Genomic DNA, 90,407 nt, shown 5'->3' with positions numbered 1-90,407 from the left:
TTGCGTTTCCAACCTTACCAGATCTTTTTCCCGGCCCGTTTCCGGACTTGGCTTTCAATCAGGCGGCCGATTGGAGTGGCCTTTTGCCTTTCGGCGTTGTCACTACGTTAACCGATTTCCCCGGCGGCTCATAATCGAGTGCTTGGGATTGAATTTCGGCATGCCGAAATCGCACCCGTTTGGGTTCGTCGTGAGTAGTGGATGGCCGCTCCGGGGTGCTGAACAGCAGGCCCCGTTTCAAGCGGCTCGGGCTACGTTAGGCGGCCCGGATCGGCGAGTCAAGTTGCCCTCTTGCGCGGCGCATGGGCCCGGTAGGGGCTGACGGTGGGGTCGCCGTCGATCCAAAAGCGCCAGGGGTGCAGGGCACCTTCTCCGCCCACTCCGGTACGGGGGCCGTTGCACACCAGGTCAGGGATGGGCGACTGGCCGGGGTAGAGGGTCAGGGGGGCGTCGCCGCCCTGACAGAGGTCGGTGCCCTTCAGTGCGCCGTCGACGTCGAGGGCCGTCGCGAGGCGTGCCGGACCTTTGGCCAGTTCCTTGTCGTATCGGGCCGAGAGTCGACGTTTGCGAGCGAACTCCGCGCCCTTGATGATCTCCCCGGCGCGGAGCAGGACACCGCTCGCGTGGCCCTCCGGGCCGCACACGACGTTCAGGCAGTGCCACATGCCGTAGGTGACTCACCAAGCATGTACGTCGTTGCATCGGCAGGGCAACGACAAGCAGGAGATATGACAGTGCGAGCGATCATCTACGCCAGGCTCAGCCCCACCCCGCGGGGCGAGGAGTCCAAGGGCGGGAACCTGACACAACAGGTCGAGCTGAGTCAGGCGCTGTGCAACCGGAACGGCTGGTCCGTCGTAGCCGTGATCGTCGAGAAGGACACCTCAGCCTTGACCAAGCGGGGGGCCAAGCGAAGTGACGAGTGGGAGCGCATCAAGGCTCTGGTGGAGGACGGCAAGGCAGACGCCATCGTGTCTCGCCACTTCGACCGCATGTACCGCACCCCCTGGGATCTTGAGGACCTGGTGGACCTCGCCGAGTCGACCGGCGTCACACTGGCCGCCGCACAAGCTCAGGGAGTGCTCGACCTGTCCACCCCGTCCGGCCGTCTCGCTGCTCGCATCGGCGCTGTGGTGGCCCGCAACGAGACCGAGATGCGAGTAGAGCGTCAGGTACTCGGACACCAGCGCCGTAGAGAGTCGGGCAGGCCCTTCTGGAGTACTCGCCCCTTCGGCTTCGAGCGCGACGGCCGGCACCGTGCGGCAGAGGCGGAGGCCCTACGGCAGGCGTACCGGGATGTCCTGACCGGCGTCTCCCTCTGGTCCATCGCGAAGGACTGGAACACCCGTGGACTGCTCTCGCCGCACGGCAATGAGTGGCGCAGCTCGAACCTTCGGGGTGTCCTCTTGAAGCCGAGGAACGCGGGAATCCAGACGTACTCGCAGTGGGCCGAGAAGCCGGACGGGAAGCGCGTGCGGCTGACCGAGGAGACCGGTGCGGGCAACTGGGACGCGATCGTCTCCGAGGGCATGTTCCGGGCGCTGGTCCGCTACCTGAGCGATCCCGAGCGCAGCACGGGCGGCGGCGGCAAGCGCAAAGCCCTGTTGTCCGGCGTCGTCCGCTGCTCGAAGTGTCAGGCCGTCGCCACTCAGGGGTGGAGCAAGAAGAACGCGGCAGGTGAGCGGTACCGCATCTACACCTGTTCAGGTGGCCGGTGCATCACCTGCCCGGCAGACGCTCTTGACTCCTTCGTGGTCCGGAAGGTCATCGACAAGGCCGAGGAGTGGAACGCGGCACCAGCCACGGACAACACAGACGAGGAGCGAGAGGCCGAACTGCTGGCCGAGGAGACTGCCGCATCCGAGAGGCGCACCGCCCTGGCGGAGATGTTCGCTGTGGGGGACATCGACGGGTCGACCCTGCGGACGGGCATCGCCAGGTGTGACGCCGACCTGACCAAGATCCGGGCCGAGCTGGCAGACCTGGCGGCGAAGCGGGTGCGCGTCGACCTGGGCGACGTCGAGTACCTGTGGGAGGAACTGGACTACGAGGACCCCGACCGCATCGACTACGTGCGGACCGTCGTCATGCAGGTCTGCGAGCAAGTCGAGCTGATGCCGCGCGGTCGAGGGGTTCGGTCCTTCAAGGGCGAGCACTGCCGGATCACGTTCCGGAACCCTTGAGATCCGACCGCGGAGAGCCGAGCCGGCTGTCGGCGCTCAGTGAGCACGGGCCCTGCCTGACGAGTGTCGGGCGGGGCCCTTTGCCATGCCCGTCGAGGAAGTGCGCCCCTCTCGCTCCCCAGTTCATGCAACAGCGTGCATGAGTCACGTCCGTGCATGGACGGCCGCGAGCGGCCCACGTACGGTCATCTCAGGCGGCCTGACCGGGCCGCCAAGTCAAGGCAGTTCCGCATGGCACGCGAAGAACTGACTCGGCTCACCGGCAACGGCAACGGCACGTGTGGAGAGGACGACTGCCCGAACGTCTACCGCACCGCGTCCGGCTCCATCGTGGTTCAGGGCGATGTGTCCGACACGTTCACTCCCCCGCAGGGGGAAGGCGTGCTCGCCGGGGAGGACGTCCGCATCCTTGACGTGACCGAGCGGGACAACCCGTTGCCGGACATCGAGGACTTCTGGATGTTCGACCGCTCGACCGTCGTCCTGATGCACTACGAGGACGACAGCACGCAGATCAGCCGAGAGCTGTACGAGGGCGACCCTGCGCCGTTCATCGAGTGGCAGCACGTCGCCGTTGCCGAGTCGGTTCCCTTCCTGGAGTACGCGGAGCGCGTGACGGAGTGACGTTCGAAGCTGAGCAGCTTGGCGAGTCCGGTACCGAACTCGCCTCACTGCTTCGGAACCTGCGCAAGCGAGCCGGCCTCTCTGGGGACCGGCTCGCAGCGCGCTGCAACATGTCCCAGTCGAAGGTGTCCCGCATCGAGAACGGCCGGACACGGCCGTCCCTGGTCGATGTCGAGCAGATCTTGCGAGCGCTGGACGCTCCGCCGGAACTGGTCGCCGAGGTCTCCGCCCTCGCCAGGATGGCGAACACCGAGTGGCGGAACGTCCGAGAGCTGCGGCGCAAGGGGCTCGGCACGAGACAGGCCGAGCTGAAGTCGCTCGAAGCGTCCTCCACACAGATGCGCTACTTCCTCCTCTCGATGGTTACGGGCCTGCTGGCAACACCTGAGTACGTACGGGCGAGCCTGGCCCACTCGACGGCCGACACGAGCAAGGCAGTGGCAGGGAAGCTGGGACGGCAAGCCGTCCTCTACGACGCCTCGAAGCGGTTCACGTTCGTTCTGAACGAGCAGGCGGTTCGCTGGCCGGTCGTCGCCCCACTGGCGCTGGCCGAGCAGATGGACCGGCTGGCGTCCCTGTCCTACCTCCCGAACGTTCAGATCGGAGTGATCCCCGTACGGGTACCGACGCCCCGAACCCCTCTGAGTACGTTCACCATTTACGACGGCGGGAAGTCTCGTACTCCGCGACGGCCGAGACGTTCAGGCGTACCTGAAGGAGTTCGCCGGGTACGAGGAATACGCCCTCTTCGGCGAAGCCCTTCGGGCACGGCTCGTCGAGTGGTCCGCCGCTTGCCGCGCATGACTTCAATCGACTACGCGGCTGAAGCGCCATCCCGTGCACACCCCGGGGGATCATCCTTCGGCAGGCGAACAGTCGGGAGGTCGTACGGATGAGCACACCCAAGACGACGATGGCGGGGCCGGTGAACCTGACCCTTCCGGAAGGAGACCCGGCCCCATCGCGGGCTGTAGGCAGTGCCTCGGCGTCGCCGTGACCCGAGCCAACGCCCGATCCGTCGGCGACTACTCGAAGGCGACGGACGCGAACGTCGCGCTCCGCACGCACCTCCGGGAAGACCACGGGGCCGAGTGATGGCGCGCACGGTCCTGCGGTTCGTGACGCACCGGATCACGCAGCATCCGGACACGGACGTGACCTATGAGGCGGAGTGCCTGCACTGCAAGTGGAAGGCGGAGCCGTCGACGGACAGTGCGGCGGTGGACGTCGAGTGCGTGAGCCATACCGGCCTGAGCAACCATCGCGGCTTCCGGCGAATGTGTACGTCGTTCGCCATGGTGGTGCGGGCTGAGTGAGGCAGTGTTGTACGTCCATGTACGACAACGGCCCCCGACGTAGGGCCGAGGGCCTGTCTGCACTGCTGCGCGCCTGTCTCAGGCGCTCTCTCCCAGGTGTCGGTACAGCGTGGCTCGGGAGACGCCGAGGGCCTTGGCGATGGCGCTGACGCTCTCGCCCTTGGCCTTCCTGGCGCGAGCCACGGTGAGCACGTCCTCGTCCACCACAGACGGCCGGCCGCCGGTCCGGCCCTGCGCCTTGGCTGCGTCGAGTCCTGCGCGGGTCCGCTCCTTGATGAGGCTGCGCTCAAACTCCGCCATGGCACCGACCACCTGGAGCATGAGACGGCCGTCGGCCGTACCGGGGTCGATGTTGGCCAGTGCACCAGTGAGCACCTTGAACCCGATGCCCCGCTCTCGAAGGGTGTCGACCATGGTCACAAGGTCGATGAGGGACCGGGCGAACCGGTCCAGTTTCCACACGCACAGGGTGTCGCCAGGGCGGGCGTAGTCAAGTGCGGCCGTCAGCTCTGGCCGGTCGGTGTTCTTGCCCGATGCCTTGTCCTCGAAGATCCGGGCGCAGCCTGCGGCCGTCAGCGCGTCGCGTTGAAGCTGCGCTTCCTGGTCGTCGGTGGAGACGCGGGCGTAACCGATGAGCTGCCCCGTGGGCGTGATGATCTCTGCCATGACCCGAATGTCTCAGAACTCGTCTCAAAAGGTCAAGCCTGACGCGGAGGTTTCGAGACGGGTTTTGAACAGGGGTTGGGGCTCCTTCTGGGCGTTTGCTGTCTCGTCTCACAAACCCTGGTTTTCGAGACGGCTCTACTCGGCCACGCTGCGCCATGCTCGACGGCCAGCGGCGCGGGAGTGAGGCAACGGCAAGGGGGTGGGGTATGCCCCCCTGAAGGGTCCTTGGTCGATCGCCATGTCTTAGCAGCCAAGATTCCGCCACGGTTTCAGGGTCCGTCCGCCTTGCCCGCAGACTGCCACGGCGGGAGCGTATGACCTGGTCACAGCCTTGCCCTGTCCTTCCTGGCAGCGGCGGAAGACTGCAAGGAACAGGGCCTTACGGCTGTGACTGCGAGGCGCGGCAGCGCCCCCCTTGGTCTTGCTGTCTTGCTCCTGTCGGCCCCTTCCGGGGCCGCAAGGTCGTTGACCGCTTGCGACTGTGGCGGCCGACAGGCCGCCCCCTGCCGCTTCTCTCTTCGCCAGTGAGGCTTGACGGTGTCGGCCCCCAGGGGGCCGCCCTACTGCTACCCCCTGCAAGCGCCGTCGATGGCTTACCAAGAAGATTAAGAAGGGCGGGCACATCACCGCAGGTCACAGTCCTGCCCTTACAGGTGTCGCATGTCATTGACTGCCCAATCGGCACGCCTGGCGTGTCGCATTCCTGCCTGATCGACACGTCCCCCATGTGAGCTAGGGCCGGAACCTCTTGGCCTTGCGTATGCCGTGCTCATCGCAGGTTGCGTCCCCGATGCCCTTCTGGAAGTGGAACACCGGGAGTACGAGGCACCGGCGGCTGGACTCCGTCTCGATGAAGCCCCACCCCTTCGCCTTGCGCACGTGGTTGTTCAGGGCGTTGTTGCTGGGCACCTTGCCGTCCTTGTCGGCGAGGATCTTGTTCAACTCGTCCGACGGGAACTCGGCATGCCCGATCTGGTTCGCCCATCCCATGGCCGCGTACTCGACGCGGTGGGCGTAGTCGAAGCGTGCGTCTCGTGCGCGCCGCTTGTACTCCTCCTGAGACACGGCGGCGAAGTCGCCTTCGAACTGAAATGGGATACATCCCACTGTTGGCAGTCCCTTCCTGTGCGGCGCACGCGGGTGCGCCAGTGACCCCCGCCGGATGGCAGGACATGTGCCTCCCTTTCGTTGCGGGGGTGGACCGGGCACGGATGGCGCGGTCTCTCTTCACAGGTGGACGCCCAAGCCTTCGGGGCCTGGACTCGGTCTCGTGCGGTCGGGGGCGACGGCGGCGACCTGGCCGAGAGATCTCACACGGAGGAGAGAGGACCCCGTTCAGGGAGCCCTCCCGTGTGGTGCTGCTCGAAGCGCTCAGCCTGAGACATCCTCAAGCGGAAGATGGTCTCGGAAGTACTGCGACTCCAGCCACTCCTCCTTGACGAAAAGTGGAGTTGTAAGGCGCGCATTCCCGACCCGCTGCGAACGCAGAAGAAGTCCGAGATCGGTCAGGGAAAGCGACTCGTCAGGGGTGTAAAGAATCCAGTTCCCATGCTCCGCAGCGTGGTCCAGCAGAAACTGATGGCCCTGCACTGGATCGCTCCCTGCCAACGGGAAGCCGGCCAGGAAGACCTGCGGACCGGTAACTGCATCCAGCGCGACGCATGCGAGCTTGCCCGCGTCGTAGAACGCCTTCACCCCGTCCGGGAAGTCTTCCTGCTCGTACGGACCACCGACCCGTGCCAGAGGCCCAGAGACCAGCAGTGCGTCGGCGACCTCGGCTGGAGACATCCCGAACTGCAGCGGCCCCACGCCTTCTCCGGATCGCAGCTCCCAGCGCTCCCGCTCCGCATCTGCGCTCATCCACCCACCCCTACGTCTGACCGGTCCAGATCTGTGTCTGCTGCTTTGATTCGCATGCACCAGGCAGGGACAAGATCCCAACTCGGCTGCTCGAATGCCAACTGGGATGCTCAGTCACACCCACCCGTCCGGTCCGAGTCGGCGCACGTCGGCAGTCACTCGACCGGTCAGGAACGCGTCACGCGCCGCGCTCGCGAACGATCACGCATCTTCTGGCCAACTCCGCGCCGACTCACCGGCGAGCCGTGAGCGAGGCGCACAGCGGCTCAGGATCCGGCGGGCGGTTTGACTCTCGGGCTCAGTCGGTACGCCGAGACCGTCGGATCACCGGCGAGGTAGAACCGGTGTTGCCAGTCGTGGGCCTTGCTCACGCCTACCCGAGGGCCAACCCGGATGAGCGCGCTAGGTACCGGCTCGCCCTCGGACAGCGTGACCGCGGTACCCGTAAGGAGGTCTGCGCCGTTGTGCTCTGCCGTGATGCCGAGTGCCTGGCCGACGTTCCCCGGGCCTCGGGCAAGACGTGGGCTCTCGACCCTTTCCCCTCGCCGCTTGCGTGCCAGGTCTTCGCCCTCGATGACCCTGCCTGCCCGGATGAGGACACCCGAGGCGATGCCGTCCGTTCCGGTGACGACGTTGGCGCACCAGTGGAGGCCATGGGACCGGTAGACGTAGAGGTGTCCTGCGGGCCCGAACATGGTGGCGTTGCGGGCAGTCCGGCCGCGGTATGCATGGGAAGCTGGGTCGGCCGTACCGGAGTACGCCTCAGACTCCGTAATGGCGATGCTCACAGTCCCCTCGGGGGTCTTGCAGGTGAGGACGCTTCCGAGCAGCTTGGGGGCAACCTCTTCGGCTGGGTGTGCAAGGAAGTCGATGTTCATGCTGACCGCCTTGACATGCCGTAGGTGAAGTAGACGTAGGCGTGTCCGGGCGGTCCGAACATGACGTCGTTGCGCGGGGTCCGGCCGCGGTACGCGTGGGAGCCGGGATCGATGTCGCCCGCGTACGCCTCGACCTCGGTGATGCGCAGTTCCACGGGGCCGTCGTCGGTGCGGCGCACCAGGGTGCAGCCGAGGAGTTCGGGGGCGACCTCAAGGACGGGGCGGTCGAAGAACGACCGCGGGATGGGCGTACGGTCGGGGCGCTCGATCATGGCGTCCGAGGGTACCGGTGGAACCGGTGGGGGGCTCCGTGCGTTTGAGTCGACGAGGCAATACCTAAGGGAGTGGAACGGCAATGGGCTTCAAGAAGCTGCTCGCGAGTCTGGGCGCAGGTGGTGCCTCGGTGGAGACGGTGCTCACCGAGGAGAACGTCGTGCCGGGCGGTGTCGTCCAGGGCGAGGTGCGGATCGAGGGCGGTTCGGTCGATCAGCAGATCGAGTCGCTCTCCGTCGGTCTGCAGGCGCGCGTCGAGGTCGAGAGCGGCGATCAGGAGGTCAAGCAGAACATCGAGTTCGTCAAGCAGCAGCTCGGCGGCGCGTTCGAGGTGAAGGCCGGGGCGGTGCACGTGGTGCCGTTCGGGCTGGAGATCCCCTGGGAGACGCCGGTCACCTCCATCGCCGGGCAGCGGCTGCGCGGGATGGACATCGGTGTGACGACGGAACTGGCGATCGCGCGGGCGGTGGACTCGGGCGACCTCGACCCGATCCAGGTGCACCCGCTGCCGTCGCAGCAGGCGATCCTGGACGCCTTCGTCCAGCTCGGCTTCCGCTTCAAGAACGCCGACATGGAGCGCGGGCAGATCCGGGGCACGCGTCAGCGGCTGCCGTTCTACCAGGAGATCGAGTTCTACCCGCCGCAGCAGTACCGGGGGCTGCACCAGGTCGAGGTGTCGTTCGTCGCCGACGACCGCGAGATGGACGTCGTCCTGGAGATGGACAAGAAGCCGGGGCTGTTCAGCGAGGGCAGTGACTCCTACAAGGCGTTCAAGGTCGGGCACCAGGACTTCGGGTCGACGGACTGGGCCGCGTATCTGAACCAGTGGCTCGCCGACGTCGGCGGGCGGCGCAACTGGCTCTGACGAACCCCTAGGGTCGTGGCACTACCGCACTACCGCACTACTGAACTGCGAACGGAAGGTTCGGACGTGACCGAGCAGAAGAGGGCTCCGCTGCCGCATGACTTCCACCCCGAGGTGCCGTCGTTCACGGTGGTGAGCGACGACCTGGCGCCGGGGGCGGTGCTCAAGGCCGACCAGGTGCACGCGGCGGGGAACGTCTCGCCGCACCTGCGTTGGGAGGGGTTCCCGGCCGGTGCCAAGAGCTTCGCGGTGACCTGCTTCGACCCGGACGCGCCGACGGGCAGCGGGTTCTGGCACTGGGTGCTCTTCGACATCCCGGCGTCGGTGACGGAGCTGCCGGCCGGTGCGGGCAGCGGCTCCTTCCCGGGCCTGCCGGCCGGTGCCGTGCACGTACGGAACGACTACGGGTCGAGGGACTTCGGCGGCGCCGCTCCCCCGGCGGGTGACGGGCCGCACCGCTACGTCTTCACGGTGTACGCGGTGGACAGCGAGAAGCTGGGGCCGGACGCCGACGTGTCGCCCGCGGTGGTCGGGTTCAACCTGCGGTTCCACACGCTGGGCCGGGCCCAGCTCGTCGGGGAGTACGAGGTCCCGGCCGCCGGCTGACGCTCCCCCGCGGTCGTACTGTTCGTTCGACCGTTGTTTGCCCTGTCCTGGTCTTGGAGAGATCAGGACAGGGCAGTTTTTTTGTCCACCGGCGTGCTCCAGGGCTCCCGGGGGGGCTTCGATATTGCGTTGTCCATCTCGGCCTGCCCGGCCAGAGTTGATCCATCCGGGGCCCGCGGGGGGTGCCGGGCCGGTGAACGGAGGTGGGGGAACATGCGGGACACGCTGGTGCTCAACGCGAGCTTCGAGCCGCTGTCGACGGTGACGCTGAACCGTGCGGTGGTGCTGGTGCTCCAGGACAAGGCCGTCGTCGAACAGGCCCACCCCGACCTCCGTGTGCGCGCCGCCGCCGTGGAGCTACCGGTGCCCCGGGTGATCAGGCTCTGCCGGTACGTACGGGTCCCCTTCCGAAGACAGGCGCCGTGGTCGCGCAGGGGGGTGCTGGTGCGGGACCAGCACCGGTGCGCCTACTGCGGTAGGCGCGCGACGACCGTGGACCACGTGGTGCCGCGGTCGCACGGTGGTGCGGACAGTTGGCTGAACACGGTGGCCTCCTGTGCCGAGGACAACCACCACAAGGCGGACCGTACGCCGGAGCAGGCGGGGATGCCGCTGCTGTTCGAGCCGTTCGTGCCGTCGCCGGCGGACGCGATGCTGCTGGGGCTGCGGGCCGGCGAGCGGTCCGCGCTGCCGGACTGGCTGCGGGCCCAGCCCGCTGCGTAGGGGCTTGGTGGTCGAGGGCTCGTTCCCGTACGGGAGCGGGCCCTTCGTCGTACGGTCGGTTGCGGCGGTCAGCCGTAGCGGTACAACAGGAGTTGGACGAGGGCGACGGAGCCGACGACGACGATGAGGGCGCGAAGGACCTTCGGGGAGAGCTTGCGGCCGACCTTGGCGCCCAGTTGGCCGCCGATGGTGGAGCCGACGGCGATCAGGGCGACGGCGGTCCAGTCGAAGTCGGCGACGAAGAGGAAGAAGACCGCGGCGACGCTGTTGACGACGGCGGCGAGGATGTTCTTCGTGGCGTTGAGGCGCTGGAGGGTGTCGTTGATCAACATGCCCATGAGGGCCATGTAGATGATGCCCTGGGCTGCGGTGAAGTAGCCGCCGTAGACGCTGGCCAGCAGGATGCCGACGAGCAGCAGGGGGCCGCCGTCGGGGTGGGTGGTGGTGCCGTTGGCCTCGCGGCGGCGCTTGACTGCGGCGGAGATCCGGGGTTGCAGGATCACCAGCACGAGGGCGAGGGTCACCAGGATCGGGACGATCGTCTCGAAGGCCGTGCTGGGCAGGGTGAGCAGCAGGGCGGCGCCGGTGACGCCGCCGACGGTGGCGACGGCGGCGAGGCGCAGGACGCGGCGGCGCTGGCCGGTGAGTTCGGCGCGGTAGCCGATGGCGCCGCTGATGGAGCCGGCGACCAGGCCGAGGCCGTTGGAGACGGTGGCGGTGACGGGCGACAGTCCGACGGCGAGCAGCACCGGGAAGGTGATCAAGGTGCCGGAGCCGACGATGGTGTTGATCGTCCCCGCGCTGATGCCCGCCGCGAAGACGGCGAGCATCTCCCAGATGGTCACGGTGGCCCCCCATGATCGGTGCGGTGAGCACCGATCATGCCAAGCAGCGGCGGTCCTAGTCGACCGGGGGTACTTCGCGGCGCTCGACGCCGGTGTCGGGGGCCTTGGCTCCGGTGTTGAAGCCCGGGACGCCTCCGCCGAGGTTGCCGAAGGCGCCGGAGAGGCCCTTGAGGGCGTCGCCGATCTCGCTGGGGACGATCCAGAGCTTGTTGGCGTCGCCCTCGGCGATCTTCGGGAGCATCTGGAGGTACTGGTACGAGAGCAGCTTCTGGTCCGGGTCGCCGGCGTGGATCGACTCGAAGACGGTCCGGATGGCCTGGGCCTCGCCCTCGGCGCGCAGGGCGGCGGCCTTGGCCTCGCCCTCGGCGCGCAGGATGGCGGACTGCTTCTCGCCCTCGGCGGTGAGGATCTGCGACTGCCTGATGCCTTCGGCGGTGAGGATCGCGGCGCGCTTGTCCCGGTCGGCGCGCATCTGCTTCTCCATCGAGTCCTGGATGGAGGTGGGCGGCTCGATGGCCTTCAGCTCGACGCGGTTGACGCGGATGCCCCACTTGCCGGTGGCCTCGTCGAGGACGCCGCGCAGGGCCGCGTTGATCTCCTCGCGGGAGGTGAGGGTCCGCTCCAGGTCCATGCCGCCGATGATGTTCCGCAGGGTGGTGACGGTGAGCTGCTCGATGGCCTGGATGTAGCTGGCGACCTCGTACGTCGCGGCGCGGGCGTCGGTCACCTGGTAGTAGATGACGGTGTCGATGTTGACGACCAGGTTGTCCTGGGTGATCACCGGCTGCGGCGGGAACGGGACGACCTGTTCACGCAGGTCGATGCGGTTGCGGATGGAGTCGATGAACGGGACCACGATGTTCAGGCCCGCGTTCAGGGTGCGGGTGTAGCGGCCGAACCGTTCGACGATGGCTGCGCTGGCCTGCGGGATGACCTGGATCGTCTTGATCAGGGCGATGAAGACCAGCACCACCAAAATGATCAGGACGATGATGATCGGTTGCATCGCGTTCCCCGTGCCCTTCGCTGCCGGATGATGGTGTGATGATGATCGAGTTTCCCAGATGGGAGGCGGGTGTGGGGGCCGTTCCGGCCACCTGACGACGACCGTGTCACATGACGACGGCGGTGGCGCCGTCGATCTCGACCACGTCGACCTGTTGGCCCGGCTCGAAGGTCATCGCGGCGTCGAGCGGGCGGGCCGACCAGACCTCGCCGGCGAGCTTGATCCGGCCGCCGTTGGCGTCGACCCGTTCCAGTACGACCGCTTGACGGCCCTTCAGCGCGTCCACTCCGCTGTTGAACTCCGGGCGTCCCGTGCGGTGCCGGGCCGCCAGGGGGCGCACGACGGCGATGAGCGCCACGGAGACGACCACGAAGACGAGCACCTGGGCGACGATCCCGCCGCCGAGCGCCGCCACGACGGCCGCGGCGACCGCGCCCGCCGACAGCATGCCGAATTCGGGCATCGCCGTCAGGACGAGCGGAATGCCCAGTCCGACCGCGCCGATCAGCCACCACACCCATGCGTCGATTTCCACATGGTCATGGTAGGTCCGCGGATCGGCTCCGGACAGGGGGCATCGGGCCCCGGAAGGGGATCGGGCCGGATCGGGGGCCTCAGCCCAGGGGCAGGCCGTGGGCCGTCCAGCGGTCGGCCGCGTGCTCGACGACCAGGGGGAGGCCGAAGCAGCGGGAGAGGTTGCGGGAGGTCAGCTCCATCTCGATGGGGCCGGCGGCGAGGACCTTGCCCTGGCGGATCATCAGGACGTGGGTGAAGCCGGGGGCGATCTCCTCGACGTGGTGCGTGACCATGATCATGGAGGGGGCCAGCGGGTCCCGGGCGAGCCGGCCGAGGCGGCGGACCAGGTCTTCGCGGCCGCCGAGGTCGAGCCCGGCGGCGGGCTCGTCGAGGAGGAGCAGCTCGGGGTCGGTCATCATGGCGCGGGCGATCAGGGTGCGCTTGCGCTCGCCCTCGGACAGGGTGCCGAAGCGGCGGTCCAGGTACTCCGTCATGCCGAGGCGGTCGAGGAAGGCGCGGGCGCGCTGCTCGTCGACCGGGTCGTAGTCCTCGTGCCAGGTGGCGGTCATGCCGTACGCCGCGGTCAGCACGGTCTGCAGGACCGTCTGGCGCTGGGGCAGCTTCTCCGACATGGCGATGCCGGCCACGCCGATGCGCGGGCGGAGCTCGAAGACGTCGACCTCGCCGAGGCGCTCGTCGAGGATGCGGACGGTGCCGGTGGTGGGGAAGAGGTAGCTGGACGCGAGGTTGAGCAGGGTGGTCTTGCCCGCGCCGTTGGGGCCGAGGATGACCCAGCGCTCCCCTTCCTTGACGGACCAGGAGACGTCGTCCACCAGAGCGCGTCCGTCGCGGACCACGGATACGTCCACCAGCTCCAGTACATCGCTCATGAGCGCGTTGTCTCCCCATGCAGTCGTGATGCAGTCGTGTTCAGGTCGCGAGGGCTTGACGCCGGTGGGCGGCCCCCTCAGGGAAATCTACGCCACCGGTGGGACAAGCCGGCGCCCCGGTCCGTTCCTTGGGCGGCGCGCGGGGTGGAACGGGGAGGTGCGGGGTGGTGTGCGGGCGGGCGCTCCGGTGCGCGTTTCGGTGCGGGTCCGGTGCGCGCTTGGGGCCCCGTCGCCGGGTCCTTACGCTGTGGGCATGCTCTCTGATCCTTCGGAACCACGTTCAGGACGGCTCGCCGCGTGGGGCAACGCCCTGTTGGCCGGGGCCGTGTCGCCGGATGACGCCGCGGAGGCGATCGTCGGCGACGACGCGGTGCACCGGGTGGTCGGACTGCCCGGCGAGTCGGGGCCGGTCGGGCTGACGCTGGCGCTGGGGCGGCTGCGGTCGCTCGGGGTCCGCGGGTGGCGGGTGGCGCTGCCGGTGCCGGGGCACCCGCTGGGGCTCAGCGGGCCGCCGGAGTTCAACCGGCGGGCGCTGGAGGCGGAAGAGGCGGTCGTCGGGTACGGCGCGCCGTACGGGCTGGTGCCGCAGGTGCACGAGGCCGGTTCACCGGGTGATCTGCACGTGGAGGTCGGCTGGGAGTGCCTGTCGGTGCGGGAGGCGATGCCGGCGGACGTGCCGTCGCTGGGCGAGGCGGAGCGGGAGTTGGCGGAGGGGCTGCGGGAGGCGACGGCGACGCTGTCGCAGCTCGACGTGGCGGCGTCGGGGCCGGTGGCGGAGGCGGCGATCGACGCGTACCGGGCGCGGGCCGAAGCGGGGCGGGCGGGGCTGGCCCCGGGGTACCCGCCGCGGGCGGTGCGGGTGTGGGAGCTGGCGCAGCGGGTCGGGCTGCTGGTCTCGCTGGCGTACGAGCGGGGGCACGGCGGCGCGGTGAGCGCGGCGGAGATGGCGGCGCGGGGGGAGGCGCTGCGGCCGGTGGAGCGGGTGGCTCGGCGGGCGCGGGTCGCTGCGTACAACTCGTACGTGGAGGGGCTGGAGCGGGGGGTGTAGGGGCGTGTTCCCCTCCAGCGGTCACCCGGGCACTCGGTGCGGGGTGCCGGCTGACGGTTTCGTCGTGGTTCCTCCGCGCCCCCGACAACGCCTACCCACTCGGAACGATCCGCTGACGGGCGACTGAACCTGCGTTTTGGCTGAGCGCGCAGTTCCGCGCCCCTGAAAGCCTGTCCTCCAGCCCGCAGACACGTGACGGGAGAAGTCAAACAGGGGCGCGGAACTGCGCGACGAGCCCACCACCGGGCCGCAGACGCGACCGTGCCGCCCGCCGCACGGCGGGACCGCGTTCGCCTCGGCGGCCGGAGGGCGCAAGGGGCCCGCGCCCCTGGGTGCACGGGGCGCGGGGAACCGGGCGGGCGGGGGTCAGCCGTTGACCGCGGCGTTGGCGAAGGCGGGGTTGAGGAGGCCGATCACGTTGATCGAGTTGCCGGAGACGTTCACCGGGACGTGGACCGGGACCTGGACCGCGTTGCCCGAGGCGACGCCCGGGGAGTTGGTCGCGGCGCCGTGGGCGTGCGCGCCGGGCGTCGCGGAGGCGATGCCGGCGCCGGCGGCGACGAGGCCACCGGTGATCATGGTGATGGCGGCGGCCTTCTTCAGGTTCTTCACTTCGGTCATCCTCCTGGGCTTTCGCCGCGACGGGTCCGCCGCGGCACGCACTGGAGAACGCCGAACGGACGATCAGGATGCGCCGTCCGGGTGATGTCCACCCGACAGTATGAATCTCCGATCAACGGGAACCGCGTCGGGACGCCGGGTCAGGTGGTCAGGCCGTGGCGTACGGCCCACAGCGCGGCCTGGGTGCGGTCCGCGAGGTCGAGCTTCATCAGGATGTTCGAGACGTGCGTCTTGACGGTCTTCTCGGAGAGGACGAGGGCGCGGGCGATCTCCCGGTTGGAGCGGCCGTCGGCGATCAGGCCGAGGACCTCGCGCTCCCGCTCGGTGAGGCTGCTGCCCCGGCCGGGGCCGGTGTTCGGGTCGTCCTGGGTGAGCAGGGCCCCGGCGACCTCGGGCTGGAGGAGCACGTGCCCGGCGTGCACGGAGCGGATGGCGCCGGCGAGCGCTTCGGGGTCGACGTCCTTGTACACGTATCCGGAGGCGCCGGCGCGCAGGGCGGGGACGACGGTGCGCTGCTCGGTGAAGCTGGTGACGATGAGGACCCTCGCGGGGTTGGTCAGCTCGCGCAGCCGGCGCAGGGCCTCGATGCCGTCGGTGCCGGGCATCTTGACGTCCATGAGGACGACGTCCGGCTTGAGCTCCTCGGCGCGGGCGACCCCCTCGGCGCCGTCGCCGGCCTCGCCGACGACCTCGATGTCGTCCTGGACCTCCAGGAACGTCCGCAGTCCGCGCCGTACGACCTGGTGGTCGTCGACGAGCAGGACCCGGATCTTGCGGTCACCCACCGGGGACCTCCATTTCGATCGTGGTGCCCTTGCCGGGCGCGGAGTGGACGTGGAGCCGGCCGCCGACGCCGCTCGCGCGGTCGCGTATGGAGACCAGGCCGAGGTGGCGGCCGGCCCGGCGGACGGTGCGGGGCTCGAAGCCCTTGCCGTTGTCGGTGACGCTGAGGACGGCGCCCTGGCCGCGGCGGGCGAGGACCACGTCGACGCGGTCGGCCTCGGAGTGGCGCAGCGCGTTGTGGAGGGCTTCTTGGGCGACCCGTAGCAGGGCCTCCTCCTGGGCGGCGGGCAGGGCCTTGGTGCCGCAGGTGTCGAAGGTGACGCGGGCGGAGTGGGCGCGGTCGAGCACCTGTATCTGGGTGCGCAGGGTGTTGATCAGGCCGTCCTCGTCGAGGGCGGCGGGGCGCAGCTCGACGACGGCGGCGCGCAGTTCGTCAGCGGCTTCGGCGGCGAGCGCGGCGACCTGCTGGAGTTCGCCCTTGGCGCGGACGGGGTCGCGGTCGACGAGGGCGGCGGCGGCCTGGGCGGTCAGCCGCAGGGAGAACAGCTTCTGGCTGACGGCGTCGTGGAGTTCGTGGGCGAGCCGGGAGCGCTCTTCGGCGATGGTCAGTTCGCGGCTGCGTTCGTACAGCCGGGCGTTGGTCAGCGCGATGGCCGCGTGCTGGGCGAGTATCGACAGGAGTTCCTCGTCCGTTTCGGTGAAGCCGCAGCCGTCGTCCGTCTTGGGGCAGCGCTTGTTGGCGAGGAAGAGGGCGCCGATGATCTCGTCGCCGTCCTTGATGGGCAGGCCGAGGAAGTCGGACAGCTCGGGGTGGGCGCTGGGCCAGCCGCCGAAGCGGGGGTCCTTGCGGACGTCGGCGAGGCGTTCGGTGCGGGCGTCGCGGAGCATCGAGGCGAGGACGCCGTGCTGCCGGGGCAGCGGGCCGATCGCCTTCCACTGGGCGTCGCTGACGCCGTCGACCACGAACTGGGCGAAGCCGCCGTGGTCGTCGGGGACGCCGAGGGCCGCGTACTCCGCGTCCAGCAGCTCGCGCGCCGAGGCCACGATCGTCTTGAGGACGTCGCGGACCTCCAGGTGCCGGCTCATGGCGAGGAGTGCGGTGCTCACGGCCGAGAGGCCGGAGCGCGGTCGATGGCTCATGGACCTCACGGTACCGGCGCGGGTGACGGTGCGTATCGGGCCGTCGACGACGTCCGCTTAGGGCTCGGGTCCTAGGTCGAAGTGCCTTGTGCGATGGGGTCTCGGGGACGAGGTGGCGGCCCCGCCCCCTTCCTACGGTGGTGGCGTCGGGCGTCGACGTTCTCCCGCGCCCGGGCCCGCGCGAGGCGCGGGACGACCTGAGCACCTGAACACAAGGGGATGGCCGAGATGTCGGTAGCGCTGATCACGGGTGGTTCGAAGGGTCTGGGGCGGGCGCTGGCGCTGGCGCTGGCCGAGCGGGGTTGGGACCTGGTGCTGAGCGCCAGGACGGCGTCGGTGCTGGCGGCCAGCGCCGAGCGGGTCGGGGCGCACGGCACGCGCGTGGTGGCGGTCCCGGGGGACGTGTCGGACGCCGCGCACCGCGGTGAGCTGGTGGCGGCGGCGCGTCGGCTCGGCGGTCTGGACCTGCTGGTGAACAACGCGAGCGTGCTGGGGGCGGAGCCCTTGGTGCGGCTGGACGAGCAGCCGCTGGACGGTTTGCGGGCGGCGCTGGAGACGAACGTGGTGGCGGCGCTGGGCCTGGTCCAGGAGGCGCTGCCGCTGCTGCGGGAGTCGTCGGCGGGGACGGTGATCGCGATCAGCTCGGACGCGGCGGCGGAGGCGTACGAGACGTGGGGCGGTTACGGAGCGTCGAAGGCGGCTCTGGACCACCTGGCGGCGGTGCTCGGGGTCGAGGAGCCGCGGCTGCGGGTGTGGGCGGTGGACCCGGGTGACATGGACACGGATCTGTACGCCGCCGCGGTGCCGGACGACGGCGAGCCGCGGCCGACGCCCGAGTCGGTGGTCCCCGGTTTCCTGCGGCTGCTGGACGAGCGTCCGGTGAGCGGGCGGTACGGGGCCCCTGCGCTCTTGGGGTCGGTGTGACCGGCGCCGGCGGCCCCTGCCGCCATCAGGGCGCGGCGGGGGCCGTCGCGCTCGCCGGGGTGGGCCTGGAGTCGCTGACGGTGCCCGACGGGCTGTCGGCGCGGGTGCCGGCGGAGGCGCGGGGCACGGGGCGGGACGACGTACGGCTGCTGGTGTCCCGCGGGGAGCAGGTGTCCCACCACGCCTTCCGTGCGCTGCCGGCGCTGCTGCGGGCCGGGGACGTGCTGGTGGTGAACACTTCCGCGACGCTGCCCGCGGCCGTGAACGGCCGGCTGGGCGGCGAGCCGGTCGTCGTCCACTTCTCCACGCGCGGGGACGACGGCCGGTGGGCGGTGGAGCTGCGGGAGCCGGACGGGGCGGGCAGCAGCCGGCCGCGCCCGGGCGGGCCGGCGGGGGCCGAGGTGCGGCTGCCGGGCGGGGCGCGGCTGGATCTGGTGCGGCCGTTGGCGGCGGGGGCGGACCGGCTGTGGTGGGCGGAGGCGTCGGTGCAGGTGCCGGAGCTGCTGGGCCGGTACGGGCGGCCGATCCGTTACGCGTACACCCTGCGGGACCAGCCGCTGTCGGCGTACCAGACGGTCTTCGCGCTCCCCTCCCCCGACGGGTCGGGTTCGGCGGAGATGCCGAGTGCGGCGCGGCCCTTCACGGCTCGGCTGGTGGCGGAGCTGGTGAGCAGGGGGGTGCAGTTCGCGCCGGTCGTGCTGCACACGGGGGTGGCGTCCACGGAGGCGCACGAGCCGCCGTATCCGGAGCGGTACGCGGTGCCGGCGACGACGGCGTGGCTGGTGAACGCGGCTCGGGCGGGCGGGGGCCGGGTGGTGGCGGTGGGGACGACGGCCGTACGGGCCTTGGAGTCCGCAGCGCGGGCCACGGGGCCGGGGACGGGGCCGGAGCCGGGTGGGCGCTGGGTGGTGCGGGCGGCGGCGGGGTGGACGGACCTGGTGGTCACGCCCGAGCGCGGGGTGCGGGTGGTGGACGGGCTCCTCACCGGGCTGCACGAGCCCGCGGCCTCGCACCTGCTGATGCTGGAGGCGATCGCGGGGCGGCCGGCCCTCGCCCTTGCGTATGAGGCGGCGCTACGGGGCCGCTATCTGTGGCATGAGTTCGGGGACGTGCATCTCGCCCTTCCGGACGACCGCCGATAAAGGCACTCACACATTGAGTTGCTGGCGCAACGCATTGTGAGATCGAGGGGGGCTCGATGTGAGCCCGGGCATAGGACGCAGGTCACTTACGAATCTACCTAGTGGAGATATAAGGGCCTTGTGAGCGGGGACTGAGCGGGAGCAAGGGCGTTATCGGGGCGCCCTTGTCCACTATCCAGGGTCGTACGTCACATGATTGCCACGGGTTTTTGCTGGCGCTAAGAATTACCTCTCGTCGCCGCCCGCCGTGGAGCGCAGCGCCATTCCGGCGAGCTGATTGCGACTTCCCCGATTCGAAGAGGTACGTCTGTATGTCCGCGACCAGTATCCGTATGACCAAGACCCGCAAGGTCTCGATCGCCGGTATCGCCGCCGCCGGTGTTGCAGCCATCACCCTCTCCCTGGTGCCCGTGGGCGCCACCGAGGCGCAGGCCGCCCCGGTGACCTCCGCCGCCCCGGCCGCCGCCGCCACCCTGAACACCGAGGCCGTCCAGGCCGGCGTGCTGAAGACGGGCCTGGAGGCCCAGAAGTCCAGCATCGACGCCCAGGTCCAGGAGGCCGTCCAGCAGGCCGTCCAGGCCGAGAAGGACGCCAAGGCCGCCGCTGAGGCCGCGGTGCAGAAGGCCGCGGCCGACGCCGCCGCCAAGAAGGCCGAGGTCTCGAAGAAGGCCGCGGAGGCCGTCGAGGCCGCCAAGCCCGTCGCGCAGAAGGTCGCCGCCGCGGCGCCGCAGTCCTTCCCGAACAACCTGGACGGCTGGATCCGCGAGGCCATGTCCATCATGGACAAGCACGACATCCCGGGTTCCTACGAGGGGCTGCACCGCAACATCATGCGGGAGTCCAGCGGTAACCCGAACGCGATCAACAACTGGGACATCAACGCCCAGAACGGCATCCCGTCCAAGGGCCTGCTCCAGGTCATCCAGCCGACCTTCAACGCGTACCACGTGTCCGGCACGGAGTTCGACCTGTACGACCCGGTCGCCAACATCGTCGCCGCGGCCAACTACGCCGCCGACCGCTACGGCTCGATCGACAACGTCTTCGGCGCCTACTGAGCCGAAGGACACACAGACGCCTGAGGGCGGCACCCCGTGTGTGGGGTGCCGCCCTCCGCGTGCGTCACGGGGCCGCTACTTGCGCATGACCTCCGGCTCGTGGCGGCGCAGCAGCCGGGCGACCACGACGCCGCAGACCACGCCGATGGCCAGCAGCACGCCGACGTTCATGGCCCACTGTCCGGTGGTGGCCTCCCACAGCGGATCGAGGTCGCCGGGGTTCTGCCGGTCCCACGGCGGCATCAGCCGGCCGAGGTCCAGGGTGTTGGCGGTGCCCGCGATCGCCCAGCGCGACGGCATCAGATACGCGAACTGCTCCAGGCCGGGCGAGCTGTACACCTTGAAGAGGATGCCGGTGAAGACGATCTGGACGATCGCGAACATCACCAGCAGCGGCATGGTCTTCTCGGCGGTCTTCACCAGCGCGGAGATCACCAGGCCGAACATCATCGAGGTGAAGCCGAGGGCGATGACCACCAGGCACAGCTCGACCGCCGGCGGCATCAGCAGGCCGTCAGCGGGCAGCTCGCGGGTGGCGAAGCCGATGCCGCAGATGATCGCGCCCTGGAGCGCCGTGATCAGACCGAGGACGACCACCTTGGACATCAGGTAGGCGGAGCGGGACAGGCCGGTGGCGCGCTCCCGTTCGTAGATCACCCGCTCCTTGATCAACTCGCGCACCGAGTTCGCCGCGCCCGAGAAGCACATGCCGATGGTCAGGATCAGCATGATCGTGCCGGCGTCGCTGTTGAACTGCGCCTTCCCGTCGTCGGGGGCGACGAGGCCGTACTCGGCCGGGATGACCACGCTGACCAGTCCGAGGACCGCCGGCAGGATCACCATCAGGGCCATGAAGCCCTTGTCGGAGCGGATGACGGCGAGATAGCGGCGCATCAGCGTGAAGAGCTGGGCAACCCAGCTCTGCGGCTTCGGCGGGCGCATCTGCTGCCGGGACGGCAGGCTCACGGGCTGGGCCGCGTCGACCGGGTCGCCGCCCGCGTCCGCCGTGTACATCTGGTAGTGCTGCGAGCCGCGCCAGCGGCCCGCCCAGTCGTAGTCGCGGTAGTTCTCGAACGCGGAGAAGACGTCGGCCCAGGTGCCGTAGCCGAAGAAGTTCAGCGCCTCGCCGGGCGGCCCGAAGTAGGCGACCGCACCGCCGGGCGCCATGACCAGCAGCTTGTCGCACTGGTTCAGCTCGGCGACGGAGTGCGTGACCACCAGGACGGTGCGCCCGTCGTCGGCGAGGCCGCGCAGCAGCAGCATCACGTCGCGGTCCATGCCCGGGTCGAGGCCGGAGGTCGGCTCGTCCAGGAAGATCAGCGACGGCTTGGTCAGCAGCTCCAGGGCGACGGAGACCCGCTTGCGCTGGCCGCCGGAGAGGGAGGTGACCTTCTTGTCCTTGTGGATGTCGAGCTTCAGCTCGCGCAGCACCTCCTCGATGCGGGCCTCGCGCTCCGCGGCGGCGGTGTCGCCGGGGAAGCGGAGCTTGGCCGCGTAGCGCAGCGCCTTCAGGACCGTCAGCTCCTTGTGGAGGATGTCGTCCTGCGGGACCAGCCCGATGCGCTGGCGCAACTCGGCGAACTGCTTGTAGAGGCTCCGGCCGTCGTACAGGACGTCGCCCTGGTTGGCGGGGCGGTAGCCGGTGAGCGCCTTGAGGAGGGTCGACTTGCCGGACCCGGAGGGGCCGATCACGCCGATCAGCGACTTCTCCGGGACGCCGAAGGAGACGTCCCGCAGGATCTGCTTGCCGCCGTCGACGGTGACGGTGAGGTTGCGGGCGGAGAAGGTGACCTCGCCGGTGTCGACGAACTCCTCCAGCCGGTCGCCGACGATCCGGAAGGTGGAGTGGCCGACGCCGACGATGTCGCCCGGGCCGATGACGACGGTCTGGGACTTGGCCATCGGCTGGCCGTTGACGTACGTGCCGTTGTGCGAGCCGAGGTCCCGGAGCTGGAAGCGGCCGTCCGGGGTGGCGGTGAACTCGGCGTGGTGGCGCGAGACCTGGAGGTCGGCGACGACGAGTTCGTTCTCCAGGGCGCGGCCGATGCGCATGACGCGGCCGAGTGCCAGCTGGTGGAAGGTGGTGGGGCTGCGGTCGCCGTACACGGGCGGGGCCCCCGCGGCCCCGCCGTGTGCCTGTTGCGGAGGTACGTGCTGCTGAGGTGGTACGTGCGGCTGCTGGTGCTGCGGCACCGGGTGCTGGTTGTTCGGTATGTGTTGCTGGTGTTGCTGCTGCTGGTGTTGGTGCTGTTGGGGCCAGCCCTGCGGCGGCTGGCCCTGGGGCGCGGCGGCCGGGTACGGCGCGGGCGCGGCCTGGGCCGGCTGCGCCGGTGCGGACTGCTGCGCCGCGGCCGGCGAACCGACGGCGCTCGCGGGCGGGGCGGAGAGGCCCAGCCGCGGTCCGTCGGTGGCGTTGCCGAGCCGCACCGCCGAGCCGGCGGTGATCTCGGTCTGTTGGATCCGGTGGCCCTCCACGTACGTGCCGTTGGTGCTGCCGTGGTCCTCGATCACCCAGCCGCGCCCGCTCCAGCTGATGCTGGCGTGCCGCCAGGAAACCCGGGCGTCCTCGAAGACCACGTCCCCTTGGGGGTCCCGCCCCAGGGCGTACGACCGGGACGGATCGAGCGTCCAGGTCTTTCCGTTCAATTCCAGTACGAGTTCTCGCACTCCATGCCCCACTTGCTTGTCCCCCGATTTACCCCCGTCGCTGGAGGTCTAGGGATGGCGAATCAATGGGGGGAACTATTTCAGGCGCGGCCCCTTTGCTGGTAGTCGGGCTGGTCGGGGCCCTCAAGTCCGTTGCGGAGAGCCCGCGGGCAAGCCTGGTCGGGACGCTGCTGCTGACGTACGCCTCCCCACCTCTGCCCTGACCGCCCCTGGTCTCGACGGGCTCGAACGGGCTCGAACGGGGGCCCGCGCTCGTCGCCCGACTGGCGGAAGGCGTCCTCCGTGGCCGCGGGCGGGCGGCGGGCCGCCCTGAGCACCCCCTCCTCGACCGGCTGACGGCCCCGTCACGGTGTCCAGCAGCCGGGACGCGTCGTCTCGCCGTAACCTTTCGCGGTTACGGTGGAGACACCATGAGCGCTTCGCAGAAATCCGACGTACGTACCCTTCTGGTGAAGATCTTCGGGAAGGACCGACCGGGGATCACCGCAGGACTGTTCGACACGCTGGCGGCCTATGCGGTGGACGTCATCGACATCGAGCAGGTCGTCTCACGGGGCCGGCTGGTGCTGTGCGCCCTGGTCAGCGCGCCGGCGCGGCCGGGCGACGAGGGCGATCTGAGGGCCACCGTGCACAGCTGGGCCGAGTCCCTGAAGCTCCAGGCGGAGATCATCTCGGGCACGGGGGACAACAGGCCGCGCGGCAGCGGGCGTTCCCATGTGACGGTGCTGGGCCATCCGCTGACCGCGGAGTCGACCGCCGCCATAGCGGCACGGATCACCGAGACCGGCGGGAACATCGACCGCATCTTCCGACTCGCCAAGTATCCGGTGACGGCCGTGGAGTTCGCGGTGTCGGGCGCGGAGACCGAGGCGCTGCGGACGGCGCTGGTGACCCGGGCCGCGCAGATCGGGGTCGACGTGGCCGTGGTCTCGGCGGGGCTGCACCGGCGGGCCCAGCGGCTGGTCGTCATGGACGTGGACTCCACGCTGATCCAGGACGAGGTCATCGAGCTGTTCGCGGCCCACGCGGGGTGCGAGGAGCAGGTGGCCGAGGTGACGGCCGCGGCGATGCGCGGGGAGTTGGACTTCGAGCAGTCGCTGCACGCCCGGGTCGCGCTGCTGGCCGGGCTGGACGCCTCGGTGGTGGACAAGGTGCGCTCCGAGGTGCGGCTGACCCGGGGCGCCCGGACGTTGATCCGTACGCTGAAACGGCTCGGGTTCCAGGTGGGGGTCGTCTCGGGCGGCTTCACCCAGGTGACGGACGACCTGAAGGAGCGGCTGGGGCTGGACTTCGCCTCGGCGAACACCCTGGAGATCGTGGACGGCAAGCTCACCGGCCGGGTCACCGGCGACATAGTGGACCGGGCGGGCAAGGCCCGGTTGCTGCGCAGGTTCGCCGCGGAGGCGGGGGTGCCGCTGGCGCAGACGGTGGCGATCGGCGACGGCGCCAACGACCTGGACATGCTGAACGCGGCGGGGCTGGGGGTGGCGTTCAACGCCAAGCCCGTGGTGCGGGAGGCCGCGCACACCGCGGTGAACGTGCCCTTCCTGGACACGGTGCTCTACCTGCTGGGCGTCACCCGCGAGGAGGTCGAGGCGGCGGACGCCGAGAGCGAGTCGGCCGTCGAGCACTGAGCCCCGCTCCCCTCCCGTCCCACTGACGTCGCGGGCCCCGGCGCACTGTGCGCCGGGGCCCGCGGTGTCGGTGGAACGGGACGCCGCTCAGCTGTGCGGCGTCCAGAAGTCGGTCAGGGTGCCGACGCCGTGCTCCACGGCCTTCCAGGAACCGGTGAAGCTGACGACCGCGAAGGCGGAGGTGGGGAATCCGCTGCGGTTCATCCGCGGCAGCAGATCGCCCTCGGCCTCGCCGGAGAGGGCGTCGGCCAGGGCGTGCATCCCGGGGTTGTGGCCGATGAGGAGGATGTTCTTCACCTCGTCGGAGACCTCGTTCAGCACGGCGATGAGCTCGCCGAGGGACGCCTCGTACAACCGCTCCTCGTAGACCGTCTTGGGGCGGGACGGCAGCTCGCTGACGGCGAGCTTCCACGTCTCGCGGGTCCTGGCCGCCGTCGAGCACAGGGCGAGGTCGAAGGCGATGCCGACGTCGGCGAGCCGGCGGCCCGCGACGGGGGCGTCCTTGCGCCCGCGCTCGGCGAGCGGACGTTCGTGGTCGGAGACGTCCGGCCAGTCGGCCTTGGCGTGCCGGAGCAGAACGATCCGACGGGCTTCGGGAGATGCGGAGGAGCCAGAGGACGAGCCTCCGGTAGACGTGGCGACGCTCATGTTCTCCAGCTTCGCACGAAATGAGCCGACAGGCGCGGGGTGTTGGGGGCCGGAAGACGGGACCGAGGGGGCCGAAGGTGCAGGCCGGACGAGACTGCGGCCGGGGCCGGGAGGCCCGGGGGCCGGAGCGTCAGTGCGGCTGGAACGGTCAGCGGGACAGCAGGAACCGCAGGGAGTCCAGCAGGGGGCCGACCACCGACTGGCCGCCCGGTGGCTGCGCCTGGGCCGGCTCGGCTATCAGGGCGAGCAGGAAGACGAACGCGAGGACCGGCAGCACCAGGCCCCACCAGGGCAGCCGACTGCTGACGTGCTGGCCGACGCCGCCCCGGGCGGGGGTGGACGTGTGGCTGGGGGCCGACATGGACGCCTCCTCGGGGCTCTCCGGGGCTCGTTGCAGGACCGGCTACAGATCCGGCTAAAGGCCCGGCTACAGGACCGACTACAGGTCCCGCTACAGCTCCGGTCGCGGGTCCGGCGCAGCTCCGGCGGGATTGCTTCCACCGTACGGAGCACGCCCCGTCGAACCCATCCGGCAAGCCACCCACTTACCCCTGACCCTGGCCCCCTAGGGGATGGTGGTGCCAGCCCCACCATCCGGGTGTCGCCAAGCCTCCCGGCGGCGGGCCCGAGCGCACCTGCCCGAAAGCCGACGGGCCCGCGGTCACGGGCCCGGCGCCAACTGTCGGGTCAGGGTGAGGCGATGGTCGCGATGACGCCGACCACCACGAAGAAGCCGATCATCGTCGCGAAGACGAGCAGCAGCTTCTTCTGTCCGTTCTGGGGGTTCGGTTCGAGAACTGGTTGCATGGCCTCAGTCTCGCATCCCCGTCTCGTCCTCGATCGTGCGGTCCCGGCCCGCGAGCAGTCCGAGCGCGATCTGCGGCACCAGCAACCCGCCCATCAGGGCGATCGGCAGGTCCCAGCCGCCGCTGTGCTGGTAGAGGACCCCCACCAGCAGCGGCCCGGGGATGGAGATCAGATAACCGGTGGACTGGGCGAAGGCGGAGAGCCGGACGACCCCGGCGGACGTCCGCGAGCGCAGGCCGATCATGGTCAGGGCGAGCGGGAAGGCGCAGTTCGAGACGCCGAGCAGCAGTGCCCAGAGCCAGGCGCCTTCGGCGGGGGCGAAGAAGAGGCCGGCGTAACCGGTCAGTCCGCTGAGGCCGAGGACGGCGGCGATGGGGCCCTGGGACCTGAACCGGGTGGCGAGCCGCGGGATGACGAAGGCGAGCGGCACGCCCATCACCATCGTCACCGCGAGCAGCAGTCCGGCGGTCTGGGCGGGCACGCCGGCGTCGCGGAAGATCTGCGGCATCCAGCCCATCGTGATGTACGCGCCGGTGGCCTGGAGGCCGAAGAAGCCGCCGAGCGCCCACGCCGTGGGGCTGCGCACGATCTTCCCCGCCGGCCGGTCGGGCTCGGCCGCCGCCGCGGCCACCGTCCCGCGGACGACCTCGCCGTCGTCGCGACGGGGCTGCCGAGGGCGGGCCCGTACGCGGTCCCGTACGAGCAGCACCGTCCAGGGCAGGACGGCGACCGCGGCGAGCAGCCCCCACACCGCGAGCCCGGTCCGCCAACTGCCGCCCAGCGCACCCGTCAGCGGGACGGTGGCCGCGGCGGCGACCGAGGTGCCGATCGCCAGCCCCATCGAGTAGAGCCCGGTCATGGTGCCGACGCGGTCCGGAAAGTACCGCTTGACGATCACGGGCATCAGGACGTTGCCGACGGCGATGCCGATGAGCGCGAGCGCGCTGGCGGCGAGGAAGCCGACCGTGCCCCCGGCGTACGGCCGCAGCAGCAGTCCGGTGGCGATGGCGACCAGGCCGGCGCAGACGACGGCGCCCGGCCCGAAGCGCCGGGCCAGCCGCGGTGCGGCGACGCCGAAGACGGCGAAGGTGATCGCGGGCACGGAGGTGAGGACGCCGGCGACGGCCCCGCTCATGTGGAGTCCGGTGCGGGCCTCCTCCAGCAGCGCGCCGAGGCTGGTGATGGCGGGGCGCAGGTTCAGCGCCGCGAGCACCACCGCGACCATGACGAGCCGCACGTACCAGACGGAGGGCCGCGCCGGGGCGCCGAGCTCGGGGCGCTCGGGGGCGGCAGGCGGCTGCCTGCGCGACGGAACCGCGGGCGGCGCGGCGGGCTCGGAGGGCGACATACCGCCATCATAGAATCATGGGATGATTGGTTGTCCAATGCGGTAGGCGTCATAATGATCCCCACCGTCGTGATCCCGACGGCCTCAGCACTCCACGGCTCCGCCCCCGCCCCACCCGTCCCGTTCGTTTCCGTCGTTCCGTTCCGTTCGGTGCACTAGGAGCACTCATGTCGCTGACCTCCCCCAGACGCTCTGGCCTCACCGACCAGGTGATCGCCCAGTTGCGGAACCAGATCACGTCGGGCGAGTGGCCGGTGGGCTCCCGCATCCCGACCGAACCGGAGCTGGTCGAGGAGCTGGGGGTGGCCCGCAACACGGTCCGCGAGGCGGTCCGCGCCCTCGCCCACAACGGCCTGCTGGACATCCGCCAGGGCTCGGGCACCTACGTCATCGCGACCAGCGAACTCGCCGGGGTGATGCACCGGCGCTTCGCCGACGCCGCGCCCCGGCACGTCGCCGAGGTGCGAGCCACGCTGGAGTCGACCGCCGCCCGGCTGGCCGCCGAGCGGCGCACCGAGCGGGACCTGCGACAGCTCGACGCGCTGCTGGTCCGCCGCGAGCAGGCGTGGGCCAGCGGGGACGCGGCGCAGTTCGTCGCCGCGGACATCACCTTCCACCTGGCGGTCGTCGCCGCGGCCCACAACGACGTGCTGGGCGAGCTGTACGCGGACCTGGGCGACGTGCTGCGGCAGTGGCTCGCCGACGACGTGGGCAGCGAGCTGCGGCCGGAGCACCACATGGACCACGCCCGGCTCGTGGAGGCCGTCCGCGCCGGTGACGGCGAGACCGCGGCGGCGGAGGCGGCGAGCTACCCCTTCATGTGCCTCAGCCGTCTACAAGGGGCTGGTGGCTGACCCAGACCGCGCGGACCTCCTTCCAGCAGCGCTCGGTCAGCTCGCGGTACTGCGCGGGGCCGACGTCGGCCGGCTCGCCGTCCGCGTCCACGTCCCACCAGCGGTCGCACTCCACGTGCAGCCGGACCCGGTCGACGACGGGGTAGGGGTTGTGGCAGTACGCGAAGGCCCGGGAGCCCCGGACTTCGGTGCGGCAGTCGGCCCGGTACGTCCGCTGCCTCTCGCGCACCTCAAGCACTTCGCGCGCCTCACGCGCCTCGGCTTCGTCGTGCTCGTGTCGCTCGTGGGACGCCGCCGGGGGCGTCGCCCACAGCAGGCCCGCCGACAACGCCCCCGTCAGCACGGTCGCCAGGACCGGGGCGGGGGCGGCGCGCAGGATCGTCCGCACGGTACGCACAGCGGGACCTCCTCGGCCGTACCGACGACCCGCGGGGCCGCGTCGGCTGCACCACAAGGGGGATTGCTCCTCCACCCTGCCCCGCCCGGGCGCCGACCGCGCGCGCTGGACGCCGAACGGGCGACGCCCCGCCCCCGCGCGCTGCGGGGAACGGGGCGTGGTCGTACGCCGTGGGGCCGGGCGGTCACACGCCCATCATGTGCACGCCGCCGTCGACGTGGATCACCGAGCCCGTCGTGCGGGGGAAGAAGTCGGAGAGGAGACCGACGATCCCGCGGCCCGCCGGGTCCGGGTCGGACAGGTCCCAGCCCATCGGCGCCCGCTCGTCCCAGCCGTCCGCCAGGTTCTCGAAACCGGGGATCGACTTGGCCGCCATCGACTTGAGGGGGCCGGCCGACACCAGGTTGCAGCGGATGCCCTTGGGGCCGAGGTCCCGCGCCAGGTAGCGGTTGGTGGACTCCAGCGCCGCCTTCGCGACGCCCATCCAGTCGTACACCGGCCAGGCGACCGTGGCGTCGAAGGTGAGGCCGACGATCGAGCCGCCGCGCTCCTCCATCAGCGGCAGACAGGCCGTGGCCAGCGCCTTGTAGGAGTAGGCGGAGACGTGGACGGCGGTGGAGACGTCCTCCCACTCGGCCTGGAGGAAGTTGAAGGCGTTCTGCGGGCCGAAGGCGATCGAGTGCACGATGCCGTCGAGCCCGGAGTCGTCGGTGGAGTGCTCGCGGATGCGGTCCGCGAGCCCGTCCAGGTGCTCCTGGTTGGTGACGTCCAACTCGATGACGGGCACGGGCTTCGGCAGCCGCTTGGAGATGCGCTCGACGAGGGAGAGCCGGCCGAAGCCGGTGAGGATGACCTCGGCGCCCTCCTCCTGCGCCACCTTCGCGGCGTGGAAGGCGATCGAGGCGTCGGTGAGGACGCCCGTGACGAGGATGCGCTTGCCAGCGAGGATTCCGCTCATGTGATCAGTGACCCATGCCCAATCCGCCGTCAACGGGAATGACGGCTCCAGTGATGTACGAGGCGTCGTCGGAGGCGAGGAAGCGCACCGCTGCGGCGATCTCCTCCGGGCGCGCGTACCGGCCGACCGGCACCTGGGCGAGGATGCCCGCGCGCTGCTCCTCGGTGAGCGCCTGCGTCATGTCGGTGTCGACGAAGCCGGGCGCGACGACGTTGAAGGTGATGTTCCGCGAGCCGAGTTCGCGGGCGAGGGAGCGGGCGAAGCCGACGAGGCCCGCCTTGGACGCGGCGTAGTTCGCCTGGCCGGCGGAGCCGAGCAGCCCCACGACGGACGAGATCAGCACCACGCGGCCCTTCTTGGCGCGCAGCATGCCCCGGTTCGCCCGCTTGACCACCCGGAAGGTCCCGGTGAGGTTGGTGTCGAGGACGGAGACGAAGTCCTCCTCGGACATCCGCATCAGCAACTGGTCCCGGGTGATGCCGGCGTTGGCCACCAGCACCTCGACCGGGCCGTGCTTCTCCTCGATCTCCTTGTACGCCTGCTCCACCTGCTCGGCGTCGGTGATGTCGCACCGGACGGCGAGGAAGCCAGCGGGCGGCTCGCCGGACCGGTAGGTGATGGCGACCTTGTCCCCGGCGTCGGCGAACGCCCGGGCGATGGCGAGGCCGATGCCCCGGTTTCCTCCGGTGACAAGAACCGAGCGGCTCAACGGATCACCCTTTCGATAGCGGACTGGTCTCCCCCGTACTCCCCAACGAAACTATCGGTCTCGGGACGCTCCCGGAGAATCGGGGCCTGACAGCGCGTCCGGCACGGCGCTGTTGGATCCCTACAGAAGGTCCCGCGCGCGGCCCGGAGCGCAGCGGCCGGTGAAAGCGGCTGGGCAAGCGCAGGGCGCTCGCGCGATGATCGGCACGACCGGTGCGGCGACCGAGGCTGCCGGTCACGACGAACAAGGAGACATTCGTGCCTCATTCCATCGACGCGTCGTTCACGGCGCTGCCGCTGCGGGCGCTGGCCGACGCGGCGCTCGCGCGGGCGCGGGCCCTCGGCGCCGACCACGCCGACTTCCGGCTGGAGCGCGTGCGCAGCGCGGCGTGGCGGCTGCGGGACGCCCGCCCGGCCGGTTCGTCGGACACCACGGACCTGGGGTACGCGGTGCGGGTGGTGCACGGCGGGGCCTGGGGCTTCGCCTCCGGCGTCGACATGACCATGGACGCGGCGGCGCGGGTCGCCGGGCAGGCCGTGGAGATGGCGAAGCTGTCGGCGCGGATCATCGCGGCGGCCGGCTCCGACGAGCGGGTGGAGTTGGCGGACGAGCCGGTGCACGCGGACCGGACCTGGGTCTCCGCCTACGAGGTGAACCCCTTCGACGTCGCCGACGAGGAGAAGACCTCGCTGCTGGCGGGGTGGAGCAGCCGGCTGCTGGCCGCGGACGGGGTGGCGCACGTGGACGCCTCGCTGCTGACCGTGCAGGAGAACAAGTTCTACGCGGACACCGCCGGGACGGTCACCACCCAGCAGCGGGTCCGGCTGCACCCGGAGGTCACCGCCGTCGCGGTGGACGGCAGCACCGGCGAGTTCGACTCGATGCGCACCCTCGCGCCGCCGGCGGGTCGCGGCTGGGAGTACCTGACGGGCACCGGCTGGGACTGGGACGGGGAGCTGGAGCGGATCCCCGAACTGCTGGCGGAGAAGATGCGGGCGCCCGGCGTCGAGCCGGGGCGGTACGACCTGGTGGTCGACCCGTCGAACCTGTGGCTGACCATCCACGAGTCCATCGGCCACGCCACCGAGCTGGACCGGGCCCTCGGCTACGAGGCGGCGTACGCGGGCACGTCGTTCGCCACCTTCGACCAGCTCGGGAAGTTGGCGTACGGCTCCGCCGCGATGAACGTGACCGGCGACCGCACCGCGGAGCACGGCCTCGCCACGGTCGGGTACGACGACGAGGGCGTGGCGGCGCAGTCCTGGGACCTGGTGAAGGACGGCACGCTCGTCGGCTACCAGCTCGACCGCAGAATCGCAAAGCTGACCGGGCTCGGCCGGTCGAACGGCTGCGCGTACGCGGACTCCCCCGGGCACGTGCCGGTGCAGCGGATGGCGAACGTCTCGCTCCAGCCGGCGCCGGGCGGGCTGTCCACCGAGGACCTGATCGGCGGGGTGGAGCGCGGGATCTACGTCGTCGGGGACCGCTCCTGGTCCATCGACATGCAGCGCTACAACTTCCAGTTCACCGGGCAGCGGTTCTTCCGGATCGAGAACGGCCGGCTCGCCGGGCAGTTGCGGGACGTCGCGTACCAGGCGACGACCACCGACTTCTGGGGCTCGATGGAGCAGGTCGGCGGCCCGCAGACGTACGTCCTGGGCGGCGCGTTCAACTGCGGCAAGGCCCAGCCGGGCCAGGTCGCCGCGGTCTCCCACGGCTGCCCGTCGGCCCTGTTCCGGGGCGTGAACATCTTGAACACCACGCAGGAGGCCGGCCGATGAGCCGTACCAGCAAGCCCCACGAGATCGTCGAGCGCGCCCTGGAGCTGTCCACCGCGGACGGCTGCGTCGTCATCGCGGACGAGGAGTCCACCGCCAACCTGCGGTGGGCGGGGAACGCGCTCACCACCAACGGCGTGACCCGGGGCCGTACGCTCACGGTGATCTCGACGGTCGACGGCGCGCAGGGCACGGCCTCCGGCGTGGTGTCCCGCTCCGCGGTCACCGCCGAGGACCTGGAGCCGCTGGTGCGGGCGGCGGAGGCGGCGGCGCGGGCGTCCGAGCCGGCGGAGGACGCCCAGCCCCTGGTGACCGGGGGCGGTGCGGCGCCCGGCTTCACCGAGGCGCCGGCCCAGACGTCGGCGGCGGTCTTCGCGGACTTCGCGCCCGCGCTCGGCGAGGCGTTCGCCCGGGCCCGGGCGGGCGGGCGGGAGCTGTATGGATTTGCCAACCACGAGATGACCTCCACCTATCTGGGGACCTCGACGGGGCTGCGGCTGCGGCACGACCAGCCGAACGGGACGCTGGAGCTGAACGCGAAGTCGCCGGACCGCGCGCGCTCGGCGTGGGCGGGGCGCGCCACCCGGGACTTCGCCGACGTGGACCCCACCGCGCTGGACGAGGAGCTGGCGCGCCGGCTGGGCTGGGCGGAGCGCCGGATCGAGCTGCCGGCGGGCCGGTACGAGACGCTGTTGCCGCCGACCGCGGTGGCCGACCTGCTGATCTACCAGCTGTGGTCGTCCGCGGCGCGGGACGCGACCGAGGGCCGTACGGTCTTCTCCCGGCCGGGCGGCGGCACCCGGGTCGGGGACGTCCTGAGCCCGCTGCCGCTCACGCTGCGCAGCGATCCGCACGAGCCGGGGCTCGAATCGTCGCCGTTCGTGATCGCGCACGCGTCGGGGGACGACGCGTCCGTCTTCGACAACGGGCTGCCGATCGCCGCCACGGACTGGATGCGGGCCGGGAAGCTGGAGCACCTGGTGACCACCCGGCACACCGCGGGGCTGACCGGTCTGCCGCTGGCGCCCGGCGCCGGGAACCTGATCCTGGACGGCGGGGGCGGGCGGTCGCTGGACGACATGGTCGCGGCCACCGAGCGGGGGCTGCTGCTGACCTGCCTGTGGTACATCCGCGAGGTGGACCCGGCGACGCTGCTGCTCACCGGGCTCACCCGGGACGGGGTGTACCTGGTGGAGGACGGCGAGGTGGTGGGCGAGGTCAACAACTTCCGCTTCAACGAGTCCCCCGTCGACCTGCTGTCGCGGGCCTCGGAGGCGGGCCGCACGGAGAAGACGCTGCCGCGCGAGTGGGGCGACTGGTTCACCCGGGCCGCGATGCCCGCGCTGCGGATCCCGGATTTCCACATGAGCTCGGTCAGCCAGGGCGTATAGCCTCAGGCGTATAACCTCAAAGGGGCGGACCACGCGGAAGTGCCGGGTCCGCCCCTTCGAAATGCGTACCGAACGGGTACCGAAGCGAGTGCCGAGGAGACACGAGAGACGTGACGGACATCGTCGACGAGCTGAAGTGGCGCGGGCTGATCGCCCAGTCCACCGACGAGGACGCTTTGCGCAAGGCGCTCGCGGACGGTCCCGTCACCTTCTATTGCGGCTTCGACCCGACGGCGGCGAGCCTGCACGTCGGGCACCTGGTGCAGGTGCTGACCGTGCGCCGGCTCCAGCTCGCCGGGCACCGGCCGCTGGCGCTGGTGGGCGGGGCCACCGGGCAGATCGGTGATCCGCGGCCGACCGCGGAGCGCACGCTGAACGATCCGGAGACGATCGCGCAGTGGGTGAACCGGCTGCGGGCCCAGATCGAGCCGTACCTCTCCTTCGAGGGCGACAACGCCGCGGTCATGGTGAACAACCTGGACTGGACCGCGGGCCTGTCCGCGATCGAGTTCCTGCGGGACATCGGCAAGCACTTCCGCGTCAACAAGATGCTCACCAAGGACTCCGTCGCCCGGCGGCTGGAGTCCGAGCAGGGCATCAGCTACACGGAGTTCAGCTACCAGCTCCTCCAGGGCATGGACTTCCTGGAGCTGTACCGGCGCTACGGCTGCACCCTCCAGCAGGGCGGCAGCGACCAGTGGGGCAACCTCACGGCGGGCCTGGACCTGATCCACCGCCTGGAGCCCGACGCCCAGGTGCACGCGCTGGCCACCCCGCTGATGACGAAGGCGGACGGCACCAAGTTCGGCAAGTCGGAGACGGGCACGCTGTGGCTCGACCCCGAGATGACGACGCCGTACGCCTTCTACCAGTTCTGGCTGAACACGGACGACCGGGACGTCGACCGGTACCTGCGCGTCCTCAGCTTCAAGAACCGCGAGGAGCTTGAGGAGTTGGAGAAGCAGACCGCGGAGCGTCCGCAGGCCCGTGCGGCGCAGCGCGCGCTGGCGGAGGAGCTGACGACCCTGGTGCACGGCGCCGAGCAGTGCGCCGCGGTGATCAACGCGTCGAAGGCGCTGTTCGGGCAGGGCGAGCTGGCGGAGCTGGACGAGCCGACGCTGCGGGCGGCCCTCTCGGAGCTGCCGCACGTCGCGGTGGCCGAGCCGGGCGCGGTGGTCGACCTGTTCGCCGAGGTGGGGCTGGTCCCCAGCAAGTCCGCGGCGCGGCGCACGGTCAAGGAGGGCGGTGCTTACGTGAACAACGTGAAGGTCACCGCCGAGGACGCGGTCGTCAGCCGGGCCGAGTTGCTGCACGGGCGCTGGCTGGTGCTGCGCCGCGGCAAGAAGAACCTGGCGGCGGTCGAGGTCGGCTGACCTCCTCAGCAGTCGCCCACCACGGGTCGGACGGGCTCGGCCCGTCCGACCCGTGGTGCGTTGAGCAGTCGCGGGATCGGGTCAGACCTGCTGTTTCTTGCCGCGGGTGGCCGCCCATGCCCGGTCCCCCAGGGCGACCAGGATGATCGCGGCGATCAGTTGGAACGCATGGCGGCTCCAGTCGAAGCCGGGGGTCTCCTCGACGCCGAACCCGGCCGCGATCCAGTTGCCGATCACGGCGCCCCCGATGCCGCAGATGGTGGCGAGCCACAGGGGGAGGTGCTGCTTCCCGGGCAGGATCGCCTTCGCGATCAGCCCCAGAATGAAGCCCAAGATGATCGCCCACAGCCAGCCCATGGCGGCCTCCTCGTCCGGCCCCTCGCGCCCTGGGGCGCGCAAGGCCCCTGCATCGGCAGTTACGCCGCCATTCTGGGCCCGTCCGTCACGGGCCGCATGTCGGGCGGCGCGATGGCGTCCCCCGGCCTCGTGGCCGTCCGGGGCCGGGCGTACCGTGGAGCACGGCTGGACCGTTGGGGTCGCCGGGACGACGGGCGGTGGGACGCGATGCGCAGCAGGGTGGGCTCGGAGGTCTTCCGGATCACCGGGGCGCGGCAGGGGCTCGCCGAGGACGTTCGCGGACGCCAGCGGCGCTACGTGATCTCCATGTCGGTGCGGACGCTGTCGTTCGTGGCCGCGGCGGTGCTGTGGAACGTGGAGCGGCACGTGGCCGTGGTGGCGATCGTGCTGGGCATGCTGCTCCCCTACGTCTCGGTCGTGATCGCCAACGCGGGCCGCGAGCGGCCGCCCTCCCTGCCGTCGACCTTCGTGGTCGCGGCCCCGCGACCGGTGCTGGAGCCGACGCCTTCGGAGGTCGCGCCGCAGGCCCCCACCGGGCCCGGGAAAAGCGCAACCGAATAGTGAAGTTCCGGTGCACCGGGGGCCGTTACCCGTGACATACTTCCTACGCGCTCCGCATCCCCCGTCGGAGCGATGGACCGACGCCGGGCAGCTCCCCCCGTGGCTGCTCGGCGTCGCCGTCTTACGGGGCCCCGCGCCGAGGGCGCGTACGCGGCGGGGAGAGAATGGGTCGGTGATCTTCGACCCGGTCAACGACGAGAACCCGATCTGCTCCGCCAAGGGCTGCCGTGCGCCGGCGGTGTGGGTGCTGGCCTGGAACAACCCCAAGCTGCACACGCCGGAGCGGCGCAAGACCTGGATCGCCTGTGCCGAGCACCGGCAGCACCTCGCCGACTTCCTGGACGTCCGCGGCTTCCTCAAGGAGGTCGTCACCCTCGCGGAGTGGAACTCCCGAACGGACGGCGGCGCAGCCTAGGGCGCTTGTCCGGAAAGTCCCGTCTGCCGGTCGGTCAGCCGCCGATGGCGGACATGGGGCGGTCCGGTTGGAGGAACGCGGGGTCGTCGAGCCCCGAGCCCGCCTTCTTGCCCCGCATCGCGAGCCGCCAGATGCGGGCGATCTCCCCGTCCGGCTCCCCGGAGCGCAGTGCTTCGCGCAGGTCGGTCTCCTCGCGGGCGAAGAGGCAGGTGCGCACCTGTCCGTCGGCGGTGAGCCGGGTGCGGTCGCAGGCGGCGCAGAAGGGGCGGGTGACGGAGGCGATCACGCCGACCCGGTGCGGTCCGCCGTCGACGATCCAGCGCTCGGCGGGTGCGGAGCCGCGCTCCTCGTCGGGCTCGGGGGCGAGGTCGAAGCGGGTGCGCAGCGATGCCAGGACGTCACCGGCGGTGATCATGCCGTCCCGCTGCCAGCCGTGCTGGGCGTCCAGCGGCATCTGTTCGATGAACCGCAGCTCGTAGTCGTGGGCGAGGGCCCAGGCGAGCAGGTCGGGGGCCTCGTCGTCGTTGAGGCCGGGCATCAGCACGGCGTTCACCTTGACGGGGGTGAGTCCGGCGGTGTGCGCGGCGTGCAGGCCGGTGAGCACGTCTTGGTGGCGGTCGCGGCGGGTGAGGGTCTTGAAGACGTCGGGCCGCAGGGTGTCCAGGGAGACGTTCACCCGGTCGAGGCCGGCGTCCTTGAGGGCGGCGGCGACGCGGCCGAGCCCGATGCCGTTGGTCGTCAGCGAGAGCTGGGGGCGGGGGTCGAGGTCGGCGCAGCGCTCCACGATCCCGACGAGCCCGGGCCGCAGCAGGGGTTCGCCGCCGGTGAAGCGGACCTCGGTGATCCCGAGGAGGGTGACGGCGATGCGGACCAGGCGGACGATCTCGTCGTCGGTGAGGAGGTCGGGCTTGGCCAGCCACTGGAGCCCTTCTTCGGGCATGCAGTAGGTGCACCGGAGATTGCACCGGTCCGTCAGCGAGACCCGCAGGTCCGTGGCGGTCCGGCCGTAGGTGTCGACGAGCACGTTCGGACCCTCCCCCGACGAGACGATGACGGCTGGTACGCGAGGTACCGCTGCTTCGTCCGAGCCTACGCCAGACGTACGACAGCACGCGTAGTCACGGTGCTGCCACATGTGGCGCGGCCGTGTCGTAGGACCCTACGAAGTCCTACGGCACGGCCGCGTTCCGGTGCCGGATCCGCTAGGCCGTGTCGTGCGCGGTCAGTGGGCGCCGACGCCGGTGAGGGACTTGACCTCCAGCTCCGCGTACTTGCCCTTGTCGGGCTTCTCCTTGGTGAGGACGGAGCCGAGCCAGCCGAGCAGGAAGCCCAGCGGGATGGAGACGAGGCCCGGGTTCTCCAGCGGGAACCAGTAGAAGTCGGCGTTCTTGAACATCGACGTCGGCTTGCCGGAGACCACCGGCGAGAAGAGGACCAGCACGACGGAGGAGATCAGACCGCCGTAGATGGACCACAGGGCGCCCTGGGTGGTGAACCGCTTCCAGAAGAGGCTGTAGAGGATCGTCGGCAGGTTCGCGGACGCGGCGACCGCGAAGGCGAGGGCGACGAGCCCGGCGACGTTCAGGTCCCGGGCGAGTGCGCCGAGCGCGATGGAGACGATGCCGATGGCGACGGTGGCCCAGCGTGCGGCGCGGACCTCCTCCTTCTCGGTGGCCTTCCCCTTGCGGATGACGTTGGCGTAGATGTCGTGGGCGAAGGACGACGACGAGGCGAGGGTGAGGCCGGCGACGACGGCGAGGATGGTGGCGAAGGCCACGGCCGAGATCACCGCGAGCAGGATCGCTCCGCCGGCGGAGTCGGTGCCGCCGATGTGCAGGGCGAGCAGCGGTGCGGCGGTGTTGCCCGCCTTGTTGGACTCGCTGATCTCGGCCGGTCCCACGATCGCGGCGGCGCCGAAGCCGAGGGCGATGGTCATCAGGTAGAAGGCGCCGATGATGCCGATGGCCCAGTTGACGGACTTCCGGGCGGCCTTGGCGGTGGGGACGGTGTAGAACCGGATCAGGATGTGCGGCAGTCCCGCGGTGCCGAGGACGAGCGCGATGCCCAGGGAGATGAAGTCCAGCTTGGACGTGCCCGTGGCGCCGTACTTCAGCCCCGGCTCCAGGAAGGACGCGCCGTGGCCGCTCTTCTCGGCGGCGGTGCCGAGGAGGTCGGAGATGTTGAAGTTGAACTTCAGCAGCACCAGGAACGTGATGAGGAGCGTGCCGGCGATGAGCAGCACCGCCTTGACCATCTGCACCCAGGTGGTGCCCTTCATCCCGCCGATGGTGACGTAGAGGATCATCAGGACGCCGACCAGGGCGACGATCAGCACCTTGCCGGCGTCGTTGGTGATCCCGAGGAGGAGGGAGACCAGCACGCCCGCGCCGGCCATCTGGGCCAGCAGGTAGAAGATCGACACGACGATGGTGGAGGTGCCGGCGGCGGTGCGGACCGGGCGCTGGCGCATCCGGTAGGCCAGCACGTCGCCCATGGTGAAGCGGCCGGAGTTGCGCAGCGGTTCGGCGACCAGCAGCAGGGCGACGAGCCAGGCCACCAGGAAGCCGATGGAGTACAGGAAGCCGTCGTAGCCGAAGAGGGCGATGGCGCCGGCGATGCCGAGGAAGGACGCGGCGGACATGTAGTCGCCGGAGATCGCCAGACCGTTCTGGAAGCCGGTGAACTGCCGGCCGCCGGCGTAGAAGTCGGCGGCGCTCTTGGTCTGCCGGCCGGCCCAGATGGTGATGATCAGGGTGGCCACGACGAAGAGGCCGAAGAGGGTGATGATCAGCGGCCGGTGCTCGGTGGTGGCGTCCTTCGCGGCCAGCGAGGCGAAGGCGAGTTCGCCCACCGCGGGGTGCAGGGTGGCGCTCATGCGTCCGCCTCCATGCGGGACTTGATGGACTCGGCCATGGGGTCGAGCTTGGCGGCGGCGTGGCGGGAGTAGAGCCAGGCGATCAGGAAGGTGGTGGCGAACTGGGCGAGGCCGAAGACGAGGGCGACGTTGATGTGGCCGATCACCTTGGTGCCCATGAAGCCGCCCGCGTAGTTCGAGAGCAGGACGTACAGCAGGTACCAGGTGACGAAGGCGACGGTCAGCGGGAAGGCGAAGGAGCGGTAGGCGTGTCGCAGTTGGCCGAACTCCTCGCTCTGCTGGACCTGGACGAACTGCTCGGTGCTGGGCTGAGCGGGGGCGGGGACCGTGTTGCCCGGGGGCGGGGGTGCGTCGGTAGTCACGGAATCTCCTCGTGACGCGGGTGTCGTTGGAATGGACAAGGCGGACCTTCGTTCCACGGGGTCAGGGGCGGTTTGATGTTGCTCCACCCCCTGACAACGGCACGGGGAGCACGCCGGGCCGGTTCAACTTCGGTCTTTTTTCTTGGAGCTTTCTTTCGTTTTTCCGCTCGAACACATTGATGACGACCAAGATCAACGATAGTTTCGCTCGTCATGTACCCGCCCAAAAGCACACCGTGCAGGGCGGGTGGACACCAGTGTTTCGACACCGATGATGTGGAGAACCCATGGCTCATCCGGGATCCAGACGACGGCGTGTCATCGCCCTGCCCGCCGGTCTGGCGCTCACGGCCTCGCTCGGCTTCCTCCCCGCGGGGGCCGCGACGGCCGCCCCGGCGGCGGAAGGCCAGGCGGCGGTCAAGGCCGTCTCGACCGACGGTCCCAAGCTGTCGTACGTGGTGAACGTGAAGGGCGGCCACGGGGTCGCCAAGTCGGTCAAGAAGGCGATAGCCGCGGCCGGCGGCACGATAGTGACGTCCTACGACCGAATAGGCGTCATCGTCGTCCACTCCCAGAACCCGGCCTTCGGGCCGACGATCCGCGCGGTCAAGGGCGTGCAGTCGGCGGGCGCCACCCGCACCGCGCCGATCGCCGCGGTCCAGGACACCGCGATCGACTCCGAGCGCCCGCTGACCTCGCAGGAGGCCGCCGAGGCCGCCCGGGTCGCGGACGGCGGTCAGGACCCGCTGGAGCCGCTCCAGTGGAGCCTGCCGGCCATCAAGGCGGACAAGGCGCACGAGCGCACCCTGGGCAGCAAGAAGGTCACGGTCGCCGTCATCGACACCGGCGTCGACGACACCCACCCCGACCTGGCGCCGAACTTCGACGTCCGCGCCTCGGCGAACTGCGTCACCGGCAAGGCGGACACCACGCCCGGCTCCTGGCGCCCCGGCCCGACCGAGTCCGACCACGGCACGCACGTCGCCGGCACGATCGCGGCGGCCAAGAACGGCGTCGGCGTCACGGGCGTCGCGCCCGGCGTGAAGGTCTCCGGCATCAAGGTGTCCAACCCCGACGGGTTCTTCTACACGGAGGCCGTGGTCTGCGGCTTCATGTGGGCGGCGGAGAACGGCGTCGAGATCACCAACAACAGCTACTACGTCGACCCGTGGCTGTTCAACTGCCGCAACGACGCCGACCAGGCGGCCCTGGTGGAGTCGCTGGCCCGGGCCACCCGGTACGCCGAGCGCAAGGGCGCGGTCAACGTCGCCGCGGCCGGCAACTCGCGGATGGACCTCGCGGCGGACGAACTCACCGACACCACGAGCCCCAACGACACCACCGCGGTGACGCGGAAGGTCGACCCGAGCCAGTGCCTGGACATCCCGACGCAGCTGCCGGGCGTCGTGACGACGTCCTCGCTCGGCGCGAAGGGGCTGAAGTCGTCGTTCTCGAACTACGGCGACGACGTGATCGACATCTCCGCGCCCGGCGGTGACGCCACCCGCTACCAGGCGCCGGAGGGCCCGGCGGTCGACGGCCGCATCCTGTCCACGCTGCCGAACGGCGGGTACGGCTACAAGGCCGGTACGTCGATGGCCTCGCCGCACGTCGCGGGCGTGGCCGCGCTCATCAAGTCGAAGCACCCCGACGCTTCCCCGGCGGCCGTGAAGGCGCTGCTGGCCGGCCAGGCGGACGACCGGGAGTGCACCAACCCGTACGACTACAACGGGGACGGCGTGGTCGACGCGGTGTGCGAGGGCGACGTCCGCAAGAACGGCTTCTACGGCGAGGGCGTGGCCGACGCGCTCGACGCGGTCCGCCGCTAGCCGCGCTTGTGGGGGCGCGGGCCTGTTCACGGGGCCCGCGCTTCCGCTGCGCGGGGCGGCGGGTGCTCCGTGCCCCTGACGGGCTCGCCGTTTCCCCTCGGGAGCGTTGGTCTCTACCGGCCGGTGGTGGGTTTTTCGCGCAGTTCCCCGCGCCCCTGTTTCGCTGCCCCCGTCATGTGACTGCGGGCTGGCACAGGGGTTTTGGGGGCGCTGAAGGTACCACCACGCCCTCTGGGCGTAGGGGGCGGAACTGCGCGACAACCCACCCACCGGGCCGTGGAAGACATCGCACCCGCAGGGAAACGGCGAGGAGGTCTGGGGGCGCGGGGAACTGCGCGAACAACCCACCACCGGGCCGCGGAAAACATCGCACCCGCAGGGAAACGGCGAGGAGGTCTGGGGGCGCGGGGAACTGCGCGAGCAACCCACCACCCGCAGGAAACGGCGAGAAGGTTGCCGCTGCTACCGGCCGGGCGGAGTCGGTGCGTGGGGCTCCGCGTGGGTCAGGACGCCCAGGGTGAGGAGCAACTGGCCCGCGCCGTAGATGAGCATGATCCAGACGTCCGGCACCGGCGGCTGCGGCCACTCCGCGATGCCGCTCGCGATGATCAAGTCGGAGACCAGGAAGAACAGCCCGCCCAGGCCCGCCACGGCACCCAGCGCGCTGGAGCGCCAGGCCATCGCGGTGAGCAGCAGGGCGTATCCGGCGACGGGGATCCTGAGGTCCGCCGGGAGGCCGGGCCACAGCAGGGCCACCGCGACGACGAGCGCCAGCCCGTACGCGGGGGCGAGGGCCGTAGGGGGCCTGTCCTCGCACGTACGGCGGAAGAGCGCCAGGTAGCAGACGTGGCCGACGGCGAAGGAGCCCATTCCGGCGAGGAACGCCCACTCCGCGCCGGAGAGCAGGAACACGTCGCCACCCCACCCGAACAGCAGCGCCGCAACCAGCAGCCGCGGCCCGCCGCGCGCCAGCACCAGGGCGACGAGCAGCGGCATGAGGAGCGGCTTGGCGATCCAGTGGCCCTTCTCCACGTCGACGACGAGCGAGCCGAGGTCGACGAGGAGGACGAGTGCGAAGACCGCGAGCAGCACGCGGCGCACGTTCTCCTGCGGGGGCGCCGCCGCCGGCGCGGTGGGTGGGGTGGTCACGCGGTACGTCCCTGGGTGAGCGGAGAAGTGGTCGGGGCGTCCTCGCGGGACGCCGGTGGGCCGGAAGGAGGGGGCGCCGGCTGCCACCCCGGCCCGCGGAACACCCGCCCCGCCCGCTCGCGCCACGTCGTCGCCGCCCGGACGTCCCGGGCGATCGCGGCGTACTCGTGGGTGGCCACGCGCAGCGGGTTGTACGTGTCGATGTCCTTGGTCAGCCCGTAGACGGGCCGCTCGGCCTCCGCCACGAAGGAGCCGAAGAGCCGGTCCCAGACGATGAGGATGCCGCCGAAGTTGCGGTCCAGGTAGCCGCCCTGCGAGGCGTGGTGCACCCGGTGGTGCGAGGGCGTGTTCAGCACGTACTCGAAGGGCCGCGGCAGCTTGCCGACCCGCTCGGTGTGCACCCAGAACTGGTACACGAGGTTGGTCGACGAGCAGAACGCGACCGCGGCCGGGTGAACGCCGAGCGCCACCATCGGCAGGTAGAACGGCCACACCGTCCAGGTGGTCCAGGGCTGGCGCAGCGCGGTGGTGAAGTTGAACCTGCGGCTGGAGTGGTGGACCACGTGGCAGGCCCACAGGACCCTGACGACGTGGTGGCCGCGGTGCGACCAGTAGTAGAAGAAGTCCTGCGCGAGCAGCATCGGCAGCACCGTCCACCACAGGACGGGCACCCGTAGCGGGGTCAGCTCGTACACCGCCGTGTAGACGGCCACGATCGGCACCTTCCACAGCAGGTCGAAGACCAGGCTGCCGAGCCCCATGGTGAGGCTGGTGGCGGTGTCCTTGGCGCCGTAGCCCGCCGCGTCCTCGTCCGGCCGGAGCCGGTAGCTGACCATCTCGACGACGGTGAGCAGCACGAACGCGGGGATCGACCACAGCACGACATCGGGCAGGTTGGTCATGGCTGCACCGTAGGCGCGGCGCCCGGGGCACGACTAGACGTTGTTACCCACAAGTATGCGAGACGAATTGTCAGCAAGTTTTGGTGACTTCCACCAATGCACCGCCGACGCCCCGCCATCAGGGCTCAGCCGCCGACCCCCACCGCGCCGAGCAGTGAGCCCGCCGCGTACGTCACCCCCATCGCCAGCGCTCCCCCGCCCACGTTCCGCGCCACCGCAGGCGCCAGCCGCGCCGCGCCCAGCCGGGCGCTCCACCAGCCGGTGAAGGCGAGCGCCAGCAGCACCGAGCCCACGGTCACCGCCAGCCGGGCGGACGCCGGGGGCAGCACGATCGCCAGCAGCGGCAGCAGCGCGCCCACGGTGAAGGCGAGGAAGCTGGCGCCGGCCGCGTGCCAGGGGTTGGCCAGCGCGTCCGGGTCGATGCCCAGCTCCACCCGGGCGTGCGCCCGCAGGGCGTCGCGCTCGGTGAGCTGGACGGCGGCCTCCCGGGCGACCTCGCGCGTCAGACCGCGCTGCGTCAGCAGCCCCGTCAGCTCCTCCAGTTCCGCCTCCGGCTCCTCCTTCAACTCCCGCTTCTCGACCGCGAGCGCGGCCTTCTCGGAGTCGCGCTGGGTGGAGACCGAGACGTACTCGCCCGCCGCCATGGACATGGAGCCGGCGAGCAGCCCGGCGAGGCCGGAGGTGAGCAGGGTCCCCCGGTCGCCGGTGGCGCCGGCGACGCCGACGACCAGTCCGGCGGTGGACACGATGCCGTCGTTGGCGCCGAGCACGGCGGCGCGCAGCCAGTTGAGCCGGGTGCCCATGCCGGGCTCGTGGGGCTCGTGGTGGGGGCCGGTGCCGCCCGGGGCCGGGGGTTCGTCGTGCGTCACCCCGGGAGGCTCCCACCGATCGGGCCGTCGGGTGCGCACCGACCCGCCCCGGGCGGGCTGTCGATCCGTCAGTTCCGCCGGCCGTCGGCGCGAGGGGCTTGCGGGACGGCCCGGTTGACGCTTCGGACCCGGCGGGAGCGGCGGCGGCGACGGCGCTGTCAGTGCGGCCCCGTATTCTCTGTGACCATGCTCGACGACAGGACGACGGCAGCGGCACACTGGCCCACCGCATACCCCCAGGGGTATGCGGTCGTCGATGTGGAGACCACCGGACTCGCCCGGGACGACCGGATAGTCTCCGCCGCCGTGTACCGCCTCGACGTCCACGGCGACGTCGAGGACCACTGGTACACCCTCGTCAACCCGGAGCGCGATCCGGGCCCGGTGTGGATCCACGGCCTGACCCAGGAGGTCCTGGGCGACGCCCCCTTGTTCGTCGACGTCGCCGACGCGTTCTCCGAGCGGCTTGCGGACCGGGTGCTCGTCGCCCACAACGCCATCTTCGACTGGTCCATGATCGCCCGGGAGTACGCGCGCGCCAGCCGCGCCGCCCCCGTGCGCCAGCGGCTGTGCACCATCGCGCTCGCCAAGGAGCTCACCCTCCCCCTGCCCAACCACAAACTGGAGTCGCTGGCCGCACACTTCGGCGTCGTGCAGCGCCGGGCCCACCACGCGCTGGACGACGCCCGGGTGTTGGCGGAGGCGTTCCGGCCGAGCCTGCACGCCGCCGCGCGCGACGGCGTGCGGCTGCCGCTGCTGGAGTGCCGCCCGCTCACGGAGTGGTCGGACGGCCCGGCCCGGCCGCGGGTGGGCCACCAGCCCTCGTACGGACACCGGCCCGCGGGCAGCCCGTCCTACGGGGGGACGTGGCGCACCTCGCGGAAGCGGCCCCCCTGCCCGTACCCCAATCCGGGGCGGTACGAGACGGGACGGCCGCTGAAGCAGGGCATGCGGGTGGCCTTCTCGGGCGACACCTCCGTCGAACGGGACCTACTGGAGGACCGGGCGTACGAAGCCGGGCTGCACATCGCCTCCAGCGTCTCCCGGCTCACCAGCCTGCTGGTCACCAACGACCCGGAGTCGGCCACCGCCAAGACGCTGAAGGCGAAGTCGTACGGCACGCCCGTCCTGGACGAAGCCGCCTTCACCCAACTGCTGCGGGACGTGGCCCCGGCCGAGGACGACGGCGCGGGCAAGGAGGGGGCAGGCGGCGGCCCGGTCGGGTGACGCCCCGCGATCCGCCGCGGGAGGGGCCCCACCTCCGGGCGTCCGACGGGCGGCAGGTACGGTCGATCCGTGTACCGCTTCCTGTTGACCCGGCAGTGGGTGATCCTCACCCTCATCGGGCTCGTCCTCATCCCCACGATGATCGAGCTGGGCTTCTGGCAGTTCAACCGCCACGAACGCCGGGTCGACCAGAACGCGATGATCGCCCGCAACCTCGACGCCGCACCGGTCCCGATCGAGGAGCTCACCTCCCCCGGCCACACGGTCCCGCGCGAGGACAAGTGGCGCCGCACCACCGCGACCGGCACCTTCGACCCGGCGAACGAGGTCGTCGTGCGCCGTCGCACCGATGCGGACGAGCGCGTCGGCTACCACGTGCTGACCCCGCTGGTCCTCGCCGACGGACGGGCCGTCCTGGTCAACCGCGGCTGGGTCGCCTCACCGGCCGACCCCAAGGCGTACCCCGAGGTGCCCGCCCCGCCCAAGGGCACGGTGACCGTCGTCGGCCGCCTCAAGGCCGACGAGACGACCAAGGCCAGCGGCATCAAGGACCTCGCCGGGCTGCCGCCCCGCCAGGTGATGCTGATCAACAGCGAGCAGCGGTCCAAGGCGATCGGCAGGCCGGTGCTCGCCGGCTACGTCGAGCAGACCTCGCCCAAGGCCGAGGACAACACCCCCAAGCAGATCCCGGACCCCGACCACGAGTCGATCGGCGCGCACATGGCGTACGCGATCCAGTGGTGGCTGTTCACCACGGCCGTGCCCGTCGGGTGGGTGGTCCTGGTCCGCCGCGAGGTCCGCGACCGGCGCGCCGCGGCGGCCCGCGAGACCAGCGAGCAGCCGGCGCCCGCGCACGCGTGACCGCCCGGAGGGGTCGGCCCGGCCCGTACCCGTACCGCCCCGCGTGCCCCATTCGCACCATTCGCCCCGAACGAGTGACGTCGTCACTCTGATTGGTCCGCGGACAAGACGGGAACACGCCAGAGCGTGACCCAACGCATCGAGGACTACGCCCTCATCGGCGATCTCCAGACGGCCGCGCTCGTCGGCATGGACGGCTCCATCGACTGGCTCTGCCTGCCGCGCTTCGACTCCGCCGCCTGCTTCGCCGCGCTCCTCGGCGACAAGGAGAACGGGCACTGGCGCCTCGCCCCCAAGGGCGCCGCCCGCTGCACCCGACGGCGCTACGTCGACGATTCGCTCGTCCTGGAGTCCTGGTGGGAGACCCGGACCGGCACCGTGAAGGTCATCGACTTCATGCCGCAGCGGGACGTCACCCCCGACGTGATGCGGATCGTGGAGGGCGTCAGCGGGGAGGTCGACATGGAGGCGGTGCTGCGGCTCCGCTTCGACCACGGCTCGATCGTGCCCTGGGTGCGGCGCTCCGACGGCCACCGGGTGGCGGTCGCCGGCCCCGACTCGGTGTGGCTGCGCAGCGAGCCGCCGGTCAAGACGTGGGGGCAGCAGTTCAGCACGGTCTCCTCGTTCACGGTCGCCGAGGGCGAGCGGGTCGCCTTCGTGCTGAGCTGGCACCCCTCCCACCACCAGCGCCCCGACCTCGTCGACCCCTACGAGGCGCTGCGGTGCAGCCTCGCCGACTGGGCCGAGTGGTCGCGGCGGTGCCGGTGCCCCGACCGGTACCGGGACGCCGTGATCCGCTCCCTGATCACGCTCAAGGCGCTGACGTACGGCCCCACCGGCGGGATCGTCGCCGCGCCCACGACCTCGCTGCCGGAGGAGATCGGCGGCGTACGGAACTGGGACTACCGCTTCTGCTGGCTGCGGGACTCCACCCTCACCCTGGGCGCCCTGCTCACCGCGGGCTACCAGGAGGAGGCCGCGGCGTGGCGGGACTGGCTGCTGCGGGCGGTGGCCGGCGACCCGGCGGACCTCCAGATCATGTACGGGCTGGCCGGTGAACGCCGGCTGGCCGAGACGGAGCTGCCCTGGCTCGCCGGATACGCCGGCTCCGCCCCCGTGCGCACCGGGAACGCGGCGGTCGACCAACTCCAGCTCGACGTGTACGGCGAGGTGATGGACTCCCTCTTCCTCGCCGCGCAGGAGGGCATCCCCAGCGAGCGGCACGCCTGGTACCTCCAGCTCAGCCTGCTCGGCTTCCTGGAGTCGAAGTGGCGCGAACCCGACGAGGGGCTGTGGGAGGTGCGCGGCCCGCGGCGCCACTTCGTGCACTCCAAGGTGATGGCGTGGGTGGCGGCGGACCGCGCCGTGCGCACCCTGGAGGCCGATCCGTCGCTGCGCGGGGACGTGGCGCGGTGGCGCACGATGCGGGACGAGGTGCACCGGGAGGTCTGCGAGAAGGGGTACGACCCGCGGCGGGGCACCTTCACCCAGTACTACGGCTCGCACGAGTTGGACGCGGCGACGCTGCTGATCCCCCGGGTGGGCTTCCTGCCGCCGGACGACCCCCGGGTGGTCGGGACGGTGGCCGCGGTCCGCGAGGAGTTGGGCACGCCGGACGGCCTCGTCCGCCGCTACAGCACCGAGGGCACGGGGGTGGACGGGCTGCCGGGGTCCGAGGGCGCGTTCCTCGCCTGCTCGTTCTGGTTGGTGGACGCGGAGCGCATGACGGGGCGCGAGGAGCAGGCGCGGGAGCTGTTCGAGCGGCTGCTCGCGCTCCGGAACGACGTCGGGCTGCTCGCCGAGGAGTACGACCCGGTCGCCGGGCGGCAGCTCGGCAACTTCCCGCAAGCCTTCAGCCACATCGCCCTGGTGAACTCCGCCCTCGCCTTCGCGCCCGAGGAGCGGGCAGGATAGGCCCATGGATCTTGGACTGAAGGACCGCGTGTACGTCGTCACCGGTGCGTCGAGGGGGCTCGGCAACGCGTCGGCGCGGGAGCTGGTCGCGGACGGCGCGAAGGTCGTCATCACCGGCCGGGACGAACGCACGGTCGCGGACGCGGCGGCGGAGCTCGGGCCGGACGCGGTGGGCATCGCCGTCGACAACGCCGACGCGACGGGCCCGGAGCGGATGATCGCCGCGGCCCGTGCGCACTTCGGGCGGTTCGACGGCGTCCTCATCAGCGTCGGAGGGCCGGCGCCGGGCTTCTCTTCGGACAACACGGACGAGCAGTGGCGGACGTCGTTCGAGTCGGTCTTCCTGGGAGCGGTGCGGCTCGCGCGGACCGCGGCGGAGGAGTTGGGCGAGGGAGGTGTGATCGGGTTCGTGCTCTCCAGCTCGGTGCACGAGCCCGTGCCGGGGCTCACCATCTCCAACGGCCTGCGGCCGGGGCTGGCCGGCTTCGCGAAGTCCCTCGCCGACGAGTTGGGCCCGCGCGGCATCCGGGTCGTCGGCCTGCTCCCGGCGCGCATCGACACGGACCGCGTGCGGGAGCTGGACGCGCTGACCGGCGACGCGGAGGCGGCGCGCGAGGCGCACGAGGCGCGGATTCCGCTACGGAGGTACGGGGCGCCGGAGGAGTTCGGCCGCGCGGCGGCGTTCCTGCTGTCGCCGGCGGCGTCGTACGTCACGGGCGTGATGCTCCCCGTCGACGGCGGCACCCGCCACGGCTTCTGATTGTTTGTGGCTCGGTTCGCCTCCGGAGCGCTTGAGCGGGCTCGACGGTCGATCATGCTCAGCCGTTCGTACCTCACGGCCTCCGCGTGTTCTCCCTTACTCCCCCGCGCGCCCCTTCGGCTCACTCGCCGACCGGCACCAGCCCGCCCACCTGCGGGACGAGGGTTTGGGGACCCCCAGCGCAACGAGCCACCTATGGTCCGCAGAGACCAAAGCACCCGCGGCGCAGGCGTCCAGCAGGTCGCGCAGCACACCGCAGCGCATGCGCGGGGGCTACGTCACGCGGCGGGCGGCGTGCTTCGCGGCGCGGAGGTGGGACTCCGTCGGGAGGGAGGCGAGGCCCGCGGAGTCGCGCGCGTGGGCGACCGCCTCCGACGTCAGTCGGTGCAGCGTCGCCGCCGGCGAAGCGTACGGCTCCAACAGCAACCGCACCCGCGCCCGCGGCGTGCTGCGCCTCCCCCGCAGGGTGATCGTGGCGCGGGCGACCCCGTCCAGGGACTCCGCCTCGCGCTCGATGACGCCCTCCAGCGCCCGCCCCCTCAGCAGCGCGCCCTCCCCGTCGCCGCTGTCGACCAGCACCTCCGTGAGGCGGGCGCGGCGGAGTTGGGCCAGCAGGAGCCAGAGGGCCAGGACGACGAGGACCGCGAGGGTCGCGAGGACGGCCGGCCACCACCAGCCCTCGGCGCGCCAGCGTTCCCGGTCCGCGCGGCTCAGCAGGACGTCGTCGGGGCCGTACCAGGGCCACCAGGACGGCACGTCGAGCCCCGCGCCCGCGGCCAGCACCGCGCCGCCGACGGCGACCAGGGCCAGTCCGGACAGACCGAGCACGACACGGTTCACGCTCCGCAGCATCGTCGGCTCACCTCTTCTTCACGGGCGTGCGGGAGACCCGCACGTTCAGCGCGGGCGGTTTCGCCAGGCCGAGTTCGACGATCGCCGCGGCCAGCGCGGCGTCCACGTCGGCGCGGACCTCGTCGAGCGCCCGGAAGTGGGAGCGGGCCCGCACCGCCACCTTGGAGCGCCCCATGCTGACGCGTACGGACTGCACTCCGGGGACCTCCATCGCCCGGTCCCGCAGCACCAGCGCCGCCGCGTCGCGGGCGAGCCCGGCGCGTACGGTCGGCTCGTCGCGGTGCATCGGCAGCAGCCACCGCAGGCCCGGGGTCAGGGCCATGACGACGAGACAGAGGCCCACCGCCACGACCGCGCCGGCGACCGCCAGCACCCACGGCTCGTCCAGCCGCCACTGCGCGAGGTCCTGCGCCGCGGACCGGCGCCAGCTCATCGCGGGCCGGCCGGCGCGCACCGCGGCGACGTCGTACAGCAGCACGCCCGCGCCGCCGAGGACGACCAGCGCCAACAGGGCCGTCGGCACGCGCCGCACGGACCAGAAGCGCCGGGCCCCGCGCCCGCCGGAAGCGGGTTCGTACGCCGCACCGGACGCGGACTGGTCCAGTGCGGCGGCGGTGCTCGACGGCGACGGTGTGGGTTCAGTCATCGGATCCTGCCCTCCGCGGCGCCGCGCGTGTGTGCCGAGTGCAGCCCTTCGACGGACACGTCCACCTCGGGCACGTCCATTCCCGCCAACGCCCTTACCCGCTCGGCGACCCGATGACGCACCGCGCCGCACTGCCCGCCGATGTCGGACGGGTAGTCCAGGTCGAGGCTGATCCGCACCCGGGCGGAGTCCTGGTGGACGACGACGCTCGCGTGCGGAGGGGCGCCGTCCCGGGGCACCCGGCCCAGCGCCTCCCGCGCCGCCTGCGCCGCGATCTTGGCGACGACCCGGTCGGCGATGACGGTCGCGCCGCGCTCCCCCGGCGCGATCCGCGTGCCGTCGACGGCCGCCGCGGACCCGTCACCGACTCCGCCCGCCACCCGCTTCACCGCGGCCGGTCGCCGCGCTCGCGGGAGCGGAAGAAGTCACCGGCTTCGAAGTCGCCCTCCAGGAAGCGGCCCACCACGAACCCGACCGCGCCGAGCGCGGCGACCAGCAGGAACGCGCCGAAGCCACCGAAGTACCCGGCGAAGCCGAGCCCCATGCCGGCCAACAGGCCGACCACAGCCATGCTCATCGTGAGCTCCTTGTCCTGTCCGCCGGCGCCGGGGGCACCGGCCACTACTGGAGTCGCGGCTCCGGCTCTTCGTCTTCCTCGTCGGGCAGCTTCACATCGCTGACCGCGATGTTGACCTCGACGACCTCCAGGCCCGTCATCCGCTCCACGGCGGAGATCACGTTCTCCCGAACCGCGCGCGCCACGTCGGAGATCGAGACCCCGTAGTCGACGACGATCTCCAGGTCGAGGGCCGTCTGCACCTCGCCGACCTCGGCCTTCACCCCGCGCGTCGCGCTGGCGCGGCTGCCGCCCGGCACCCGGTCGCGGACCGCGCCGAAGGTGCGGGACAGCCCGCTGCCCATCGCGTGCACGCCGACCACGTCGCGCGCCGCCAGACCGGCGATCTTCTCGACGACGCCGTCGGCGATGGTGGTGCGCCCGCGGGACCCGGGATCCCCGGCGCGCTTGGTGACGGCCGTCCTCCTCGGCTCGTCGCCGGAGCCGGATTCACTGCTGGCGGTGTCGCTCATCGCGTGTCCCTTCCAAGCCCGCAACGACGGTGGCGGGCCCTGGTGCGGCTGCACGGCGGGCCGTGCCGGACGCCCGGGAACTCCGGGTGATCCACACGGCGCCCTCTGCTCCACACTAAGTGCGTCTGCCCCGCCTCGCGCCGGGAATGCGGCAGGCTGGGGCAATGACCACTGCTGATGCGGTACGGGGCCGGCTCCGCCCGGGCAGATTGCTTCCGCTGGGCGCCGCACAGGACGGCGCGTGGTTGACGGAGGAGGCGGCGCGGCCGGTGCTGCTGCGCGCGGCGGCCGGGGTGCCGGGGATCCGGCTGGCGCGGGTACGGCTCGGGCTGGCCGATCCGGAGGCCGCGGCCCCCTCCCCCGTACCGCCGCCGCCGAGCGCACTGCCGCCCGGCCCGCTGCGGATCGCGGGCGAGTGCACGGTGGGGCCCGGGGCCGTCAGGCCGCTGCCCGAGTTGGCGTCCGTGCTGCGCGAGGCCCTGTTCACGGCGGCGGAGGCGCTGGACCTGCTGGTCGGCACGGTCGACCTGCACGTGGCCGGCGTCCACGAAGAGGACGCCGGCGCCTCGGATTCCGATCGGAGCGGGGGCGCTGCGCCGGTGGAGGGAACGGCCTTCGAAGGGCCGGCGGCCACGGCCGCTGCGGCGGCGCCGGGGGTCGCCCGGCTGACCGCCGTCCTGGGCCCGCCCGTGCACTTCGCGTCGGACCACGTGCGCGTGGAGGTGGCGGTGGCGCGGGGCCACCGCCCGTTGGACGTCGTCCGCGCCGTGCGCACGGCGGTGACCGGGGCGCTGGCCGCCGACCGCCCGGTGACCGTGCTGGTCACCGCGGTGGACGAAGCGGAAGCGCCCTAGTGCCCCTCCCGGCAAGCTTTGCCCTGTCGTCCCGTCCGGCACGCACCCTCGCCGCGTTGGCCGAAACCCCTGGTAGCTCCGCTACCAGAGCTTCCGGCCGCCTTGCGATCGCACGCACCGGACGACACTCCTCACGGGCAAACATTGCCGGTCACGGCACTAGTCGCCGATGCCGGCGAGGTCGCGCAGTCGGCGTGCCTGGGCCGCGCGTTCGGCGACGTACTGTTCGCTCGGTGAGCGGTCGGCGGCGCCCTGGAGCAGCGCCTTGGTCTCGATGACGGCGTCCCGCGGCGCGGCGAGCAGCGCCCCGGTCAGATCGGTGACGGCGGCGTCCAACTCGTCGCGCTCGACGACGAGGTTGGCGAGTCCGGTGCGTTCGGCTTCTTCGGCGTGGACGAAGCGCCCGGTGGCGCAGATCTCCAGCGCCCGGGCGTAGCCGACGAGGGACACCAGGGGGTGGGTGCCCGTGAGGTCGGGGACGAGGCCGAGGCTGGTCTCGCGCATGGCGAACTGCACGTCGCGCGCGACGACCCGCAGGTCGCAGGCGAGGGCGAGTTGGAAGCCGGCGCCGATCGCATGGCCCTGGACCGCGGCGACGGTGATGAGGTCGCGCCGCCGCCACCAGGTGAACGCGTCCTGGTACTCGGCGATGGCGGCGTCCAACTCCGCGTCGCTGCCGCGTGCCAGGTCGAGGAAGGACGGCTCACCGTCGAAGCCCTCGGGCGTGAACGCCTGTCGGTCGAGGCCGGCGGAGAAGGACTTGCCTTCGGCGCGCAGCACCACGACCCGTACGCTGCCCGGCAGCGACCGCCCGGCCTGCGCCAACGTCCGCCACATCGCAGGCGATTGGGCGTTGCGCTTCGCCGGGTTGGCCAGCGTCACCGTGGCCGTCTCGCCGTCCACGGCGAGGCGTACGCCGTCCTGGTCCAACACGAGTTCGCGTACGGCGTCGGACGTGGTCATGGGCGCCTCCGGTTCGGGTGCAGTCCGTGCAGAGTAGCTAAGCAACTGCACAGTAACCACCCGGCCGACCGCGTGATCCGGCCGGGTGCGCACCTACGAACGTCGGTGGGTCCACGCCCGCCCGAGTCCGTCCGGACGGTGCCGAGGACCGGCCGTCAGGCCGATGCGGCCTTCTTGCCCCGTGTCGCTCCGCCGCGTCCGCGCAGCGTGACTCCGGACTCGCTGAGCATCCGGTGGACGAATCCGTAGGAACGGCCGGTCTCTTCGGCCAGCGCCCGGATACTCGCACCGGAGTCGTACTTCTTCTTCAGGTCAGCCGCGAGCTTGTCGCGCGCGGCACCGGTCACCCGGCTGCCCTTCTTCAGAGTCTCGGCCACCCGTGCCTCCTCATGGGAAGTGCGCTCTGGACTTCTCATGATCACCCCTCATGGGCTTCCTGGCCACCCATTCGGCAAGGTCAGTGAACGAGCTTTGCCCGGTGTCGAGGACCGTCCAAGCCGCCGGGATGCCCGGCACCCCGCGACTCGGACGGGGTCAGCGCACCGACTCCGGAGAGAGTTGCCAGGTCAGGGGCGGGGTGGGAAAAGGGCGCCGGGGAGCGCGGGGGCCATAGGACGGTCGTCGGGGATCCGCCAGGACCCACACCGGGGTACGAGATCGTCTCACTCAGATGACGGATCACCCGTGAGCCGAATGATCCATACGGAGTGGATCATTCCGTATGGATCCGTGTGGTCGGCGGGCGCCGTTTCGTCGGCGGGGCGGCGGGGCGGCCGGGTCAGGCGAGGGTGACCAGGTCGGCGTAGTCCGCGCCCCACAGGTCCTCGACGCCGTCCGGCAGCAGGATGATCCGCTCCGGCTCCAGCGCCTCGACCGCGCCCTCGTCGTGGGTGACGAGGATGACCGCGCCCTTGTAGGTGCGCAGCGCGCCGAGGATCTCCTCGCGGCTCGCCGGGTCCAGGTTGTTGGTGGGCTCGTCGAGGAGGAGCACGTTGGCGGCGGAGACGACCAGGGTGGCCAGGGCCAGTCGGGTCTTCTCGCCGCCGGAGAGCACTCCGGCCGGCTTGTCGACGTCGTCGCCGGTGAAGAGGAACGAGCCCAGCGTCTTGCGCACCTCGACGAGGTCGAGGTCGGGCGCCGAGGTCCGCATGTTCTCCAGGACCGTGCGGTCGGGGTCCAGGGTCTCGTGCTCCTGGGCGTAGTAGCCGAGCTTGAGGCCGTGGCCGGGGGTGACCGTGCCGGTGTCGGGCCGCTCGACGCTGGCGAGCAGCCGCAGCAGGGTCGTCTTGCCGGCGCCGTTGAGGCCGAGGATGACGACCCGGGAGCCCTTGTCGATGGCCAGGCTCACATCGGTGAAGATCTCCAGGGAGCCGTACGACTTGGACAGCCCCTCCGCGGTGAGTGGGGTCTTGCCGCAGGGCGCGGGCTCGGGGAAGCGCAGCTTGGCGACCTTGTCGGAGACGCGCGCCTCCTCCAGGCCGGAGAGCAGTCGCTCGGCGCGGCGGGCCATGTTCTGCGCGGCGACGGTCTTGGTGGCCTTGGCGCGCATCTTGTCGGCCTGGGCGTTGAGCGCGGCGGCCTTCTTCTCGGCGTTCTGGCGCTCGCGCTTGCGGCGCTTCTCGTCGGCCTCGCGCTGCTGCTGGTAGAGCTTCCAGCCCATGTTGTAGATGTCGATGGTGGCGCGGTTGGCGTCGAGGTAGAAGACCTTGTTGACGACCGTCTCGACCAGGTCGACGTCGTGGGAGATCACGATGAAGCCGCCGCGGTAGGTCTTGAGGTACTCGCGCAGCCAGACGATGGAGTCGGCGTCGAGGTGGTTGGTCGGCTCGTCCAGGAGCAGGGTGTCGGCGTCCGAGAAGAGGATCCGGGCCAGCTCCACCCGGCGGCGCTGGCCGCCGGAGAGGGTGTGCAGCGGCTGGCCGAGGACCCGGTCGGGCAGTCCGAGGGCGGCGGCGATGGTGGCGGCCTCGGCCTCGGCGGCGTACCCGCCCTTGGTGAGGAACTCCGTCTCCAGGCGCTCGTAGCGCTTCATCGCCTTCTCGCGGGTGGCGCCCTTGCCGTTCGCCATCCGGTCCTCGTTCTCGCGCATCTTGCGCAGCACGGAGTCCAGGCCGCGGGCGGAGAGGATGCGGTCGCGGGCGAGGGTGTCGAGGTCGCCGGTGCGCGGGTCCTGCGGGAGGTAGCCGACCTCGCCGGAGCGGGCGATGGCGCCGGCGGCGGGCTGGCCCTCGCCGGCGAGGCACTTGGTCAGGGTGGTCTTGCCGGCGCCGTTGCGGCCGACCAGGCCGATGCGGTCGCCCTTGGCGACGCGGAAGGTGGCGGACTCGATGAGGACGCGTGCGCCGGCGCGCAACTCGATGCCGGAAGCGGTGATCACGGACAGACTCCAGGACAGCTGTGTCGAACGGCGGAAGGATGGGCGGAAGGGCCGCGAGGGCTTCGACGCCGTCTATTGCGCAAGGAGAATGGCCATGCGGGCCAGTCTAACGGGGGCGTGCAAGTGGTTTGCTCCCCGAGCGCCGGGTGCGCGGGGCCCCTGCCCGCAGTGGGCGCCGCGGGACCGGGGCCCCGCGGCGCCGCCTCAGGCTCCGCCCGTGTGGACCTGGAAGGCCGCTCGGCGCAGCGCCTTGGCGAGGGCCGGGTCGGGGTGGGCGGCGGCCAGCGCGACCAGGACCTGCACGGTGCGCGGGTGACCGCCGGAGCGGACCTCGGCCAGCAGCGCCGGCACGGTGCCCTGGACCGCGGAGTCCAGGTGGCGCAGCAGGAGCTGCGGCTCCCCGTGGTCGGCGACGGCGGCGGCGGTGTCCACCCAGAGCCAGGTCGCCTCGGCGCGGGTGAGCACGTCCTGGGCGTCCTCGGCGTCCATCCCCTCGTACTCGGCGAGCCAGAGCAGGGCGTACGGGCGCAGGGAGGGTTCGACGGCCGCGGCGCGCACCTCGGGCTCGGCGGGGGCGCCGACGACCCGCAGCGCCTCGAAGGCGAGCCCGCGCAGCAGGGCGTCCTCGCCGCGGGCGACGGTCAGCAGCTCGGCGACGGAGCTGGCGACGGTACGGGCGGCGAGCCAGGCGCGGTACTCGGCGCGGGCGGGGCCGGGGGTGAGGCGGGCGCAGCCGCGGAGCATGTCCTCGGCGGGCTGCTCGATGTTCCCGGCCGGGCTCTGGGCCGCGACGCAGATCTGTTCCAGCTTGACCCAGACCGCCCAGTTGCCGAGGGGGGTGAGGGTGGCGGAGCGGCCCCGGTCGAGGGTGAGCGCGCCGACCGCGGCCATGCCGTCCAGCGCCCAGTCGAGCAGCTCGGCGACGGGGACGTCTCCGACGGGCGGGGGCACGGACCCTTCGGCGGGGTCGTCCGGCAGCAGGCAGCGCTCCTCGCGCAGCTCCACGACCCGCTGCTCCAACATGTCGAGCAGGGTGGTCACGGCGACCGGTCCGGCGGAGAGCTGGAGCAGGGAGAGCAGTTGGGGGATCGCCTCGACGACTTCGGCGACCGCGGTGGTCGCCACGGAGTCCGGGGCGGGGTGCGCCAGCGACCAGGCGTCGAAGAGGGCGACCCAGCCGCGCAGTACGGCCATGTCGTCGCGGTCCCAGGCGCGCAGCCGCCAACCGGGGCGCACGGTGTCGCCGTGGAGTTCGACGAGCCCGGCGAGGCGGGCCCGGTCCCAGTCCGCGCGCACTTGGGGACGGGTCAACTCCAGTGCTGCGGCGGCGCGTTCCTCGGCGGCCGCGGCGAGCGGGGCGGTGCCCGCGTCGCCGTCGGCGGCCGCCCAGCGGGCGATGCGCACGGCGTCGGCGAGCAGTCGCCGGGCCTGTCGGGCGAGTTCTGCCGGGGGCGGGGTGCCCTCGGGTGGCCGCGGCGCGGGCCGGGTGCGCCGGGTGGTCACGGCCCTGCGTGCACTGGCCAGCGGTCGCGGGCGGACAAGACGGAGTCTGGAGTTGCGCGCCAATTGCTCATCAGGCTTTCGGGACGTCACGGGGAGCAGTCTTCCCGTTGACGGCCCGAAAGCCCAAACGGAACCGGACGGGGGCCGCTTCGGCGGTGGTGGCCAGGGGCGCTGGGGGTTACGCGGAAGGGTCGGCCGGCGGGTCGCGCGGGGGGCTCGCAGCGACGCTCCCATCGAAGGGGTGACGCTCGCTCCGGGCGCTCGCTCCGGACGTTCGCACCGGGCGCTCCCGTCGGCGACCCGTACCGGTCGCGCGCACCGGCGCTCACATCAGGGGGGTGAGGAAGCGGCGGAGGGCTTCCTCGTAGCGACCGGGGTCGGTGTTCCACATGGCCGAGTGCGGAGCGTTGAGGACGGTCTGGAGCGTGACCAGGTCCGGGCGGGCGGCGGCCAGTTCGCGGGAGGGGCCCCAGGGGGCGAGGGTGTCGTCGGGGCCGTGGAAGAGCAGGGTGGGGACGGTGACGGCGGGCGCGACGGCGGCGACGGGGTGCGGCTGTGCGTACAGCCCGGCCCGGGCCCGGGCCGTCCGTACGACCAGGGGCACCAGGGGCCCCGGGGTGTGCCGGGCCCGGGCGAGGGCCCGCAGGGTGGCTTCCTGGTCAAGGACCGGGGAGTCGAGGACGAGTCCGGTGACGTGGCCGCGCAGGGCGGAGTCGGCCGCCGCGCGCAGGACCATGGCCGCGCCGGTGGACCAGCCGTACAGGACGACGTGGCGGGCGCCGCCGCGGACGGCGAAGCGCAGGGCGGCGTCGACGTCGCGCCACTCCCGGTCCCCGAGGTGGTTGAGCCCGTCGGGGGGCCGGGGCGCGTCGGGGTCGCCGCGGTAGCCGAGGCCGAGCACCGGCAGGCTCCTGCGGTGCAGGAACGGCAGCAGGTTCATGGGGTGCTCGCGGGTGGCGCCGAGGCCGTGCACCGCGATCACCCAGGTGTCGCGGACGCCGGGGACGAACCAGGACGGGAGCGGGCCGAGTTCGCCGGGGACGGTGACGTCCCGGTGGTCGATGCCGAGGGCTTCGGTGGGGGTGCCGGTGTGCAGCCGCGGCGTCATGCGGACCCGGGTGCCCGGGGCGAGGGCGCCGCGGCTGACCCGTTCGAGCCGGCGCACGACGGTGTCGGGCGAGTTCGACAGGCCGTCGAGCACGGGGCCGGCGATCGCGTCGACGTCCGTGCCGGCGAGGCCGTACGTGCCGGGGCGGCGGGAGGCGAGGCTGCGGGTGAGGGCCACTTGGCCGGCGGCCGTGGCGTGCACCGTGAGCCGGTGCTCCCCCGGCGGGGTCCGTCCCGGGGCGGCGCGGAGCGTCGCGTCGCTCGCGTACCGGGCAGCCGCCGCCACGGCCACGCCGACGCCTGTCAGGAGGGTGACGGCTGCCGCCGCCGCTGTTGCCGGACGCACCGTTCCAGTGTCGGTACGCCGGCGGCGCCCTGCCAGCCGGCGCCACCCGCCCGGGTCGCGGCGGCCGGCCGGCGGGGGTTCGCGGCGGGGTTCAGGAGCGTTGTCCGTACCCCTTGAAGCGGGTGGCCGCATCGGCGAGCTGCGCGGCGGTGAGCAGGGAGGGGGTGCGGCCGGGGACGCCGGACGCGGCCAGCCACAGCCGGCACATCCACTCCAGTTGCGCGGTGCGGTCGTACGCCTGGTCGAGGGTGTCGCCCAGGGTGACGGTGCCGTGGTTCTGGAGCAGGCAGGCGGCCCGCCCGTCGAGCGCGGCCAGCGCGTTCGCGGCGAGTTCGTCCGATCCGTAGGGGGCGTACGGGGCGACGCGGACGGGCCCGCCGACCTCCGCGGCCATGTAGTGGATCGGCGGCAGCTCCGGGACGAGGGTGGACACGGCGGTGGCGTGCACGGCGTGGGTGTGGACCACGGCGCGGCCGGCGCCGGACCGGTGGACCGCGAGGTGGAGGGAGAGTTCGCTGGTGGGCGCGAGGGAGCCGATCACCTGGCGGCCGTCGAGGTCGACGGCGACCACGTCGCGGTCGGTGAGCCGGTCGTAGGGCACTCCGCTCGGGGTGACGAGGACGAGCGGGCCGACCCGGGCGGACACGTTGCCGGACGTGCCGACGACGAGGCCGTCGGCGGCGCTGCGGCAGGCGGTGGCCACCAGGGCGCGCCAGGTGTGTTCGATCTCGTCGTAGGACGTCCGTTCGGTCATGCGTCGAATCCTGTCAGCCGCTGTCGCGGTCGCCCAGAGGGCCCGTGATGCATATCACCGCAAAATCACAGGAAAGCGACCGAGGATCGGTGCCGAAGGGGCGGCCGCCCCGCAGTGCGGGGCCGCGGACGGCCGGGAGGGCGGCAAAGAGGTGGGGCCGCACCGCGAACGAGACACAAACGGAACCATGAGAACCGCTTGGAGACACCGCGAGTCCCGCCTCAGTTCACCTTCCGTTCACCCAGGTTACTTACGTTCGGCGAGCCACTGACGTCCATAGATTGCCTGGGTAAATGGAACACATCACGCTGCTGCTCGCGATTGTGATCGTGACAGCTCTCGTGTTCGATTTCACGAACGGTTTCCACGACACCGCCAACGCGATGGCGACCACCATCTCGACCGGCGCCATGAAGCCCAAGACCGCGGTGGCCATGTCCGCCGTGCTCAACCTCGTCGGCGCGTTCCTGTCGGTGGAGGTCGCCAAGACGATCTCCAGCGGCATAGTCGACGAGTCAGGCATCACCCCAGAAGTCATCTTCGCCGCGCTCGTAGGCGCCATCCTCTGGAACCTGTTGACCTGGCTGGTCGGTCTGCCGTCCAGCTCGTCGCACGCCCTGATGGGCGGCCTGGTGGGCGCGACCGTCGCGTCCGTCGGCTTCGACGCCGTCAACAGCGGCACGGTCATCACCAAGGTCCTGATCCCGGCCGTGGCCGCGCCGCTCGTCGCCGGCATCGCCGCGATGCTGGCGACCCGACTGACGTACAGGATCGGCCGCAACACGGACGCCAAGGGCACCGAGAAGGGCTACAAGGCGGGTCAGATCGCCTCCGCCGGCCTGGTCTCCCTGGCCCACGGCACCAACGACGCCCAGAAGACGATGGGCATCATCACCCTGGCCCTGGTCGCCAGCGACGTGCTCGACCCCGGCTCGAACCCCCCGCTGTGGGTCATCGTCTCCGCGGGCGTCGCGATCGCCCTGGGCACGTACCTCGGTGGCTGGCGCATCATCCGCACCATGGGCAAGGGCCTGACCGACCTCCAGCCGCAGCAGGGCTTCGCCGCCCAGACCAGCGCGGCGACGGTCATCCTGGCCTCCTCGAACCTCGGTTTCTCCCTCTCCACCACCCACTCCTGCTCCGGCGCCGTGATGGGTGCGGGCCTCGGCCGCAAGGGCGGCGTGGTCCGCTGGTCGACCGCCACCCGGATGTTCGTGGCCTGGGGTCTGACCCTGCCGGCCGCCGCGCTCGTCGCCGCCGGCTCCGAGTTCGTGACCAAGCAGGGTGACTGGGGCGTGGCCGTGGTCGCGGTCTTCCTGGTCGCCTCCAGCGCCGCGATCTGGGTGATCTCCCGCCGCCAGGTCGTCGACCACACCAACGTCAACGACGTCGACGAGCAGGCCGAGGGCGCCGCCGAGCCCGCGGGCGTCGTCACCACCGCCATCGCGGCCGTCACCCCGCCGCCGGCCGGCGGCACCGGCGTCGCGGACGGCGCCGACCTCACGAAGACCATCCCGGCCTCCGCCGCCTCCTCCGCGTCCTCGACGTCGGAGAACGGCCCGGCCAGCCCGGCTGCGGTGTAAGGACAGAGCAACATGAAAATCGACTGGGAAGCCCTCGGTTCCGTCTTCGGCGTGAGCCTCGTCGCCACCGTCGCCCTCGTCGGCCTCTTCTCGCTGGGCGTGGTGATGCTCAGCAAGCAGGAGCAGACCGCGGGCGCCTCGGGCGGTGGCTCCGGAGTGCTGGCGCGCACCGGCGCGTACGCCTGCTTCGCGCTCTGCGCGGTGGCCGTGACCTACGGCATCTACCTGATCGTCGACTGACCGGCCGGTCCGGCCGCGTCACCGCGTCACTACGGGCCGGGTCGTACGTCCTTCGCTGGACGTACGACCCGGCCCGTCGTCGTGCGCGGCCGTCCGCTCCTGCCCTTCACCGGTCTTCGTCGCAGGTCAAGGGCGTGTTCCAGGTCAAGGGAGAGTTGACGGCCCTTCTCACCCCGTGGTGGACTGCCGGGGCCATTACGGCGGCAGCAGAGGAAGTCCGGTGCGAATCCGGCGCGGTCCCGCCACTGTCACCGGGGAATCCCTCCCCGGGAGCCAGGAACTCTCGCCGCCGATCACGTCGAACCAGGGCGCGGACACCCTGAGTGAGGACCTGCGACATGCGCGGCTGCGGCTCCGTACCTGCTCTGCACGCACCGGGACGAGACCCGGGGCGCGCCCGCCCCGCGCCGCACCCGGCGCTCCCCTGCGGCCCGACGGCCGGCTGAGCCGTGCGGGCCGACCGGGTCTTCGCGTACGGCGCAGCCGCCGGCGTCCTCGGTGACCTGCTCTTCGGCGACCCCCGCCGCGGGCATCCCGTCGCCGCCTTCGGTCGGGCCGCGGGCGCCGTGGAGCGCACGCTGTGGCGCGACCATCGCGGGTGGGGCGCCCTGCACACCGCGGTGTGCGCCGGTGGCGCCGTCGCCGCGGGGGCGCTCGCCGCACGCGGCGCGCGCCGGCACCCCGCCGCTTCCCTCGCCCTGACCGCCGCCGCGACCTGGGCCGTCGTCGGGGGCACGTCGCTGGGGCGCGAGGCGCGCACCGTCGGGGACGCGCTGGCGGCCGGCGACCTCGCCGCCGCCCGGGCGCGACTGCCGCACCTGTGCGGCCGGGACCCGCACGCCCTGTCCGAGCAGCAGATCGCCCGCGCGGTGGTGGAGTCGGTCGCCGAGAACACCTCGGACGCCGTGGTGGGCGCCCTGGTGTGGGGCGCGGTCGCCGGGGTGCCCGGGCTGGTGGGCTTCCGCGCGGTGAACACCCTGGACGCGATGGTGGGGCACCGCTCGCCGCGGCACCGGCGGTTCGGCTGGGCCTCGGCGCGGCTGGACGACGTCGTCGGCTGGCCGGGGGCGCGGCTGACGGCCGCCCTCGCGGTGGTCGCCGGGGACGACCCGCGCGCGGCGGTACGGGCCTGGCGGGCCGATGCGCACCGTCATCCGAGCCCGAACGCGGGCCCCGTGGAGGCGTCGTTCGCGGGCGCGCTCGGCGTGCGGCTCGGCGGCACGCTGTCGTACGGCGGCCGGACGGAGCACCGGGCGGTGCTCAACGGCGCCGCCCGCCCGGTGGAGGTCGCCGACGTGGCGCGCGCGGTGCGGCTGTCGCGGCGCGTCGGGCTGCTGGCGCTGGGCACGAGCGTGGCCGCCCGGCTGCTGGTGCACAAGGCGTCGGGAAGGCAGGCACAGTTTCGAAGGGGGCGCGGAAGATGACCGGTCAGCGACGCGGCGGCGGACTGCTCGTCGCCGGTACGACGTCCGACGCGGGCAAGAGCGTGGTCACCGCGGGGATCTGCCGCTGGCTGGCGCGCCGGGGCGTGAAGGTGGCCCCCTTCAAGGGCCAGAACATGTCCCTCAACTCGTACGTGACGCGCGACGGCGCCGAGATCGGCCGGGCGCAGGCCATGCAGGCGCAGGCCGCCCGGGTGGAGCCGACCGCGCTGATGAACCCGGTGCTGCTCAAGCCGGGCAGCGACCGCACCAGCCAGGTGGTCCTGCTGGGCCGCCCGGTCGGCGAGATGAGCGCCCGGGGCTTCTTCGGCTCCGGCACCCCGGCCGGGGGCGGCGGGCGGGAGGCGCTGCTGTCCACGGTCGTGGAGTGCCTGGAGGAGTTGCGGAGCACGTATGACGCCGTGATCTGCGAGGGCGCCGGCAGCCCGGCCGAGATCAATCTGCGGCGCACGGACATCGTGAACATGGGCGTCGCGCGCGCCGCGGACCTTCCCGTGCTCGTCGTCGGGGACATCGACCGCGGCGGCGTCTTCGCGTCCTTCTTCGGCACCACGGCGCTGCTCGCCCCGGCGGACCAGCGTCTGGTCGCCGGGTACCTGGTCAACAAGTTCCGCGGTGACGTGAGCCTGCTGCGGCCCGGCCTCGACATGCTCGAAGGGATCACCGGGCGCCGCTCGTACGGCGTCCTGCCGTACGCCCACGGGCTCGGCATCGACGAGGAGGACGGGCTGCGGGTCTCGCTGCGCGGCGCGGTGCGCGAGTCGGTGGTGGCTCCCCCGGTCGGCGACGAGGTGCTGCGGGTGGCGGTGTGCGCCGTACCGCTGATGTCCAACTTCACGGACGTGGACGCGCTGGCCGCCGAGCCGGGCGTGGTGGTGCGGTTCGTGGACCGGCCGGAGGAGTTCGTGGACGCGGACCTGGTCGTCGTCCCCGGCACCCGCGGCACGGTCCGCGCGCTGGCGTGGCTGCGCGAACGCGGCCTGGCCGACGCTCTGTCGCGGCGGGCCGCGGAGGGCCGCCCGGTGCTCGGGATCTGCGGCGGCTTCCAACTGCTCGGCGAGCGCATCGAGGACGACGTCGAGTCGCGCGCCGGCGAGGTGCCCGGTCTCGGGCTGCTGCCCGTACGGGTGCGGTTCGCGGCGGACAAGACGCTGGCCCGCCCGACCGGTTCGGCGCTCGGGGAGCCCGTGGCGGGGTACGAGATCCACCACGGCGTCGCGGAGGTGCTGGGCGGCGAGGCGTTCTTGGACGGCTGCCGGGTGGGTGCGGTGTGGGGCACGCACTGGCACGGCTCGCTGGAGAGCGACGGCTTCCGCCGCGAATTCCTGCGGCGAGTGGCCGAGGCCGCGGGCCGCCGCTTCGTCCCGGCGCCGGACACGTCGTTCGCGGCGCTGCGGGAGGAGCAGTTGGACCGGCTCGGCGACCTGATCGAGGAGCACGCGGACACGGACGCGCTGTGGCGCCTGATCGAGGGGGGCGCCCCGCCGGACCTGCCGTTCGTCCCTCCGGGCCACCCGGACCACGCAGTCCACCCGGGAACGCCGTCATGAACGCCGGGCTGTTCTCGTGCCCCGGTCGCGCCCCAGCAGGCGTGCAACGTCGGCGCCTGCGGCCTGGTGATGGGCTGTTCGCGCAGCTCCGCCCCGTAGGTGTGGGGCGCCCGCGCCCGCAGAGCGCAGGGGGAGGAACTGCGCGACCAGCCGCAGACGGCCCGCAATCACGCGACTACCTCGACCACCACGCACCCCCACCCCGCGAGCCGGAGGCATCCGCATGAGTCGTACTCCCTACCCGTTCACCGCCCTCGTCGGGCAGGACGACCTCCGGCTCGCGCTGTTGCTGAACGCGGTGTCGCCGCGCGTGGGGGGCGTGCTCGTGCGCGGGGAGAAGGGGACCGCCAAGTCCACCGCCGTGCGCGCGCTCTCCGCCCTGCTGCCCGGCATCGCCGTCGTCGCCGGCTGCCGCTTCTCCTGCGAACCCGCCGCGCCCGACCCCGACTGCCCCGACGGTCCGCACGAGCCGGGCCCCGGTGCGGTGCGGGCCGCGCGGATGGTGGAGCTGCCCGTCGGCGCGTCCGAAGACCGGCTGGTGGGCGCGCTGGACATCGAGCGGGCGCTCGCGGAGGGCGTGAAGTCCTTCGAGCCCGGGCTCCTCGCGGACGCACACCGCGGCATCCTCTACGTCGACGAGGTGAACCTGCTCCACGACCACCTGGTGGACGTGCTGTTGGACGCCGCCGCGATGGGTGCCTCGTACGTGGAGCGGGAGGGCGTCTCCGTACGGCACGCGGCCCGGTTCCTGCTGGTGGGGACGATGAACCCGGAAGAGGGCGAGCTGCGTCCGCAGTTGCTGGACCGGTTCGGGCTCACCGTGGAGGTCGCGGCGTCCCGCGAGCCGGACCAGCGGGTCGAGGTGGTGCGGCGCCGGCTCGCGTACGACGACGACCCGGTGGCCTTCGCCGCCGAGTGGGCCGCCGAGGAGCAGGCGCTGCGGGACCGCGTGACGGCCGCGCGCGCACTGCTGCCGCGAGTGCGGCTCGGGGACGCGGCGCTGCGCCAGATCGCCGCGACGTGTGCCGCGTTCGAGGTGGACGGGATGCGCGCGGACATCGTGATGGCCCGTACGGCGACGGCGCTGGCCGCGTGGGCGGGGCGCGATGAGGTGCTCGCCGAGGACGTGCGGCAGGCGGCGCTGTTGGCGCTGCCGCACCGACGGCGGCGCAACCCCTTCGACGCGCCCGGCCTGGACGAGGACAAGTTGGACGAGACGTTGGAGCAGTCCGCGCCGGACGGCCCCGACGACGACCCGGACCCGGATCCCGAACCCGACCCGAACCCGGACGGCGACGGAGACGGCGGGGGCGGCGGGGGCGGTCGGCCGCCGCAGGACGGACCCGGGGCGCCGGAGGCTCCAGGCGCCCAGGACGCTCCGGACGTCCCGGCCCAGTCGCCGCCCTCCGACCAGTCGGAGCCCGTCGGCGCGCGCGCCGAGCAGCAGGCGGTCTCGGCCGGCGAGCCGTTCCGCACGAAGGCGCTGACCGTGCCCGGCACCGGCGACGGCGCGGCGGGCCGCAGGTCCCGCGCCCGCGCCGAGCACGGCCGCACCACGGGCTCGCGCCGCCCCCGGGGCGCGCTCGGCCGGCTGCACCTGGCGGCGACCGTACGGGCCGCGGCCCCGCACCAGCGCGCCCGCGGGCGCAACGGCGCCGGCCTGCTGGTGCGCCGCGACGACCTGCGGCAGGCGGTGCGCGAGGGCCGCGAGTCGAACCTCGTGCTGTTCGTCGTGGACGCGTCGGGTTCGATGGCGGCCCGGCGGCGGATGGGCGCGGTCAAGGGCGCCGTGCTGTCGCTGCTGCTGGACGCGTACCAGCGGCGCGACAAGGTCGGTCTGGTGACCTTCCGGGGGCGGGAGGCGGAGCTCGTGCTCCCGCCGACGTCCTCGGTGGACGCCGCCGCGGCCCGGCTCGACCAGGTGTCCACGGGCGGGCGCACCCCGCTCGCGGCGGGGCTGCTCACCGCGCACGACGTGCTGCGGGTGGAGCGGATGCGCGACCCCGCGCGCCGTCCGCTGCTGGTCGTGGTCACCGACGGCCGGGCGACCGGCGGGCCCGAGCCGGTGGCGCTGGCGTCCCGGGCGGCGCGGCTGCACGCCGCGCAGGGCACGGCGTCGGTGGTCGTGGACTGCGAGTCGGGCCCGGTGCGGCTGGGGCTCGCGGGCCGGCTCGCCGGGGAGTTGGGGGGCACTGCGGTCACGCTCGACGAGTTGCGGGCGGATTCGATCGCGGGCCTGGTGAAGGACGTACGTACCGCTGGTGACAGCAGAAGGGCCGCGTGAGCAGATGCCACAGGGACAACCGTCCGTCGTTCCCGACGACGGACTCACCACTCGCCAGCGCCGCAACCGGCCGCTGGTCCTCGTCCACACGGGCGTGGGCAAGGGCAAGTCGACGGCGGCCTTCGGGCTGGCGCTGCGCGCCTGGAACCAGGGGTGGCCGATCGGGGTGTTCCAGTTCGTCAAGTCGGCGAAGTGGAAGGTGGGCGAGGAGCGCGCGCTGACGGTCCTCGGGGCGTCCGGCGAGGGCGGCACCGTGGACTGGCACAAGATGGGCGAGGGCTGGTCGTGGGTCCAGCGGGACCGCCAGTTCAGCAACGAGGAGGCGGCCCGGGAGGGTTGGGAGCAGGTCAAGCGGGACCTGGCCGCGGAGCGCTACCGGCTGTACGTCCTCGACGAGTTCGCCTACCCGCTGCACTGGGGCTGGGTCGACGTCGCGGAGGTGGTCGAGGTGCTGCGGGACCGCCCCGGCACCCAGCACGTGGTCGTCACCGGCCGCAACGCCCCCGCGGAACTGTTGGAAGTGGCCGATCTGGTGACCGACATGAGCAAGGTCAAGCACCCGATGGACGCCGGTCAGAAGGGTCAGCGGGGCATCGAGTGGTAGCACGTCTGGTGATCGCGGCGCCCGCGTCGGGGAGCGGCAAGACGACCGTCGCGACGGGTCTGATGGCGGCCTTCGCCGCGACGGGGCTCGCCGTCTCCCCGCACAAGGTGGGGCCCGACTACATCGACCCGGGCTACCACTCGCTGGCCTGCGGTCGGCCGGGGCGGAACCTCGACGCGTACCTGTGCGGCCCCGAGCAGGTCGCCCCGCTGTTCGCGCACGGCGCGGCGGGGTGCGACCTGGCCGTGGTCGAGGGCGTGATGGGCCTGTACGACGGTGCTTCCGGGCTGGGCGAGTTGGCGTCCACGGCGCAGGTCGCGAAGTTGCTGCGGGCGCCGGTGGTGCTGGTGGTCGACGCGTCGTCGCAGTCCCGTTCCGTCGCCGCCCTGGTGCACGGCTTCGTGACCTGGGACCCCGAGGTCCGCATCGGGGGCGTGATCTTGAACAAGGTGGGTTCCGACCGCCACGAGGAGTTGTTGCGGGAGGCGTTGGAGGCGGTGGGCGTTCCCGTCTTCGGCGCGCTGCGGCGGGGCGCGGCGGTGTCGACGCCCTCCCGGCACCTGGGTCTGGTGCCGGTGGCGGAGCGCTCTGCGGATGCGGTGGCTTCGGTGACCGCGATGGCGGCGCTGGTGCGCCGCGACTGCGACCTCGCGGGCCTCCTTGCGCTGGCCCGCTCGGCCCCGGGCCTGCGGGCCACCGCGTGGTCCCCGTACCCGGAACCGCCCGACTTCAGCCGGCCCCGGGTCGCGACCGCCCCGCTGGGCTCGGCGCCTTGGGTGGGGGCGCCGCCCCCGCACCCCCGCGCCTCAAACGCCGGCGAGGCTGATTTCGCCCACCCCGGCTCCTCAATCGCTGGCAAGGCTGAACTTGCTCCCGCGGGCGAGGTCGATGAGTCGACGACGGCGGGAGCAAAATCAGCCCCTCCGGCGATTGAGGAGCCGGGGCGTGGGGGCAGCGCCCCCACCCAAGGCGCCGCGCCCGGCGAGGGCCCGCGGAAGGCCGTCATCGCCGTCGCCGGCGGCGCCGCGTTCACGTTCGGGTACGCGGAGCATCCAGAGCTGCTGCGGGCGTACGGCGCCGAGGTCGTCGCCTTCGACCCGTTGCGGGACGAGGCGCTCCCCGAGGGCACCTCGGGGATCGTCATCGGTGGCGGCTTCCCGGAGGTGTACGCGGCCGAGCTGTCCGCGAACGAGCCGCTGCGGCGTGCCGTCGCCGCGTTCGCCCGCCGCGGCGGGCCGGTCGTCGCGGAGTGCGCGGGGCTGCTCTACCTCACCCGGTCGTTGGACGGACAGCCGATGTGCGGGGTGCTGGACGCGGAGGCGCGGATGGCGGAGCGGCTCACCCTCGGGTACCGGGACGCCGTCGCGGTCAGCGACAGCGCGCTCGCCGCGGTCGGCACCCGGATGCGGGGGCACGAGTTCCACCGGACCGTGGTCGAGCCGGGCACCGGCCCCACCCCGGCGTGGGGGATGCACCGGCCGGTGCGGCGGACCGAGGGGTTCGTCCAGCAGGGCGTGCACGCGAGCTATCTGCACGTGCACTGGGCCGCCGAGCCCGGCGTGGCCCGGCGTCTGGTGGAGAGGTGCGCGCGTTGAGCGGTGGGCCGGCCGGGGTTCCCACGTCGCCGACCCCCTGTGAAGAATCGTTCCTGCGAAGCCTGCGACGTCGGCGGAGCCTGCGGGCGCCGCGTCGGGCCGCCCCGGCGCCGTCAGTGCCCGAGGCCGACCACCAGCCAGATGAACCCGACGCCGCCGACGGTGCACAGCAGGGTGGAGCGGGCGGGGTGGGTGTGGTGCGCCTCGGGCAGGATCTCCGCGGCGGCGAGGTAGAGCAGCGCGCCGCCGAAGAAGCCCAGGTAGCTGCCGAGCGCTTCGACGGGGATGGTGAACAGCAGCGTGGAAGCGGCCCCGACGACCGGTGCGCAGGCGTCGGCGAAGAGCATCGCGAGGGCGCGGGCGCGGGTGTTCCCGTACAGGCTGGTGATCGTGTACGTGTTGAAGCCGTCGGCGAAGTCGTGGGCGACGACGGCCAGCGCCACGGTCAGCCCCATCGCCTCGCCGACCTGGAACGCGGCGCCGATCGCGATGCCGTCCATCATGCTGTGGGTGACCATCGCCGCCGCCGCGGTCAGCCCGACCTGCGGGGTGCGCGGCGGCCCGCCGTGGGTCTCCTCCCCGCCGTGCGCCGCGCGCCGCGTCGCCAGCAGCCGCTCCACCAGGTGCGCCACGAGGAAGCCGGCGACGAACAGCAACAGCGCCTGCGGCACGCCGAAGACCGGCTGCCCCGCCGCGTGCAGCGCCTCCGGCAGCAGGTCGAGCCCGACGACGCCGAGCATCAGCCCGCCGGCCAGGCCCAGCACGAGGTGGCGGCGGTCGGTGACGCGCTGCGCCGTCCACCCGCCGAACAGCGTCATCAGGAACGCGCCGAGCGCGACGAACACCGCCATGCGCCCTTGCTAGCGGATTGACCCCCGTCGTATCACCGCCACACCCGCCCCATTCACCCGTTCGCCACGGAACGCGAGATCACGCACCGCCCGCCCGCCCCGAAGGGACCAGTTCATGGCTCGTGACGCCCGGCCGACCGACGTGCCCCCGCGCTCGCTGGTCGTGGGGGTCGGCGCGGTGCGCGGCGCCCCGCTGGACGAGGTGTACGGCCTGGTGTCGGACGTCCTGCGGGACGCCGGGCTCTCCCTGCTGGACGTGGTCGAACTCGCGACCGTGGACGCCAAGGCGAACGAGCCGGGCGTGGTGGGCGCGGCGCGCAGGTTGGGCGTACCGCTGGTGACGTACTCGGCCGACCTCCTCGCCGAGGTGTCCGCCCGGGTGCCGCATCCGTCCGAGGCCACCCGCGCTGCGGTCGGGACGCCGTCGGTGGCGGAGGCCGCGGCCCTCGCGGGCGGCGGCGAACTGCTCGTGCCGAAGCGGAAGTCGGCGCCCGCGGGCCGGCCGGCCGGGGTGACCTGTGCGGTGGTGCGACGGGCGCCGGGCGGGCGGATCCCCGTCGCCGGGGCGGAGCCGGCTGGCCGGGCGCCGACCGTCCCGCGGGAGGCGGGCGGGCGTCGGCTCCGGGACGCGGTGCGGGCGTGCGACACGGCCGCGCCACCCGCGGACACCGGCCACGGTGCCGTGCGGCCGGACGGATCCGGCCGACTGACGGCACTGGGCCGTGTGGATCGCGCCAGTGTGGACATGATGACCGTCGTGAGGGTCGGTAACACGGCCACCTGCGAGATCGCGGGCCGCGCGGCGACCCCGCGCGGCCACCGGTGGCAGTCATGACCACGGACACCCCTCCGGTCGTGACGCGGTGCTCTTCCAGCGCCCTCGCGCCAGCGCGGCGCGAGGGCGCGGCGCCGCGCGCGCGGAGCCGGGTCCGGAGCCGGGCCGGACGCCGGGAGCCGTCCGCCCGCCGGGGGCAGGTCCTTTGGTGCGGGCCGTCGCCCGCCGGGGGTCCGCCGTCGGAGCCGGGCCGGGGCTCGTTCCCGTACGCCTCACGCGGCGTCACTGCGGACCCGCGCACGCCCTTCCCCGGGGCTCGACCCGCCCCGAAGCGCCCGGATCCCCGGATGAAGTGCCAAGCCGGGTTCCGCATCGGGGGGTCGTCGTGGGAACGTCGTCTTCCGGCCTCGTGTCGTGTGCGCTCGTGCCGCGCCCACCGCGTGCGCCGCCCCAACTGCTCCTCCCCCCACCCTCATCACCCTCACCACGGAGCCGCCCCATGACGCCTGCCGTCCGTCCCATCGACCGGGAGCCGTTCCGCCGGCACAGAGCGCGGCCCGACGCCACGGGGCTGCCGTCGTCGGCGCGGGCCGCGGCCGGGCACGGGAGCCTGCCGGACCACCCCCACACCAAGGAGAACGCGTGACGACCCCGCCCGCACTGCTGATAGCCGACCACGGCGCCCACGAGGACGTGGGGGCCGGCTCGTTCCGGGTCCGCGCGGCGACTTCGGGGCCGCGCCGCTCCGGCCCGCCCGTGGCCACGGGGCTCGCGGCCCCCGCCCCGCCGCCTCCGCCCGGCGCGCTGCCGGCGCAGCACGGGGCGAGACGTTTCACCACGGCGCGCGCCACCCGGGCAACTGAGCCGCGACATGACCACGCACGCCTCACCGCACGTGCCGTCGGGCGCGGGCCCGGGCGGCTGCACGGGGGACATCGCCATGGCGGGGGACACGCCCAGGGCAACGGCCACCTCGGTGACCATGCGCACGCCCACTGACCCGTTCGACCTGCGCCACCACGGTGACGCGGAGATGTTGGACGCCGTCGCGGGCCTGACCGACCTCGCGGTGAACGTGCGTACCGACACTCCCCCGCCGTGGCTGCGCGAGCGGATCGCGGATTCGCTCACGGACCTCGCCGCCTATCCCGACGGGCGGGCCGCGCGGGCCGCCGTCGCGGAACGGCACGGACTCCCCGAGGACCGGGTGCTGTTGACGGCCGGTGCGGCGGAGGCGTTCGTCCTGCTCGCCCGGGCGGCCCTCGGCGTGCGCCGCCCGCTGGTCGTGCACCCCCAGTTCACGGAGCCCGAGGCGGCGCTGCGGGACGCCGGCCACGAGGTGGCGCGGCTGCTGCTGCGCGAGGAGGACGGCTTCCGGCTCGATCCGGCGGCCGTGCCCGAAGACGCGGACCTGGTGGTCGTGGGCAACCCCACGAACCCGACGTCCGTGCTCCATCCGGCCTCCTCGATCACCGCGCTGGCCCGGCCGGGGCGGTTGGTGGTGGTGGACGAGGCGTTCATGGACGCCGTGCCGGACGAGGCGGAGACGCTGGCCGACCGCACCGACGTACCGGGGCTGGTGGTGCTGCGGAGCCTGACGAAGACCTGGGGCCTGGCGGGGCTGCGGGTCGGCTATCTGCTGGCCGAACCGGAGGTCGTACGGGCGTTGGAGGCGGCGCAGCCGCTGTGGCCGGTGTCCACGCCGGCGCTGGCGGCGACCCGGGCGTGCATGGATCCCGCCGCGTTGAAGGAGGCGGAGCAGGCGGCCCGGCGCTGTGCGGTGGAGCGCGCCCATCTGCTGGCGGGGCTGGCGGAGTTCGACGAGGTGCGGGTGGTGTCCACGGCCGAGGCGTCGTTCGTGCTGCTGCACGTCCGGCGGGGCGACCAGGTGCGCGCGCGGCTGCGGGCCCTCGGGTTCGCGACCCGGCGCGGGGACACGTTCCCCGGGCTGGGGACCGACTGGATACGCGTCGCCGTGCGCGACCGGGCCACGACGAACCGCTTCCTGCTGGCGCTGGACCAGGCGCTGACGGTGGTCGGCTGTTGAGCACCGTCGCCGGCTGAAAGGCGCCGGCCGCAGGACGTCGCCGCCCGGCACCGGCATCCGCCCGGTGCCGGGCGGCGGCGCGTTCCGTGCGGGACGGATGAGCTGACGTCGAGTCAGCGGGACCGTCGATGGGTATACGACGTTCGCCCGGCGGAGCCGCCGCCGTGGCGTGCGCCATGCTCGCCGGAGAGGTCCCGGAGTGAACCCCACCCGCCCCACACACCCGCCGTGTCCGGACAACCCGAACGACCCGGACAAGCACAACGCCCCGGACGGTCTGACGTCTTCGGGCGACGCGATCGGCCCGAAGGGCACCGTCAGTCCGCCGGGCACGAGCGGTCTGAACGGCCCGTACGGAACCGGCGCTCGGAGCGACGCGCACCCCCACGGCGCGCGCCGGCCGCGGCGGCAGCACCACGTCCTCATCGTCTCCGCCCTGCTGTTCCTGGGCCTGGAGGTGTCCGCCGTCCACCTCCTGTTACCCGTGCGGACCACGGTCCGCTGGACGGTGTCGGCCGGTCTGCTCCTGGCCACCGGCTGCTGGATGTGGGCCGCCGTCGGCGCGTGGTCGCGCACCGCGGCCGAGGACGACCGACGGCGCAAGGAGATCCTCGAAGGGCGCGAGCGCGGCGCGGCGCGGTGCGACGGCGGCCGGGGCGGGCGGTCCCGCGGCTACGGGCGGCCTTCCGGGATGCCCTGACGCCGGGTCACCCGGCACGCACCCGCCTGACGCCCGACTCGACGGGCACGGCACCGTGTTCGAATCGGTCGGCGAGCGGTCGTTTCCAGCCGTCGTGTCCTCCGTGCGGCGTACCCGCCCGGGCAGTGGTCATGATCGGCTCGGAAGGTCCGGAAGATCACCGCGGTCATGACCTCAGGAGTGCGCCAGATGCCCAGAGCACGTGTCAGCTCGGCCGTGATGACCCATCCCGTGCGACGGGTCCAGGCGGAGGAGTTGTGCGCCCGACTGGGGCTCGGCGGTCTGGCGCTCGACCCGGACCCCGAGGGTCCGCCGTCCGCGCTGCGCACGGCTCTGGTGGCGTGGGGACGGGTGGCCGACGGCGCGACGCACCACCTGATGATCCAGGACGACGTGGCCGCGCCCGCGGACCTGCTCGACCTGGTGGCGCACTGCGCGGACCGCTTCCCCGACGACGCCCTCGCGTTCTACACCAACTGGCACGCCCGCAACGGCGCCGCCGCCCGGCTCGCGGCCCTCGCGGGCGCCGGCTGGGTGCGGGCGGTCCCCGAGGAGTTCACCCCGACGCTCGCCATCAGCCTCCCCGTAGCGCTGGTCGAGGAGTTCCGCGACTTCGCCAGGAAGGTCGACGAGCGCCACGACGACGAGGCGATGGCCACCTTCCTCAGCGCCCCGGGCCGGCGCAGCGCCCTGCTCGCGGTGCCGACGGTCACCGAGCACACCGGGACGAGCAGCATCAACGGCCACGCGGCGCAGGGCGTACGACGGGCCGTCTGCCCGGCCGACCCGGCCGACGCCCGCCCCGCGCTGGTGGACGGCTGGGTGCTGGAGGACGTGGGCTGGCTGCCGTACATGCGGTACGGCGAGGGCTTCATCCGGCTGCCGGGGCAGGAGGCGACGGACGCGGCGCGCCTCCACTTCACCTGGCGCGAGGCCCTGCCGCGCACCGGCGCCCGCCTCACCGAGGAGGACGTCTGGGAGGTGGTGCGGACCGCGCGCCCGGCGGAGGAGGCGCGCGCGGTCCGCGAGGCGTTCGGGGCGTCCTTCGCGGACGAGTTGTGGATCCACTGCCTGTTGCTGGGGCTGCGGGCCGAGGAGACCGCCCGGCGCCACGCGCCGGGCGGCGCACCGCAGGAACGGCCGTCCCTGGCGGCCCACCGGCTGCGGACGGCCGCGCTGTCCACGGTCGGCCTCGCGGGCCTCTCCCCGGAACACCGTCCCGCGGCGGGCCGCCACCACACCGACCTGTTGACCGCGTACGCGACGGACGCGGTCAGCCGCGGCGTCTCCCTGAGGACCGGCCCGTAGGGCGTGCTCCTTCGTGCGTCTCGACGGAGCCGGCGTTGCCCTGCGGGAGCGTTGGTCTCCACCGGCCGGTGGTGGGCTGGTCGCGCAGTTCCGCCCCCTGTTCCCTGCGGGGCACGGGGCCACCCCCAACCTCGGCCCCAGAAGGCTTCGGGACCCCCAGCGCCCCTGACGTACCCGCCGCTTCCCTGCGGAGCATTGGTCTCCACCGGCCGGTGGTGGGCTGGTCGCGCAGTTCCGCGCGCCCCTGTTGCGCTGCCCCAGCGCCACCCGTTTCGGTGACCTTGTCGACCACCTGCGGGGCAGGGGGTTTAGGGGCGCTGGGGGTCCCCCCAGGCCCTCTGGGGCCGAGGGGGCGGAATGCGCGACCAGCCCACCACCGGGTCGCAGACGCAACTGGTGCAGTTCGCCCCACGGCGGGGCCGCAGCGCGCCGGAAGGGCCACTCGGGCACGCCCGAGGAAGCAGGGGCCTAGGCCGGATCCGACGGCAGGGGCCGGCGGACGTCGAAGGTGATCCACACGCCGGGCTCCCAGTACACCGCCTTGTCCCGCGCCCGGTCCACGCGGAGGGTGGAGAGGCCCTCGGGGAAGACGTAGTCGCCGTCCCCGGGGAAGGCCATGTCGGTCCAGCTCTCCCACTCCCCGACGGTGCCGGTGATGCGGGACGAGCGCTCGACCGCGGCGGTGACCCGGCCGCCGAGTCGGACCTGCGCCCGGATCCAGGGGTCGAAGGGCTCGCCGTCCTCGCGCTTCCAGCGGGCGTACCGCTCGATGGGCGCGAGGGGGTAGCGGTGCTTCCAGATGGGGCGCACGGGGACGATGAGGTGGGCGAACCCGCGGTCGCGGGTCATCTCTACGAGGTGGGTGAGCAGCGCCCGGGAGATGCCGCCGCCCTGGTGGGCGGGGGGCACTTCGACGCCGAGTGCGCACAGCGCGGTGGGCTTCTTGCCGGCGTCCCGGGCGATGAAGGCCGCGCTGATCGAGTCGTCCAGCCCGGAGCCGAGGTCCTCGGGCGTGCCGTCCCAGACCCGGGGCAGGGAGCGACCCGCGCCCAGGATCTCGTCGCGCTCCTCGTCGTACAGCAGGAACTGGTGGTCGCGGAATTCGTCGAAGAGGCGGTTCCAGTGCGTTTCGTTGATGTCGCCGTGGAGGTTGTACTCGGGGACGACTCCGGCGAAGACCTCGGGGATCCGGTCCCACAGTTCGGGACGCTCGGAATGGTAGACGAATCTACGGCTCACGCCTCGGCCCCTTCCACGAATCCCTTGTCTTCGACAGGTTTAACGGCTTCCCAAACGATGACGATGGGAATGTCCCGCCAGGCCGCCCTGGCCGCTTCCGCTATGAACTCCTCATAACCGCCGGATGCGAGTCGGCCGTTGAACACCGGCTCGACGCAGGCGCGTACGGTCAGGCCCGCTTCGCTGAAGGCACGGAAGTAATCACTGGCCTGGTGGGCGTAGTTCCGTACGAATGCCAGGGCCTCGTCGCCGGCGACGAAATGGCACTGGCCCTGGAGCGTGACGACGAAGGGGTGCAGGTCCGAGACGATGACCCGGCCGCCGGGGCGGGTGACCCGGGCCAGCTCGGCGATCGCGGGTCCCGGGTCCGGCAGGTGGGTCAGGGCCAGGGTGCTCAGGGCGAGGTCGACGCTGGCGTCCGGGAGCGGCAGCTCCTCCAGCCGGCCCTCGCGGAACTCGGCGTCGGGTGCCTTGCGGCGGGCGTGCGCCAGCATGTCGGGCGACTGGTCGACCCCGATGGTGCGGTGTCCGCGGGAGGTCAGGGCGACGGTCTGCCGGCCGGTGCCGCAGGCGGCGTCCAGCGCGGTGCCGACCGGGACGGCGTCCAGCATGCCGTGCACCACCGGCTCCTCGACCTCGATGAAGGAGTTGGGGAGGGAGTCGTAGACGCTCGACCAGATCGCGTAGCCGGCGCCGGCGTCCAGTTCGTTCACCGCCGCCCCGGTGCCGGGCAGCCCTTCGCCCTCGCCTTCCGCGAATTTCCTGATCTCGGCGACGCGCCGCTCGACGAAACCGTCGTCCGCATCGACGGCGCTACGCAGCAGCGCCAACCCCTCGATGCCCAGGACGAGTTCCCTGGCCCGGAATGTGGAGCCCATTTTTGACATCCTCTCGGCAGGATGGCCCATCAACGTCTGCGCGCTACCCAGCGGATTCACCCCGCACCCTTCCCGTGATCCACATGGCCGGAATGCATTGGGGAAAGTCTGGTAATCCCCAGGTCAGTTGTTGTGTCCACCTACCTTCTCTTAGCATCGGGCGCCGCGCCCTGGCGGAAAACCGGGGGCGCGGAAGGGGAGGGGCAAATGATCGAGGGCTATGTGGCCCGGGAGAGCGTGACGGCCGGCGAACGGCTCGCGCTCCACGTGTCGACCGACGCGCGCGAGTTCCGCGTCCGCTTCTACCGACTGGGCGAGCACCTTCAGTTCATGGCGGAGTCCGGGGCCTTCCCCGGGGTGCTGAAGGAGCCGCCGCCGCATCCGGACGGGGTGGCGGGCTCGGCGTCGCCCGCGGTCGACTGGGAGTTCCCCCAGTACCACTTCGAGACGCCCGAGGAGTGGCCCCCGGGGATCTACCTGGCGCACCTGGTGCCGGGCGACGCCGCGCGGGCCGACGCCGTGCCGCGGCTCGGGGACGGTGACGTCGAGGGCTTCGAGCGGGAGTTCTTCGTGGTGCGCCCGCGGCGGCCGGGGGCGCACGGCCGCATCCTGTACAAGAAGTCCACGTTCACCCGGCACGCGTACAACCGCTCGGACTCCGCGGATGCCCAACGCGCCGCGAGCCTGTACGACAACCCGGTGTACGGCGATGGCACCGACGGCGGGCGGCGGGGCCACAAGCTGAGCATGCGGCGCCCGGGCGGCGTGATCGACCTGGCGTACTGGGACGCCCCGTTCGTCGCCTGGCTGGAGCGGTGCGGATACGCCGTCGAGTACTGCACCGACCTCGATCTGCACCAGGACCCGGAGTTGCTGGCGCCGTACGACCTGCTGCTGAGCGTGGGCCACGACGAGTACTGGAGCGCGGCGATGCGCGAGCACACCGCCGCGCACCTCGCCGCGGGCGGCAACGTGGCGTTCCTCAGCGCCAACACCTGCTGGTGGCGGGTGCACCTCACGGACGGCGACACGGCGTTCGTGTCGGACACCGACCACCACGTGGCCGGTGTCTTCCCGCACCTGCCGGCCACCGACCTGTGGTGGGCGGCGCCGCCGGAGGGGGTCGGCGAGCCGGAGGACGCGCTCACCGGGGTCAGCTTCCGCAACGGCGGGATGTGGCCGAGCACCGAGTGGCCCGGCGACCGGCCGCGCGACGGGTACCGGGTGCAGCACGCCGACCACTGGGTCTACGCGGGCACCGGGCTGCGCGACGGTTCGGACGGCGGCCCGGTGGACGCGCTGGGCGCCGGCACGCCGCTGATCGGGTACGAGTGCGACGGCGCGGCCTTCGCGTACGACGGGAACGGCGTGGCGCGGGCGACCGGTGCCGACGGCGCCCCCGGGTCGTTCCTGATCCTCGGGATCCACGTCCTCTCCCCCGTCCACGACGACTTCCACCACCCGAAGTGGGGCCACTGGAACTGCGTCGAGCGGGAGCCGGGGGCGACCGGGCCCCGCGCCGCGACCATGGGCGTGCACACGGTCCCGGGCGGGGGCACGGTCTTCACCGCCGGCACCACGGACTGGCCGGTGGTCTGCGGCCGGGAGGAGGACGCCGGGGTGGTGCGGGTGACCCGCAACGTCCTCGACCGGCTCTCCCGGCGCGCCGACCGCCCCTCGGGCCCGGGTCCTACAGCAGGTCCGTGAGGGCGGACAGGTCGGTGATCCGCGCGGCCCCGTCCGGCAGGGGCGGGGCCGCGCCCCGCACCGCCGGGTCGGGCCGGTGCAGGTGCACCGCCCGCATCCCCCGGGCCAGCGGCCCGAGCACGTCCGGTGCCCACATGTCCCCGACGAACAACGCCCGCTCGGGCGCGACCGCGCAGGCGTCGAGGACCGTGTCGTACATCAGCGGGTGCGGCTTGCGCGCTCCCGTCCGGGCGGAGGTCACCACGACGTCCACCAGGTCGGCCAGGCCGGTGCGTTCGACCGCCCGGTCCAGGTCCCAGTACCAGTTGGAGCAGAGCGCCACCGTCAGCCCGCGCGCCCGCAGGGCGGTCAGGGCGGCCCGGACGTCGTCGAACGCCTCCAGGGCCAGGCTCTTGGTCGCCCGGTCCAGCTCTGCGGCGAGGTCCGCCGCCTGGTCCTCGGGGACGCCGCAGTCGAGCGCCCGACGGCGCAGCCGGTCCCGCTCCCAGGCGACGTAGGACTCCTCCGTCGCGGAGTGGGCGCGGTGCTCCTCGCCGTCCCCGGGGCCGACCGCCCACTGGTCGCCCCAGCGCGCGGCCGGGCCGGCGAGCCCACGGGCCAGGAAGACGGACTCGTGGGTCGGCGGCAGCGGCGGCACCATACGGACGAGCGTGCCGTAGAAGTCGAAGACGACGGCTTCGACGGCGCCCGGCCGCCCGGTCCGCGCCGGTCGCCCGGTCCGTACGGTGCCCATGGCGTCAGTACCGTCCGTGGCGGCGGGGGAAGTAGTCCTGGCAGTCCCCCTCGCGTTCGATGTCGACGGTCGCGCAGTGCAGTCCGCCGCCGAAGGGGCCGACCGCGCGGAACGGCACCGGCACGATCTCGAAGCCGTACCCCGCCAACTGCTCCGAGAGGCGCACCTCGTTCTCCTCGATGCACAGGGTGTTCTCGTCGATGTTGAGCATGTTGCCGGCGAGCCAGGGGCTGCAGAAGGAGAGCTTGGGCGGGTGGTCCCAGCTCGCGGGCTGCACCGCCTCGACGATCTCCCAGTCGTTGAGCTTGAAGAAGTCCATCAGCTCGGGGTCGGCCAGCCGCTCGCCGCAGTGCAGCACCAGGCCGGGGCGCAGCGGCACCCAGGTGGCGTCGATGTGCAGGGGGTGGCTGTTGGTGGAGGTCACCGAGTGCACCCGGTGGTCGGGGAAGTGCCGCTTGAGCCAGTCGAAGCCGCTGCGGTTGGTGACGAAGGAGAGCTGGACGAAGAGGTCCTTGCCGAACCGGGCGATGTCGGCGGCGTCGAAGAGCGGCTCCTCCTCGGTCAGGACCAGGTCGTAGTCGCGGACCTTGGCGAGCTGCACGTCCGTGGGGAGCTCGTTGTAGGTGTCCCAGAAGTCCACGTGGTAGCTGGCGTCGGTCAGCCGCGGCTTGGGGGCGGCCTCCCAGCGCATCCGGGGGTCGGCCTTGAAGAGGTCCTGGAGCAGGGGCCGGTAGGCGAGGTACTCGAACCAGCGGCTGCGGTACGACATGGTCGCTTCGAGGACCTCGTTGCCGACGGTCAGCAGCAGGTCGCGCGGCGGCATGCAGCCGGACATGGTCTCGTGGGTCCAGTCCGGCGTGGACACCTGCTGGTTGAAGTCGAGGGGGGTCGGCCGGTCGACCCGGATGCCGCGCCGGCGCAGCATCTCGGCGAAGGAGTCGAGTTGTTCGTTGGCCTCGGCCGTCATGTCCTCGGGCATCGGCCCGTAGGTGCCGAGGGGGAAACCGTCCTCGGGGAAGTCCCGCCGGACCGCGGGTTCGGGAGCCTGCACCACCGCGGCGTCGGCCCTGCCGACGACGACGTGGCGCAGCGGGTCCCAGCCGTTCCACGAGTTGACGCGTACGGGACGCTCGCTGGATTCGTCCGTCGTCGTGCCGTGCTCAGTCACCGAGCTACACCCTTCGATAGGTGACGCGTGAGAGATCGCGTGGATCGGGAAGATCGCAACAGATCACGAGAAAAATGAGCCAGGGCACGTGGCACCGTCAAGGAGTACCCGAGGCGCATCCTCATCATTCACGCCAATTCGAACGGCCCGCAAGGTCGTTGTATCGCACCATGACCCACAGCCGTGTCCTTAGACCCAAAGGCCACGGCCGTGCAGGAACATTTCATAAACCCGTGCGACGGCCTGGCCAAAAAGCGCTCCCCGGGTAGTTTGCGGCGCTGCGCTGGGTAGATAGCAGCCCGGTTCGGCCAGCACTCGAAAGGTGGACAGTCATGCGAAGGCCATGGTCACGCACTGCCGCTTGGGCTGCCGGTGCGGTTTCACTCGTACTACTCGCGTCCGGATGTGATTCCTCCGGTTCGTCGGGCTCCCAGGGCGCCGGGGGTGAATCCGGCGATCTGACGGTCTGGCTGACCATCGACGCCCGGGAGAGCTGGCCGGACCTGATCACGGCGACCAACAAGCGCTTCGCCGAGCAATATCCGGACGTGACGGTGAAGGTGCAGTACCAGCAGTGGACCAGCAAGAATCAGAAGATCGACGCCGCATTGGCCGGCCGCGACGTACCAGACGTGGTGGAGATGGGCAATAGCGAGACGACGAATTACATCATCAATGGCGCGTTCACCACGGTTGACGAAGCGGACTTCGACCATTCCGGTGACTGGTTACCGGCGCTGGCCGATGCGTGTCGTCTGGACGGCAAGACCTACTGCGTGCCGTACTACGCCGGTGCCCGCGTGGGGATCTACCGCACCGATCTGTTGAAGCAGGTGGGGGTCACGAAACCGCCCGCCAGCTATGCAGAAATGATCCAGGTGCTGGACAAGTTGAAGGCCAAGTTCGGAGCTTCGAACAAGAAGTTTTCAGCCTTCTACATGCCGGGGCGCTACTGGAACGCGGCGATGGCGTACGTGAAGGACGCCGGTGGCGAGATGGCGGTGCAGGAGGACGGTCGCTGGCGCGGCGCGCTCTCCTCCCCCGAGTCGATCAAGGGCCTGACGGCCTGGAAGAAGCTGATCGACGACTACTACACGGGCGACCGCTCCAAGGACAACAGCGACGAGCCCGGCGTGGTCGGCCAGGGCAACGTCGGGATGTTCTACGGGAACACCTGGGAGGCGAACGCCGCGGCCGACCCGCGCGCCGGCGGCAACCCGGCGATGCGCGGAAAGTTCGCCACGTTCCCCTTCCCCGGCCCGTCCGGCGGGCTGATGCCGCCGTTCCTCGGGGGTTCGATGCTGGCCATTCCGGCCAAGTCGAAGAAGGCCCAGCTCGCGAAGGACTGGATCCGGCTCTTCACGGACCGGCAGTCCCAACGCCAGTTGATCAAGGCCGAGACGCTGCCGAACAACACGGTGCAACTGCGCGAGGTGCCCGCCGACGGCATCAACGGCGCCGCCGCGGTGGCGGCCACCCGCGGCTGGGTCACCCCGCTCGCCCCCGGCTGGGTGGCGGTCGAGAAGTCCAACGTGGTGCCGGCGATGCTGCAGTCCATCGCGACCGGCAAGAAGTCGATCGAGGACGCGACGCGCGACGCCGACCGGGAGATAGACGCGGTCATCAACGACAACTGACGGCGGCGGGGGCGGCGCCGTCGCCGGCCCCCGCCCGACACGTGTCACGCACCCCCGGGCCCCCGGCGCTCCCGCGCCGGGGCGCCCGTAGCACCTGAACACCGGTCCCGCCCGACGCCGTGCGGACCGGCCGGCCCCTTCGACCGCGCGCCCCGTACGTCGTGCGCGCCCGCCGACCAGGCGCGCGCGAACCGACCGCGCGCCCCCGACGTTCGCGTCCCGTCCGCGTCCCGTCCGCTCGACCGCATCCCGTCCGCGTCCCGTTCGACCGCGCCCGACGACGTGCGCCCGGGGCGTCGCGCGGCCCACCCCCCACACACCCGAGAGGCCCGCCATGGCGACCGCAGGTCCGCCACATCCCACGAGCGCGCCCCCGCCCCCGTCCGCCCCGCCCGTCGGCAAGGACGGCACGCGGCGGAACCGCGGCCGCACCCCGGCCCGCCGGGGCCGCGCCGCGGTCCCGTACGCCCTGATCGCCCCCACGGTCCTCGCGCTCGTCGCCGTCCTCGGCTACCCCCTCGTCGAGTTGGTGCTGCTGTCGTTCCAGGACATGACCCGACGCGAGCTGTTCGCCGGGACCGAGCCGCCCTGGGTCGGTTTCGAGCAGTACCGGACGATCCTCAGCGACGGCTTCTTCTGGCGGGTCGTCGCCCGCACCGCGGTCTTCACCGTCGTGTGCACCGCGGTCACCATGACCGTCGCGATGCTCGTCGCGCTGCTGATGCGCCGGGTCTCCCCCTGGGTGCGGATCGCCACGGGCACGGTCCTGGTCATGGTCTGGGCCATGCCGGTGATGGTGGCCGCCGCCGTCTTCCGCTGGCTGGTCGACCCCGACTTCGGGGTCGCCAACTGGCTGCTCAGCCTGGTCCCCGGCGTCTCCCTGGACGGGCACAACTGGTTCGAGGAGCCCTGGCAGGGCTTCGCCGTGATCGCCGCGGTCGTCGTCTGGGGCTCGCTGCCCTTCGCCGTCATCACCCTCCAGGCCGCGCTCACCCAGGTGCCGCCGGAGTTGGAGGAGGCCGCCCGGGTCGACGGCGCCGAGGGGCCGCGGCTCTTCAGGCACGTCACCTTCCCGGTGATCAGGCCGGCGTACGTGATGGTGACCTCGCTGACCGCGATCTGGAACTTCGGCGTCTTCAACCAGATCTGGCTGATGCGCTCGGGGACGCCGGAGAAGGAGTACTACCTCCTCGGCGTCCACTCGTTCATCGAGTCCTTCGCCGTGAACCGCTACAGCGCGGGCGCCGCCATCGCGGTGGTCACCGTGCTCCTGCTGCTCGTCGGAGCGGTGGTCTACGTGCGCCAGCTGATCAGGATGGGAGAGGCCGAGTGAGCCGCGTTCGTCGGGCCCCGGGGCGGGGCCGCAGGCTGCGGGCCGACGTGCTCGGGCTGCTGTTCTGCGCCGTGATGGCCTTCCCGGTCTACTGGATGCTGCTCACCGCGCTGCGGCCGCCGGCCGACGTCCGCGCCACCCCGCCGAAGCTCTGGCCCACCGGGCTGACGCTGGACCACTTCCGCCGGGCCATGGAGTCGGAGACGTTCTGGTCCAGCGTGCGCGCCAGCGCCCTGGTCGGCGTGGGCACGGTGGTGGTCTCCCTGGTGATCGGGGTGCTGGCGGCGTACGCCGTGGCCCGCTTCGCCTTCCTCGGCCGCCGGGTCTTCGTCCTCGCCATCCTCTCGGTGCAGATGATCCCGCTGGCCGGGCTGATCATCCCGATCTACCTGCTGCTGAGCGAAGCGGGGCTCACCGACAGCCTGGTCGGGGTGGTGCTCACCTACTTGGTCTTCATGCTGCCGTTCACGGTGTGGCTGCTGCGCGGCTTCATCGTCTCCATCCCCGCGGAGTTGGAGGAGGCGGCCATGGTGGACGGCTGCACCCGGGCGGGCGCCTTCCGCCGGGTGCTGCTGCCGCTGCTCGCCCCCGGGCTCGTCGCCACCTCCCTCTACTCCCTGGTGCAGGCGTGGAACGAGTACGTCCTCGCCTACGTGCTGCTGTCCAGCAACGAGAAGCAGACCGTGTCCATCTGGCTGGTCACCTTCCAGACCAGCTTCGGAACGGACTACGGCGCGATGATGGCGGGCGCCACCCTCACCGCCCTCCCCGTCGTGGTGTTCTTCCTGTTCGTCCAGCGGCGGGTGGCCGCGGGGCTCGCCGCGGGAGCCGTCAAGGGATGACCGCACGGGGGCCGCCTCCGCCCACCCACCCGACGCGCGACCCCGGAGGGGGTACGCCCCGGCGCGCATCGCCGGCCCCCGACGGACCAACACCGGACCCGGGCGCTTCGCCCGCGGTCCGCACGACACCCAGCAGGAGATCACCTGTGACGTTCGACCGTCTTGACCTGGTGTCCAAGCTCTACCAGCCGTCCGGCTGGCCCCGCGTCCTGGAGGTGGCCGCGGGAGAACGCTCCACCGGACCGCTCGTGGTGGACCTCGACCCCACCACGTTCTGCGATCTGGCCTGCCCCGAGTGCATCAGCGGCAAGCTGCTGAACCAGGGGCGCTTCACCCCCGAGAGGCTCGCCGAACTGGCCCACGAACTCATCGACATGTCCGTCCGCGGCGTGGTCCTCATCGGCGGCGGCGAGCCGCTGGCCCACCGCGGCACCCGGAAGGTGCTCCAGATCCTCGGCGAGGCGGGCATCGCCATCGGTGTGGTCACCAACGGGACCATGATCCGGCAGAACCTGGACGAGTTGGCGCAGTACGCCTCCTGGGTGCGGGTGTCCATGGACGCCGGCACCAGCGAGACGTACGGCATCTTCCGGCCGGACCGCAAGAACCGCAGCGTCTTCGACAAGGTGGTCGCCAACATGCGGCTGCTGGCGGAGGCCAAGAAGGGCGCCCTCGGCTACTCGTTCCTGGTCATGACCAGGCGGCAGCCGGACGGGACCGTGGTGAGCAACCACCACGAGGTCCTCACGGCCGCCAGGTTGGCCCGGGACATCGGCTGCGACTACTTCGAGACCAAGGCGATGTTCGACGACGAGCACCACGTCATCCAGGTGCCCGAGGACATCCTCGGCTCCGTCGACGAGCAGTTGCGCGAGGCGCGGGAGTTGACGGACGACTCGTTCGAGATCGTGAACTCCTCCACGCTGACCTCGCTGCGCAACCGGGTCGGCCCGGTGCAGCCCAAGGACTACCAGCGCTGCCCGGTGGCCGAACTGCGCACCCTGGTCACGCCGTCCGGGGTGTACGTCTGCTCCTACCACCGCGGCAATCCGCTGGCCAAGATAGGTGACGCGGTGACCGAACCGCTCCCGGACATCTGGGCCGCCTCCGACCGCGGGATCGTCGACCCCAGCCGCGACTGCCGCTTCCACTGCGCACGCCATCGCTCCAACCTCGAACTGCACCAGATCGGGGCCGGAGCGACGGCGTCAGAGCCGTCCGTGGACTACGACCCCTTTATCTAGGGGCGTCGACCGCCGGGGCGGGTGCGCCCGCCCCGGCGGCGAGTCCGGCCGAGGCCCGGGTGGGGATCACCCGGGCCTCGGGCCGTACGGCGGCCAGGGCTTCGCGCAGCGCGGTGACCTCGTCGTCGAGCGCCGCGGTCGGGCAGATCCCGACCAGCGCGCCCCCGCCGCCGGCGCCGCTGAGCTTCAGCCGCAGCCCGGTGGCGGCGCGGGCCGCCGTGCGCAACTCCTCCAACAGCGGGGTGGACATGCCCTGGTGGTCCCGCATGGTGGTGTGGGCCCGGTCCATCGCCGCGCCGAGCGCGTCCAGGTCACGGGCGCCGATCGCCCACCAGGCGTCGGCCGACGCCTGGTCCGCCTCCTTCAGATAGGTGGCGAGCGCGGTGTCCTCGCGGGCGAGTTGGGCCCGGACGACCCGGATGTGGTCGCTGGTGTCCTTGCGGGACGCGGAGTCCACCACGACCACGGCCCACTCGGCGGGGAAGGCGGTCCGCTCCAGGACCGCGGGCAGCCCGGTGGGCCGGCCGTCCAGGAGCAGGGCGTCCCCCTCGATGACCGCGAGGTGGTCCATGCCGCCGCCGTTGAAGTGGGCGAACTCGAACTCGTACGCCCACTGGGCGAGGGTGCCGGGCGACGGCGGTGGCGTCCCGGCCGGGTCGGCGGCGGCGGTGTGGTCGGTGTAGGCCCGGAACAGCGCGACGATCAGCGCCGTCGACGAGGACAGTCCGCTGGCTGCCGGGGCACTGCTGTGCACCTCGACCGCGGGCGGGCGCGGGGCGAGCCCGGGCGTCCGCGCGCGTAGGAAGTCCCACACCTGGTCGGCCCAGTCCCCGCGGGGCGCCGGTGCCGCACCGGGGACGCAGGTCACGGTGGTCGGCAGGTCCAGCGCCAGGCTGACGCTGCGGCCCCCGAGCCAGTCCAGGTCCTCACCGGACAGGCACGCCCGGCAGGGCACGCTGACGCGTATGTGCTCCTGGTCGTTCATCGGGCCTGGAACCTTCCGGTGGCGGTGAATTCGCGGAACATCTCCAACACCACGGCCGTGGACGGCAGCAGCGGCTGCGGCGCCCGGTCGAAGGGGTGGAAGCCGGCCTGGCGCACCTCGTCGAGGCCCGGCGAGAGCTCGCCGGACCAGGTGCGGGCCGCGAAGCAGAGGGCGAAGCAGTGGGTGACGTCGCCGTTGGGGTAGGTGAGGGTGTGGACCTCGGGGTCGGAGAGGGACGCGAAGGGCACCAGGTCCTCGCGGCGGACCACCAGCCCGGTCTCCTCCTTCACCTCCCGCACGGCGGCGTCGGCGAAGTCGCCGCCCTCCTCGCACGCGCCGGCCGGGATCTCCCAGAGCCCGTTGTCGGCGCGCTGCTGGAAGAGCGCCCGGCCCTCTTCGTCCACCAGCAGGACCTGTGCGCCCGGCACCAGGAGCCGTCGGTGGCCCACGTGCTGCCGCAGTGACCAGATGTAGGAGCCGATGTATCCCACGTGTGGGGTTCTCCTTCCACGCCCCGGCCGGGGTCCGGCCGTCGGTTCACGCCCCGGCCGGGGTCCGGCCGTCGGTGTGCCCAGTCTCACGCCTGCTCCGTGAGCCAGTCGGGAACGGCGGACGGCGTGGCGTTCAGCCAGCGCACGTAGCGCTCGACGCCCTCGCGCACGGTGATCTCCGGGGTCCAGCGCAGCAGTTCGCGCAGCCGGTCGGTGGCCGCGTAGCCGCCGAGCGGGTCGTCCGCGGGGCGCGGGGTGGTGACGAAGCGCGAGCCGGGGAAGTGCGGGGCGATCAGCTCACCGACCTCGCGCACGGACGTCGGTATGCCGGTGCCGACGTTCACGGTCTCGCCGACGACGCCGTCCTCGACGAGCGCGAGCGCGGTGGCCGCGGCGATGTCGTCGACGTGGACGAGGTCGCGGACCTGGACGCCGCCGCCGTTGAGGTGCATCGGCAGGCCGACCCGGGCGTGCATGGCGAGCCAGGCCACCATCCAGGAGTGGCTGCCGGGCTTGGGGACCTGGGGGTCCCCGTAGACGGAGAAGTACCGCAGGATGGCGTAGTCGGTGCCGGTGCCGGCGAGCAGCAGCCGGGTCTGGTGCTCGGCCCACAGCTTGGAGTTGGCGTACACCGACAGCGGGTGCGGTGCCTGCTCCTCGCTGAAGCGCTGGATCCCCTCGGTCGGGGACGCGCCGTTTCCGTACACGGCCGCCGACGAGACGAAGACCATCCGGCGCACGCCGGCCGTGGCCGCCTCCTCCAGGACGACCTCGGTGCCCTCGACGTTGGCCGCGAAGGCGATGTCGGGGCGCCGGGTGCAGGCGGCGACGTCGGCGAAGGCGGCTGCGTGCACCAGGTACTCCGCCCCGGTCAGCACCCGGCGCACCGCTTCCCGGTCCCGGACGTCCCCGACCACCAGCTCCGTGCCCGAGTTGTGCGCGCCGAACATCTCGTGCGTCGACTCGGGGTAGGCGTCCAACCGGTCCAGTACGGTGACCTCCGCGTCGACGCCGCGCAGCAGTCCGGTGAGCCTGCTGCCCACGAGTCCGGCGCCGCCGGTGACCACGACCCGGGACCCCGCGAGCTTCTCCAGCCGGGCGGTCACGGAATTCCCCGTAGCCGTTTCCCCGCCCGTTCCAGCCGTCACACCCATGCCAACTCCTCCGTCGCCGATGCTGATACGCATCGGGCTGTCGATACGCAGGTGAATCGTGCAAAGCAAGCATGACGATCTTCAACGGGCCTAACCAGGGTGCCTTTTTGGCACTCTTGCGGGCTCTGAAAGTCACGTCGTACTGTCCGGATCCGTATGCGGCCGACGCAGTTCAGCAATCACCATTCGGCCAACGGCGAAAAATAGCTACACGGCAGAGCACTGCACTTCAGAGCAGGGTGAAACACATCGGAGCACGGAGGAATGCGTGACGCGTTATCGCCTGAGTGGCGCGGTGATGACCCATCCGAAACGATTGCCGGCGGCCGAGGCACTGGCCGAATCGGCACCCCCGGGGGCCTTACGGGTCGTCATGGACCCCGACCCGGGCGGTCGGCCGTCCGTTTTGCGTACGGCCCTGGCGGCGTGGTCGGCGATCGAGGAGGACGCCACCCACCACCTGGTGGTGCAGGACGACATGTTGCTGTCGGAGACCTTCTTCGAACGGGCCCGCGCGGCGGTGCGGGAAATGCCGGACGCGGCCCTCGCGCTGTTCGCCCTCTGGGACGCCCGCAACGGCGCGGCGGTGCGTTTGGCGGCCATGTCGGGGGCGCGTTGGGTGGGCTCGGTCAACGAGTACTTTCCCTGTGTCGCCATCGTGCTGCCGCGCGAGGTCGCCACCGGTTTCGTGGAATACGGCAGACAGCGCCTGGACGCCTGGCCCGACGACATCCTGATGTACCGCTACCTGCGCGACCGCGGGATTCCGTCGTACGTTTCGGTGCCGAGCCTGGCCGAACACGACGACCGGGGGTCCATTTCCGGCAACGCATTTCGCGGGCCGCGCCGTTCGGTGTGCTTCCTGCCCGACGACCGCCCGGGGAACGAGGGGACCCGGTTGGAGGGGCTGCGGGTGGTGCCGTTCTTCAAGCACGGGGTGGCCCAGTGCGCGGTGCGGCAGGACGGCCCGGGCCCGGAGCGTTGGCTCCACTTGGAGTGCGAGTCGTACGTGGAAGGGTCCGGCATCCGGGTGCAGAGACTGGATTCGGCCATGCTCGGATTGACCGAAGTGCAGGACCGGGAGGCGGTCCGCGGCACGTGGCTGACCTCGTTCGCCCTCGGGCTGGTGCACCGGCGCGCGGGCCGGGGCGGCGCCCTCGACCCGGATGCCGATCCGGTGCTCGCCGAGGCACTGGCGACGATCGGCCCCGGCGGGATCAGTCACCGCCGCAGCGAGGAGCAGATCGCCGAGGTGCGCGACGGGCTGGCGCGGGTCGCCCGGGCGGGACTTGAGGCGGGGTTGGCCGCCGGGGAGCGCCGCACCGCGGCGGGGCAGAAACCACGGCCCGCGCGGACCGGCCCCGCGCACTGCGTGGGGCTGGTCGGCGGGGCGAGTCCGCTGGGCGAGCACCTGGCCCGCGGCCTGGCCGACCGCGGGTACCGGGTGACCGCCCTGGGGACAGAGGGCGGTCACCCGGCGCCGGGGCTCGACGCGGTGGTCGACCTCGGGCCGCTGCACCAGTGCGGCGAGCGGACGCCGGCGAGCGTCGTCGTGACGCTGCTCGACCGCGCCGACGGCACGGTGCGCAGCACGCACACGCTGTACGCCGGTGACCTGTACGGCCCGGGGTGCCCGCGGGATTCGGCGATCGGGCGCATGGTGTGGGACGCGGTGCGCTACCAACCGGTCGTCGTCACCGAGCCGCCGGGCCCGGACCTGCGTCCGCTGCACACCGCCGACCTGGTGGACGCCGTGGCCCACGCGGTGACCGCGCCGGTGAAGGAGCGGGCGGTGCTGCTGCCCGTCGGGGACCCGCTCGCGGTGCGTCACGTGGCCGATGCGGTACGGGAGTCCGTACGCCCGGTCCCGCTGGAGGCCGTCGCGCCCGCGGGCCGCCCCGGACACCGGGCCCGCCCGGACGGCTTGGGCTTGCCGGACCTGCCGCCGCTGGAGGGCTGGAAGCCGGTCCGCGAACTGCACCACGGTCTGCACACGTTCGCCCAGTGGTTGGCGTACGAGGGGATCCGGCACGCACCGGACTAGGCCGCCACGGGCCGGGCCCTAGTGCTGTGACCGGAAAAGGTCACCGGCTCGCGGCGCCCGGCACGGCACGGCACTCCCCCTGTGCCCTGCGGGCACGGTGGTGCCCCCACGCTGCGTTGTCGCATCACCCGAGTACGTCCAGTACGCGGGAGATCCTCCGCCTTGCGATGCACCGCACCGGACACCGCGAGCCACCCGGCAAACCCTTCCGGTCACAGCACTAGGCGCGCTTGCGGGCGCGGGCCAGGAACATCGCACCGCCGCCCAGGCCCAGCAGCACGGCGGCGCCACCGGCGACGTACATCGTGGTGGCGCTGCCGCCCGTCTCGGCGAGGTTGTCGTCCGAGGGCGTGGAGCCGCCCTGCTCCTTCGGGCCCGGGGCGGGCGGGGTCTCGGTCTTCGGCTCCTCGGGCTGCTCGGGCTTGGGGGCCGGCGCGGCCTTCGGGGCCTCGCAGGTCGCCTTGACGAGGGTGACGTTGCCGTTGACCTCGGCCACGTTCAGCTTCAACGGGTTCACGTTGACGTTGAGTTCGAGCGCGGTGGCCGCGGCCGTGCGGGAGGTGGTCTCGCGCTTGGAGAGGTCCAGCGTGACCTCGCCGACGCCGGGCACGGTGACCTGCGTGCGGCCGTCCGCGGAGAGGGTCACCTTCTGGCCGAGCACCTTCACGTGGCCGAGGAGGTTGGACTCGGCGACCGGCTTCTTGCCGACCTCGCACACGGCCTTCGACGTGACCTGCTCGACCTCGACCAGGGACAGCAGCGGCAGGCCGGGGAGGTGCACCTTGGCGCGGGCCAGGTTCACGTACCCCTCGGCGCGCTGCTTGTCCGCGGTGGCCCGGGAGGTGGCGACGTCCGCCCGCAGGACCTGGA

General features: G+C 72.2%; 87 protein-coding genes, 3 pseudogenes and 1 riboswitch (1 of these 91 only partly in view). Of the genes and pseudogenes, 42 read left to right on the top strand and 48 right to left on the bottom strand.

The genetic code is table 11. The features are described from left to right. Positions 1-278: 278 nt before the first annotated feature. A pseudogene (locus tag ACH4E8_RS25300) lies at positions 279-674 on the bottom strand (DNA-3-methyladenine glycosylase); the annotation flags it as partial. A gap of 54 nt (positions 675-728) precedes the next feature. Here ACH4E8_RS25300 and ACH4E8_RS25295 point away from each other — a divergent pair. The 4 genes from ACH4E8_RS25295 (at position 729) to ACH4E8_RS25280 (ending at position 4,123) form a co-directional block, all read left to right on the top strand. Beyond that, positions 729-2,183, top strand: coding sequence for a recombinase family protein (locus ACH4E8_RS25295; protein WP_398451869.1), 1,455 nt, complete (start codon positions 729-731; stop codon positions 2,181-2,183). 381 nt (positions 2,184-2,564) lie between these two features. Further along, entirely contained in the window at positions 2,565-2,807 is a 243-nt protein-coding gene (locus ACH4E8_RS25290) for a DUF6879 family protein (RefSeq protein ID WP_398451928.1), read from the top strand. Further along, on the top strand, positions 2,804-3,703 hold the full coding sequence (locus tag ACH4E8_RS25285; RefSeq protein WP_398451867.1) for a Scr1 family TA system antitoxin-like transcriptional regulator: 900 nt from the start codon (positions 2,804-2,806) through the stop codon (positions 3,701-3,703). The genes ACH4E8_RS25290 and ACH4E8_RS25285 overlap by 4 nt, the downstream gene beginning before the upstream one ends. 198 nt (positions 3,704-3,901) lie before the next feature. Beyond that, positions 3,902-4,123 (top strand): hypothetical protein, encoded by a 222-nt coding sequence (locus ACH4E8_RS25280; protein ID WP_398451864.1) that lies wholly within the window; start codon positions 3,902-3,904, stop codon positions 4,121-4,123. 78 nt (positions 4,124-4,201) lie between these two features. On the opposite strand, the gene ACH4E8_RS25275 is transcribed toward ACH4E8_RS25280, so the two are convergent. From ACH4E8_RS25275 to ACH4E8_RS25255, 5 genes and pseudogenes are all read right to left on the bottom strand, one after another. Continuing rightward, the gene (locus ACH4E8_RS25275) at positions 4,202-4,789 is read right to left on the bottom strand and encodes a recombinase family protein (protein WP_398451861.1); all 588 of its coding nucleotides are present in this window, start codon (positions 4,787-4,789) and stop codon (positions 4,202-4,204) included. A 732-nt stretch (positions 4,790-5,521) separates the two neighbouring features. Beyond that, a complete protein-coding gene (locus tag ACH4E8_RS25270) occupies positions 5,522-5,854 on the bottom strand; it encodes a hypothetical protein (protein WP_398451859.1) in 333 nt (110 codons plus the stop codon). A 306-nt stretch (positions 5,855-6,160) separates the two neighbouring features. Further along, positions 6,161-6,649, bottom strand: a complete 489-nt coding sequence (locus ACH4E8_RS25265; protein ID WP_398451858.1) for a hypothetical protein — start codon at positions 6,647-6,649, stop codon at positions 6,161-6,163. Positions 6,650-6,915: 266 nt separating this feature from the next. Continuing rightward, positions 6,916-7,527 (bottom strand): DNA-3-methyladenine glycosylase, encoded by a 612-nt coding sequence (locus tag ACH4E8_RS25260; RefSeq protein WP_398451855.1) that lies wholly within the window; start codon positions 7,525-7,527, stop codon positions 6,916-6,918. Between the two features lie 14 nt (positions 7,528-7,541). Continuing rightward, positions 7,542-7,799, bottom strand: a pseudogene (locus tag ACH4E8_RS25255) (DNA-3-methyladenine glycosylase); the annotation flags it as partial. 83 nt (positions 7,800-7,882) lie between these two features. Between ACH4E8_RS25255 and ACH4E8_RS25250 the strand changes: the two are divergent. The 3 genes from ACH4E8_RS25250 to ACH4E8_RS25240 all read left to right on the top strand — a co-directional run bounded on the left by ACH4E8_RS25250 (position 7,883) and on the right by ACH4E8_RS25240 (position 9,994). Further along, complete coding sequence (locus ACH4E8_RS25250) at positions 7,883-8,665, top strand: sporulation protein (RefSeq protein ID WP_398451853.1); 783 nt, start codon at positions 7,883-7,885, stop codon at positions 8,663-8,665. A gap of 66 nt (positions 8,666-8,731) precedes the next feature. Next, positions 8,732-9,271 carry a YbhB/YbcL family Raf kinase inhibitor-like protein gene (locus ACH4E8_RS25245; RefSeq protein WP_398451850.1) on the top strand — a complete coding sequence of 180 codons (540 nt, stop codon included), beginning with the start codon at positions 8,732-8,734 and terminating at the stop codon, positions 9,269-9,271. 213 nt (positions 9,272-9,484) lie between these two features. Then, the gene (locus ACH4E8_RS25240) at positions 9,485-9,994 is read left to right on the top strand and encodes an HNH endonuclease (RefSeq protein ID WP_398451848.1); all 510 of its coding nucleotides are present in this window, start codon (positions 9,485-9,487) and stop codon (positions 9,992-9,994) included. Between the two features lie 68 nt (positions 9,995-10,062). On the opposite strand, the gene ACH4E8_RS25235 is transcribed toward ACH4E8_RS25240, so the two are convergent. The 4 genes from ACH4E8_RS25235 to ACH4E8_RS25220 form a co-directional block, all read right to left on the bottom strand. Continuing rightward, positions 10,063-10,839 (bottom strand): sulfite exporter TauE/SafE family protein, encoded by a 777-nt coding sequence (locus ACH4E8_RS25235; protein ID WP_398451845.1) that lies wholly within the window; start codon positions 10,837-10,839, stop codon positions 10,063-10,065. 55 nt (positions 10,840-10,894) lie between these two features. Next, positions 10,895-11,845, bottom strand: a complete 951-nt coding sequence (locus ACH4E8_RS25230) for an SPFH domain-containing protein (protein ID WP_361960538.1) — start codon at positions 11,843-11,845, stop codon at positions 10,895-10,897. 106 nt (positions 11,846-11,951) lie between these two features. Beyond that, entirely contained in the window at positions 11,952-12,380 is a 429-nt protein-coding gene (locus tag ACH4E8_RS25225) for an NfeD family protein (protein ID WP_398451842.1), read from the bottom strand. 79 nt (positions 12,381-12,459) lie between these two features. Continuing rightward, on the bottom strand, positions 12,460-13,251 hold the full coding sequence (locus ACH4E8_RS25220; RefSeq protein WP_398451840.1) for an ABC transporter ATP-binding protein: 792 nt from the start codon (positions 13,249-13,251) through the stop codon (positions 12,460-12,462). A 253-nt stretch (positions 13,252-13,504) separates the two neighbouring features. Here ACH4E8_RS25220 and ACH4E8_RS25215 point away from each other — a divergent pair, with 253 nt between their 5' ends. Continuing rightward, a complete protein-coding gene (locus ACH4E8_RS25215; RefSeq protein ID WP_398451837.1) occupies positions 13,505-14,299 on the top strand; it encodes a hypothetical protein in 795 nt (264 codons plus the stop codon). A 366-nt stretch (positions 14,300-14,665) separates the two neighbouring features. Here ACH4E8_RS25215 and ACH4E8_RS25210 read toward each other — a convergent pair whose 3' ends face one another. The 3 genes from ACH4E8_RS25210 to ACH4E8_RS25200 form a co-directional block, all read right to left on the bottom strand. Continuing rightward, positions 14,666-14,911, bottom strand: a complete 246-nt coding sequence (locus ACH4E8_RS25210) for a chaplin (protein WP_361537658.1) — start codon at positions 14,909-14,911, stop codon at positions 14,666-14,668. Between the two features lie 149 nt (positions 14,912-15,060). Further along, positions 15,061-15,705, bottom strand: a complete 645-nt coding sequence (locus ACH4E8_RS25205) for a response regulator (RefSeq protein WP_398451834.1) — start codon at positions 15,703-15,705, stop codon at positions 15,061-15,063. After that, on the bottom strand, positions 15,698-16,843 hold the full coding sequence (locus ACH4E8_RS25200) for a GAF domain-containing sensor histidine kinase (protein WP_398451833.1): 1,146 nt from the start codon (positions 16,841-16,843) through the stop codon (positions 15,698-15,700). The genes ACH4E8_RS25205 and ACH4E8_RS25200 overlap by 8 nt, the downstream gene beginning before the upstream one ends. Positions 16,844-17,071: 228 nt before the next feature. Here ACH4E8_RS25200 and ACH4E8_RS25195 point away from each other — a divergent pair, with 228 nt between their 5' ends. The 3 genes from ACH4E8_RS25195 (at position 17,072) to ACH4E8_RS25185 (ending at position 19,967) form a co-directional block, all read left to right on the top strand. Next, a complete protein-coding gene (locus tag ACH4E8_RS25195) occupies positions 17,072-17,767 on the top strand; it encodes an SDR family NAD(P)-dependent oxidoreductase (protein ID WP_398451830.1) in 696 nt (231 codons plus the stop codon). Positions 17,768-17,826: 59 nt separating this feature from the next. Beyond that, positions 17,827-18,909 carry an S-adenosylmethionine:tRNA ribosyltransferase-isomerase gene (locus ACH4E8_RS25190; RefSeq protein WP_398451925.1) on the top strand — a complete coding sequence of 361 codons (1,083 nt, stop codon included), beginning with the start codon at positions 17,827-17,829 and terminating at the stop codon, positions 18,907-18,909. A gap of 311 nt (positions 18,910-19,220) precedes the next feature. Continuing rightward, positions 19,221-19,967, top strand: a complete 747-nt coding sequence (locus tag ACH4E8_RS25185) for a transglycosylase SLT domain-containing protein (RefSeq protein WP_398451828.1) — start codon at positions 19,221-19,223, stop codon at positions 19,965-19,967. Between the two features lie 75 nt (positions 19,968-20,042). Here the strand turns inward: ACH4E8_RS25185 and ACH4E8_RS25180 are convergent, their stop codons facing one another. Beyond that, entirely contained in the window at positions 20,043-22,646 is a 2,604-nt protein-coding gene (locus tag ACH4E8_RS25180) for an FHA domain-containing protein (RefSeq protein ID WP_398451826.1), read from the bottom strand. Positions 22,647-23,044: 398 nt separating this feature from the next. Here ACH4E8_RS25180 and serB point away from each other — a divergent pair, with 398 nt between their 5' ends. Beyond that, positions 23,045-24,268: a phosphoserine phosphatase SerB gene (gene serB, locus ACH4E8_RS25175; RefSeq protein ID WP_398451823.1), complete on the top strand. Its 1,224-nt coding sequence runs from the start codon at positions 23,045-23,047 to the stop codon at positions 24,266-24,268. A gap of 87 nt (positions 24,269-24,355) precedes the next feature. On the opposite strand, the gene ACH4E8_RS25170 is transcribed toward serB, so the two are convergent. From ACH4E8_RS25170 to ACH4E8_RS25155, 4 genes are all read right to left on the bottom strand, one after another. Then, positions 24,356-24,916: a SixA phosphatase family protein gene (locus ACH4E8_RS25170; RefSeq protein ID WP_398451821.1), complete on the bottom strand. Its 561-nt coding sequence runs from the start codon at positions 24,914-24,916 to the stop codon at positions 24,356-24,358. A gap of 148 nt (positions 24,917-25,064) precedes the next feature. Further along, a complete protein-coding gene (locus tag ACH4E8_RS25165) occupies positions 25,065-25,277 on the bottom strand; it encodes a hypothetical protein (protein ID WP_398451818.1) in 213 nt (70 codons plus the stop codon). A 326-nt stretch (positions 25,278-25,603) separates the two neighbouring features. Then, positions 25,604-25,723, bottom strand: a complete 120-nt coding sequence (locus ACH4E8_RS25160) for an SGM_5486 family transporter-associated protein (protein WP_361537669.1) — start codon at positions 25,721-25,723, stop codon at positions 25,604-25,606. A gap of 4 nt (positions 25,724-25,727) precedes the next feature. After that, positions 25,728-27,071 (bottom strand): CynX/NimT family MFS transporter, encoded by a 1,344-nt coding sequence (locus ACH4E8_RS25155; protein ID WP_398451815.1) that lies wholly within the window; start codon positions 27,069-27,071, stop codon positions 25,728-25,730. A 167-nt stretch (positions 27,072-27,238) separates the two neighbouring features. Here ACH4E8_RS25155 and ACH4E8_RS25150 point away from each other — a divergent pair, with 167 nt between their 5' ends. Continuing rightward, complete coding sequence (locus ACH4E8_RS25150) at positions 27,239-27,925, top strand: FadR/GntR family transcriptional regulator (RefSeq protein WP_398451812.1); 687 nt, start codon at positions 27,239-27,241, stop codon at positions 27,923-27,925. Here ACH4E8_RS25150 and ACH4E8_RS25145 read toward each other — a convergent pair. The 3 genes from ACH4E8_RS25145 to fabG all read right to left on the bottom strand — a co-directional run bounded on the left by ACH4E8_RS25145 (position 27,897) and on the right by fabG (position 29,989). Next, positions 27,897-28,322: a hypothetical protein gene (locus tag ACH4E8_RS25145; RefSeq protein ID WP_398451811.1), complete on the bottom strand. Its 426-nt coding sequence runs from the start codon at positions 28,320-28,322 to the stop codon at positions 27,897-27,899. The genes ACH4E8_RS25150 and ACH4E8_RS25145 overlap by 29 nt on opposite strands. A 184-nt stretch (positions 28,323-28,506) precedes the next feature. Then, positions 28,507-29,280 carry an enoyl-ACP reductase FabI gene (gene fabI, locus ACH4E8_RS25140; RefSeq protein WP_398451809.1) on the bottom strand — a complete coding sequence of 258 codons (774 nt, stop codon included), beginning with the start codon at positions 29,278-29,280 and terminating at the stop codon, positions 28,507-28,509. Between the two features lie 4 nt (positions 29,281-29,284). Beyond that, entirely contained in the window at positions 29,285-29,989 is a 705-nt protein-coding gene (gene fabG, locus ACH4E8_RS25135; protein ID WP_398451807.1) for a 3-oxoacyl-[acyl-carrier-protein] reductase, read from the bottom strand. 257 nt (positions 29,990-30,246) lie between these two features. Between fabG and ACH4E8_RS25130 the strand changes: the two genes are divergently transcribed. The 3 genes from ACH4E8_RS25130 to tyrS all read left to right on the top strand — a co-directional run bounded on the left by ACH4E8_RS25130 (position 30,247) and on the right by tyrS (position 34,531). After that, positions 30,247-31,770, top strand: coding sequence for a TldD/PmbA family protein (locus tag ACH4E8_RS25130; protein WP_398451805.1), 1,524 nt, complete (start codon positions 30,247-30,249; stop codon positions 31,768-31,770). Further along, positions 31,767-33,158, top strand: coding sequence for a metallopeptidase TldD-related protein (locus tag ACH4E8_RS25125; protein ID WP_398451803.1), 1,392 nt, complete (start codon positions 31,767-31,769; stop codon positions 33,156-33,158). Before ACH4E8_RS25130 ends, ACH4E8_RS25125 begins: the two co-directional genes overlap by 4 nt. A gap of 110 nt (positions 33,159-33,268) precedes the next feature. Continuing rightward, a complete protein-coding gene (gene tyrS / locus ACH4E8_RS25120; protein ID WP_398451801.1) occupies positions 33,269-34,531 on the top strand; it encodes a tyrosine--tRNA ligase in 1,263 nt (420 codons plus the stop codon). A gap of 81 nt (positions 34,532-34,612) precedes the next feature. On the opposite strand, the gene ACH4E8_RS25115 is transcribed toward tyrS, so the two are convergent. After that, the gene (locus ACH4E8_RS25115; protein ID WP_398451923.1) at positions 34,613-34,888 is read right to left on the bottom strand and encodes a GlsB/YeaQ/YmgE family stress response membrane protein; all 276 of its coding nucleotides are present in this window, start codon (positions 34,886-34,888) and stop codon (positions 34,613-34,615) included. A gap of 207 nt (positions 34,889-35,095) precedes the next feature. On the opposite strand from ACH4E8_RS25115, the gene ACH4E8_RS25110 reads away from it, so the two are divergent. Together ACH4E8_RS25110 and ACH4E8_RS25105 are read left to right on the top strand one after the other, a co-directional pair. Further along, the gene (locus ACH4E8_RS25110) at positions 35,096-35,449 is read left to right on the top strand and encodes a DUF3099 domain-containing protein (protein ID WP_398451799.1); all 354 of its coding nucleotides are present in this window, start codon (positions 35,096-35,098) and stop codon (positions 35,447-35,449) included. 172 nt (positions 35,450-35,621) lie between these two features. Continuing rightward, on the top strand, positions 35,622-35,864 hold the full coding sequence (locus ACH4E8_RS25105; RefSeq protein ID WP_398451796.1) for a hypothetical protein: 243 nt from the start codon (positions 35,622-35,624) through the stop codon (positions 35,862-35,864). A gap of 34 nt (positions 35,865-35,898) precedes the next feature. On the opposite strand, the gene moaA is transcribed toward ACH4E8_RS25105, so the two are convergent. From moaA to ACH4E8_RS25090, 3 genes are all read right to left on the bottom strand, one after another. Beyond that, the gene (gene moaA, locus ACH4E8_RS25100; protein ID WP_398451794.1) at positions 35,899-36,888 is read right to left on the bottom strand and encodes a GTP 3',8-cyclase MoaA; all 990 of its coding nucleotides are present in this window, start codon (positions 36,886-36,888) and stop codon (positions 35,899-35,901) included. Positions 36,889-37,086: 198 nt separating this feature from the next. After that, on the bottom strand, positions 37,087-38,739 hold the full coding sequence (locus ACH4E8_RS25095; protein WP_398451793.1) for a cation acetate symporter: 1,653 nt from the start codon (positions 38,737-38,739) through the stop codon (positions 37,087-37,089). Then, positions 38,736-39,101: a DUF485 domain-containing protein gene (locus ACH4E8_RS25090; RefSeq protein ID WP_398451790.1), complete on the bottom strand. Its 366-nt coding sequence runs from the start codon at positions 39,099-39,101 to the stop codon at positions 38,736-38,738. Before ACH4E8_RS25090 ends, ACH4E8_RS25095 begins: the two co-directional genes overlap by 4 nt. A gap of 287 nt (positions 39,102-39,388) precedes the next feature. Here ACH4E8_RS25090 and ACH4E8_RS25085 point away from each other — a divergent pair, with 287 nt between their 5' ends. Continuing rightward, positions 39,389-40,930, top strand: coding sequence for a S8 family peptidase (locus ACH4E8_RS25085; protein ID WP_398451788.1), 1,542 nt, complete (start codon positions 39,389-39,391; stop codon positions 40,928-40,930). A gap of 462 nt (positions 40,931-41,392) precedes the next feature. On the opposite strand, the gene ACH4E8_RS25080 is transcribed toward ACH4E8_RS25085, so the two are convergent. The 3 genes from ACH4E8_RS25080 to ACH4E8_RS25070 all read right to left on the bottom strand — a co-directional run bounded on the left by ACH4E8_RS25080 (position 41,393) and on the right by ACH4E8_RS25070 (position 43,784). Further along, entirely contained in the window at positions 41,393-42,079 is a 687-nt protein-coding gene (locus tag ACH4E8_RS25080) for a lysoplasmalogenase (RefSeq protein ID WP_398451785.1), read from the bottom strand. Next, positions 42,076-42,981, bottom strand: coding sequence for a sterol desaturase family protein (locus ACH4E8_RS25075; protein ID WP_398451783.1), 906 nt, complete (start codon positions 42,979-42,981; stop codon positions 42,076-42,078). Before ACH4E8_RS25075 ends, ACH4E8_RS25080 begins: the two co-directional genes overlap by 4 nt. 125 nt (positions 42,982-43,106) lie before the next feature. Then, complete coding sequence (locus ACH4E8_RS25070; protein ID WP_398451920.1) at positions 43,107-43,784, bottom strand: VIT family protein; 678 nt, start codon at positions 43,782-43,784, stop codon at positions 43,107-43,109. A 246-nt stretch (positions 43,785-44,030) separates the two neighbouring features. Between ACH4E8_RS25070 and ACH4E8_RS25065 the strand changes: the two genes are divergently transcribed. The 4 genes from ACH4E8_RS25065 (at position 44,031) to ACH4E8_RS25050 (ending at position 48,612) form a co-directional block, all read left to right on the top strand. Next, positions 44,031-45,077: a DEDDh family exonuclease gene (locus ACH4E8_RS25065; RefSeq protein WP_398451781.1), complete on the top strand. Its 1,047-nt coding sequence runs from the start codon at positions 44,031-44,033 to the stop codon at positions 45,075-45,077. A gap of 69 nt (positions 45,078-45,146) precedes the next feature. Further along, complete coding sequence (locus ACH4E8_RS25060) at positions 45,147-45,938, top strand: SURF1 family protein (RefSeq protein ID WP_398451779.1); 792 nt, start codon at positions 45,147-45,149, stop codon at positions 45,936-45,938. A 126-nt stretch (positions 45,939-46,064) separates the two neighbouring features. Continuing rightward, positions 46,065-47,852 (top strand): glycoside hydrolase family 15 protein, encoded by a 1,788-nt coding sequence (locus ACH4E8_RS25055; protein WP_398451777.1) that lies wholly within the window; start codon positions 46,065-46,067, stop codon positions 47,850-47,852. Between the two features lie 4 nt (positions 47,853-47,856). Further along, positions 47,857-48,612, top strand: a complete 756-nt coding sequence (locus tag ACH4E8_RS25050) for an SDR family oxidoreductase (RefSeq protein ID WP_398451775.1) — start codon at positions 47,857-47,859, stop codon at positions 48,610-48,612. 273 nt (positions 48,613-48,885) lie between these two features. Here ACH4E8_RS25050 and amaP read toward each other — a convergent pair whose 3' ends face one another. From amaP to ACH4E8_RS25025, 5 genes are read right to left on the bottom strand one after another with little or no spacing between them, the layout of a single operon-like run. After that, positions 48,886-49,464 carry an alkaline shock response membrane anchor protein AmaP gene (amaP, locus tag ACH4E8_RS25045; RefSeq protein ID WP_398451773.1) on the bottom strand — a complete coding sequence of 193 codons (579 nt, stop codon included), beginning with the start codon at positions 49,462-49,464 and terminating at the stop codon, positions 48,886-48,888. A 7-nt stretch (positions 49,465-49,471) separates the two neighbouring features. Further along, positions 49,472-50,110 carry a DUF6286 domain-containing protein gene (locus ACH4E8_RS25040; RefSeq protein ID WP_398451771.1) on the bottom strand — a complete coding sequence of 213 codons (639 nt, stop codon included), beginning with the start codon at positions 50,108-50,110 and terminating at the stop codon, positions 49,472-49,474. Then, on the bottom strand, positions 50,107-50,490 hold the full coding sequence (locus ACH4E8_RS25035; protein WP_398451768.1) for an Asp23/Gls24 family envelope stress response protein: 384 nt from the start codon (positions 50,488-50,490) through the stop codon (positions 50,107-50,109). The genes ACH4E8_RS25040 and ACH4E8_RS25035 overlap by 4 nt, the downstream gene beginning before the upstream one ends. Before the next feature lie 5 nt (positions 50,491-50,495). Further along, positions 50,496-50,687, bottom strand: a complete 192-nt coding sequence (locus ACH4E8_RS25030) for a hypothetical protein (protein ID WP_398451765.1) — start codon at positions 50,685-50,687, stop codon at positions 50,496-50,498. A gap of 44 nt (positions 50,688-50,731) precedes the next feature. Then, a complete protein-coding gene (locus tag ACH4E8_RS25025) occupies positions 50,732-51,199 on the bottom strand; it encodes an Asp23/Gls24 family envelope stress response protein (protein WP_398451764.1) in 468 nt (155 codons plus the stop codon). 164 nt (positions 51,200-51,363) lie between these two features. Between ACH4E8_RS25025 and ACH4E8_RS25020 the strand changes: the two genes are divergently transcribed. Continuing rightward, positions 51,364-52,053 carry a hypothetical protein gene (locus tag ACH4E8_RS25020; protein WP_398451761.1) on the top strand — a complete coding sequence of 230 codons (690 nt, stop codon included), beginning with the start codon at positions 51,364-51,366 and terminating at the stop codon, positions 52,051-52,053. 159 nt (positions 52,054-52,212) lie between these two features. Here ACH4E8_RS25020 and ACH4E8_RS25015 read toward each other — a convergent pair whose 3' ends face one another. The 6 genes from ACH4E8_RS25015 to ACH4E8_RS24990 form a co-directional block, all read right to left on the bottom strand. Further along, positions 52,213-53,016 (bottom strand): enoyl-CoA hydratase/isomerase family protein, encoded by an 804-nt coding sequence (locus ACH4E8_RS25015; protein WP_398451759.1) that lies wholly within the window; start codon positions 53,014-53,016, stop codon positions 52,213-52,215. A 155-nt stretch (positions 53,017-53,171) separates the two neighbouring features. Next, positions 53,172-53,393: a helix-turn-helix domain-containing protein gene (locus ACH4E8_RS25010; RefSeq protein ID WP_006123601.1), complete on the bottom strand. Its 222-nt coding sequence runs from the start codon at positions 53,391-53,393 to the stop codon at positions 53,172-53,174. Between the two features lie 401 nt (positions 53,394-53,794). Further along, a complete protein-coding gene (locus ACH4E8_RS25005) occupies positions 53,795-55,393 on the bottom strand; it encodes an ABC-F family ATP-binding cassette domain-containing protein (RefSeq protein ID WP_398451757.1) in 1,599 nt (532 codons plus the stop codon). Between the two features lie 204 nt (positions 55,394-55,597). After that, positions 55,598-56,986, bottom strand: a complete 1,389-nt coding sequence (locus ACH4E8_RS25000; RefSeq protein ID WP_398451755.1) for a hypothetical protein — start codon at positions 56,984-56,986, stop codon at positions 55,598-55,600. A 235-nt stretch (positions 56,987-57,221) separates the two neighbouring features. Next, entirely contained in the window at positions 57,222-58,349 is a 1,128-nt protein-coding gene (locus ACH4E8_RS24995) for an alpha/beta hydrolase (RefSeq protein ID WP_398451752.1), read from the bottom strand. Positions 58,350-58,440: 91 nt separating this feature from the next. After that, positions 58,441-59,103 (bottom strand): class II aldolase/adducin family protein, encoded by a 663-nt coding sequence (locus tag ACH4E8_RS24990; RefSeq protein ID WP_398451750.1) that lies wholly within the window; start codon positions 59,101-59,103, stop codon positions 58,441-58,443. 293 nt (positions 59,104-59,396) lie between these two features. On the opposite strand from ACH4E8_RS24990, the gene ACH4E8_RS24985 reads away from it, so the two are divergent. The 7 genes from ACH4E8_RS24985 (at position 59,397) to ACH4E8_RS24955 (ending at position 68,401) form a co-directional block, all read left to right on the top strand. Next, the gene (locus tag ACH4E8_RS24985; RefSeq protein WP_398451748.1) at positions 59,397-60,686 is read left to right on the top strand and encodes an anion permease; all 1,290 of its coding nucleotides are present in this window, start codon (positions 59,397-59,399) and stop codon (positions 60,684-60,686) included. A gap of 12 nt (positions 60,687-60,698) precedes the next feature. Then, positions 60,699-60,926, top strand: coding sequence for a hypothetical protein (locus ACH4E8_RS24980; protein WP_398451746.1), 228 nt, complete (start codon positions 60,699-60,701; stop codon positions 60,924-60,926). 170 nt (positions 60,927-61,096) lie between these two features. Further along, positions 61,097-61,229: riboswitch (cobalamin riboswitch) on the top strand. A gap of 146 nt (positions 61,230-61,375) precedes the next feature. Continuing rightward, complete coding sequence (locus tag ACH4E8_RS24975; RefSeq protein WP_398451743.1) at positions 61,376-62,350, top strand: cobalamin biosynthesis protein; 975 nt, start codon at positions 61,376-61,378, stop codon at positions 62,348-62,350. Continuing rightward, on the top strand, positions 62,347-63,918 hold the full coding sequence (locus ACH4E8_RS24970) for a cobyric acid synthase (RefSeq protein ID WP_398451740.1): 1,572 nt from the start codon (positions 62,347-62,349) through the stop codon (positions 63,916-63,918). The genes ACH4E8_RS24975 and ACH4E8_RS24970 overlap by 4 nt, the downstream gene beginning before the upstream one ends. Positions 63,919-64,141: 223 nt before the next feature. Next, on the top strand, positions 64,142-66,202 hold the full coding sequence (locus ACH4E8_RS24965) for a putative cobaltochelatase (RefSeq protein WP_398451737.1): 2,061 nt from the start codon (positions 64,142-64,144) through the stop codon (positions 66,200-66,202). 4 nt (positions 66,203-66,206) lie between these two features. Next, complete coding sequence (gene cobO / locus ACH4E8_RS24960) at positions 66,207-66,806, top strand: cob(I)yrinic acid a,c-diamide adenosyltransferase (RefSeq protein ID WP_398451735.1); 600 nt, start codon at positions 66,207-66,209, stop codon at positions 66,804-66,806. Further along, on the top strand, positions 66,800-68,401 hold the full coding sequence (locus ACH4E8_RS24955; RefSeq protein ID WP_398451732.1) for a cobyrinate a,c-diamide synthase: 1,602 nt from the start codon (positions 66,800-66,802) through the stop codon (positions 68,399-68,401). The genes cobO and ACH4E8_RS24955 overlap by 7 nt, the downstream gene beginning before the upstream one ends. A gap of 113 nt (positions 68,402-68,514) precedes the next feature. Here the strand turns inward: ACH4E8_RS24955 and ACH4E8_RS24950 are convergent, their stop codons facing one another. Next, on the bottom strand, positions 68,515-69,252 hold the full coding sequence (locus ACH4E8_RS24950; protein ID WP_398451730.1) for a ZIP family metal transporter: 738 nt from the start codon (positions 69,250-69,252) through the stop codon (positions 68,515-68,517). 106 nt (positions 69,253-69,358) lie between these two features. Here ACH4E8_RS24950 and ACH4E8_RS24945 point away from each other — a divergent pair. The 5 genes and pseudogenes from ACH4E8_RS24945 to ACH4E8_RS24925 all read left to right on the top strand — a co-directional run. Next, positions 69,359-70,087 (top strand): annotated as a pseudogene (locus ACH4E8_RS24945) (cobalamin biosynthesis protein); the annotation flags it as partial. Positions 70,088-70,526: 439 nt separating this feature from the next. Further along, on the top strand, positions 70,527-70,673 hold the full coding sequence (locus ACH4E8_RS24940) for a hypothetical protein (protein WP_398451727.1): 147 nt from the start codon (positions 70,527-70,529) through the stop codon (positions 70,671-70,673). A gap of 336 nt (positions 70,674-71,009) precedes the next feature. Then, positions 71,010-72,074, top strand: a complete 1,065-nt coding sequence (gene cobC / locus ACH4E8_RS24935; RefSeq protein ID WP_398451917.1) for an Rv2231c family pyridoxal phosphate-dependent protein CobC — start codon at positions 71,010-71,012, stop codon at positions 72,072-72,074. Between the two features lie 199 nt (positions 72,075-72,273). Next, positions 72,274-72,774, top strand: a complete 501-nt coding sequence (locus ACH4E8_RS24930; RefSeq protein WP_398451724.1) for a hypothetical protein — start codon at positions 72,274-72,276, stop codon at positions 72,772-72,774. Between the two features lie 189 nt (positions 72,775-72,963). Further along, positions 72,964-74,082, top strand: coding sequence for a hypothetical protein (locus tag ACH4E8_RS24925; RefSeq protein ID WP_398451721.1), 1,119 nt, complete (start codon positions 72,964-72,966; stop codon positions 74,080-74,082). Positions 74,083-74,550: 468 nt separating this feature from the next. On the opposite strand, the gene ACH4E8_RS24920 is transcribed toward ACH4E8_RS24925, so the two are convergent. Both ACH4E8_RS24920 and ACH4E8_RS24915 read right to left on the bottom strand, forming a co-directional pair. Beyond that, the gene (locus ACH4E8_RS24920) at positions 74,551-75,321 is read right to left on the bottom strand and encodes a GNAT family N-acetyltransferase (protein WP_398451719.1); all 771 of its coding nucleotides are present in this window, start codon (positions 75,319-75,321) and stop codon (positions 74,551-74,553) included. Continuing rightward, positions 75,318-76,199 (bottom strand): class I SAM-dependent methyltransferase, encoded by an 882-nt coding sequence (locus tag ACH4E8_RS24915; RefSeq protein WP_398451716.1) that lies wholly within the window; start codon positions 76,197-76,199, stop codon positions 75,318-75,320. Before ACH4E8_RS24915 ends, ACH4E8_RS24920 begins: the two co-directional genes overlap by 4 nt. Positions 76,200-76,406: 207 nt before the next feature. Between ACH4E8_RS24915 and ACH4E8_RS24910 the strand changes: the two genes are divergently transcribed. Next, positions 76,407-77,906: a N,N-dimethylformamidase beta subunit family domain-containing protein gene (locus ACH4E8_RS24910; protein WP_398451713.1), complete on the top strand. Its 1,500-nt coding sequence runs from the start codon at positions 76,407-76,409 to the stop codon at positions 77,904-77,906. Here the strand turns inward: ACH4E8_RS24910 and ACH4E8_RS24905 are convergent. Beyond that, the gene (locus ACH4E8_RS24905; RefSeq protein ID WP_398451711.1) at positions 77,890-78,639 is read right to left on the bottom strand and encodes an HAD family hydrolase; all 750 of its coding nucleotides are present in this window, start codon (positions 78,637-78,639) and stop codon (positions 77,890-77,892) included. The genes ACH4E8_RS24910 and ACH4E8_RS24905 overlap by 17 nt on opposite strands. A 4-nt stretch (positions 78,640-78,643) precedes the next feature. After that, positions 78,644-79,807 (bottom strand): serine/threonine protein kinase, encoded by a 1,164-nt coding sequence (locus ACH4E8_RS24900; protein WP_398451709.1) that lies wholly within the window; start codon positions 79,805-79,807, stop codon positions 78,644-78,646. A gap of 332 nt (positions 79,808-80,139) precedes the next feature. On the opposite strand from ACH4E8_RS24900, the gene ACH4E8_RS24895 reads away from it, so the two are divergent. From ACH4E8_RS24895 to ACH4E8_RS24880, 4 genes are all read left to right on the top strand, one after another. Beyond that, on the top strand, positions 80,140-81,444 hold the full coding sequence (locus ACH4E8_RS24895) for an extracellular solute-binding protein (protein ID WP_398451706.1): 1,305 nt from the start codon (positions 80,140-80,142) through the stop codon (positions 81,442-81,444). A 334-nt stretch (positions 81,445-81,778) separates the two neighbouring features. Continuing rightward, the gene (locus tag ACH4E8_RS24890) at positions 81,779-82,777 is read left to right on the top strand and encodes a carbohydrate ABC transporter permease (protein ID WP_398451704.1); all 999 of its coding nucleotides are present in this window, start codon (positions 81,779-81,781) and stop codon (positions 82,775-82,777) included. Continuing rightward, positions 82,774-83,619: a carbohydrate ABC transporter permease gene (locus tag ACH4E8_RS24885; protein ID WP_398451701.1), complete on the top strand. Its 846-nt coding sequence runs from the start codon at positions 82,774-82,776 to the stop codon at positions 83,617-83,619. The genes ACH4E8_RS24890 and ACH4E8_RS24885 overlap by 4 nt, the downstream gene beginning before the upstream one ends. 146 nt (positions 83,620-83,765) lie before the next feature. After that, positions 83,766-84,863, top strand: a complete 1,098-nt coding sequence (locus ACH4E8_RS24880) for a radical SAM protein (RefSeq protein WP_398451698.1) — start codon at positions 83,766-83,768, stop codon at positions 84,861-84,863. Here ACH4E8_RS24880 and ACH4E8_RS24875 read toward each other — a convergent pair. The 3 genes from ACH4E8_RS24875 to ACH4E8_RS24865 all read right to left on the bottom strand — a co-directional run bounded on the left by ACH4E8_RS24875 (position 84,856) and on the right by ACH4E8_RS24865 (position 87,445). Beyond that, entirely contained in the window at positions 84,856-85,848 is a 993-nt protein-coding gene (locus tag ACH4E8_RS24875; RefSeq protein ID WP_398451696.1) for a mevalonate kinase, read from the bottom strand. The two genes, ACH4E8_RS24880 and ACH4E8_RS24875, sit on opposite strands and share 8 nt — an antisense overlap. Beyond that, on the bottom strand, positions 85,845-86,339 hold the full coding sequence (locus ACH4E8_RS24870) for an NUDIX domain-containing protein (RefSeq protein ID WP_398451694.1): 495 nt from the start codon (positions 86,337-86,339) through the stop codon (positions 85,845-85,847). Before ACH4E8_RS24870 ends, ACH4E8_RS24875 begins: the two co-directional genes overlap by 4 nt. Before the next feature lie 86 nt (positions 86,340-86,425). After that, on the bottom strand, positions 86,426-87,445 hold the full coding sequence (locus ACH4E8_RS24865; RefSeq protein ID WP_398451691.1) for an NAD-dependent epimerase/dehydratase family protein: 1,020 nt from the start codon (positions 87,443-87,445) through the stop codon (positions 86,426-86,428). Between the two features lie 316 nt (positions 87,446-87,761). On the opposite strand from ACH4E8_RS24865, the gene ACH4E8_RS24860 reads away from it, so the two are divergent. Further along, positions 87,762-89,537 (top strand): hypothetical protein, encoded by a 1,776-nt coding sequence (locus ACH4E8_RS24860; protein WP_398451689.1) that lies wholly within the window; start codon positions 87,762-87,764, stop codon positions 89,535-89,537. A 220-nt stretch (positions 89,538-89,757) separates the two neighbouring features. Here ACH4E8_RS24860 and ACH4E8_RS24855 read toward each other — a convergent pair whose 3' ends face one another. Beyond that, positions 89,758-90,407 carry the 3' portion of an SCO1860 family LAETG-anchored protein gene (locus tag ACH4E8_RS24855; protein WP_398451687.1) on the bottom strand. 289 nt of this gene lie beyond the right edge of the window, so 650 of the gene's 939 nt are visible here — the last part of the coding sequence; the start codon falls outside the window, past its right edge; its stop codon occupies positions 89,758-89,760.

The sequence above is a fragment of the Streptomyces sp. NPDC017979 genome, from assembly GCF_044328175.1.
In the GTDB taxonomy this organism is placed as follows: domain Bacteria; phylum Actinomycetota; class Actinomycetes; order Streptomycetales; family Streptomycetaceae; genus Streptomyces.
The sequence above is the reverse complement of the archived record's forward strand: the minus strand, read 5'-3'. Positions and strand labels throughout refer to the sequence as shown.

Coding starts and splice junctions, on each gene's coding strand:
- ACH4E8_RS24890 (WP_398451704.1), top strand. CDS start 81,779: ATGGCGACCGCAGGTCCGCCACATCCCACGAGCGCGCCCCCGCCCCCG.
- ACH4E8_RS25230 (WP_361960538.1), bottom strand. CDS start 11,845: ATGCAACCGATCATCATCGTCCTGATCATTTTGGTGGTGCTGGTCTTC.
- ACH4E8_RS25200 (WP_398451833.1), bottom strand. CDS start 16,843: ATGAGCCATCGACCGCGCTCCGGCCTCTCGGCCGTGAGCACCGCACTC.
- ACH4E8_RS25125 (WP_398451803.1), top strand. CDS start 31,767: ATGAGCCGTACCAGCAAGCCCCACGAGATCGTCGAGCGCGCCCTGGAG.
- ACH4E8_RS25240 (WP_398451848.1), top strand. CDS start 9,485: ATGCGGGACACGCTGGTGCTCAACGCGAGCTTCGAGCCGCTGTCGACG.
- ACH4E8_RS25185 (WP_398451828.1), top strand. CDS start 19,221: ATGTCCGCGACCAGTATCCGTATGACCAAGACCCGCAAGGTCTCGATC.
- ACH4E8_RS25280 (WP_398451864.1), top strand. CDS start 3,902: ATGGCGCGCACGGTCCTGCGGTTCGTGACGCACCGGATCACGCAGCAT.
- ACH4E8_RS25260 (WP_398451855.1), bottom strand. CDS start 7,527: ATGAACATCGACTTCCTTGCACACCCAGCCGAAGAGGTTGCCCCCAAG.
- ACH4E8_RS24925 (WP_398451721.1), top strand. CDS start 72,964: ATGCCCAGAGCACGTGTCAGCTCGGCCGTGATGACCCATCCCGTGCGA.
- ACH4E8_RS25095 (WP_398451793.1), bottom strand. CDS start 38,739: ATGAGCGCCACCCTGCACCCCGCGGTGGGCGAACTCGCCTTCGCCTCG.
- ACH4E8_RS25275 (WP_398451861.1), bottom strand. CDS start 4,789: ATGGCAGAGATCATCACGCCCACGGGGCAGCTCATCGGTTACGCCCGC.
- ACH4E8_RS25085 (WP_398451788.1), top strand. CDS start 39,389: ATGGCTCATCCGGGATCCAGACGACGGCGTGTCATCGCCCTGCCCGCC.
- cobO (WP_398451735.1), top strand. CDS start 66,207: ATGCCACAGGGACAACCGTCCGTCGTTCCCGACGACGGACTCACCACT.
- ACH4E8_RS24905 (WP_398451711.1), bottom strand. CDS start 78,639: ATGGGCACCGTACGGACCGGGCGACCGGCGCGGACCGGGCGGCCGGGC.
- ACH4E8_RS25050 (WP_398451775.1), top strand. CDS start 47,857: ATGGATCTTGGACTGAAGGACCGCGTGTACGTCGTCACCGGTGCGTCG.
- ACH4E8_RS24910 (WP_398451713.1), top strand. CDS start 76,407: ATGATCGAGGGCTATGTGGCCCGGGAGAGCGTGACGGCCGGCGAACGG.
- ACH4E8_RS25030 (WP_398451765.1), bottom strand. CDS start 50,687: ATGAGCATGGCTGTGGTCGGCCTGTTGGCCGGCATGGGGCTCGGCTTC.
- ACH4E8_RS25215 (WP_398451837.1), top strand. CDS start 13,505: ATGCTCTCTGATCCTTCGGAACCACGTTCAGGACGGCTCGCCGCGTGG.
- ACH4E8_RS24950 (WP_398451730.1), bottom strand. CDS start 69,252: ATGGCGGTGTTCGTCGCGCTCGGCGCGTTCCTGATGACGCTGTTCGGC.
- ACH4E8_RS25025 (WP_398451764.1), bottom strand. CDS start 51,199: ATGAGCGACACCGCCAGCAGTGAATCCGGCTCCGGCGACGAGCCGAGG.
- ACH4E8_RS25040 (WP_398451771.1), bottom strand. CDS start 50,110: ATGACTGAACCCACACCGTCGCCGTCGAGCACCGCCGCCGCACTGGAC.
- ACH4E8_RS25165 (WP_398451818.1), bottom strand. CDS start 25,277: ATGTCGGCCCCCAGCCACACGTCCACCCCCGCCCGGGGCGGCGTCGGC.
- ACH4E8_RS25160 (WP_361537669.1), bottom strand. CDS start 25,723: ATGCAACCAGTTCTCGAACCGAACCCCCAGAACGGACAGAAGAAGCTG.
- ACH4E8_RS24895 (WP_398451706.1), top strand. CDS start 80,140: ATGCGAAGGCCATGGTCACGCACTGCCGCTTGGGCTGCCGGTGCGGTT.
- ACH4E8_RS25170 (WP_398451821.1), bottom strand. CDS start 24,916: ATGAGCGTCGCCACGTCTACCGGAGGCTCGTCCTCTGGCTCCTCCGCA.
- ACH4E8_RS24985 (WP_398451748.1), top strand. CDS start 59,397: ATGGAACACATCACGCTGCTGCTCGCGATTGTGATCGTGACAGCTCTC.
- ACH4E8_RS24970 (WP_398451740.1), top strand. CDS start 62,347: ATGACCGGTCAGCGACGCGGCGGCGGACTGCTCGTCGCCGGTACGACG.
- ACH4E8_RS25075 (WP_398451783.1), bottom strand. CDS start 42,981: ATGACCAACCTGCCCGATGTCGTGCTGTGGTCGATCCCCGCGTTCGTG.
- ACH4E8_RS24875 (WP_398451696.1), bottom strand. CDS start 85,848: ATGAACGACCAGGAGCACATACGCGTCAGCGTGCCCTGCCGGGCGTGC.
- ACH4E8_RS25020 (WP_398451761.1), top strand. CDS start 51,364: ATGACCACTGCTGATGCGGTACGGGGCCGGCTCCGCCCGGGCAGATTG.
- ACH4E8_RS24915 (WP_398451716.1), bottom strand. CDS start 76,199: ATGGGCTCCACATTCCGGGCCAGGGAACTCGTCCTGGGCATCGAGGGG.
- ACH4E8_RS25150 (WP_398451812.1), top strand. CDS start 27,239: ATGTCGCTGACCTCCCCCAGACGCTCTGGCCTCACCGACCAGGTGATC.
- serB (WP_398451823.1), top strand. CDS start 23,045: ATGAGCGCTTCGCAGAAATCCGACGTACGTACCCTTCTGGTGAAGATC.
- ACH4E8_RS25110 (WP_398451799.1), top strand. CDS start 35,096: ATGCGCAGCAGGGTGGGCTCGGAGGTCTTCCGGATCACCGGGGCGCGG.
- fabI (WP_398451809.1), bottom strand. CDS start 29,280: ATGAGCGGAATCCTCGCTGGCAAGCGCATCCTCGTCACGGGCGTCCTC.
- ACH4E8_RS25115 (WP_398451923.1), bottom strand. CDS start 34,888: ATGGGCTGGCTGTGGGCGATCATCTTGGGCTTCATTCTGGGGCTGATC.
- ACH4E8_RS25250 (WP_398451853.1), top strand. CDS start 7,883: ATGGGCTTCAAGAAGCTGCTCGCGAGTCTGGGCGCAGGTGGTGCCTCG.
- ACH4E8_RS25070 (WP_398451920.1), bottom strand. CDS start 43,784: ATGGGCACCCGGCTCAACTGGCTGCGCGCCGCCGTGCTCGGCGCCAAC.
- ACH4E8_RS25265 (WP_398451858.1), bottom strand. CDS start 6,649: ATGAGCGCAGATGCGGAGCGGGAGCGCTGGGAGCTGCGATCCGGAGAA.
- ACH4E8_RS25015 (WP_398451759.1), bottom strand. CDS start 53,016: ATGACCACGTCCGACGCCGTACGCGAACTCGTGTTGGACCAGGACGGC.
- ACH4E8_RS24965 (WP_398451737.1), top strand. CDS start 64,142: ATGAGTCGTACTCCCTACCCGTTCACCGCCCTCGTCGGGCAGGACGAC.
- ACH4E8_RS25195 (WP_398451830.1), top strand. CDS start 17,072: ATGTCGGTAGCGCTGATCACGGGTGGTTCGAAGGGTCTGGGGCGGGCG.
- ACH4E8_RS25155 (WP_398451815.1), bottom strand. CDS start 27,071: ATGTCGCCCTCCGAGCCCGCCGCGCCGCCCGCGGTTCCGTCGCGCAGG.
- cobC (WP_398451917.1), top strand. CDS start 71,010: ATGCGCACGCCCACTGACCCGTTCGACCTGCGCCACCACGGTGACGCG.
- ACH4E8_RS25295 (WP_398451869.1), top strand. CDS start 729: ATGACAGTGCGAGCGATCATCTACGCCAGGCTCAGCCCCACCCCGCGG.
- ACH4E8_RS24940 (WP_398451727.1), top strand. CDS start 70,527: ATGACGCCTGCCGTCCGTCCCATCGACCGGGAGCCGTTCCGCCGGCAC.
- ACH4E8_RS25220 (WP_398451840.1), bottom strand. CDS start 13,251: ATGAGCGATGTACTGGAGCTGGTGGACGTATCCGTGGTCCGCGACGGA.
- amaP (WP_398451773.1), bottom strand. CDS start 49,464: ATGCTGCGGAGCGTGAACCGTGTCGTGCTCGGTCTGTCCGGACTGGCC.
- ACH4E8_RS24980 (WP_398451746.1), top strand. CDS start 60,699: ATGAAAATCGACTGGGAAGCCCTCGGTTCCGTCTTCGGCGTGAGCCTC.
- ACH4E8_RS24990 (WP_398451750.1), bottom strand. CDS start 59,103: ATGACCGAACGGACGTCCTACGACGAGATCGAACACACCTGGCGCGCC.